The organism is Novosphingobium tardum (assembly GCF_042652045.1).
Classification (GTDB): Bacteria; Pseudomonadota; Alphaproteobacteria; order Sphingomonadales; family Sphingomonadaceae; genus Novosphingobium; species Novosphingobium tardum.
The window spans coordinates 225,270-315,000 of sequence record NZ_JBHSDR010000004.1 but is presented as its reverse complement, the minus strand read 5'-3'; the positions used below and the strand labels follow the sequence as shown (position 1 = coordinate 315,000).

Here is an 89,731-nt window from a genome sequence, read left to right as displayed (position 1 = left end):
CGCCACCGGAGTGCCGGCGTCCTCACCGTCGAACTCACCGAATTGCCATTGCCGCGCGAGCAGCCACAGCGGATCGTGAATTCGGGCCGCCAGCGCCTGTGCCGGTTCGCCGCTGAGGGTTTGCGGCTCAAGCCGGGTCCAGGCCGGCGGTGAGAGAACGGGATAGCGCGCCGCCGCCGCCGAGCTGAGTTCGGCGTAGGCGAGGACCCCTTCCTTGACGATATCCGCGCACATATCAGTTTTCCTTCACCATCGCGAACGCGCGTAGTGGCTCGCCGACCACCGAGGCCTTGAGGAACGCATCACCGAACTTGGACCAATCCACGGTTTTCTCGCCTTGGAGCGACCAGGAATTGGTATAGATCGCGGGCAGTACCCGAGCCGCCAGCGGCAGCACTTCGAGTGACACCAGCCGCATTCGCGCCATTTCAATCGTCTCTGTCACCAGATCGAAAACGCGGTCGTCGGTCCAGCGAGCGCCATCGGGGGATATGCCCAAAAGCATCGTCTGCGGTGGTTGCGAGCTTGGTGCGTCGGCATGGATCGCGACCCCGGCGGTGGTTTCGAGGACAGGTTTGGCCGCCGCTCCCTCGCCCTTCAGGGTGCGCCGCGGAAACGTCTCGGTCCAGTTGTCGATTACGAGACCGGCGAGCGCGGCCGGCGGCTCGCCGGGCACGTCGGCCACGATCGAGATCACCGGTGCGGTGGGGGTGATCGCGTCATCTGGCAGCGGGTCTGCGATCCACCGACCCTTTTCACCTCCAAGCTGCATGACTGCCAGCCGCGGCGCACCATCGAGCGTGTCGCAGAGGATGAGATAGTCCGTGAACATCCGGACCTGTGGTCGCACTGTCGCGATGTCGCCCAGATATCGCCTGATCGATGCAGGTTGCACCGGGTCGAGTTCGACCTCGAGATCAGGCTCCGCAGTTCGCACCTGCGGGATCGGCAGCGCGAAATCCTGTCCGAACAACGCCTTCGCGCGCAATGCCAGGCTTTCGGAGTCGACCGGATCGGACGACAGCCGGGCATATTCGACCAGCCGCCGCTGAGCTTCCGCAGCGGCCAGAAGCGCGGTCTCACCCAGCTGGGCAGCCGAGACACTCGGCGTCGCGATGCCGAAGTCGGTCAGCGCCACGAGTGCGGCCGAAAGACTGTCGAGGGTGGCGCTGTTGCTTGCGACGAGAGCGGCAAGGGCCTGCTGCATCTGCTGAAGCACGAGCGCCAGATCGTCGAGCGTCGATGCCAGTGCGGTCAGCGCCGCTGCCTCGGGCGCATGCGCGGCGGGCGCGCCTGGCAGGCCGAAGTCGCCACTTGCCGCAACGCGCCCGGCCGCGAGCAGCCGGCGCAGGCCGTCGGCCACCACCAGCACATCGGCTAGCGCAATCTCGCCAGCGGCAAGGCGCGGATCGTCGGCGATCGCGGGATCGAGTTTAACGTTGCCGGTAGCGCGACGCATTGCCGAAGCGGCATCGCTGCTCAGTGCGACCAGATCGAGCGCGCCGATCGTGCCGAGCGCCAGCTTTACAGGTGCGCCGCCAGGCTCGTAGCCAGCGACAATCCGCGCGGGATCGCCAAGCCTTTCTGCGGCCCAACCTTCGAGGCCTGGCGCGGCGCGGGCGCGCGGCGATACGACATCCCAGCCGCCGTCGCGACCGATGATCATCAGCCGATGCGACACTGGTTGCCCGCCGCGAAGCGAGCTGACGACATCCGGCTCGGGCGGGGCAACGTCGCCGCGGCCGCTCGCATCCATTGCGGCGGACGCGCGCGCGAGGTTGCCCTGGGCCACTTGGTGAACGCTTTCGGCCAAGAGAAGGTCGGCCACGGCATCGACACTCGTGTCGAGCGCGGCGATGCTGGCGGATACCTTGTTCCAGTCTGCTGCGCTGAAACTCCAGGCAGTGCCCGGCGCGATGTAAGGATTGTCGGCAGGAGGGCTCTTCAACGCGTTCTCGATCGTTCCCGGACCCGCGGGGGTGCGCCACATTTCGACCAGCCTTAGCCCGTCGGTCGTCGCGGCTGCCGAGACGATCGCTTGCTCCGGCCCACTGACGATCTCGCCCCGGTCGCTGAGCTTGCCCTGCACCAATGGCGCGAGCGACCGCAGGTTGAGGACGAGATGCCCCAGCTTCGCGTCCTGGAGGGCGCGTTCGATCCGATAACCAAGCAGCGCGCCAAGGGGCTGCCCCTGGCGAATGCCGTCGACCAGATGCATCGCATCGCGCACCCGCGCCGAACTGAGGCCGATGGCATAGGGATTTGGACCCGCCGCGCCGGCCGCATGGGTCAGGTGTGCTGCACGAAGGATGCCGGCGGTGATCGCGTGATTGAGCGAGGGCGCAAGGATGTAGCCGCCAGAGTCCCTTTGCCCGCGTTTGGGCTGCAGGTTCTCGACGTAGCCGAACGCTCCGACAGAAAGGCCTTCGGGTTTCGTGCGGCGCTGATGCGCTAGCCGGCGCGAGACCGCGCCCGTGATCCAGCTGTCGAGCCGGTGCGACACGCAGTCCAGCGTCTCTGCCACGAGGACATGACGCGATTGGTTCGCGGGATCCCCGATTTGCTTCGCCAGATGTTCGAGAGCGGCGCGGAATTCGGCATTCTCGATGTTCGTGCGGAGAAACTCGTCGATCACAAGCACCGAGAGGTATTCGCGCGATTCAGCGGTCGCCACGTTGCCGAAGTAGTTGGCGAACGAAGGCTCGATCGTACCACCCATCGCGAACGAACGCGGGGCGGGTCGATCGTTGGGGCTATCCGAACCCGGAAGCGCCTTTCGTAAGTTCACCAACGTCGCAACATCGGCCGCCCCCGGCCGAGCGAGTTGGGTGACGACCGCATCGCGCACGGCTGGATCGAGAGCGGTGGACAGGCGCAGATGGTCGATGAAGTCGCGTCCGGGCAGGGGCTTTGCAGCCTCGCGCCCGGCCGCCAGCGCAACGAGCGCCTGGAAGATACTCGATATCTTTCCGCCGTCACCGGTCGCGAGCAAAGCCTCCAGAAACGCCGGATCGCGGGCATCGTCGGCATACGGCAAGAGGACGGGCCGGGCTTTGTCGTCCAGCGTTGCCCCGAGATTCGTGAAGCTGAAACTGCCGATCGCCTCCTCGAGCATCCGGGCGAGCATCGTTTCGATCTCGGCGGCGGGCTTGGCGGTCGGCGTGACCACGCTGACCATGCCGACCAAGCTTCCCGAAAGGCAGCGGCGCGCCCTGACGCCATAGGAGACACCGGACTGGCCCAGAAGACGGTCCATCGTTTCGCGCAGATCGGCCCCCGATCCGACGTGGGCGAGATCGCTGGTGCCCGCTTCCCAGTTGGGCCTCAGCTTGCGAAGGAAGGCCGTAAGCTGCCCGCCGAACTTGTCAGCCCCATCGTCCTTCCACAGCGTCGCAAACCCGGACACCGGAAGGATGCCGTAGGGTTGGTTGCCGACGCGCAGTGAGGGAATCGTCCCCCGCCCGCGCACGTAGTCGCGGTGGAATTGGCGGATGCGCTCGATATCGAGCGTCGAAATGGCGTCGTTGTCCTTGTCGACCGCGCCCAGAAAGTGTCCCAGGGTTGCGGACCACAGGGTCGTGTTCATCGCCGCCGCGTCGGCCTGCTCGCGTTCCTGCGCGTGATCGACTGCGGTGAGCCACGGAGCATTTATGCCGAGTGCGCGAGCCAGCGTACCGGCGTTGCTGTCGGCCGGTTGGGCCGGGAGCGTGGCGGGCGGCGCCGACTTTTCGATCCGTCGCTGCCACGCCGATCTTACCGTCTCGGTGTTGTTGGTGGGGGTGCCCTGCGGGAGAAACGCCAGCCCGTCGCTTTCCCAATGCGCCTCGAGAAGACTTGCGAAGTCGGCCGCTGCACGTGCGGGAGCAGCGCTTCGCTGTACGCCGGCGACAATCAGGCGGTCGACCTTGCCGGGTTGCGACAGGGTCAGCGTCAGGGCCAGCCCCTTCTTCTTCGCCTCGCCAAAATCCGCCAGCCACTCGGTGCCTGGCAGCATTTTCAAGCCTTCTTGCTCCGTCATCGGCTCGTCGGAATTGGAGAACAGGCCGATGCGGACTTCGGGAGGAATCGGCGAACCGACCGCACGGCTGCGCTTCGTCCCCTGTTGGGCGATGGCGACGAAGCGGTCGGGCAGCATGCGCGCGATGGCGACTGCTCCAGCTTGCGCTGCTCCTTCGGGAAAAACCGGCGTTCCGGTGCCCCGGTCAGCCACGTTGAGCGGTGCCATCGCCCGCGTGCACCAGTGCGCGCGTGCTGCGCCCACCGCCGCTAAAAGTTGTTTCCAGGCATCGGCCCGCGCAAGGTCGTCGCCCACTTCGGCATCATCGAGCGCCCAGATACGCCCCCAATAGGCTTGCGCTGCTTCGACTTCCTCTCCGGATAGGCCGCGGTCGAGCCGGTCGACGTGGATCTCGTCGGGGTAGATCCGGATGCGCAACTCGTTTCCCGCGTCGTTGAAGCGCGTTTCGATCCGCACCGGAAGCAGGAGAAGCGGCACGTCGGGCGGAGCATCGCAACTGTCGCGCTGCGCAAGGCGTTCGATCAGCCGGGCATGCTCGACATCGAGGGCGGTCCGCTCGCTTCGCGCCGCCTCAAGCCGCGCGGAGAGTGTCTCCGTCCGGCGTTGGGCACGCCGGGCCGCGCCCGTGTCGCCCGTCGTCTCGAACCGGGCGACCGCATTTCGGCTGGATTGCAGATCCGCGGAGATGCCCGCGATCTCCGCCGTCTTGTCCCGTAACCGGTCGAGCAGTGTCGTGTTGGTTGCGTGGACTTCGGCGAACAGTGCCTCGGTAGGATCAGGCATTCGGCCCTCCCGCATTCTGAATTGAATTGAGGAGATCCTTGCCCTCGAACGCCGCGCGGACGGGATCGCGCAGCAGCGTGCGGGCGACGACGGCGGACGAACCCGGCCACAGCTGCACAGCGGGGTTGCTGCCGCTGTCGCTGATCGACATCGTGCGCGCCGGAGGCGAAAGGAACCGGCCGTGATCGAGCTGGCCGTCTGAACCGGTCAGATCGTTCCAGTCGAGGTTATCCTGCTGGATCGAGCCGCCGGCTGCGCGGGGATTGGGCGCGATGGCTTCAGCCATGCCGAACCGCGGCGCGGTTGGATGTTCGGCAAGCAGGAACCACCAGTGGCCATTGCGAACTTCCTCGATCGTGAGGCGGAAGCCGACGAGGATGTAATCCGGCGCGAGATGCGCATGGAATAGGATTCTCGCATCGGAGCCGGCGATGAACGTCGGCGGAAATGCCGATCCGGCGTTGGCCGCGGGCGGCTCCGCCTCGACCGCAGCGATGATGGCGTCGGGATAGCGGCGGACGATTTCTCCACGCAGTACCAGGACGACGGGGCGAAAGCCCGTGCCGCTGCCGCCCCCGATTGCCATGTGCGAACCGAGCGGCTCGGGCCCCGTCGTCGAGAATTCGTGGATCGGTTTGGAAAGCTCGTCCTCGTCGGCGTCCCAGAATCGCTTGAAGTAGGTGCCGCGCTGATCGGTCGGGTAATTCCGCCACAGCAGCTCGCGGCCCATTTCATCCGAAAGGCCGATCAGGAAAGTCTCGCAGAAGGCGGGGTTGGCCTCCAGCAGCGTGACGAATTCAGGCTGGGCGATCGCGCCTAGGCCAGGGACCAGCCAATCGCGGTCGTAAGCGTCGAGCGCTTCATACATCGCCCGCTTGTAGACCGGCGCGGCCATGACCGGATCGATCCTCAGATCGTCGAACCAGTTTGTCGGGATCACGTCCGGCCAGAAGCGCACCCGTCCCTTGAGATAGGCCGTCATCGTCCGCGCGGGATTGATCGCATCGAGGATCAGTTCAGGCGTCACGGCGAGTGGGGGAACGGTGGCGGTGTTGCGCGGGGGGGGAAGGGCAATCGTGTTGATGGCGGCGTCGAACGCCTGCGCAAGCGTTGACACCTTGAGCGCCGATAGCTCGTTGATCCGGCGCGTGAGATCGCGGGAAAGCGGTGTCTCGAAGCGCGTCGCCGGGCTCATCGCGGGCGCGGGTGCAGGAGGTGGCGGCGGCGCAGGCGCGGGTCGGACAACCACCGGTCCGCGCCGGTCGAACAGGCTCGCGGCCGAAGTGGCTCTTCCGGCGGCGGTGGGCAGGCCGCGAGAGCCGAATGCCGAAGCCGCCGCAGGCGTCCGGGCCGCAATCGGCATGCGCTCCGGCAGCGAAGTCGCCGCGCCGATGTCGCGCCGCACATGCGGTGAGGGCAGACTGGCCGCCAGAGAAGCGATCGGAGCGGACCCTGCGTCCCTGAATTCGGGTGCGGCCGCTTCGACGATGCCAGCGAGCGCCGAACCTGCAAGCTCTGCTCGCAGAAAGTCGCCCTTGCGCGCGGGATCGGGAGCGCGGGTGTCGAGCCGGCCGGTAAAGAATTGGGCGTACAGGCCCCCGACTGAGCGGTCCGGCTGGATCTGCCAGGTCGGGGCCCCGCCGGAGAGGCGCACGATTGCGGTCCCATCCGCCAGCGGCGCCACGCGGGTCTGGAAGGTCGCGAAAGCCTTGTTCGGCGTCACTCCCAGAACTCGTCCGACAAGCTCGGGGCCAAGCACTTCGAGCCCCTTGTTCGAGAACCCGGTGATGCCATCGGGATTGGCGTAGGGCAGCCGGCCGTCAATGAAGCCCGCGGGCGATGAGACCATGTCGGGCGCCTTGGCGAGGTCTCGCAGCGCCATGCCCTTGCGCATCGCTGGCGCCGAGGCGTTCGTCATCCGCTTGGCCGTCACGCTCAGGATGCTGCCGGCGGTGCGGCTTGATTCGATCTGCTTCCACAGGCTCTCGGGCCGCGCGGCAATGCGGATGCGATCATGCAGCGGGCGGGTCAATCGCGTAAGCTGACCGAGATCGAGCGCCGCGATGCGCCGCCGCAGGTTGGATTCGTTGAGGGCCTTGGCGAACTGGTGCTGGTGGAGCTGGTGGTTGAGCTTGTTGACCTCGCCCACTTGCGCCCAGGCGGCCTGCATCAGTTGTTCCTGGTCCCGCTGGACCACCCGCGTACCCAGGCCCGCGACGATGCGTGGCAGCGGATCGGTGTTGATCTGGGGGAACCAGTTGCCGTCCGCCGCCGCGACCGTTGAAGGTGGTGAGCCGAAGACCGCGCCGACAGCATTCCGGCCGGCCTGATACCGCGCATACAGGCGCGGGCCCACGCGGGGGAGCAACGGATTGTCGATACTTGCCTGGTCCACGATCTCGCGCAGCGCGTCGCGCTGCGCCGCGGGCCACCGGTCGGCTTCCTCGTCAGGCGCCCCCTCGGGAGCGTCGGCGGGCGAGCGCAAGGCGCAACTCAGGACCTGCCTTGCGCCTTGCGTGTCTGCCGGCACGCCCGGCAATCCGCCGCCCGGCTGGGAAGCGTCGATGATCCTGCGGCCGACCTCCCAAGGCGCGCCGATCGGCACGATCCGCTCGGCCAGCGACTTGAAGTCGCCCGTGTCCGCCGTGCTGAAATCCCAGGTGTCGTAGGCTGGGAGGAGTAGCTCGGTAAGCGCATCGCTATTGTCCGCGGCACGGGTCCACGCCGGTTCGAGCTCGCCGCCTGACGTACCGAGGCCCGCCGCTCTGCCGCATTCGAACGCGGGGACGAGCACGGCCCGGTAGTGTTTGTCTGCATCCAGCTTGCGGGGGCAGATCAGCCGGGAGAGATTTGCGAGCGCGTGCTCGTCGGAAAGGCGATCGGCGACCGGCGCGTTCGTACCCCCGACCACCTGGGCATGAGCGAACCAGGCGTTGTCTGTAAGCGGCTGGAGCTCGCCCAAGGAGGTGACGAGGACGCGCGGCAGGCCGGGTGCGTTGGGGGGCAGGATCGCGGACTTTTCCCGTTCGCAGACCACGAGCGCCAGCCACGGTTCGAGCCGGCTGCCTACGGGGCCCACTGGGCTGAACAGCCAGGGAATATCGGGCCGGTCAAACTCGACCTGCACCATGAACGTATCTTCGGCATTGACGGTGCCCGGTGCCGGTTCGCGGCGGATGATCTGCCCCGGGTCCAGGCCGACGACGTCGCCTGCGCCATAGAGCGCAAGCTCGCGGCTGACTGTCTGCGTCGTGGCGCCGTCGCCCCGAACTTCGAACGAGACCGGGACCTTCGCCCGGGTGCCGCCCGGTGCGGGCGCATCCTTTATTGCCGCTGCCAGGCCGTTTCGCACGTAGGGAACGAAGTTGAAGTCCTTGAGGACGATGTCTTCGGGCTTGAATGTTGAAACCAGATTCACCGTCGCATCGACGACGAAGTTCTTCGCGACGCTGAGAGTGCCGGTCATGCTGCCATTCCACTTGCGAGGACGCCGAGATCGTTCGATCCCCTGAGAATTTCGGCCGCGCTCGTCGCGCCGATATCAGTCATCGCGGGGGAGAGCGCGACGAGCGTGTCGCGGTGGACCACGCTTACCAGTCCCGGGTCGGCGAGCACCGGGTCGGGAGCCTTCGGTATCTTTTCGAGGTAGGGGTTGGCCGTGTTCTGCCGCGCTTTGGCGACCGCCGAAACACCGAGCATGGTCTTGGCCGTGCGCTCGATCCGCCAATCGTCGCGCTGTGCCGCTACATCCGCATGATGCGGGAACACGGTATTCCAGGCATAGGCAGCATGAACGTCGCCCGGGAAAGTCGGCTTGGCAGAGGCGGCGACGACGAGGCCGGCAGGCATTTGCTCGAAATCGGGACGCGCCATGAGCTGGTCGTCCTTGAGCGCGAGGAAATGACCGGGGGAGAACCGGTCCTTGACGGTGGAGACCGCGGCGGCATCCGTCAGATTGACCTTGGGTTCCGCGAGATAGACCCGCTTGGCGCTTACGGGGCTGGATCCGATGCGGTCGATATCGGTTTCGAGCGGAACCCGGCTCTGCTTGACCTCCAGCCGTCCGAGGGGATGGAACAGGCGCTCGGTTCCGACATCGGCAAAGCGGACCAGCTGGAGCGCATCGGGAGGAAGGATCGGGGTCCACGCCGCGTCGGCCATCAGCCCCTGGGCGGCAGTGTCGACGCTGTCGACCTGCGGTGCGTCGGCTGGGCGGGGTTCGCCCCAGGTCAGCGGGCCGATGTCCACATCGACATCCCACCACAGGATTTCCGCGGTGGCGGTGCCTTCGAGGCGCCACGGCTGGTCGCCCGAAAGCTCGCCATGGAAATGGACCCCGGCAATCGTCGCGCCGAACGCTTTCACCTCGATCCCGACATCGAGGATCACGATGAAGTGGAAGTACGGTGCCCACTGGAACAGCGCGTCGAGTTGAATCCAGGCATGCGCGGAAGCCACGCCAACGTCTGCGCTGAGATCGACCTTGCCGCCGAACTGGATCGAATTGGATGTTATCGCGACATAGGCTTCGGCACTGATCTTGAGCCAGTCCACCGGCGGCTTGAACTTGATCGCCATCCGGTCAAGCTTGCCGATCTCCTTGGGCGCGTCGTACTTGGGGAAGAACCCGCCCACCGAAAGCGCGAACGCGCCTTCGCCTGCCCACTTAATGAAAAGCGCGATGTCGCCCGACAGCGTGAGCGTGAACAGCTTCGAATTTATGATCGAAACCTTTAGCAGGAAGTAGTCTGGCGTGATCTCTCCCAGGAGATCCGCATGGATATCGACGATCCGCTTGTCGGGCTTGATGTCAGCGGAAGGCACGCCGATTTCCAGCGCCCCGAGGATGACAACCTTGGGATCGGGCAGGCTGAGCACGATGCCGAGCCGGGCCTTCACGAAGCCGGCCTGCGACCCCCAGCCGATCTCCGCTATCGGTCCGACGACGAAGCCGCCGTCGCGGACGGGGAAAACCTTGGCAAGCTGGTCGAGGATCTTCGGTGCCGCCGCCACCGGATCCGAGGGGAACAGCAACTGGCCGACGATGTCGGTCTTCAGGCCATCACGCAGCACGGCCGTATCCACCGCCCTCTGGATGGCAAGAATTCCGCCGAGGCCGTTGAGGGTGAAACCGAAGCCGAGATCGATCTTCGGCAGGAAGTGAACGCCGATGACAACGACGAAGCTGAACGGTTCGGTTCCCAGGAGTCCGATTGCGGTAACGCCGAACTTGGCGAACTGAAGGTCGAAAACGCCGCCGTATTCCGATGTGTCTTCCGAATAGCGCAGGTAGCCTCCGCCGCTGACCACGCCGGTCTTGATCCGTGCCCCGATACCGGTGGGAATCTTCGGCTTAACTTCGGGCGCCGCATCGGTAACCCAGCGGATCGATATCCCGCCCCCTTCGACGACCACAGCAAACACGTCGCCGATCTTGCCTGCGATGGTGACCATCACGTCGATGCGGTTCTGGCTGCCCTTGTTGTCCTTTGCCGGCTGGGCGATGGCGAACTCGCGCAACTCGACCCCAGGGAACGCGAAGCGGACAGGAAGAACCATCTTCTTGTCCTTGCCTGCGCCGAACGTCAGTCCGTCGGCGCTATCCAGCGAGATTGCGATCTGGTCGGTGTCGGCCGTCTTGGCCTCGCCCGGCATGATCTTCTCGAGCATCTTGTCGCTGCGCAGGCCTGCCTTCACCTTGGTGTGCAGTTCGACCCCGACTTTCGCTACGGTCTTGTAGTCGACGAACGTCTCGAGGTACGCGCCGTCGAAGCTCAACGGCGCAAGGCTGGTGTTTCCCGTGCTCGCGAACTTGAGTCCGAGCTTCTTGTCGGTACGGCTCCAGACGAGGGCGTTCGCGACGTCGTTATGAGCGTTGTCGATGCCGAGAACGGCCTTGCACAGGGCGTCGAAGCCCTTGATCGTATCCGCGCCCAGTGACTGGAAGGGGGCCTTCCACGGGTCGGTGATGCCCCCGATTGCATCGAGGACCTGCTGCTTGCTGGCCGGATTATTCTCTCGCTCGGCGATCTTTTCTGCCAGGATATCGAGCGCCTCGTCGAACGCGACCAGGACATAGCCCAGCTCGGTCGCGGCGCGCGCAGCCGCGGGTATATCGAACGGATCGGTGCCGATTTCGGTCGCCATGTTGGTAACGGCAGTCTTCGCTTCCGCGAACTTTGGCTTCAACGCGTCGGCGAGCGCCTTGCCGATCGGGGTGAGATCTTTGACGTCGGTCTTGATCGTATCGAGCGCGGTCTTGGTCGTTCCCGATGCGCCATCGAACAGCGACGTAATGAAGGATCCGGTGTCCTTGAAAGTAGTGCCCACCATGTCGCCCGCGCGACTGTGCGCGAACCCGAGGACACCCTTGACGAGCGCGGTCCAGACATCGTCGCTCACGACGGTAGCCTGTTCAGACTGTTCTTGTTCGAGCCACCGTCGATCAAGGACACGCGGCTCGTCTTCAGACGGCCGGCAAACCCCTGGATCCGCAATAAAGCACGAGACATGGCCTACTCCCGTTAGGGAGCGCAAACCCAATGCGCGTGGACGATCCGATTATTTTCTGATGTGGCTATGTATCGAACCATCGGGCTACTTGCAACAACGGCAGGATATTTTCTGATTACTGCAAACTTCTATTTTAAGTTGTTATATTTAGGTTATAAACAAGCTAACCGTATAAAATCTATGCCTAGAAGTAAGTTATACCGTTAATCATCCGCAATTGTTGCAGGCGTGACAACTTTATTAAGTCCCACTGGTGAGTGACCGCTTCCACCTCCGCGGGTAGTTCGCATCTACCGCCCTGCCGGGCGCCAAGGTTGCCGCAACGCTTCCCTTCGTCAGTGATTCCCGGTGACCGATTCCATTGCATTTGGCCGCGTACGGCGTGAAAGGGCATCGCTCAGTCCCGACAGTGATCGCGAAGGTACCAGCATGAGATTCGATGAAGTCATCCTCGGCCGCCGCAGCATTCGCGGTTACAAGCCCGATCCGGTGCCCAAGGCCCTGATCGCGGAGATCATCGCGTTGGCCATGCGGGCTCCTTCATCGATGAACACGCAGCCGTGGAACTTCTACGTCATCACGGGCGAGCCGCTTGACCGCATTCGCGCCGGGAATACCGAACGGATGATCGCGGGCGTTCCGCAGTCCCGCGAGTTTCGCACCGGGCAGGCCTTTGCCGGTCCGCATCGCGACCGCCAGGTTGGCGTCGCCAAGCAGCTGTTCTCGGCGATGGGCATCGCGCGCGACGATGCCGATCGGCGGCAGGACTGGGTGCTTCGCGGCTTTCGCCAGTTCGACGCGCCGGTGTGCGTGATCGTGACTTACGACCGCGTCCTCGATGGTAGCGACGATACTCCGTTCGATTGCGGAGCGGTCGCGACCGCGCTGGTGAACGCGGCATGGTCGCGCGGGCTGGGTACTGTCATCAACAGCCAGGGCATCATGCAATCGCCAGTCGTGCGCCAGCATGCCGGCATCCCTGACGACCAGGTCATCATGAAAAGCATCGCGCTGGGCTGGCCCGACGAGTCGTTTCCCGCCAACGCGGTCGTGTCCGAGCGCCGGGCCGTCGAGGACGCTACGGTATTCGTCGGCTTTCCCGACTAGGACGTACCTAGGGCGCGAGTTCGATCTTCTCGATCGCATGCCAGGGATGAGGCCGCGATGCCTTCAGCCGGCCAAGGCCGCGAAGGCAGCGCATGAACTGCGGATCGAACATCGCCTTGTCGTTCGCCGCCACGCAGCCCGATCCGGCGCCGTCGCCGGAGACATCAGGCGGCAGTTTGCCATCCCACCCGTCCGCGCTCGTCAGCCAGAGATCGTCACGCGGGCGCGACAGGCGGATCGCCGCGACCGAGGACACCTCCGATTGGTTGACCATGATCGCGTAGGCCCGCCGCGCCGCTTCGATTCCCCCGACGACCTCCTTGTAGGCCAGCGAGCGGGGATACGTCGGGCCATTGCGCAGCACATAGACTGTTCGCGGGGGTAGCTGCCTGGCCATCTCCAGCAGCGGGCCCATCGGGGGACTGCGCTTGGTTTGCGCCTCTGCGACTAGGCTTTCCGGGGCAACCAGCCGCTCAACGGCCGCCTCGAACACCGAAGCGCGCGCGCCGCCATCGAAGTACGTGCGCTTGGCAATGACCACGGGCTGATAGAACAGCGGCATCGCGGCAGAGGCCAGTACGGAAGCGGCGATGCACTGCTGCGCCTGATGCGGCGACAGGCGACCTGCCTTCATCTGCTCGGCAAACTCGTTGAGGATGACGTAGCGGAAATTGCCGTCGACGGCGTCGACGAAGCCTACGACGACTGTCGGTCCGTGAACCGATCCTAAGGCGGATATCCGCGGGCAGGGATCGTTCGCATCGCCGCCGGCGCATAGCGCATCCTCGATCTTGCGGCGCAGCGGCCCGAGCCGCGCCATCGCGCCATAGCGGATGAGGCCAATCGTATCGTCGCGCTTAACGATCTGGCTTTCGTCGGTAATCGAATACTCGGCCACGAGGTCGGAAAGCGCCTTCTGCCGCTCTGGGCCGTCCATGGCCTGACCGGCGAAGATGGCCTGCATGGCGCCGGTGCTTACCCCGGTGACCAGTTCCAGCGGCGGCAGCGCGCCGTCCCTGCGAGAAGCCACCTGCTCGAGGAACGCGGCACCGTAAGCTCCCCACTGGCCGCCACCCGACAGCATCAGGATCGCGGGGGGTGTTCCGCTCTCGATAAGCCCGTTCTGAGTGCGCTGGCGCAGGATACGCGCGGCAAGCCCGGTCCGGGCAGAATCCGGCGCGGCGGCATTCGGCGCGCTTCCCACGCGTTCTGTGACGGTTGGAGGCGAAAGGTCCCCATGGATGTCGTCGACGATGCCGCTGTCGGGGAGCGCGTAAGTATAGCTTGCGAATTTGGGACAATCGTCGAGACGGAGCGGCTGGATCGCGCACCCGCCGCACAGCAGACCGAGCACCGCAATTGTCAGGAAATTCCGCATTGCCGTTCCCCCCGGATCGTCAGCAAGACTGCACGATGGCGTCATGCACTGGGCAAGGCAATGCACGACGAAGATTACTGTTGCGACAAGGGATTGCGCGGTCGTGCTCCGGCGTGTTCTGATGCGCCCGGCGAGGGGGAAACGCGCGGATGGCCACGATCGAACAAGGCCAGGGGCAACCCTGGAGCAACTACCACCTGAACATCGCACACACGGCGAAGATCGCCGCGTACGCGAGCGCTGGAAGCGAATCCGGTCTGCCGGGGCCTGCGCGCTTTGCGGCGACCGCTGCGGCGGTGCGCTCATTGATCGGCGGGCTTGGCGACGAAGCAGGCCGGTTGCTGACGCTGGGCTCGGGGTGGAGCCTATCGAGCCTGCTCGACATCGGCGACGTGCAGTTCGATCCAGCGGCTTTTTGCGCGGTGTCGCCGGTGTTTCCTGGTGACCTCGTCCCGCACCCCGCGGTGCCTGCCGACCGGCTGGCCTATGCCAGCGGCGGAGCGAAGATCTGGCAATTGTCCGAATTTGCCGAGGCTCGCGACCGGGCGATCTTCACCTGCGGCTCGTACATGGGTCAGTCGATGGCGGGTTCGATCGCCACTGGAGTGAACGGTTCGCGCCTCGGTTACGGTGCGATCCAGAACATGATCCGCGGGCTTCACTTCGTTACCGCCCCGGATCGCTCGGTCTATGTCGAACCGGCATCCCGCCCCGTTCTTTCCGATGCGGCGGCCCTCGTCTTTGCCGATGAGGTGATTCGCGATGACGCCATCTTCGATGGCTGCCTCGTACACCTTGGCGGGATGGGCGTGGTAAACGGGCTGGTCGTCGAACTCGACGTGAAGCGTCTATTCGCCGTTCAGCGTGTTCGTCACCAAGTCGATCGGAACTGGCTGGATCAGATCTCACGAGGAGATTTCGAGGCGGTTGCGACGGCGCTCGGAGGGCGCGACGCGCCCGCCTATTACGAAGTGCAAGTCGACCCCTACGATCCCTGGGGCAGCAAGGCGCTCCATAGCCTGTATTACGATGTCGAGGCCCTGGAGGCGGGGCTGGCGTCCATCGAGATCGAACCGTCGCTCGACATCATCGCGCGGATCATCAACCACGTGCCCGATCTCTTCGCAGTCTATGCCAGCCCACTGTTCTTCAAGGAGACTGCGCGCGGCCTGCCCGAAGGAGCAGTGTCATGGGGCACGATCCACGGCAAACCGCCGAGCACGATCCTGAAGGCGCGCATCCGCACCGCCGCCATCGCGCTAGACCGAAGGATGATGATCGACACGCTTCCGGTGATGTGCCAGGCGATGAGCGACGGGCTGGCGCGCGAGCCACTTCTCCATCGCCGGCGCCACCTTCTCTACACCCTGCGGTTCGTAACCGCCGCGGCGGGAGCGATGGCGTTCACGCGATTTGCCGACACCGCGGTTGTCGACATGGAAGGGTTCATGGACTCGCCATGGTCGCGCGATGCGTCCGCCTGGACGCGCGACAGCCTGGCCGGCCGATTTGACTACGTGCCGCACTGGGGCAAGCTCGATACGGGAGATGCCGGGCTGGTTCGTCGGCAGTTCGGAGATGCGGCCGATCCGGCCAGCGCCGCAGGACGATGGACTGCCGCCCGCGGCCGTCTGGTGCCAGCAGATGCGCGTCATTTGTTCGCCAGTCCCGCGTTGCGCGCGTGGGGCCTTGTCTAGCGCTTTGCGCGCACGGCCGAGGCGTGCCACACGGAATTGCGGCGGAGGAGAAACGCGTGAGCTGGCAACCCGAACTCGAAGAACTGCGCCGGCGCGAGGCGATGGCCGAGAAGATGGGTGGCGCGGAGAAGCTTGCCCGTCAGCACGCCCGCGGCAAGCTGGACGCGCGGGCGCGGATTGCCGGGATCGTCGATGCCGGCAGCTTTCGCGAGATCGGCAAGATTGCGGGTCGAGGGACATATGCCGAGGACGGGTCCCTGGAAGGGCTGTCCCCGGCCACGCTGATCTTCGGCCGCGCCAACATCGAAGGCCGTCCCGTGGTGGTCTCGGCCGACGATTTCACCGTTCGCGGCGGCTCCGCCGATGCCTCGATCGCTCGCAAGATGACACAGTGCGAGGCGATGGCGCACTCCTTGCGGATACCGCTGGTGCGGATGATCGACGGGACCGGCGGCGGCGGTTCCGTGAAGACCCTGGAGACGATCGGCGCAACCTATGTTCCGGCGGTCCACGGATGGAGCGACGTGGTTCGCAATCTCGATACCGTGCCAGTCGTCGCGCTGTCGCTGGGGCCTACGGCAGGACTTGGCGCGGCACGTGTCGTGGCGAGCCATTACTCGGTGATGGTGCGTGGACTGTCGCAGCTCTTCGCCGCCGGTCCGGCGGTGGTCGCGGCGATCGATTCCCGCCAGCAGACCGCCGACAAGGAGGGCCTTGGCGGCAGTGAGATACACACCCGCAACGGCGTTGTGGATGACGAGGTCGCCAGCGAAGCCGAGGCCTTTGCGCGGGCGCGGCGTTTCTTGTCGTACCTGCCCTCGTCGGTCGGGGAACTGGCCGCGCGCGCACACTGCTCCGATCCCGCAGACCGGCGCGAAGACATGCTGCTCTCGATCGTTCCCCGTGCGGACAAGCAGGTCTATTCCATGCGCCGGGTACTCCAGGCGGTTCTCGACAAGGACAGCCTGTTCGAGATCGGGGCAAACTGGGGCCGGGCCGCGATCACCGGACTGGCGCGGCTCGACGGGTGGCCGGTGGCCGTTCTCGCGAGCGATCCCAGTTTCCTCGGGGGATCCTGGGAAGCCAAGACCAGCGAGAAGGCCAAGCGCCTGGTAAAGCTGGCCGACCAGTTCCGCCTGCCCATCGTCCACCTTGTCGACAACCCTGGCTTCATGATCGGTCAGGCGGCCGAAGTCGCAGGCACGATCCGCTATGGCGTCGACGCGATGAACGCGATTTACCGGGCCACAGTGCCTCTTGCGTCCGTGGTCGTGCGGCGCGCCTATGGCATCGCAGGAAGCGCGATGAGCAACGCCGACGCATTCCAGTACCGCTTCGCCTGGCCATCGGGAGACTGGGGCAGCCTGCCGATCGAAGGCGGGATCGAGGTGGCGTACAAGTCGGACCTCGAAGCCGCGGAAGACTACGACGCTGCGCTGGAGGAAATTCGCGCTCGACTAAACCGGGTGCGCTCGCCCTTCCGGACCGCCGAACGGTTCGGGATCGAAGACATCATCGACCCGCGCGATACCCGGCCTCTTCTGTGCGAGTTCGCCGAACTGGCGTGGCGGAGGCTAGGGTTGGGCGACGGGCCGTGAGCCGCCAGGCGGCGTCAGCCGGCGGAAAAGACGGCCGCGCTCGCTGAACAGCACCAGCGCAAGGCACGTCAGGCCGCAAAGGAGCAGTGCCCATGACAGAGGGCGCGCGCTGTCGTCGTACGCCTGGCCGATGACGATCCCCAAGCCCGCGCCGATGACCATGCGCACGAAAGCCTGCACCGATGCGGCAGCGCCCGCGATGCGTGCGAACGGCTGCAGCGCGATCGAGCCGAAGTTCGCGCCGATGAAGCCCAGAAGCGCTATGTTCATCGCCATCATCGGCATGAAACTGTAGAGCGTTTGCCCGGGCAGATGCGACAGCAGCACCTGGAAACCCGCGACGACGATGTAGATCAGGACAGCCGTGTGCGACACGCGCCGTGCCCCGAAACGCTCCACGATCCGCGAATTGACGAGGTTTGCGATGGCCAGCATCAGCGCCGTGGCGCCGAACAGCAGCGGGAAGCGCGGCCCCGCTCCGAAATGCTCGCCCACGAGTTGCTGGGCAGAATTGATGTAGCCGAACATGGCGCCCATCACGAGCGCACTGCCGAAAACGTAGCCGATCGAACCCCGATCGCGCAGCGACGCGCCCATGTTGCGCAGGATCGGCCCGACCTCGATCGGCTGGCGGTAATCGGGGTGCAGGGTTTCGGGCAACCGCAGCCAGACCCACAGTCCCACCAGCGAGGCCAGGGCGCCAAGCACGACGAAGATCCAGCGCCATCCCGCGACGAGAAGCACGGCCTGGCCCATCGTCGGCGCGATCATCGGCACCAGCATGAACACGATCGAGACCGTGGACAGCATCCGCGCCATCCGGTCTCCGCCGAAGCGGTCGCGAATGATCGCGCTCGGCAGGACGGAAAGTCCCGCGCTGGCGAGCGCCTGAACGGCCCGCAGACCGAGCAGCGCGTCGAACTGCATCACGACCGCGCAGGCGAGCGACAGCGCGACATATCCGCCCAGACAGACCAAGAGGACAGGGCGCCGGCCATAGCGATCGGCCAGCGAACCGGGAAAGAGCGAGCCAAGGCCGCTGCACACCAGGAAGATGCCGACCACGAGCTGGCGGCGATTGGGATCGGACACGCCAAGCGCAGATGCGATGTCGCCGAGCGCCGGGAGCATCGCGTCGATGGCGAGCGCCTGGAGAGCCATGAGTGCCGCCATCAGCGCAATGAATTCGAAGTGATGAATTTCGCGGTGCGCTGAGGTCGGCTGCTCGGGAGAGGGAAGCGGACCGTGCATCGCTTCGTCCTTGCACGCTGCAGCGCAGCATGGCCACCCCCTTTTGCGCTAAGTGAGTTGCTTTCGTAACTGATTTCCCTTGGAAGCAGACCCGTCTAGACTGCCAAAATGGACGATCACGCTGATCCGGAAGCGTACGACGAAGCAATGCCGGACGCCCCGGCCGAAGGGCTGCGCAAGATCATTCACGTCGACATGGATGCCTTCTATGCCAGCGTGGAACAACGCGACGATCCGTCACTGCGCGGCCGTCCGCTTGCCGTCGGAGGATCGTCCGAGCGGGGGGTTGTGGCTGCGGCGAGCTATGAAGCACGGCGGTTCGGCGTGCGATCCGCGATGGCTTCGGCGCATGCGGTGCGCCTGTGCCCCGACCTGGTCTTTCGCAAGCCGCGGTTCGAGGTTTACAAGCAGGTTTCCGAGCAAATTCGCGCGATCTTCCTCGACTATACCCCACATGTCGAACCGTTGAGCCTGGACGAAGCCTATCTTGATGTGACCGACGACATCCGCGGGATCGGCTCGGCAACGCGCATCGCCCAGCTTATCCGGGCGCGGATCAAGAGCGATACCGGACTGACCGCCAGTGCCGGTGTTTCGTACAACAAGTTCATCGCCAAGCTCGCCAGCGATCAGAACAAGCCCGATGGCTTGTGTGTTGTTCGTCCGGGGGAAGGGGCAGCGTTCGTGGCCGGCATGCCGATCCGCAGATTCCACGGCGTGGGCCCGCGGGGAGCAGAGCGCATGGCAACGCTGGGGATCGAAACCGGAGCTGACCTCGCAGCGCACGACCTTGCATTCCTCCGTGCCCACTTCGGTTCGATGGCGGACTATCTCTTCCGGGCCGCTCGCGGGATCGACCTGCGCCAGGTGAAGGCCCACCGCCAGCGCAAGTCAGTAAGCGCCGAGCGCACGTTCGACCGCGACCTGTCGTCCGGATCCTTGCTGCGCGAAGCGCTCGACAACATCGTCGAAGCTTCGTGGGAGCGGATCGAGCGGAGCCGCTCGCGCGGGCGGACGGTGACGCTCAAACTTCGCTTCGCCGATTTCCAGTCGCTCACCCGGTCGCGCTCGGTCGCGCGGGCGGTGGATTCGCGCACGGATTTCGCCGCCATCGGTCATGCACTCCTCGACAGCCTCCTGCCGCTGCCACAGCCCGTCCGCCTGATGGGGTTGGGACTATCCGCGCTTGAGTTCGATCAGTCGCGCGAAAATGAGCGTGACGACCGGCAGGAACCGGGACCACGCGAGCAACTCGCGCTATTCTGATCCTGCGTCGGCCTCGACAGAGACGCGCCATTCCAACCATCGCCTGACCCGCTCGGCAGCGGCGCCGGTGATCTCCGCCGGAAGGGCATCGAGCGCGAAGAACGCGGCCTCCAACAACTCGCGCCCGTCGGCTTGCGGTGAATCGGAGGTGGCCGCGCTGACGAGGTGGACGTTGTTTCGGCTCCCGCCGCCAAATGTGGTCCGGTCCACCCCAAAGGTCGCGATCTCGACTATCCGGCAGCCGGTTTCCTCCAACACCTCGCGAACGGCCGCGTTTGCGACATGTTCGCCGCGCTTCAATCCGCCTCCGGGAAGCATCCACAAGCCGCTGGCCTGATAGCTGTGCCGGACCAGCAGGATCGCGCCCTGATTGTCGCTGACGACTACATTGCAGCCGTGAACTTCAGCCCCGGATGCTCGCCAGTAAACAAGGCGCACTCGGTGCGCGATCTTGAGCGCCAGACGATGGGCGAAAGCGGGAACGGGCAAAGCCATCGCTCGAGTTTGCACCGAACGCCCGGCCCATGACAGCTTGCTCAATACAATGTCCGCTTGATTGACCTAAAAGGTCGGGTCACCGAAATGCCGCAATCTTTTGTGAATCCAACGACGCAGCGCTAGGACATGCATCGGAGGAGGGCGGTCCACTTTGCGATTCGTGCGTGAGAGATTCTCGTTTGCGGGCGCGCGATCGTCGCGTCTTGGCCTTCATGACGTCCTTTGGTGGGCGCTTGCCGCGCTGATCGCGATCCTCGGCGCACAATTGGCATGGATGATCGTGACCCCGGTTTCCCCGCTGGGCGACTGGCGGCCGGCGACCGTTCGCGTTCTCAGCCCCCAAGCGCGCGCCGCGCTGTTTGCGGGATTCGATCCCTTCAACCGCAACCGGACCGTGCAAGGCACGGCGACCGTCGATGTCGTCACCTCTCTTGCGCTTACCCTGTTCGGAGTGCGGGTGAACGCCGCGACCGGTGGCGGCAGCGCGATCATTTCGGGCGCCGACGGCATCCAGCACGTCTATCGCGTGGGGACGGAAGTCATGCCCGGGGTGACGCTTGCGGGGGTCGCGTTCGACCATGTGAGTTTGTCACATAACGGCAATAATGAACTGCTTTATCTCGATCAGTCGAAACCGGCGACCAACGCGCAGGCCGTGGTCGCCGGCTCTAACCAGCCGCAACCGCAGCCCGCACAGCCGTCCCAGGCGCTGACTGTCGACGGTTTGCGTCGGGGAGTTTCGTTTCAACCGCGCGCGGAAAATGGACGGGTAATGGGTCTTGAAGTCAGTGCGACTGCCGATGGCGGCGCGTTTCGCGCGGCAGGATTTCTGCCGGGAGACGTAATTACCAGCGTCGGCGGCAAGGCGGTGACCAGCCCGGCCGATGGCGCCGCGCTCGCCGCATCGCTCAAGCCCGGCGGCGCGGTTACGGTGATGGTCCGACGCGGCGGCCAGCAACTGCCGCTAGCGATTTCCCTGGCGCAATGAAGCTTCGAAACCGCCTGTTCGCAGCCGCGGCACTCGTGCTGATGGCGCTCCCCGAAGTGGCATCCGCCCAATACGTTCTCAACGTGCGCGAGGCCGATATTCGCGCCTTCGTCGAAGACGCGGCCCAAGTGACCGGACGCACGTTCATTGTCGACGGCCGCGTTCAGGGCAAAGTCTCGGTCGTCAGCGACCGGCCGCTCAGCCGATCGGAATATTTCGAGGTCTTCCTTTCCACGCTGCGCGCCAATGGCCTTGTCGCGATCCCCACGGGCAACGGCGGCTTCCGGATCCAGCCGGCCGAGGGTGCTGCGACCCAGCCATCGCGCATCGGCAGCCGCGGCGCGGCGCGCAACCAGCTCGTGACCGAGGTCATCCGCCTGCGCACCATCGACGCAGCGCAGGCGGTCGAAACTTTGCGGCCGCTGGTCAGCCGCGAAGGCTCGATCACCGCCAACCGCTCGGGCAATTCGCTCGTCATCGTCGACTATGCCGACAACATGCGCCGAATTCGCACCCTTCTTGGGCAGATCGACCGCCGCGACACCACGACCACAAGGCTCGTCACGCTGGAGCACACCGGAGCGCGCGAGATTGCGGCGGCGTTAACCCAACTCGTTCCCGCCGCTGCGGAGGGTGCGGTTCCGCTGGCCTCCGTGGTTGCAGTCGACAGCTCCAACGCCATCCTCTTGCGCGGCGATTCTGCGACTCTCGCAAACCTTGCCGCGACTGCCCGGGAACTCGACAACCGGGCGGCGGGCGGCAGCGACATCAAGGTCATATGGCTCGACTATGCCGATGCCGCGACGATGGTGCCGATGCTCGAACGGCTGATCGGCGGATCGGGCGGGGGCGAGATCGCTTCAAGTTCTCCTCCTCCAGTCTCGCTCGGCGGGACGACGGGCACGCGCGGGGGCAATTCCGCCGCTGCCGGCAGCAGCACGGTTACCGCGACTACCGGCGGCGGGGCTTCCGCCAACATCGGTTCGGGCCTCGGCAACGGGCAAATCCAGCTTGCGGGCGGACGCGGAAATGCCGTGATCACGCGCTATCCGGGGGCCAATGCGGTGATCATCTCCGCGCCCGTCGACATCCAGCGCAGGCTGGGCGAACTCGTCCGTCAGTTGGACCAGAGGCAGGACCAGGTGCTGGTCGAGGCGATCATCGTCGAGGTATCGGACAACGTTGCCAAGCAGCTTGGCGTCCAGTTCCTCTTCGGCGGCAAGAACGTGCCCTTCGCGGTGACGAACTTCGCCAACGTGGTTCCCAACATCATCGACCTTGCCGGCGGCTTGCTGGCCGACCAGATCGACCAGACGACGACCGTCATCAACGGAAACACCGTAACCACGTCGACCAACAGCGCGGCTGCCGACCAGCTTCGCTTGAACGCCATCAATGCCGCGAGCGCGGCCCAGGGCGGCTACTTCGGGGGCTACACCAACGTGGGTCAGAATGCGGCCCTGGGTGTGCTCATCAATGCGGTGCAGGCCGACAGCAACTCGAACATCCTGTCCACGCCGCATATCACGACGAACAACAACGTGCCGGCCTCGATCCTGTTCGGACAGGAAATCCCGGTTTCCACAGGCGAGGCGCTTTCGAACAACTTCGATAACGCTTTCCGCACGATCCAGCGCCAGAACGTCGGCATCGAGCTCGACGTGACGCCGCAGATCAATGCCGACAACGAAGTCCGCCTGGACCTGCGCCAGGAAGTAAGTTCGATCGTCGGACCGGTCTCGAACAACTTCAACGAGCTCATCATCAACAAGCGCGAGATCAAGACGACCATCACCGTTACCAGCGGCGAGATCGCGGTGCTTGGCGGGCTGCTCGACGACAACGAGCGCCGTACGATCCACAAGATCCCGCTGCTCGGCGACATTCCGGTGCTGGGCGAACTGTTCAAATCCCGTGGGAAGAGCCGCGTGAAGACCAACCTGATGGTCTTCATCCGTCCCACCATTCTGCGCAGCCAGGCCGACCGCGAGGCCACGACGGCGCGCCGCTATGGCGTGATCAGGGAAGCTCAGCGCCAGTTCAATCCAAAGGTCGAACCGTCCATCGACCAGCTCGTAGTCGACTACATGGGAGCGGTGCCGCCGCTGCCGGTCGGTGCGGTTCCCTCCTCCGGCGACGTCGTGATCGCGCCCGAGCCGCGTCCGCAGGCCGTGCCGCTCGCGCCTGTGCAGCTGCCGCCGAGCAATGCGACGCCGGGGCAGTAGGCGCGATGCGAATCCGCCGCGGCAACGATGAACAGGCCGCCGGCGCTGTCGACGCGCCGATTGCAGGAGTCGCCGTTTCGGACGATGTCGCGCTGGTCGACGCGATCAGCGTTGCCGAGCCTGCGGCGTTCATCGACCTGCCCGTCATCCCCTATCCCGCCGCACGCGATGCCGGCTTCCTTGTGCTGGGCGAGGACGGCGACGCGCTGCGCCTGGCGATGCGCGAGGGCGCGGATCCGCTCGGCCTGCTCGAATGGCGGCGCGCGTTTGCCCGCCCGTTACGGATCGAGCGCGTCGATGCACCCGCGTTCGAGAAGCTGCTGGGCGAAAGCTATGCACTAGACGGCAGCGCGGCGGCAGTCGCGTCGGACATGGGCATTGCCGGCGATGGCCTCGATCCACTGGCGCTGGGCCTCCCTTCGGCCGAGGACCTGCTCGACAGCGCGGATGACGCGCCAGCGATCCGCCTGATCAACGGCCTTATCGCCGAAGGCCTGCGCCAAGGCGTTTCCGACATTCACATCGAGCCTTACGAAACCGCGCTCGTCGTTCGCATGCGCGTCGACGGCGTATTGACCGAGAAGCTGCGCATGCCGCCCCACGTCGCTCCGGTGCTGGTCAGCCGGATCAAGGTCATGGCGCGCCTCGACATTGCCGAACGGCGAGTGCCGCAGGATGGCCGGATCGGCCTGTCGCTCGGCGGAAAGCTGGTCGACGTGCGTGTTTCCACGCTTCCCAGTCGGGCGGGCGAGCGGGTGGTGATGCGCCTGCTCGACAAGGAGAACGCAGGGCTGGACTTGGGGCACCTGGGGCTTGACGGCCATACTGCCGAGGTTCTGAACCGCGCCCTGGCCGAGCCCAACGGCATCATTCTCGTCACCGGCCCTACAGGATCGGGCAAGACGACTACGCTCTACGCCGCGCTGCGCCAGCTCAATGACGGCGCACGCAACATCCTGACAGTCGAGGATCCCGTCGAATATGCGGTGGATGGGGTCGGGCAGACACAGGTCAACACAAAGGTCGGCATGACGTTCGCCGCCGGACTGCGCGCGATCCTTCGCCAGGACCCCGACGTCGTCATGGTTGGTGAAATCCGTGACCGCGAGACCGCGGAAATCGCGGTGCAGGCATCGCTGACGGGGCACTTGGTGCTATCCACGGTCCATACGAACGACGCCGCCGGCGCACTTACCCGGATGCGCGACATCGGGGTGGAGCCTTTCCTGCTGGCGTCGACGCTGCGCGCTGTCGTCGCGCAGCGGCTCGTCCGGCGACTTTGCAAGGCCTGCCGGAAGCCCGAACGGATCAGTGCTCCTCTCGCCGAGATGCTCTCCATTCCCGAAGGATCGACGGTTTACCATGCGCAAGGTTGCCCGGAGTGCGGGCAGACGGGTTTCACCGGCCGGATCGGCGTGTTCGAGACGCTGCGTGTGGATGACAAGATTCGAGCGATGATCCACGATAACGCGGACGAGGCGACCATCGCCCGCTACGCGTTCAGTGATGCCAGCGACCTGTCCCGCTCGGCGCGCGAGCTCGTCCTGGCGGGGGAAACCACGCCCGAAGAGGCGCTGCGGATCACGCGCCGCATCGATACGTCGGGAGCCGGCTAGTGCCGCGGTTCGCCTATCTCGCGATCGACCCCAAGGGCAACGAGCGGCGTGGTGCTATCGAGGCGCCGGGCCAGGCCCAGGCAGCCGAGCGACTTGCCGGGCGCAGCTGGCATGTGGTGCGTCTGGGCCCCGACGCTGCCGCGTCCGCCAGCCGGGCCGCAGTCACAACTTCCGGTCTCGCGTTGTTTGCCTCACGTCTCAACGCCAAGCAGCTTGCGTTGTTCACCCGCCAACTCGCTTCGCTCATGGTCGTCAGTCCGCTTGAGGAAGCGCTCCGGACGATCAGCCGCCAGACCGAGAAGCCCAGGGCGCGCGCCATCCTTGGCAACGTCCACGCCGGCATCGTCGAAGGCCTGCCGCTGGCCGACGCGATGCGCCGCGAGGAGCCCAGCTTTCCCCCGATCTACCGCGCGATGATCGCGGCGGGCGAGAATTCCGGCAGCCTGCCGGCCATCGCGAACCGGCTTGCCGAATTGCTTGATCGCCAGGCCCAGGTGCGGGGCAAGATCATGGGCGCGCTGGCCTATCCCATCATTCTCTCGCTCGTCGCGCTTGGCGTGGTGACCGGGCTGATGGTCTCGGTGGTGCCGCGGGTGGTCGAGCAGTTCGACAACGCAAGTCGCCAATTGCCCGCGCTGACTCGTGTGGTCATCGGGCTCTCGCGCTTCCTCGCAAGCTGGTGGTGGGCGCTCGGGATCGTCATCGCACTGGCGCTCCTGGTGTTCCTGCGCGGCCTGCGCAATCCCGGGTTCCGGCTCCGGTTCGACACTCTCATGCTGCGCCTGCCCTTCGTAGGGCGCCTGATCCGCGACATGCACGCGGCCAGCCTCGCGCGGACGCTATCGACGATGATCGAGGCGCGGCTGCCGCTGGTCGACGGCCTGCGGCTGGCCAGTCGCACCGTATCCAACAGTGTCCAGCGGCGCGCGCTTGAGACGATCACGGAGCAGGTGCGCGCAGGCGGATCGCTGTCAACCGCGCTGCGCGAAGCCGGGCGATTTCCCCCGCTGCTGGTCTATCTCGCGGCGAGCGGCGAGGCCGCGGGGCAGCTCGGACCGATGCTGGAGCGCGCGGCAGAATATCTCGAGCGCGAATTTGAAAGCTTTACAACTGCGGCGATGGCGCTGCTGGAGCCGGCAATCATCGTCGTGATGGGCGGGGCGGTCGCAACGATCATCCTTGCGATCCTCATGCCCATCCTTCAGCTCCAGAACCTGACCGGACTCTAGGATGAAACGGATGAAGCAACACCGCAGCCCCGCCGTCCCGAACGGCTTCTCGCTGGTCGAACTGATGGTGGTGATCTTCATCATCGGCCTGTTGGCCACCGTGGTGCTGATCAATGTCCTGCCAAGCCAGGACAAGGCCATGCGGGTGAAGGCGCAAAGCGACATCGCGACGATGTCGCAGGGGATGGAAATGTACCGCCTCGACAACGCGACCTACCCTGGGGCGGTCGAAGGGCTTTCCGCCCTGCGCACGCCCCCGGCGAACCTCGCGATGCCGCAAAACTACCGCTCGGGCGGATATATCAAGGATCTGCCGACCGACCCTTGGGGGAGAGCCTATCAGTATGTCGTGCCTGGCCGTGACGGTCGGCCCTTCGACATCTTCTCGCTCGGCGCAGATGGCAAGCCGGGCGGAGAGGGTAACGACGCCGACATTTACGCCGACAAGCGCTGACCGGCGGCACGTGACGACGGTCGATTACATTGATGGGGCAGAGGATGGGCCCGGCAGGGACGGGCTGATCGTTCTCTTGCCGTCCGTACCAGGGGAAGAATGGCGCTGGTGGCGGGTCGAGGACCAGGACCTCGGCGCCGAGCATGGCTTTACCCCGGGCGAGGACCGGCCATGGGGGCACCTGGGGGACGAAGCCCGCGTCGTCGCCCTCGTTCCCAGTGCGATGGCGCCGGTGCGGGTGCGGCCGCGCGGAACGATGCCGCTCGCCCAGGCGCTTGCCGCAGCAAGGCTCGAGGCGGCCGATGGCGCCCCGGGACCAATGCATGTCGCTGTGGCCGAATACGGTGGAAGCGCCTTGCTGGTCGCGACCGTCAGTACGGCAGCGATGGACCTGTGGTTTGCCGAACTGGCCGCAGCGGGCCTTGTGCCGGCCGCGCTCGTTCCGGCAGCGCTGGTTCTGCCCTATGGCCATGACGACGGAACAGTAGTGGGCCAACTAGGGAACCAGGCTCTGGCGCGCACGCCCGAGGCCGCCTTCGCAGGCGAACCTGACTTGGTCGAGGCGCTGGGCGGCGGAGAGCAGGTCGCAGTCGACGATCTCGAGAACGCACTGCTCGCAACCTGGGAGGACCCAGCACTGAACTTGCGCCAAGGCATCTACGCCCCGCGCCGCGTGTCCTTCTTCCGGTTGCCGGACTGGGTGCAACTCGCGCGCATGACTGCGATTGCCGCATTGCTGGGATTCCTAGTTTTGGCGACCGAGACGGTGAAGCTCAATCTCGATGCCAGGGCACGCGAAGATGCCGCGCTGGAGGCGGCGCAGAAGCGCTTTCCGGCGGCAGTCGATCTGGCCAGCGCGACGTCGCTGGCCTCGGCTGAACTGGCCCGGCGGGGCGAGGGCGGCGGCAGCTTTACCGCCCCAGCATCGGCGCTGCTTGCTGCGATGCGCCCGATCCCCTCGGTGTCCCTGCGCGATCTGGGCTATGTCGAAGACGGGACTTTGCGTTTCCAGGCCGCTGCGCCGACGGCGGATGCCGTCAACCAGCTGCTGATGGCGCTTCAGCGTGATGGGTGGCAGGTAACGGTGCCGCCGCAGCTAGCGCCCGATCCAACTGGCGCGACCGTCGCAGCAATCACGGTGCGTGCGCCATGATGGTTCGGGTGACCACATGGTATGGGGGGCTGACTCCGCGCGAGCGATTGTTGGTGAGCATCGCAGGCACGCTCGCCGCGCTGCTGTTCCTGATCTACGGGATCGTCCTCCCGCTCGGCCGCGCGCACGACGCCGCCCATGTCCGCCATCGTGCCGCTGTAGAGTCGAGTGGCCGCCTGCTGTCCCAGTTGGCGGCGCTTGAGGCTCCGGCCCCGGCACGTGCGCAACTAGCGGGGCCTATCGCGCAGGTCGTGACCACCAGCGCCGACACGGCGGGCTTCGTGCTCCAGTCCAATCAGCCGCGCGGCGACGATAGGACGGTGATCTCCATTCCCACCGCGCGGCCTTCAGCCGCGCTCGCCTGGATCGATCGCCTTGCCGAGCAGGGAATCGTTCTCGACAACCTGACGATGACACCGGCCGCGGATGGCAGTGTCGCACTGAACGCCACGCTGCGGCGCGTTGGCGGAGCGGCGGGGGCGCAATGATCGAACGGTGGATATTCCTGCGTGACGGCAGGCTCACCGCGCGCATCAAACTGGTGCTGGCGGCCCTGTTCGTCGCGATGCTGATTGCGCTCCTGCCGCTTCGCCTCGTGCTGGGTTGGGCGCATCCCGGTCCGCGCACCTTCAGCGCCAGCGCGGTCGAGGGGTCTGCCTGGGCTGGGCGGATCGGCGACTTGCGGCTGGGCGCGTTGCCGATCGGAAACGTCGATGCAGGCATACGTCCCTTGCCGCTTCTCATCGGCCGTCCGGAACTTTCTATGAACCGCCCGGCGCTGGGCGCCGATCCTGCCTTCAGCGCCATCGTAGGAGGAGGCGAAGGCTCTGTCGTGCTGCGCGACGTTCAGGGCCAGGTGGCGCTGAGGGACGCATTAGGCGCCTTGCCTGCGGCCGCACTTGGCTTTCGGGATTTTCACATGGCGATGAGCGGCGGACGGTGCGAATCCGCTGGCGGGCAGCTCACATTGTTTCTTTCACCGTTAAGCGACCTGATGACGGGGCAGGTGGCTCTCACGGGCTCGGCCCGCTGCGACAAGGGCGCGCTCTACGTTCCGATGACCGGGCCGACCGGACTGGAGAAGCTTTTCCTGCGCCTGGAACCCGATGGAAGCTGGCGCAGCGACCTCATCCTGTCCGGTCTGCCGGTCGAGGTATCAACCCCGCTGCTCGAAATGGGCTTCACGGGCAGACCCGGCGGGATCGGCATCACCTCACGCGGGAAGCTATGATCCTTATTTGAGGATTTGACCGAGGAACCAGACGCGCTGCTGGGCCTGGTCGGTCCAGTCGTCCGCCATTCCTTCGGTTGCATTGTCGCCGGCCTGGGTCGCGGCCGACTTAACTTCGCGGATCGCTTCGACGAGCGCCTCGTTGTCGGCATGAAGTTCGCGAACCATCGTCATCGCATCGAGGCCGCGGGTGTCATTGTCCGCAATCCGCGTCTTTGCACCGATCGCGCCGATCGAGGTGAGCGTATCGCCATCGTTCTTGCGCACGCGCTCCGCCACGATATCGGTCAATGCGAAGATTTCGGTCGCATGCTCGTCGAAGAGCAAGTGCAGGTCGCGAAAATTCGGCCCGGCGACGTGCCAGTGGAAATTCTTGGTCTTGACGTAGAGGGCGAAGAAGTCCGCCAGCAGGCCATTCAGTGAATCGACCAGTGCGGTTCGTGCGTTGTCGCCGGTAGTTGCCATCTCGATGCTCCATCCTGACAGATATCTGCCATCCTAACCGACCCGGCTCGAACTCGTTTCACGACTAATCCGCGACAGAGTGATCGCAGGTCACGATTAGCATGCAATAGGCTTCTTGCGCTTGTCCTGCGATCCGCGACCGCGCAGAAACCCCGGGATGCAGACCGACAAAACTTATGCTGGATTGGAACTGGGCGGAACCAAGATCCTCGCGGCGACGTGGCGATCCGGCACGATTGTCGATCAGATCAGCGTGCCGACTGGAACTCCTGACGCGTCCTTACCTGAGACAATGGCCTGGCTGACCGCCCGTATCCCCACAAATGGGTTTGCGGGTCTTGGAATCGCCAGTTTCGGGCCAATTAGGGTCGACCCCTCGGCGTCGGACTACGGCCGAATCCTCGAAACGACCAAGCCGGGGTGGAGCGGAATCGATCTCGTGGCCGAAGTGGTGCCGCGTTTTGCCTGTCCGTTTCTCGTCGATACCGACGTCAACGGCGCGGCTCTGGCCGAATGGCACTGGGGCGCGGCGCGGGGGTGCGCCAGCGTGGTCTATCTGACCATCGGTACGGGAGTCGGTGGAGGGGTGCTGATAGATGGAATCCCGGTTCATGGCCGTTTGCATCCGGAACTTGGCCACCTGCGTCTGCGACGGGCACAGGGCGATACGTTTGCAGGCTCGTGCAGCTTCCACGGCGACTGCATCGAAGGCTTGATCAGTGGCCCGGCGCTCGCGGCGCGGCTGGGGCGCGATCCGCGTGAAGTTCCGCATACCGACGCAGTCTGGGATCGGGCAGCGAACGATCTGGCAGAACTGCTCGGTGCAATAATCCTTGCGCTGTCGCCGCAGCGCATTCTCGTCGGCGGCGGGGTCGGCCTTGGTCAGCCTCACTTACGTGAAGCGGCGGTCCGCCGGGTTTCCGCGCTGCTTGGACATTATCTGCGCGACTTCGACGAAGCAGCTCTCGCGGGGATCGTCGTTGCCCCGGCGCTCGGCGCGCAAGCTGGGCCGCTGGGCGCGATCGCGCTTGCCTTGAACGCAGCCGATCAGCGCCGCGCACCTGACAGATAAAAGCGTTGCGCCGCAGCCGGGGTGTGGGCAAGCGACACCGAGTCCAATGGACGAGGCGATGGGGAGACAGTGATGTTCAAGACCGCGTTAACCGAGATGTTCGGCGTTGAGACGCCTATCGTAATGGGCGGAATGACCGGCGTCGGCTATGGCGATCTCGTGGCGGCGGTCGCCGAAGCGGGAGCACTCGGCTTCATCACCGCGCACATGTTTCCCAGCGGCGACGCCTTGCGCGCCGAAATCGATAAGGTTCGCGAGAAGACCGACAAGCCGTTCGGGGTCAACATGACCCTGCTGCCGTCGATCAATCCGATCCCCTATGACGAATATCGCAAGGCGATCATCGACAGCGGCGTGACCATCGTCGAAACCGCTGGCCGCGCGCCGACCGATCATCTTCCCGCGTTCAAGGACGCCGGGGTGCGGGTGATCCACAAGTGCACCTCGGTTCGCCATGCAGTTTCGGCTGTGCGCAACGGGGTGGATGTCATCTCGATCGACGGTTTCGAATGCGCGGGGCATCCGGGCGAAGACGACGTGGGCCTCATCGTCCTGCTGCCCGCCACAGTGAACAAGGTGGACGTGCCGGTAATCGCCAGCGGCGGGATGGCCGACGGGCGCAGCCTTGTCGCGGCGCTCGCGCTGGGCGCCGCCGGGGTCAACATGGGCACCCGCTTCTGCGCCACGCAGGAAGCAAAGATTCATCCCAACGTGAAGCAGAAGATCGTCGACAATACTGAACTCGACACGGTCCTTGTCGGTCGCACCCTGCGCAACACGGCCCGCGTCGCGCGAAACGCAGTGTCCGAAGAAGTGGCCGCGATCCAGCGGGACCCGACCAAGACCTTCGAGGACGTGAAGGCCCTGATGGCCGGCCAGCGCGGGCGCGCCAACGTGCTCGAGGGCGGCGATCTCGACGGCGGCATCTGGTCGTCGGGGCAAAGCCAGGCGCTGATCCACGATATTCCGACCTGCAAGGAACTGGTCGCGAACATCATGGCGCAGGCAGAACGCGTGCGGTCCGGTCTCGCCTGATGCGTCCGCGGCGAAGCGCGCCCTTGGTCGATTGACCGGCAAACCGGTCTGTGCCAGACGCGCTTCCCGCACCGCCCTGTTGTCATGTAGGTCTCAAGGGCGGACAAGCGCACGGCGTCTCGGATGCGGGTGTAGCTCAATGGTAGAGCAGCAGCTTCCCAAGCTGAATACGAGGGTTCGATTCCCTTCACCCGCTCCAGCCCGGACGCGCTGACAGGGGCGGTAATCGGCCCGGTGCAGACGATCGGCGTCCTCTGCGAGCAGCGACAGGGTTTGCAGGCGCGGTGCCAGAACTCTACCGATACCCAGCACACTTCGCTCAAATTTCTCGCCGTGGGCGATCGGGAGGGTAAATGCCGGGCCTTTATTTTGAGCAGTTCTCAGTCGGCCAGCGCTTCATCCACGAGGTGCGGCGGACGGTCACGGAGACGGACAACATCCTGTTCTCGTCGCTCACGTTCAATCCTGCCGCGCTCCACATCGACTACGAAGCGGCCAGCAAGACCGAGTTCGGCAAGCCGCTCATGAATTCGCTCTTCACGCTCGGGCTCGTCATCGGCCTATCGGTTCAGGACACGACTTTCGGCACCACGGTCGCCAACCTGGGAATGACCGACACGACATTTCCCAAACCGGTCTTCGCGGGCGACACGATCCGGGTGGAGACCCGGGTAATGGAACTGCGCCCGTCTAAATCGCGGCCGGGGCAGGGGATCGTGACGTTCGAGCATCTGGGGATCAATCAGCGTGACGAGATCGTCTGCCGAACTTTACGCGCTGCCCTGATGCTTGCCGCGCCGTCAGCCGACGGCTGACGTCAGTCCCCGCCGGTCGCGGCGTCTCCGATCGTCATTGTCGTCGGCATCCCGCCACCGGTCTGGGTCCACCAGTAGGGCGCGGTCTTGCGCGTGCCGGTGCCAACCTCGTTCATGGTCGCGGAATCATAGAGCCGGCCGCCAAGCATGACCTGACTGATCTTGTCGCTGTTGCGGATGTCGACCGTGGGGTCGGCATCGAGCACGACGAGATCGGCGAGCTTGCCCACTTCGAGTGACCCCACGTCATGGGCATAGCCCAGCGAGGTAGCCGACATGATCGTGGCCGCACGGAGGGCATCGATCGGGCTCCATCCACCGCGCACGAAGCTCCACATTTCCCAGTGCGGCCCAAGCCCGGCCTGTTGGCCATGCGCGCCGATTGCAACCTGCACGCCGCGCTTCATGAGCTTGCCGGCCTCGCGCGCGCTGTCGTCGTCGACGTAGTCTTCCTCCGGCGCCATCTCGCGGCGGGTGTTCTGCGCTTCGAGCAGGGCATGCGGCGCATGACGCGAGAGCAGCGGGTGCTTCCACACATCGGTGTGCTGGCGCCAGTAGGGATCGCCGGCTAGACCGCCATAGGTCACGACGAGGGTGGGGGTGTAGTTCGTCTTGGTCTGGGACCACAGGCTGAGGACGTCCTCGTAGAACCGTTCACCGGGCATGTTGTGCTCGAGCGTCGCGTTCCCGTCCTGGATAAGGGAGATGTCCATCGTGTAGAGCGACCCGCCCTCCGGCACGACTTCCATGTTCTCCGCCTGGGCCGCGGCAACGACCATCTGGCGCTGCTCGCGCCGCGGCTGGTTGTAGTTCTTCACGCTGTGCGCACCCTGCGCCTTGAGCCGGCGAACGTCCGCGAGCGCGTCTTCGTAGGTGTCGATCTGCGCATAGACGTCCGGCGATTTGGCACCGTAGATCACTTCGCCCGTCGAGAAGATGCGCGGCGCGATGATCTTGCCCGCTCGCTGCATTTCCGAAGCAACGAAGATTTCTGACGCGCGCGCCGACGGGTCGTGGATCGTCGTGGCGCCCATCGCCAGGTTGACGATCGACGACCAGTTTTGCTGCGGGATCAGGTCGTCCTCGGCCTGCGGACCATGGGCGTGGGCATCGACGAGGCCCGGGATGATGACCTTGCCCGTGGCATCGATCGTCCGCGCGCTTGCAGGAACCTGGACCGAAGCCCGGGGGCCGATTGCGACGATCCGGTCGCCACGGATCAGGACTGTGCCGTCGTCGATGATCCCGCCGGCCGCGTCGGCCATCGTTACCAGCCGGGCGCCGGTAATCGCGACCATCCCGGTCGGTCGATCGGCGGCGACGTCCATTGCCAGCGAGATGCCCGTGCGCGGCGCGGGAAATTTGGCCGGATCCTCGCCCGCCGGGGCATTTCGGAACAGTTCGGACGTTCTGGCCGTGTAGAGGGTCGGTCCCATGCTCCAGTGGATCGCGTCCCCGTTGTTCGACCAATGGATGTAATCGGCGCCCTCCGCACTCACGCGGGTCACCGGCATCGGTCCGCCTTTCATGTCGACATCGACGTTCTGGGTGCCCGGCATCAAGGGCATGACGAAAGCTTCGTAATTCTGGCGGAACGCAACGTATTCACCGCTCGGCGACACCTCGAAATCGTTGACCAGCTCGCCTGTCGCATGGACCCTGCGCGCTTCGCCGTTGAGGTCGGTGCTGATGAGCTGGCGCTTGCCCTTGTCGTTGCCGAGCATGAATACGCGGTCACCATCCTTGCCGAACTGCGGCTCGGAAGCGTCGGAAGCCAGGCGAACAGGCGTGCCACCCGCGGCCGGGATGCGCCAAACGCCAGGATTTTCGCTCCCTCGCGCGGCGGTCAGGTATCCCCCTCCGCGCCGCTCGAAGACGATCGTTTTGCCGTCGGGTGAAAACCGGGGAAGGGCATAGTGGCCCGCCAGCGTCGTGACGTTGCGCGCAGCGCTGCCACCGGCGGAAACGGTGCGGATCTGGCCCAGGCCGGCGTCGGTCCAGCCGACGAACACGACGGAGCGGCCATCGCGCGACCAGCTCGGCCACAGTTCCATCTCGGCTTCATCACCCTTGACGAGGCGCCGCGCCGCGCCGCCCGTCGCCGGCTTGATCCACAGCTTGCCCAGCGTTTCGAACACTACCTGGCGGCCGTCTGGCGAAGTGCTGGCCCAGCGAGGCATCTTCGTGGTGAAGCGATCTGGTGCGACTTCGACCTGCGGATGGATCGCGTCCACCACCACGCGGGTATCGTTCACGCGGAACGGGATGATAGCCGCCGCTGCGTCGCCTCCTGCGCCGTCCGCCGACATGCGGCGGATCTTGCCGCCAGCCCAGAAGATCACGGCCTTGCTGTCGGGCGTCCAGGCCATGTTCGGATAGACCCCGGTAACGGCCCAGGTTTCCTGCACGTCCTGATCGAGAGCGCCGTAGATGCGCCGCTCCTCGCCCGAGGCGAAATCCTTGACCCACAGTGTCGAGCGTCCGTGCTCGCGCCGCACGAAACCGATGCGCTTGCCGTCGGGAGAAGGGGTCGGGCGCACGGCGCCGCCGACGCCTGAGACCGCTGTCGTTACCTCTCCGGTCGCGATATCGTATTTCTCGATATCGAAGAGGTCGGTGCGCGAGTTCTGCGCATACTCGAAGATCGGTCCCGGCGTGACGTTGCGGGTATAGTAGATGCTCTTGCCGTCGGGGGCGTAGATCGGCTCACCCAGCTCCTTCTGGAGTTGCTCGCTCGCGCGCTTGACGAGCTGCACACCGCCGCCGCCCGACGCGTGATAGAGCCAGACCTCGCCCGTGCCGAGAGAGCGACCGGTGGTGAAGTGCTTCTTGGCGACGATGAACTTTCCGTCGGGGCTCCACGTCGGCTGGTTGAGGAGGCGAAATTCCTCCTTGGTGACCTGACGCTTGTCGCCGCCGTCGACGTTCATCACCCAGATGTTGTCGCCGCCGCCGCGGTCGGACGTGAACGCGATCCGCTTTCCGTCCGGCGAGAAGCGCGGCTGATGCTCATACGCCAGGCCCTCCGCGATGCGCGTGGGCTGGCCGCCGCCGATGGGCATGGTGTAGATATCGCCCAGAAGATCGAACGCGATCATCCGCCCGTCGCGCGAAACGTCGACGTTCATCCACGTTCCCTCGTCGACCGCGATCGGAACGGTGCGCGTCTTGAGGCCAGCGGGCGCATTGACGTCCCACTTCGCCGGCTTTGGCGGCTCCTTTGCTTCGGGGCCCGGCGCAGGGCCGGCGGGCGGGGCCGGAGGAGGCAAGGCACCGGTCGTATCCTGCTCGGGGTTGAGGACTGAATTCTCAGGCTTCTGGCTTTCCGCCACAGGCTGGTCGGCGGGTGGCGGCGGCGTTTGCGCCATGGCCTGGCTCGTCAGTGATCCCGCCACAAGCAACTTGGCGACAACCGCCGCGACCCGCATCCTCATCGATTTCCTCCGTAATATTAATTCGTCGGATGTAGCGCTTGTTGCGCGCCGGTCACGTCCCATCGCCCGGTTTTGCACCGGTTACGTCGGGTTGGCCGCAAACCTTGACCTGTTAGTTGCTGAAGCGCTCACCCGCGGCAGCGCGACTGCGAAGGCTTTCGTCCACTGGCAGTCCATGCCGCTCAAGTCCCGCCACGACCGTGTCCAGACCGACGGTGTCGGCCCAGAACATCGGGCCCCCGGTAAAGAGTGGCCAGCCGTAGCCGTTGATCCATACCACATCGATATCGCTGGCGCGCTGCGCCTTGCCCTCGGCCAGGATCTTCGCTCCCTCGTTCACCATGGGATAGAGAAGCCGCTCGCGGATCTCGTCTTTCGTGAAGCTGCGCTGGGGCTTGCCTGCCTTGGACGCGAAATCGGCGATGATGGCGCGGGTCTCGTCGGACGGTGTGCGATTGCGGGCTTCGTCATAATCGTACCAGCCTTTGCCCGCCTTCTGGCCGAACCGGCCTGCTGCGCACAGCGCCTCGCGGACCGTTTCGACCCGACTGGGATCGCGGTGCCAGCCGACGTCGTTGCCGGCCAGGTCGCCCATCTGGAACGGTCCCATCGGGAATCCGAAATCGACAAGGACGTCATCGACGTCCCAGTAATTGGCGCCCTCCATGATGAGTGCCTGCGCCTGCTGCTGGCGCGGGGTGAGCATGCGGTTGCCGATGAAGCCGGGGCAATTGCCGGCAACGACAGCAATCTTCCCGATCTTCTTGGCCAAGGCCATGCAAGTCAGGAGAACCGCGTCCGACGTCTTCGCCCCGCGCACCATCTCCAGCAGTTTCATGACATTGGCGGGCGAGAAGAAGTGCAGGCCGACGACGAATTCCGGGCGACGGGTGGCCGATGCGATCTCGTCAATGTCGAGATAGCTGGTGTTCGAGGCCAATATCGCGCCTTGTTTGACGATGCCGTCGAGCTTGGCGAAGACCTCCTTTTTGATGTCCATGCTCTCGAACACAGCTTCGATCACCAGGTCGCAATCGGCCAGGTCGCCGTAGTTCAGCGTCGGTTGGAGAATTCCCATCGCCGCTTCGACCTGCTCGCCGGTCATGCGCCCGCGCTTGGCGCTGTTCTCATAATTGCGGCGCATGACCCCGGTCCCGCGATCCAGCGCGTCCTGCTGCATCTCGACGATGGTGACGGGAATGCCTGCGGACAGAAAGTTCATCGCGATGCCGCCGCCCATGGTGCCGGCACCGATGACGCCGACCTTGTTGACCGGGATCAGCGGCGTCGCGGCATCGACATTATCGATCTTGTTGGCGGCTCGCTCGGCAAAGAAATAATGGCGCATCGCGGCGGACTGGGTTCCGCTCATAAGCTTCACGAACAGTTCCCGCTCGCGCTTCACGCCATCGGCATAACTGCCCTCGGTCGACGCCTTGACCGCCTGGATCGCGGCCTCGGGCGCCTCGAATCCACGCAATCCGCGAGCGTTCTGCTGGCGGAAGGTATCGAAGATCGAAGGATCGCGCACCGCGTCCTGCTGGGCAGTGCCGGCGGACGAGCGGGGCACCGGCTTGCCGATCTGCTCGCGAGCAAAGGCGATAGCGTCTGCCGCCAGCGTTTGCGCGCCGACGATCCGGTCGATCAATCCAATTTCCAGGGCCTTCGTCGCGGAAATGGGGTCGCCCTTGACGACCATCGGCAAAGCGTTCGCCACGCCCACCACCCGCGGCAGGCGCTGGGTGCCCGCGGCACCCGGGATGAGCCCGAGCTTCACCTCCGGCAGACCCAGTCGGGCCGAGGTGACGGCCACCCGGTAATGGCAGGCGAGCGCGACTTCGCAACCGCCGCCGAGCGCAGTGCCATGGATCGCGGCGACGACCGGTTTGTCGCTCGCCTCCATCTTGTCCAGAGCCTCGCCCAGGTTGGGTCCGACGGGGGCCTTGCCGAACTCGGTAATGTCGGCGCCGGCAAAGAAGGTGCGCCCATCGCACCGGATCACCACGGCCTTTACCGTATCGTCGCCCAGCGCCTGCTCGATCCCATCGACCAGGCCCTGCCGGACTTTCGCGCCCAGAGCATTAACCGGCGGATTGTCGGCGACGATTACCAGGACGTCGTCATGCTTTTCGGTGCGGATTACGGACATGGGCGGTTCTCCGGATTTGTAGTTCAGGCGTAGCTTTCCTCGACAGCGGCATAGATCATGGTCTTGAGCTGGCGCCGGATCGGGTAAGCGGAAGAGGGGTATAGCTGGGTCATGAAAACCATCGTGATCTTCTCGACCGGGTCGACAAAGAAGGCGGTCGAATAGGCGCCGCCCCAGTAGAATTCGCCCTTGCTGGCGGGCATCAGCGTTTTCGCCGGATCGATCACAGTCGCGAAACCGAGGCCGAAACCCACTCCGGCGTTCTGACTCTCCGAAAACAGGCTTTGAGATAGCTGGGTAAGATCCTGTCCCCCCGGCAGGTGGTTGGCGGTCATCAACGCAAGAGTCTTCGGGCTGACGATCCTTGCCCCGTCGAGGACGCCGCCGTTCAGAAGCATCGTGGCGAAGCGGTGATAGTCGGCGATGGTGCTGATCAGGCCGCCGCCCCCGCTGTCGAACTTGCCCGGGCCGTTGAGCCGCGATTCCGCGCCCAGGTCGACCAGATCGGGCTTAGCGCCCGGCTTGTAGCCATAGGAATCGACGAGCCTGTCGGACTGACCTTCGGCCACTCCGAACGCGGTGTCGTTCATGCCGAGCGGCGCAAAGATGTGTTCCTTGAAGTAGTCGCCGAGGCGCATTCCCGAAAGCCGCTCGACAACCACCCCGAGGACGTCGGTTGACACGGAATAGTTCCAGCGCTCACCCGGCGAGAATTCGAGCGGAAGCTGCGCCAGGCGAGCAATGTAGGCATCGCTGTCCAGATGATGGCGCGCAACGTCGAGGCTGCTGTCCCGATAGGCCGCGTCGACGTTGGTGCGGTTCTGCAGGCCGTACGTCAGGCCGGACATGTGGGTCATCAAATCGACCATGCGCATCGGTTCGGCGCGCTTGCCCGGCATGAACGGTACGCTGCCGCCGCCGCCCGCGAAGAGCGACAGGTTCTTGAGCTCAGGCAGGACTCTTGCCACCGGGTCTTCCAGCGCAATCTTGCACTCCTCGACAAGCTGCATGAACGCGATCGAGGTGACGGGCTTGGTCATCGAAGCGATGCGGAACAGTGCGTCGTCGCGCAGCGGCGTGCCATCGGCACGAAGCGTTCCCTGGGCGAAATAATGAACCGGCTCGCCGTTGCGGGCGACGACAAGCTGGGCGTTGGGAAGCTTGCCGTTGTCGATGTACTTCCCCTTTACGAAGGCGTCGATGCGCGCCAGTCGTTCGGCCGACATCCCCTGCCGGCCCGGGTCGAAAGTCTGCATTGAATTGGCTCCTCAGCTCAGCGTGCCGCCGTCGACGACAAGTGTCTGCCCGTTGGTATAGCTGCCCGCCCTGCTGGCGAAATAGACTGCCGCGCCGGCCAGCTCCACGGGCATGCCGATCCGGCGCATGGGGTGACTCGAATTGAACCGCGCCTCGCTTTCGGGATTGTCCCATAGGGCCTTGGCGAAGTCGGTCTTGATGAGGCCGGGAGCGATGGCGTTGACACGGATGTTGTGCTGGCCCACTTCGACGGCGAGATTGCGCACCAGTTGAAGGTCGGCCGCCTTGGATATGGAATAGGCGCCGAGAGTAGCCGAGCCGCGCAACCCGCCGATCGAACTGACCACAATGATCGCCCCATCTCGGCGTTCGATCATCCCGGGCAGCACCAGCTGGATGAGCCAGTGGTTCGACAGCACGTTGTTGTCGAGAACCTTGCGGAATTGCTCATCGCTGATTCCGCTCATCGGTCCGAAGTAGGGATTGGATGCGGCGTTGCAGACGAGGACATCGATCCTGCCGAGCCGCGCCAGCGCTTGAGCGACCAGTTCCTCGAGTGCCGGCTTTGATGAAATGCTTGCGGCAATCGCAATCGCAGTTCCGTCGCCACGTGCGCTGTTGATCGCAGCGGCCACCTCCTCACACTTGCCCTGATTGCGGCTGGAGATGACGACCCTGGCTCCTTGCGCCGCCATGGCTTCGGCGATGGCGCGGCCGATTCCGCGCGAACTGCCGGTGATCAGCGCCACTTTGCCGGACATGTCGAACAGCGATTGCGGTTCTGCAGCGCTCATCCTCAATTCCCATACCCATGGTTCTGAAACCGGCGCACAGGCCGGGTCGCAACTTGTGCCGTTGCCCGAATCGCTTTAGCAACAGCGACAACAAGAAAACAAACCCGATTTAGGAGAAGAAGCTTGAACGACACGTCGGTGCGCGTTGGCGACACGTCCGTCGAAGAGGCGTGGAACCCTCCGCCAAACTGGCCGGCGATGTCCAATGAAGCGATCCGAGATCTGCTGTGCGCCCCCGGCGAACGCTTCGAAATGGAAACCGTCGTGATCGACGGAGTGCCCACGCGGACGTGGAAACACGCACCGCCTTCGCTGCGCGCCCTGGCCGAGATCGCGCGCGGGCATGGCGAGCGGCTGGTCACCATCTACGAGGACGAGCGCGTCAGCTACGAAGCCTGGTACCGCGCGGTCGCAAGGCTAGCCCAGGAGTTCAGGGATCGTGGAATTAAAAAGGGCGACCGCATCGCGCTGGCGATGCGCAACCTGCCCGAATGGCCCGTGGCATTTTTCGCCGCGACCGCGATCGGCGCCATCTGCGTGCCGCTCAATGCATGGTGGACCGGCTTGGAACTGACGTTCGGTCTGGCCAATTCGGGATGCCGCATCCTGGTGTGTGACGAGGAACGTCTCGACCGGGTGCTGCCTCACTTGCCGGAATTGCCGGCGCTCGAATCCATCATGGTGACCCGGGCGGGGGCGCTCCTTCCCCCGGCGGAGCATCTGGAAGCGGTCATCGGCAAACCCGGCGACTGGGCGCCCCTGCCGGACAGCGCGATCCCGGATGTGCAGATAGAACCCGACGATCCGGCGACGATCTTCTACACCAGCGGCACGACCGGCCAGCCGAAGGGTGCGCTGGGTTCGCACCGAAACCTGACCACGAACATCTTCTCCTCGGCCTGGTCGGCGGTCCGCGCGGTCCTGCGCCGCGGCGATCCGCTGCCCGAGCCGGCGTTCAAGACCACCCTGCTGGTGATCCCGCTGTTTCACGTAACCGCATGCTCGGCGGGATTGATGGGCGCGCTGTTTGCGGGCCATACCGCCGTCTACATGCGCAAGTGGGACGTCGTGAAGGCGTTCGAGATCATCGAGCGCGAGAAGGTTAGTTCGACGGGTGGCGTGCCGACCATCGCCTGGCAGATGATCGAGCATCCCGATCGCGAGAAATACGATCTCTCCAGCCTCGAGGCGATAGCCTATGGCGGCGCGCCGTCTGCGCCCGAACTGGTGCGCAAGATTCGCGAAGTGTTCGGCGCGCTGCCCGGAAACGGCTGGGGCATGACCGAGACGATGGCCACCGTCACCACCCATTCGAGCGAGGACTATCTCAACCGGCCGACGAGCGCCGGGCCTCCGGTCCCGGTGGCCGACCTCAAGATCATGAACGAGGATGGCACGCGCGAGCTGCCGGTCGGCGAGGTCGGGGAATTGTGGGCGCGGGGCCCGATGGTCGTGAAGGGGTACTGGAACAGGCCAGATGCTACCGCCGAAACTTTTGTGGACGGCTGGGTGCGCACAGGCGACCTCGCGCGGCTCGACGAGGAAGGCTTCTGTTTCATCGTCGACCGGGCGAAGGACATCATCATCCGCGGCGGCGAGAACATCTACTCGTCCGAGGTTGAAAACGTGCTCTATGACCATCCGGCGGTCACCGATGCGGCGTTGATAGGCATACCGCACCTTCAACTGGGAGAGGAGCCGGCGGCAGTCGTCCATCTTGCCCCGGGTGCCCAGGCCACCGAACGCGAATTGCAGGACCTCGTGCGCTCCAGGCTCGCCGGCTTCAAGGTGCCGGTGCGGATCGTGTTCAGCAAGGAAACGCTGCCGCGCAACGCCAACGGCAAGATCCTGAAGCGCGAGCTCAAGGCGTTGTTCCTTCCCGAACAGACGGCGTCCGCTTGACTCACTCCGAGGCCCGCGAAGGCGTGGGGTCGCCGGCGGCGGATACCCCGCGCTTCGAGCAGAAGCGCCAGGCGATCGTTCACGCTGCCTCGGCCCTGATCAACGAGAATGGCGTGAAGGGCATGACCTTTGGCGAGGTCGCCCAACGCGTCGGTCTCAATACGACGAGCGTCACTTACTATTTTCGCCGCAAGGAAGACCTGATCGTCGCTGCTTACGACGCGACACTCGATCTTCTGCGCGAAATGGCGCTCGTCGCCGCAGCTCAGCCCGATCCGCGCGCGCGCGTCCGTCATTGGCTGGCTGGTCACGTCGAACTGCGCGCCATGATCCGGCGCGGAGAGCACCCCCGCACGATCGCCTTGTCCGAGATACGGGCGCTGGCGGACGAGGCGCAGAAGCCGCTCCTCTCGCATTACCGCACCACGCTGGAAGTGATCGCAGGCTTTTTCGCCGCACCGGCAAGGCCACGCTCGCGCGCGCTCAGCATCGCGCGGGCGCATATCCTGCTTGAAGCCGTGTTCTGGCTGCCGGCTTGGTCGGTGCAATATTCCCTCGACGAATTCGGCAGGCTGACCGAGCGGCTGTTCGAGGTCTTCGCGGAAGGCCTGGCAACGGACGAAGCGGGCTGGCCCTCGGTTCCGCTGCCACAGCGCGAGACCTGGCGGTCCGAGGAGGCGGAACAACCGGGCACCGAGCGCGCGTTCCTTCGCGCGGCGACGGTCCTGATCAACCAGCGTGGAATGCGCGGTGCGTCGGTCACCCGGATAGCCGCCGAACTCGACCTCACGAAGGGCAGCTTCTATCATCACCACGAAGCGAAAGACGATCTGGTTCTCGCCTGTTTCGATCACAGTCACGACCGGGTAGCGGCTGCACTGAATGCCGCCGAAACGCTTCCCGAGACCTACGCCGTGCGGCTGGCCAGCGTCCTCGCCGAACTTGTGGACGTGCAATTGTTCGATGCGACGCCGTTGCTGCGAACGACCGCGCTGCAGGCCATTCCAGCCGAGTTGCGGCTGGATGTTGTGGCGCGGTCCGACCGGCTCGCGCGGCGCTTTGCTGGCGTGCTGATCGACGGCATCGCACAAGGATCGATCCGGGCTATCGATCCGTTGATCGCCAGCCAGGTCATCATGTCGACCCTGAATTCGGCGTTCGAGATGCGCCCGTGGAACCGCCGTTTCACCGAGCCCCAGGCAGCGGTCGAGACTTACCTGTGGACGCTGGCCCACGGCTTGTTCAGCGAGCCGGACTGACCCGGAAAGTCAGTGCTGATCGACCGTCCGAGGTTCGCGAATTCGGGTCATGGTCACCAGTGCGGCGACGGCGAGCGCGATGAACGTGATCACGATCAGCGGCGTATAGCCGAACAGACCCACCAACGCGCCGGCAACCAGCGGGCCGATGGCAGCAACCGCCCCTTCGACCGTGGTCGCGAACGCGAGGCGCATCGGGATATCCTCGTGCGCTCCGAATTCGAGGACCATGGTGGCCGACGCCATCATCCATCCTGACGAACCGACGCCCATCATCGCGAACGCGCCGTAGAGCGGAAATGCGGTGGTCCCGGTCACGAGAAGGATCAGGCCGGCCAGCGTCGCGCCGAGCGAAAGCAAATAGACGATCCGGAAGCCGTAGCGGTCCCCGATCGCGCCCCAGGCGAGGTTGGAGACGGTATCCGCGCCGAGAAACGCTAGACTGAGGCCGCCGATCAGCGCTCCGTTGAGGCCGAGGCGGTCGCCCACGAAGATCGTCCAGAAAGGCAGTCCGACGCGAGCCGCCGTGGCGAAGCCCTGCGCAGTGAGGAAATGACGAAAGTCCGGGTTGTGCAGTAACTTGGGCAGCTCAGCGATACGCTCGCGCCAGGGCAGAGGAGAGCGCCTCGCAGGGGCCTCTGGCTCCCGTATCAAGAGTTGGAGAGCGAAAAGTCCTATGCTGGTGAGAACGAACGCCAGAAGAAAGGTCGTCGCATAGCCGTTGCCGAACCAGGACTGCTCGATCATCACGTGCCCGGCGAACCAGGCCAGCACAGCGGCGATCAGGCCGCCGACCACGTTGCGATAGCCTTGCAGCCTCCCGCGCCTGCGTATGGGAATGACCTTGGCCATCAGCATCTGGAAGGCGACCCGCTGCGCGCCCGAGAAGAACCCGAGCAGCAGAAACAGCACGAAGGTTACGCCCAGAAGTTGGTTGCCGGTCAGGAACCATCCGGCCAGCGCAAGACCCAGCAGCATGACGCGCATCATCGAGCCGACACGCACGGCGTAAGGCAGGATGAAGCGGCGGGTCTCCACACGCGTGCCGCTCGCGATCGGGGAAATCGTCCCGCCAAGCTGAAGCAGGGCGGTACCGAGGCCAACGGCCGAAGCGCTGCCTGTCAGCAGGTGGATATAGGCGGGAATGATTGTCGGTGCGTAGATCAGTCGAAAGCCGGTCATCCCGAAGATGCCGTGGATCAGGTTGGCGCTGAAGTTTCGCCGCATGTTCGCGTCGACGAAACGCGCATGCCGCTCCATCGCGCCTTCGCCGGCGACGCTTTCGGCCAGATCGGCTTCACTTGCCGGGGCCGACGGATCGAGTGCCCCGGACAAGTCCCTAGTAGCTGCTGAGCTTTGCGAACCGATCCCGCAGGAACGCGCTTGAACCCCAAGATGCTTCCAGCACGCGCGCGCGCTTCAGGTAGAAGCCCATGTCGTATTCGTCGGTCATGCCGATCCCGCCATGTAGCTGGATGCCCTCGCGGCTCATCAGGTGGAGCACGTCATTGGCCTTGGCCTTGGCGATGCACGCGGCCTTCGGCACGTTGAAATCGGCGTCGAGCGCTTCGAGCCCGCCTTCGACGGCGGAGCGCATCTGCTCGATCTCGGAAAACAGATCGGCCATGCGGTGTTGAAGCGCCTGGAACGTCGCGAGCACCTGGTTGAACTGGACGCGCTGCTTCAGGTACGCGAGTGTCACGTCGAACACCTGACTGGCCATCCCCAACATTTCGGCCGATGTCAGGATGCGCGCGCGATCGAGGACCTTATCCGTGAGATCGTCGCCGCCGCCGGCGAGTTTTTCCGCCGCGGCATTGGAAAAGGTGACGTCGGCATGATTGCGCCGGTCGATCAGCGAGCGCTGTGACAGGGATACGCCATCGCCGCTCTCGACGAGGTATAGCCCGTCGCTTGCCGACACGACGAAAAGGCCCGCGTTATGAGCTTCCGCCACGAATGACTTCGTTCCGGAAATGCCACTGGCGCCGGACGACACCTTCGCCGCGTTGCCGGCGTGTCGCGGACCTTCGTCGATAGCCAGCGTGCCGACAAGCTCGCCGCTCGCAAGGCGTGGAAGGTATTTACCCTTCTGTTCGTCGCTGCCGCCCAGAACGATCGCGCTTGCCGCAAGGGTGGAGGCGACAAGCGGGCTGGCGGTGAGCGTCTTGCCCATTTCCTCGACCACCAGGCCGGCGGAAAGCCAGCCGAAGTCGGACCCGCCGTGCGCTTCGGGGATGACGATCCCAGTCCAGCCCATCTCGCGGACCGCGTTCCATGCGGCTTCGTCCACAGCCTCGCGGGTTTCGGCATTGCGGACCTTGCGCCAGTTGCCCACCGGACTTTCGTTGGTAGCCCACTCGCGCGCCATGTCGCGCAGCATGGCCTGTTCGTCGTTGAGGATTGCCATATCGCGTCGCGCCTTACTGGTGATCGAGCATGCCAAGAATGTTCTTGGCGACGATGTTGTTCTGGATTTCGGTCGAACCGCCGTAGATCGTCGTAGCCTTGCCGAAGAGCCAGGTGCGGACGCCGGTAAGCTCCTCTTCGGTAAAGCCTTCGCCCTCCCAGCCGAGGCCCTGGCGACCCATGATCTCTATCGCCAGTTCGGCGCCTTCCTGACCCAGCTTGGTGCCGGCTTTCTTGAGGATCGAACTGATCGTCGAGACGCCGCCGCCCTTGCCTTCGACCGCGGCTCGCCTTGCGGTAAGCAGGAAAGCCGCCCAGTCGATCTCGAACTTGGCAATGCGTGCGCGCAGATCGGTGTCCTCAAGCTGGCCGTCGGCGCCGGTCCCCCGGTACTTCTTGGCCAGCGCCGAAAGCGACTGCGCGTTCGCGGCAGCCAGCGCGCCGCCGCCCGAAAGGTTCGTGCGCTCGTGCTGGAGAAGACGCTTGCCGATGGTCCAGCCCTGGCCTTCCTCGCCGACGAGGTTCTCCTTGGGCACCTTCACATTGGTGAAAAAGGTCTCGCAGAAGGGCGATACGCCCGAGATCATCTGGATCGGCTTCACCTCGACACCCGGGCTGTCCATGTCGATCAGCATGAAGCTGATGCCGCCCTGCTTCTTGGTCCGGTCGGTACGCACCAGCGCAAAGCACTTGTCCGCCCACTGGCCGCCGCTGGTCCAGGTCTTCTGTCCGTTGACCAGGTAGTGATCGCCCTTGTCTTCGCCGAAGGTCTGGAGACTTGCGAGGTCGGACCCGGCATTGGGCTCGGAGTAACCCTGGCACCAGCGTATCTCGCCGCGAGTAATGGGCGGGATGTGCTCGCGCTTCTGAGCCTCGCTGCCGTATTCGAGCAGGGTCGGGCCGAACATCATCACGCCCATGCCGCCGATTGGATTGTAGGCCCCTGCGCGGGCGAGTTCCGCCTCGATCACCCTGGCCTGGTCGCGGGACAGCCCGCCGCCGCCGTATTCCTTGGGCCAGGTCGGCGTACCCCACCCGCGCTCGCCCATCGCCTCGCGCCAGCGGGTCATCGCTGGCGTCTCGACCGGCGCGCCCTCGACCGACGAGAAGGTCATGCTTCGGTTCTTGAGTTCTTCGGGAAAGTTCGCGGCAATCCACGCGCGCACTTCGTCGCGGAAGGCGTCGAGATCGTCTCGGGCCGGGGCCTCGGCAGCGGTGGCCATCGTCATTCTCCTGAAGGGGGCATCACTCTCATGCGGTCCGTTGGCGGACACTGCAACTCACCATACCCGACATTGGAACGCGGGCAAGGGGCACCGTGGTGGATCAGGGCGCGAAGCGCAAAAGACCTTCCTGCACGGCGGAAGCGACAAGCGTTCCGTCGCGGCGATAGATCGATCCGCGGTTGAGCCCGCGCGACCCGCCCGACCAGTCGGTATCCATCATATAGAGAAGCCACTCATCGGCCCGGAAATCGGCGTGAAACCACATCGCGTGGTCAAGGCTCGTCGAAAACAGGCCGGGGGTAGCCCAGTCGAGTCCATGGGGAAGCATGCAGGTCGACAGCAGACCCATGTCGGACGCGAAGCCGAGGGCAGCGCGGTGCATCAACGGATCGTCGGGCATGGGCGCAACCGCTCGCATCCATTGGTAATGGCGGGTTGCACGCTCCTGCGGCCGCGGACGCACGCCGCGCATTTCGAAGGGCCGCGGTCGGGCAAGATTCTCAATCGCCCGTTCGGGAAGATCGGGGATGTTGGCCACAAGCTCTTCGGCTGACCAGACCTCTTCCGGGCCGAGCACGTCGGGCATGGCGAGCTGATGGGAAAGGCCTTCAGCCGGCGCCATGAAGGAAGCTGTCAGGTTAAAGATCACCTTGTCCTGCTGGCGGACGATAACTCGCCGGTTCGATAGACTGCGCCCGTCGAAATCCAGGCGAACGGTAAAATCGGTCGGCAGGCCTTCGTCCCCGGCGCGAAGGAAATATGCATGAAGCGAATGGATCTGCTTGGGTGCAGGCACCGTCCGTGCGGCGGCGACCATCGCCTGGGCGATCACCTGGCCCCCGAACAGGCGATCGCGCGTGACGCGGGGCAGCGGAGGAAAGGTGAAGGTGTGCTCTTCCTCGCCGGGCTTGAGGTCGAACAGCCGCAGAAGGTTCCGTATGAGCTTTTCGGGCGGCACCGATGACCGTCCCGCGCGGACGCGCTCGATCCGCGAGGCAACGTCGTCGTTGGCCGGCTCAGTCGTCATGATGTTCGCCCCTTTCCGGTCGACTTGCTGACAATTGCCAAACCCGGTGTTCGAATCGCGCTAGAGCAAGCCGACCGTAATGACAATCGAACGCCGCCGGCCTTCCCTGCAGCCAGCGTTAAGCTGCGAGGACTTGAGCGATATCCTCGCGCGATGCCGTGCAGTCGACGCCGCACCTTTCGAGCCAGGCGTCGTCGTAATAGGTTTGAGCGTAGCGGTCGCCGCGATCGCACAGCAGCGTCACGACCGACCCCTTTTGCCCGCTGGCCGCCATCTCCCGAATGATCTGGGCGCATGCCCACAGGTTCGTACCCGTCGAACCGCCAACCTGGCGTCCGAGCCGCGCGGCCAGCGCATGCATCGCGCCGATACTGTCGCAGTCTTCCACCGCGATCATCCGGTCGATCACCCCGGGCATGAAACTGGCCTCCAGCCGTGCCCTGCCGATCCCTTCGATCCGCGACCCGCAACCTTCCGGCAGCGCTGTAACCGACCGATCGGCATAGTGCCGGTGGAACACGGAATCGACGGGATCGGCAACACACAGCATCGTCGGGTGGCGCTGATAGCGGATGAACCGGCCGATCGTCGCCGACGTGCCTCCGGTCCCTGCTCCGCACACGACCCAGGAGGGGACGGGATGCTCTTCGTCTCCCATCTGGGTGAAGATGCTTTCCGCTATGTTGTTGTTGCCGCGCCAGTCGGTCGCGCGTTCGGCAAAGGTGAACTGATCGAGGAAGTGCCCCCCGGTCTCGTCGGCGAGGCGGTGCGAGACTTCGGTCACGCTGCGGGGGTCGTCCACGGTGTGGATCTCTCCGCCATGAAAGCGGATCGCCTCGAGCTTTGGCGCGGCGGTCGACGAGGGCACGACCGCGATGAAGCGCAGGCCCAGCATTCGCGCAAAATAAGCTTCGGACACTGCGGTCGAGCCGGAAGACGCCTCGATCACGGTCGTCGCTGGTCCGATCCATTGGTTGCAGAGCGCATAGAGGAACAGGGACCGCGCAAGGCGATGCTTTAGGCTGCCGGTTGGGTGCGAGCTTTCGTCCTTGAGATATAGAACGATGCCGGGATAGCGAGGCAGGTCGAGGCGTATGAGGTGGGTGTCCGCCGACCGTTGATAGTCGGCCTCGATCCGCCGGACCGCTTCCGCGAGCCACGCCCGATCTGCCGAAGGCGCTGTCGCCATGCCCTGTTTCCTCGCTTGCCGGTGCCTTGTCTGCATCCTGACCATGCGATAGGCCACCCCGCGCGGCTGCGAAAGATGCGTCGCCGCGCAAATCCGGAGCACTCCATGAAGACCCGCGCAGCCGTAGCATTCGAGGCCAAGCAGCCGCTCGAGATCGTGGAGCTCGACCTGGAGGGTCCCCGGCACGGCGAAGTGCTGGTCGAGATCATGGCGACCGGGATCTGCCACACCGACGCCTATACGCTCGACGGGCTGGACAGTGAGGGCCTGTTCCCCAGCGTGCTCGGCCACGAAGGCGCAGGGATTGTGCGCGAGGTGGGGGCAGGGGTGACCTCGGTCAAACCCGGCGACCACGTGATCCCGCTCTACACGCCGGAATGCCGCCAATGTAAATCCTGCCTTTCGGGCAAAACCAACCTGTGCACGGCGATCCGCGCGACGCAGGGCAAGGGCCTGATGCCGGACGGCACCAGCCGCTTTTCGTACAAGGGGCGGATGATCCATCACTACATGGGCTGTTCCACCTTTTCAAACTTCACCGTGCTGCCCGAGATCGCGGTCGCCAAGATCCGCGAAGATGCGCCGTTCAAGACGAGCTGTTACATCGGCTGCGGTGTGACCACCGGGGTCGGAGCGGTGGTCAATACCGCCAAGGTCCAGGTGGGCGACAACGTGGTGGTATTCGGGCTCGGCGGGATCGGGCTCAACGTGATCCAGGGCGCGCGCCTGGCCGGTGCGGGGCAGATCGTCGGGGTCGACATCAACCCTGAGCGCGAGGCATGGGGCCGCCAGTTCGGTATGACCGACTTTCTCAACACGAAGGGCATGAGCCGGGATGAGACCGTGGCGGCGATCGTCGCGCTGACCGACGGCGGGGCCGACTACACGTTCGACGCCACCGGCAACACCGAGGTCATGCGCACCGCGCTCGAGGCTTGCCACCGCGGCTGGGGCACCTCGATCATCATCGGCGTCGCCGAGGCGGGCAAGGAGATCGCCACCCGCCCGTTCCAGCTCGTGACGGGCCGAAACTGGCGCGGCACCGCGTTCGGCGGGGCCAAGGGCCGAACCGACGTGCCGAAGATCGTCGACTGGTACATGGACGGCAAGATCGCCATCGATCCGATGATCACGCACGTCCTCACACTCGAAGAGATCAACAAGGGTTTCGACCTGATGCACGCGGGCGACAGTATCCGCAGCGTCGTCCTGTTCTGATCGCGCGCGAGAGAAGGCCTGCGATGGCGCGAAGCTCGACCAAGTTGCGCGTGTGAGCGCCAGCGGCTTCTACGATATCGCCGTCATAGGCGGCGGTGTGAACGGGGCCGGTATCGCGCGCGACGCCGCGGGACGCGGAGCGCGGGTGTTGCTGCTCGAGGCGGGGGATCTTGCCCAGGGCACCTCGTCTGCCTCGACGAAGCTGATCCACGGTGGCCTTCGCTACCTCGAGCACTACGAGTTCGGGCTGGTGCGTGAATCCTTGTCGGAGCGCGAGGCCCTGTGGCGCATCGCTCCCCATATCATCTGGCCGATGCGCTTCGTCCTGCCTCACGTGAAAGGTTTGCGGCCACGCTGGTTGCTGCGCCTGGGACTGTTCCTCTACGACCACATCGGCGGCCGGCGACTGCTGCCGCCGACCACGTCGATCGATTTGACCAAACACCCCGCAGGAAAGCCGCTGAAGTCGCAATATCGCAGGGGCTTCGAATATAGCGACGGCTGGGTCGACGATGCCCGTCTGGTGGTGCTGAATGCTCGCGACGCTGCAAATCGCGGCGCGGATGTAGTGACCCGGACTCCGCTGCTCCGCGCCCAGCGCGCCAGCACTGGCTGGACGCTGAAGACGCCGAGGGGAGAGTTTACGGCTGGTGCGCTGGTCAACGCCGCCGGGCCTTCGGTCCTTTCGGTAAGCGCGCTGACGGGCGACGCTCCGCCGCTCGGGATGAGGCTGGTTCGCGGATCGCACATCGTGGTGCCACGGCTCTTCGATCACCCGTTCGCCTACTTCTTCCAGCTCGCCGACGGCCGCATCTTCTTCGCCATCCCTTACGAGCGGGACTTCACCCTGATTGGCACCACAGATCGCGATCACCATGAAGGGCTCGATCACATCCGGGCGAGCGAGGAAGAGATCGCCTACCTGTGCGAGGGCGCCAACACCTACTTCACCCGCCAGGTATCCCCCGCCGACGTAGTCTGGACCTATTCCGGCGTAAGGCCGCTGATCGACGACGGGTCGGGAAAACCCGAGGCCGCGACCCGCGGCTACCGGCTCGACTTGTCCGAGCTTGGCGAGGGCGCTCCGCTGCTCTCCGTATTCGGCGGCAAGATCACCACTTATCGCCACCTCGCGCAGGAGGCGGTCGACCTGCTGGCCGAGCGCGTTTCCGCGCTAGCTGGCCCCGCCTGGACAGCGCGTGAGCCATTGCCCGGCGGCGATTTCCCGCTGGATGGCGCGGCCGCGCTGGCTGCGTCCTATCGTACCGCACATCCCTTTCTGAGCGCCGCCGATGCGGACAGGATCGTCAAGGCCTATGGCACCCTCGCGCGGGAGTGGCTGGTCGCGGCGACGGAACGCGCCGCTCTGGGCGGGGATTTCGGCCACGGGCTAAGCCAGGCCGAAGTCGACTATCTCGTCCGGCGGGAGTGGGCGCAAACTGCCGAAGACATCCTCTGGCGCAGGACCAAGCTCGGCCTGCGCCTCGATCCGGCACAGGTCGCGCGGCTGGCCGATTATCTGTCCATGATGGGGCCAGCGCCCACTGCTGGCGGCTCGTACCAGATCGGCGAAGTGTAGGCGCGTTCCTGCTGTTTGACCCGGACTTCGGGCGGCAGTTTCAGGTGATAGCGCAGCGCGTCGTAAGCGGGCCAACTCGGTGTCGGGATCTCTATCACCCGAAGGTAGTAGAACGCGCGCTGGCGCGGATCGAACGCGGGGTCCCTCCAGACCGCGGAAAGCACCGGGGCGCCGATGGTGTTGGTGTATGTCGCCCGTGCCACGTTCACCGTGTCGCCAACGGGGGGCACCTTTCCGCCGACCATCTTGCGCTGCTGCGGGTTGCTCCATGCCGCGTCGAACACCTCCTCGTGCAGCGCGCCCGCGCTATCGATCCACCCTTTGACCACCTGCACCCGATCGAGGTTCGCGCCGATGGGGTCCTTCACCGCAGAGATCATCAACGTGGGTCGCTTGCCAGACACGACCGCGGGCTTGAGGACCGCTCCCATCGGTACGCCACGCGCATATCCGGTGCGCACCCAGCTGCTGTTCAGGTCGCTTGAGCCGAAGTCCCAGCCACCGAAGACGCGCACAGTCATTCGGGGCCCCGTGGTGGCGTAGACCTCGCGCCGCATCATCGCGTCGAACAGCGCGCCGCGGGTATTGGCGGTCGCCCAGACCGCCGCGTATCCGCCCGCAAGGTAGTGCCAGCCAAACCGCCCTGCCGCAGTCCCCAGATTCTGCGATTCCATGACCCGGTCGGGGCCCGGCTCCTGGCCGGTATGCTTGCCGAAGAAATTGTCCTCGTCCGCCGTGGCGAGAGCCGTGTGGCTGTCGGTCGATCCGATCACGCCAAGGCGGTAAGGATTCACGCCGGTTCGCGCCTCGATCGCAAGGCCGCGCTTCAACGCCTCGCGGACATACTCTCCCGCGAACATGTCCGGCGTCTTCCGCCGAGTCAGCGGAAGGTTGCCCAGGTCCCACCCCTCGACGCCGAAGCCAGCGAACTCGTCGTTCGGCGAGAGAAAGGGGTGGGCCTCGCTATCGCCCTTGATCTGCGTAATCTCGACCAGCGGCTCATGGGCCCCGCGCCGACGAGCGTATTCGGCGCTCATCGGGCCGCCGCCCGGCTGGGTGAGCTCGAACATCAGGCCGTTCGACACATTCGAGTTGTGCGGGATCGCGAGAACCTTGCCGCCGGTCTTCTTCTCGTACGCGTCCATGTAATCCCACAACGGATCCGGGATGTTGCCGGTGATCGCGCCAAGGGGAAGGATCTGATCGACCTTCGACTTGCCGTCGCGGAAGACCACGACCCGATGCAGATTGTTGCCGTCGGGCATCAGCGTGTATTCGAAGCCCATGAAGGCCGTGAACTTGCCCGGCTGGTTGTAGCGCTCGACCGTGCGGGTCTGATTGGTCCAGACTGTCGTTGTTCGCTTGCGGCCGGCGACCGGGTCCATCATCGCCGCGGGCAGAGTGCGGTTCGCCGCGGCGGTGATCAGCTCGGCGGTAACGCGTTGGGTTCCCTCCGGTCCCTCGTGCATCATGTCGTGCCAGCGCAACAGTTGCGGATCGCGGATCATGAACCGGGGAGCGTCGTACAGGGCCTTCGTCGCTCCCAAGCCGTCGGAATGGTCGGCGATGACGAGGAAGTCGAGCGGACGGGCCAGCTTGACCTTCAGCCCCATGGTCGATGTTACCTCGTCGCCGCGGGCAAAGCGCAGCGCGTCTTCCGGGCCAAGCCTCACCCCGAAGCCGAATGCATCGACCGAATTGGCCGTGTGGAGGTGGGTGTCGCCCCAATACACCCGCTCGGGAAGTGGTGCCTGGGCAATGTCCGCGCCGTCGCGCTCGACGACTTCGGCGCCGGTTACGTCGCAGCCTGCGACCATCAGGCCAAGCAACACGAAGCTGCTCGCGCACGCGATTTTGCGCATCCGTGGATTTTCCCCCAAGACCCTGGAGTTGAAAGTGGACCGCTCTGCGCTAGCGGTCCAGTCCGATCTTTTCGGCCAGCCACGCGGCTGTCTGGTCGGGGGAGCGCTTGCCCTTGTCGCGGTCGACCTGGTAGTTGGCCTCCCGCATCGCGGCCACCGGAATTTTGCCGGCAAGTTCACTGATCGCCTGGCGGCAACGCACAGCGGCGGCACAGCGCGACGAAGCGAGCAGCAGCGCGTCGTAATTCGGGATCGCGTGAGCCGGGTCCTGAAGCACGACGAGACGATCCGCCGCGATCCTTCCGTCCGACGAGAACGCCGTTATCGCATCGACGGTGCCGCTTGCGAGCGCCTGGTACATGAAGGTCGGGCTATAAGATTTTGTCGCGCCGAAGCGGAAGGGATAGGCCTTTCTGACCGCTGCCCACTCGGGCCGCTGTAGGAACTCCAGGTCGGTGCCGAGTGTGAGGGCAGGCGAGCGCCGGGCGAGATCCGCCAGCGAGACGATCCCCTTGGCTCGCGCATCGTCGGCCCGCATTGCGAAGGCATAGGCATTCTCAAAGCCCAGCGTGCCGAGGAGCCGGGCGCCGCCGGGACGAGCGAGCCACCTTCCGATCGCCGCGCGCATTGCCGTTGGGGGAGGGTTGTCCGTCCGCTTCATCTCGGCGGTCCAGATTGTGCCGGCATAGTCGACATAGACGTCGATATCCCCGGCCTCGAGCGCGCGGAACACGACCGCCGAGCCCAGTCCCTCGCGGTAGCGCACATCGTATCCGGCCTTCTCAAGCTGAGTTCCGATCAGCCGGGCAAGAATGTATTGCTCGGAGAAGTTCTTCGCACCGACAGTGATCGTTTGGCGCTGTGCAGAGCCGCCGGGGACGAGCGCAGCTGCCAAGCCCAGTGCGAGCAGGGCGAGCCCCGCGTAAGTCAGGGCGGGGCGGCGGCGCGCCATGCCGCGCTCGACGAGGGCGAGAAGCCCATCAACGACAAGCGCGAGCCCCGCAGCGGCGATGCATCCGGCCAGGACGAGAACCCAGTTTTGCGTCTGCAATCCGGCAAAGATGGGATCGCCCAGGCTGGTCTGGCCCACCGTCGTCGCCAGCGTGGCCGCGCCGATGGTCCACACCGCGGCGGTGCGGATACCCGCCATCACGTAAGGCGCGACGAGCGGGGCCTCGACCAGCCGGAGTTTCTGGCCGGCTGTCATTCCGACCGCGTCGGCTGCCTGGCGGACCCCGGGGTCGAGTTCGGCCAGCCCGGTCACGCCGTTTCGAAGGATTGGGAGCACGGCATAGAGCGCCAGCGCGAGGAGCGCGGGCAGAAAGCCTAGCGCCGGAATCCCGCCCCCGACCAGGGCCGACAGTGACAGGAGGATGGGGTAGAACAGCGCGAGGAGCGCTAGCGCGGGGATGGTTTGGACGAGGCTTGCAATGCCGAGCGCGGCGCGAGCGACGTGCGCATTGCGCGACGACCACAGCGTCAGCGGCAGGGCGATCGCGATGCCAAGTAGCAGCGCTGCGGCGGACAGGGCGATGTGGGCCGAGAATTGGCTGCCCATCTGGCCGAGCTGCGCCCCGATCCCGCCGATCATCGGGCAAGATCCGCCAAGCGGCGTGCCTGGTTGCGCGGGACGGCGACAAGAGCCTCGGCCGCCGGGCCTGCGCGCCCGGCGGCAAGCTCGCGCGGCGCAGCGTCGGCAACGATCCGGCCATGGTCCATGACCAGAACCCGGTCGGCCAGCAGCAGCGCTTCGGCCATGTCGTGAGTCACCAGGATCGTGGTGAGGCCCAGCCGATCGTGGATCGCGCGAACTCGCCGGGCCAACGCGTCGCGCGTTATGGGGTCCAGTGCACCGAACGGTTCGTCCAGCAGCAAGACCTGCGGGCGTTCGGCAAGCGCCCTGGCAACGCCCACCCGCTGCTGCTGGCCGCCCGACAACGCGTCAGGCATGCGCTTGGCGAAATCTGCCGGAAGATCGACGAGTTCGAGCTGCCCGGCGATCTCGTTCTCGGGCATCCTCTCGCCCCTGATCCGCCGCCCGATCGCGATGTTCTCGCCCACGGTCATGTGCGGAAAAAGGCCGACCGACTGGAATACGTAGCCGATACCGCGCCGCAATTCCGATGCCGGAATATCGTCCACTGCGATGCCGCCGATGCTAACACTGCCCGAGCGGATGGCTCCTGCGGCTTCATCGAGGCGGTTGATCGAGCGGAGCAGGGTCGACTTGCCCGAGCCCGACGCACCGACGAGCGCGACGAACGATCCTCCGGCAATCGTCAGGTCGAGCGGTTCGACCGCGACGGTCTCGCCGAACCGCCGGCCCAGGCCGACGAAGCGGATTTCCGGCCCGGTGGGCTTCACATCGCTGAGATGCCGCCGTCGAGCTTTAGCTCGGCGCCGGTCATGAAGCGGCTTTCGTCGGAGGCGAGGTAAAGCACGCCGTTGGCCACGTCATTCGGCTCACCCACCCGCTTGAGCGGAATCTGCCGGGCCAGCTTGTCCATGATGACCGACTTCTCGCGCCCGGAACTGGCGACCATCCCATCAAGGATCGGGGTGTCGATGAAGGTCGGGTGGATGGTGTTGCTGCGAATGTCCCAGCCCATCTTCGCGCAGTAGAGCGCGACCGATTTCGACAGCATCCAGACCGCAGCCTTCGATGCATTATACCCCGGCATCGTGTCCGATGCGATCAGGCCTGCGATCGAGGAAATGTTGATGATCGAACCGGGCTGGTGGTCCTTCATCACCTTCAGCGCGGTCTGGCAGCCGAGGAACACCGAATCGACGTTGACTGCGAATCCGCGCTTCCAGTCTTCCAGCGTGCAGGTCTCGATGTTCCCGCGCACGCCGATTCCGGCGTTGTTGAGCAGGACCGACAAGCCGCCCAGCGCATCGTGTGCGAGGTCCACTGCCGCGGCCCAGTCCTGAGGGCTGGTGACGTCGTGGCGGAGCGAAAAGGCCGTGCCGGCGCCGCACTGGGCATTGATCGCCTCGGCGGTGGAAGCGGCGCCCGCCTCGTTGATGTCGGTGGCAAGGACCCGGGCGCCTTCGCGCGCCAGCATCTTGGCGCTGGCCGCTCCCAGACCTTGGGCGGCGCCCGTAACCAGCGCCAGCTTGCCCGCAACCCGTCCTGCCATCGCTATACTCCCTCGATCATCCTTGCGCCGAGCAACAGCAGCAGCCGTACGTCGATCGCATCTCCTCTGGCGCGGCGATCGGCAATGAAGCCCTCGAGCACGTCCAGGGCTATGCGATGCACGGTGATGTCTTCTCCTGCAACCCCGCCGCCTGCCGAAACTCGCGTCAGGCCGGTGGCGCGGAGAAGGGTGAAGCTTTCGCTGACCATGCCTGGCGACGACCAGAACTCGCTTAGAGAAGTCACGGTCTCGGCGCGAAAGCCCGTCTCCTCCTCCAGTTCGCGTGCGCCGGCGACCTCGGGGTGCTCGCCGTCGTTGTGATCGTGGTCGCCGATGAGCCCGGCCGGCAGTTCGATGCAGTTGCGGCCAAGCGGGACGCGGTATTGTTCGACAAGGAGCACATGGCCATCGTCTATTGCGAGGATAACCGCAGCACGAATTCCGCGAGAGCGCGCGACGTATTCCCACTTGCCCCGGCGGCGGGCCGAAACGAACCGGCCCTCCCACATCACTTCCTCGGGCGAATTGCGGTCGTCCGCGCTCACACCTCGATCAGCCGGTCAGGCAGTTCGTTCACGTCGTTTTCGTGGCGAGGGAAGTGCTGCGCCAGGATCGCGCCAACCCGTTCGACCGCCGCGATCACGCCGTCGGCTACATTCCCGCGCCGCAGCTCGGCCAGCATCGCGGCCATCGCCTCGCCCCAAACCTCGGGCGCCACTTTCGACGCGATTGCCTCGTCGGCGACGATTTCGGCGCGATGCTCGCGCATCGAGAGGTAGATGAGGATGCCTGTGCGGCCATGTGTGCGCCGTTCGGCGCCCACCTTGAAGCAAGTTACCGCACGTCCGCGAACTCGCCCCGACTTCACCGGCGGAGGGACCAGAAAGAACTTCAGCGGTTGCCACAATTGAATCAAGAGAGTCCCCAGGAACTTGAGCATCGCGACGGTTGCGGCGAGGGCAAACACCTCGCGCGAGGTCCATTCGCTGGCCCAGGTGCCGGCGACCCGGTCAAACAGGCCCAGGTAAAATGCTGGAAACAGCGAGAGCACGACCAGTGCGGTGAAGGCGGCGAATGCCGCCCATGCCAGCGCCACGTCGGTGTAGCCGTCGGACCGGTCGGTCAGGATTGTGACGATTTCGCCGGCGCTCGCGCCTTCGGCAGAGGATACTGCGGCGCTGACCCGATCATGGTCGGCATCGGACAGCATGGCGGGGCTTGGGTGGCTCATCACCAGCCGCCCGAGGCGCCGCCGCCGTTGAAGCCGCCGCCGCCCCCGCCGAACCCGCCGAACCCGCCGCCGCCTCCACCGCCGAAGCCACCGAACCCGCCACCGCTGCTGCCATGCGACATGCCGCGCGCGATTTCGCTCGCTCCCCACAGCACGATGCCGGGGTTGATCCCGCCGCCGCGATAGGCGCGTCCGCGCCTGCCCCCGCCGAACATCGTCATGAACACCACGATCATCACGATCCAGAAAATGATCGAGCCGAAGCTTGCCCCGCCAGAATCGCCGGAACCTTCCTGTGCCCGAGCGGCAGCAGCCGCCTCTGCGACAGCCTGCGCATCGGCGGGATCGCGGTCGAGCTGAGCGGTGATCGCGTCGACGCCGGCGGAGATGCCGCCAGCGAAATCGCCCTGCTTGAAGCGGGGCGTGATGACGTCACGGATGATCCGTCCGGACAATGCGTCGGTAAACCGGGCCTGAACCCCTCGCGCCGTGGCGATGCGCAGTTTGCGCTCGTTCGGCGCGACGAGCAGAAGCACGCCGTTCTCGGTTTCCTTGCCGCCGATGCCCCACGCTTCGCTCAGCGCCTGGCCGTACATCTCGATTGGCTCGCCATCGAGCGACGATACCGTCGCCACGATGACAGCGCGGCCGGTCGTCTGGTTGTAGGCCCGGAGCCGGGCGTCGAGCGCCGCCTCGTCCGCGGCTGGGATAATGTCGGCCTGATCCAGCACCGGCCCTTCAGGACGCGGCGGGATCGCCGCCGGCGCTGCCGTGGCCCAGCACAGGGCCAGCAACAGCGCCAAGACGGCGCGCAAGGTGCGGTTGATCACCTGCGGATCAGTTGGTCGCGGTCTTGGGCGATGCGCTGGGCTGTGGGGCATTGTCGTTGACCGCAGGAGCGGCAGGCGCAGCGGCAGGAGTTCCGAAATCGACCGTCGGCGCGCTGGACGCACCGGCATCCGCCTGGAACGGAATCAACGGCTTGGCACCATAGATTACCTTGGCCGCGACGACCGCGGGGAAGGTGCGGATCGTGGTGTTATATTCCTGCACCGCCTGGTTGTAGCGGGTGCGGGCGACGTCGATTCGGTTCTCCGTCCCTTCGAGCTGGGTCATCAGGTCGGCGAAGCGTGCCTGGCTTTGCAGCGTGGGATAGTTCTCGACCACCGTGCGAAGTTGGCCGAGCGCTTGCGTGAGTTGGTTCTGCGCAGCCTGGAACTTCTGGAAGGTCGCAGGGTCGCTGAGATCGTCGGTGGTGATGTTGATTGCGGTGGCGTTGGCGCGGGCCTGCGTCACGTTCGTCAGAATCTGGGTTTCCGAAGCCGCGGCGCCCTTGGCGGTGGCGACGAGGTTGGGGATGAGCGCGGCACGGCGCTGGTAGGCGCTCTCGACATCTGCCCACTTGGCTTTGGCGTTTTCCTCAGCGGTAGGGACGGTGTTGATACCGCAACCGGCGAGCCCGGCGGCGGCCAGGGTCGCAAAGGCGAGACGTCCAAAACGGGCAAAAAGCGATGCGGCCATGGGTATCCTCGTATCGTTGTCCGGACAGGGGTCGCGTACCCCCGCGTGGGAGACGCTTGCCGGTGATCACCAATAGATAACGCGCGCACCAACGCGCGCAAGTGTATTGCTGTATTATGACGGCACTTACGAGGCGGCGCCGATTTGGCGACCGTGCCCGGCTGTGTCACAAGTCGTGCATTCGAAGCCTGTGGGAGGGACCGTTATGTTGTCTGAGTTCAAGACATTCATCGCACGCGGCAATGTCCTCGACCTTGCGGTCGGCGTGATCATCGGCGCTGCGTTCGGCAAGATCGTCACCTCGCTGACCGAAAGCATCATCATGCCGATCGTCGGCTGGCTGTTCGGCGGGTTCGATTTTTCCAACAAGTTCATCCAGCTCTCGCCTGCGCCCGCGGACTACAAGGGATCGCTGACCGATTATGCCGCGCTCAAGGCCGCGGGAGTGCCCATGATCGGGTACGGCGATTTCATCACCCAGCTCATAAATTTCCTGATCATCGCGTGGGTCATCTTCCTGATCGTGAAGGCCGCCAATCGCATGATGGCGCCGCCCGCCGAAGCACCCGCAGGACCGACCGAAACCGAACTGCTGGTGGAAATCCGGGACGAGTTGCGCCGACGGGCCTGAGCCGCGCGATCGACTTAAAGCGAGCGCCGCCAACAAAATCGCCGGCGTTCGCTTTTCATTCAGGTGAAAGCGCCTATATCGGTCGGGCCGGGTTCGTCCCGGCTATGAGGATAAATTGCGCCGTGCAATAGATGCAGCGGACCCGGGGGCAGTACCCGGCGGCTCCACCATGATCCGCGGTAAATCGCGGGTTCTGACGGGGCCGAACTAGGATCGACGTGTGTTGAAAAGCGGTGTTTTCTTCCGGGCTGAGTAACCCGTTAAAGGCTCAAAACCCACAAGTGCCAATGACAATGAAGCACTCGCTCTTGCTGCGTAACCTGATGGCCTAACGGCCTGATCTTACAAAGCTAAAGCGCGGTTGGACCGACCGGGCAACAGAACGGATTCCAGCGGCCCGGGGGGCGCCGGGCAACAGAAGCCCCCCACCGCGTCGAAGATCGGCGGCCTAGCCACATCTTACTTTCGGAGTTGGCGCCCTGCAGCGCCGTCAGGCTGCAGTATCGGCCGCGCGCTGCGCCTGTTCGAACTTCACGCAGTCGAGAATCTTTGCCCCGGCCATGAACACCGCACAGGTGCAGGCAAGGAACAGCAGCTTGCCGCCAAACCCCGGATACTGGGTGAGGTATACGCTGCCACGCTGCACCGCGCCCAGCGCAAGTGCATAGATGATCATGAAGGCTTCGAACCTCGTCTTGATCACGAACAGCCGGGCGACCTTGCTGAGCATCCCATTCCTTCTTTTCGGGGCGCGTAGTTCTTACCGTGTCGCAACGTCCGTGCCACTGGCCGGGTTCCGCGCGCTGCCCTGGTAAATACGGAGTAAACTGTAAATCGCCCCGACGGACAAGGGCGTTAAAGGTCTTCCGAAAGCCCAAGCGTCTCGATCAGGGACAGGCGAGCATTGACGATCTTTCGAACAAGCGCGGGAGCGCCGAGGTCGCCAGGGGCGATCGCTTCAGGCCAGGTCATTGCGATCACTTCCTCGATGCGTTCGGCCGTCGCAGCGTCCAGCAGGAACCGGGGGTCGATTGTGGCAGGATCGGCTACGACCCGCAGTCGCAGGCAGGCGGGCCCGCCGCCGTTGGCCATCGATTCGCGAACATCGACGGGCACGACCCTGCGGATCGCGCCGTTCCCGGCCAGCATCGTCTCGAGCCAGCTACGAACCGCTGTGCTCTCCCATGCTTCGAGCGGGACGATCAGCGCCATCGTCGCGTCGGGCAGGGTCACGAGCTGGGCATTGAACAGGTAGCTGCGGATCGCTTCGGCCAGGCTGACGGCCGAGTTCGGCACCACGACGATCTCGGCTTCAGGTAGACGCGTCCGGATCCAGTCGAAGGTGCCATCGGGATCGGCGAAGGCTCGTTCGTGCGCGAACATGACCCGCTCGTTGGCCACGGCGACCACGTCATTGTGAAACGCGCCCGCCGCGATCGCTTCGTCTGCCTGGGCGACGAAGAGGGCACGGTCCGGATCTAGCCCATGAAGGCGGGCCACGGCGCGGCTCGCTTCGATGTTCTGCCGCGCTGGGAATCGGCCACCGGGCCGGCCGTAGACGAAGATTTCGATACCCGGCTCGCCGTGGCTGGGCGCCATGCGCATGTGGTTCGCCGCGCCTTCGTCGCCCAAACTCGCCGGGACGGGCCGATGCAGGGCGAAGTGGTCACGATTGGCAAATGCGACGGCGAGCTGGCGCGACGTGTCAGGACATTCCTCGGCCCGATGCAGCATTGTGACGAGATTTGCCGGCGTCAGGTGACAGCGGCCATCCGCGGTGTCGGGCGAGGGCGAGACGGTGGCGGCATTGGCTGTCCACATCGCCGAGGCAGACCAGGCCGCAGCCCGCAAATGCGGCTGTTCAGCTCCATCGCCTGCTCCCAATGCGTCAAGCAGGCCTTGGTTCGGGCGAGGCAATGGCACGAAGAAGCCCTGTGCCAGACCAAGGTCCAAGTTGGCCCGCATCTTCGCCAAACCCTGCAACGCTGCGGCGCGCGGGTGCGAAACCTGGCCGGCATGGGCCGTCGCCGCGAGATTTCCGGGGCTAAGGCCGGCATAGTTGTGGCTTGGCCCGACGATCCCGTCGAAATTGATCTCGACCAGCGCCATTTCGCGTCGTTCCCGTTCAGCGCTCGACGAACCAGACGGTCGCGCCTGGTTCGGCACCAAGTTCTGCCGCGGCTTCGGCGTCGATCAGCAGTTCCTCGCCCCTTCTCTCGGCGGTAGCGAAACAGCAGCGGAAATTGGCGAGATTGCCTGTCGCCACCAGTGCGCCAAATCCCCCCTCCGCGGGCTCGCCGGTCGCCAGGACAGCGTTGCGGGCGCCAGCGATGCTGGCGACCCGGTCGGTCCGCGCGGTCATTGTCGGTCCGCCGTCGAAGATATCGACGTAGCCTTCATGGGCGAACCCTTCGGCCTCCAGCATGCGCATCGCCGCGCGGCCCGACGGATGGGGCAAGCCGATCGCGCTGCGCGCGGATTCGGGCAACATCGCGATGTACACTGGGTGGCGCGGCATCAGGTCAGCGATGAACTGGTTGCCGTTGATGGCGTTGAAGTAATCCGCCTCCTGGAAGCTCATCCCGAAGAACCGTCCTGCAACCCCGTCCCAGAACGGCGAGCCGCCGCGCTCGTCGATGATGCCGCGCAGTTCCGCCAGGATGCGGTCCGCGAAGCGCGCCCGGTGCATCGCGATGAACAGGTAGCGGCTGCGGGCGAGCAGAAGGCCCAGTCCGCCGGCACGCTCCGCCGGATGAAGGAAGAGCCCGCCCACTTCGCTGGACCCTTCGAGATCGGTCACGAGATTGAGCATCTCGGCGCGGAAGGTACGCTCCAGTTCCTTCGAATGCTGGGTAAGCGTGGCCAGACGATAGCTGTAGAACGGCCAGTTCTGGCCGACCCGGGTAAAGAGTTGCGCGGTCCCGCGGACCTCGCCTGTCTCGACGTTTTCCAGCACCAGAACAAACAGTTCGTCGCTGATCTCGCCTTCCGACTTGAGGCAGGCGTCGGCCGAGCGCGCCAGTTTGGCGGTCAATGCCTTGCGATCCGGCGGAAGGTTGGTGAAGCCGCCGCCGGTGAGCTTCGCCATCTCGTACAACGGCTGAAGATCGCGGGAGGTTGCGGTGCGGATGCGGAAGGTCATCAGGCGAGCGCCCCCTGTGCGATGCGGTTGAGGACGAGTGCGGACAGCGCGGCCCGTTCGGAAAGCGAGGACACGATCAGGAATTCGTCGGCGCTGTGGATCGCGCCGCCGCGCACTCCCATCGTGTCGACCACCGGTACGCCGCAGGCAGCGACATTGTTGCCGTCGCAGACCCCGCCGCTGGCCTGCCAGCGAATGTCCTCGCCGAGCAGGGCGCCGCAAGACCTGACGAGGCCGAACAGGCGCTCGGCATCGGGCGAAAGCGGCTTGGGCGGGCGCGTGATCCCGCCATGAATGGCGATCGCCACATTGTGGTCGCGCGCCACGCCTTCCCTGATCGTCTCGAGAAGGACAGCGAACGCTTCCGCATCGGCGATCGTGCGGGGGCGGATGTTGAAGCGCAGCACGGCATGGTCGGGCACAACGTTATTGGCCGAGCCGCCGTCGATCCGCGCGGGATTGATCGGAAGTCCGCTCGTCTGCGCCGCCTTCAGGCGCAAGGCGAAATCGCTTGCAGCGACGATGGCGTTGCGCCCGTCCTGAGGATTGCGGCCCGCATGCGCGGCGCGCCCGGTAAACACCGCGCTGAAATTTCCGCTGCCTCCACGTTCGCCAGCCAACGTGCCGTCGGGCAGCGCCGATGGCTCGTACGTGAGGGCGGCGTGCTTGCCCCGCGCCAATTCCGCGATGAGCGCGGCGGACGAGAGCGAGCCGGTCTCCTCGTCGGAATTGATCATCACGTCATAGCCCAGCGCCGCGGCCTGGGGGCTCGTCTCGAACGCCGCGAGCGCGGCAAGGATCACCGCGAGGCCGCCCTTCATGTCGGCGACGCCTGGGCCGTTGAGGGTGCCTTCATCCAGCCATTTGTGGTCCTGGAACGGATCGGTCGAAGAAAAGACCGTGTCCATGTGCCCCGTCAGGAGCACGCGGCGGGGAGCATCGGGCCGAACCGTGAGGACGAGATGCCGGCCGTGCGCAATGATCGAAATGCGGCCTTCGCCGTCCACCGCCTCTACGTTCTCGGGCGCGTGTTCGCTGACTTCTCCGGGCAGGCGCGACAGTGCATCGGCCAGCAACGACGCCTGCCGGGCCAGGCCGTCGAGGTTTCGCGTCCCGGTATTTATTGCGCTCCATGCTTGCACCTGCGCCAGCATCGCGGCGGGGTCGATCGCGGCGACGAGCGCGGCTTCTGCGGGGTCGAGACGTTGCATCCGAAACGATCCCTAGCGCAAGCGACCGGGGCGGCCAACCCGCGCCCGGAGCAGTTTGCCCGGCTTTGCCGTCGCCGTTGCCAAAGGCCGGGTCATTGGGCATAGGCCGCTGCGTTCCCTCCCCAGGTTCGGCACCGGTAATTCACAGCAAGTGCGGCAGCCCGACGGGCGCCGCCCACGACGATGCGAGGCGAAATGGAACAACGGGTTGAGCGTAGCGGGCTGCAGGTCGACAGAGCCCTGGCGCAGTTCATCGATGACGAGGTTCTGGCCCCGCTGGGTCGCGATCCGGCACAGTTCTGGGCAGGCTTTGCCGCCATCTGCGACCGGTTCACGCCGCGCAATCGCGCATTGCTTGCCCGTCGCGACGAGTTGCAGGCGCAGATCGATGCCTGGCATCTCGAACGCCGCGGACAGCCAATCGACGGGCAGGCTTACCGCGCGTTCCTGACCGAGATCGGATATCTCGTGCCCGAACCCGCGCCCTTCGCGATCGCCACCACCAATGTCGACAAGGAAATCGCGGCGCTGGCGGGCCCGCAGCTTGTCGTGCCTGCCCTCAATGAAAGGTTCGTGCTGAACGCCGCGAACGCGCGCTGGGGCAGCGCGTACGACGCGTGGTACGGAACCGATGCGTTGCCGACCGCATCTGCTGCCAAGGGCACTGGATACGATCCCGCCCGAGGTGCCGCGGTCGTGGCTGCGGGTCGGGCGTTCCTGGACCTCGCGCTGCCTCTCGAAGGGTCGGCAAGCTGGGCGGACTGGGGCGGGGGAGAGCTGCCGATGCTCTGCGACCCGGCCTCGTTCGCGGGCCGAAATGGCGAGAACCTTTTGTTCTGCAACAACGGTTTGCATATCGAACTGGTGATTGACCCTGATCACCCGGTCGGTGCCGGCGATCCAGCGGGGATCGCCGATATCGTCCTTGAATCGGCACTGACCACCATCGTCGATCTCGAGGATTCGGTCGCCGCGGTCGATGCCGAGGACAAGCTCCACGCCTATCGCAACTGGCTGGGCCTCATGCGGGGAGACCTCGTCGCCACCTTCGCCAAGGGTGGCAAGACCATGACGCGGGCGCTCGAGGACGACCGCACCTGGACCGGTGCGGACGGCAAACCACTTACGCTGCCGGGCCGTAGCCTGATGTTCGTTCGCAATGTCGGGCACCTGATGACCAACCCCGCCATCCTGCTTTCCGATGGAAGCGAGATTCCGGAAGGGATCATGGATGCGGTCATCACCAGCGCCATCGGCGCTCACGACTTCGCCAAGCTGGGGCGCCTGCGCAACAGCCGCTGCGGCAGCATCTATATCGTCAAGCCGAAGATGCACGGTCCCGAGGAATGCGCGTTCACCAACGATCTGTTCGATGCCGTCGAGGACCTGCTCGGACTCGCCCGGCATACCGTGAAGGTCGGCGTCATGGACGAGGAGCGCCGCACCAGCGCGAACCTTGCCGCCTGCATTGCCGCAGTGAAGGATCGCGTGGTCTTCATCAACACCGGTTTCCTCGATCGCACGGGCGACGAGATTCACACGTCGATGCGCGCCGGCGCAATGATCCGCAAGGGCGCAATGAAGCAATCCGCGTGGATCGATGCCTACGAAAAACGCAATGTTTCTATCGGTTTGGCGCACGGATTTTCGGGCAAAGCTCAGATCGGGAAGGGCATGTGGGCGGCGCCCGACCGGATGCACGCGATGCTGGTGGAAAAGATCGCTCATCCTTGCACTGGCGCCAACACGGCATGGGTCCCTTCGCCGACCGCCGCCACTCTGCACGCTCTCCACTATCACCAGGTCGACGTTTTCGACCGCCAGCGCGAGGTCGAGGCGGAACCTCTTCCCGCGCTCGACGCGCTGCTCACAGTGCCGCTTGCCGAAGGAACCAACTGGTCCGACGCTGAAGTGCGCGAGGAGCTCGACAACAATGCGCAAGGGCTGCTTGGCTACGTCGTGCGCTGGATCGACCAGGGCGTCGGCTGCTCCAAGGTGCCCGACATAAACGACATCGGCCTGATGGAAGATCGCGCGACCCTGCGCATTTCCAGCCAACACCTGGCCAACTGGCTGCTCCACGGCGTCTGCACCGAGGATCAGGTGATGGATTCGCTGCGCCGCATGGCGGCGAAGGTGGACGCGCAGAATGCCGACGATCCGGCCTACAAGCCGCTGGTCGGCAATGAGGACGGTCCCGCTTTCCGCGCGGCCTGCGACCTGGTGTTCAAGGGAACGGAACAGCCCAACGGCTATACCGAGCCGCTGCTCCATGCCTGGCGGCGCAAGGCCAAGGCGGACGCGGCGGCGAGGGCGGCCTGATCAGGAGAGCAGGCGGGCGATCGCCACGAATTCGTCGATAGCCAGCGTTTCCGCACGGCGCTCGGGCGCAATGCCAAGTGTTTCGAGCGCCGCAAGAGCGCCTGGCAGCCCTTTCAGGCTCTGTCGGAGCATCTTGCGCCGCTGGCCAAAGGCGGCCTCGGTCACCCGTTCGAGCATCCGCGCCGATACCCCGGCAGGCATCGACTTCGGGATGACGTGTACGACCGCCGACATGACCTTCGGCGCGGGAGTGAAGGCGCTGCGGTGGACCTTCATCGCGAGCCTTGGCTCCGATCGCCACTGGGCAAGGACCGCCAGGCGACCGTAGGCACTGCTATCCGGCGCGGCGACGATCCGCTGCGCCACTTCCTGCTGGAACATCAAGGTCAGCGAAGTCCATGCGGGCGGCCAGCTCTCGCCGCCCAGCCAACCGGTGAACAGCGCAGTTCCGACATTGTAGGGCAGGTTCGCCACGACGGCATATGGCCCGTTGATGATCGACGCCGGAGCGATCTTCATCGCATCCCCGGGAATGACCACAAGCTGCCCGGGAAAAGCCTCGGCCAGTTCGGCGAGCGCGGGTAGGCACCGCTCGTCGCGCTCGATCGCGGTCACTTGCGCGCCGGCGCGCAACAAGGCGCGGGTCAGCCCGCCGGGACCCGGACCGATTTCGAGTACCGAAGTGCCTTCCAGCGCACCGGGAATGGCTGCGATCCGGTCGAGCAACTGTTCGTCGAGCAGAAAGTTCTGGCCGAGCGCCTTGCTGGCGGCAAGGCCGTGGCGCGCGATCACCTGGCGCAGCGGCGGGAGGGCTGGGCTCACGCGGTAGGCGAGGGTGAGAGAGCGGCGCGGTGAGCGGCGGCTTCGCCGGCCATGCGCAGGGCGGCGATAGTTGCGCCTGCGTCGGCCGTTCCCCGCCCGGCAATCGCGAAAGCAGTGCCGTGATCGGGCGAGGTGCGCACAATCGGCAGGCCGAGGGTCATATTCACGCCAGTGTCGAAATCGAGGGTCTTGATCGGGATGAGCGCCTGATCGTGATACATGCAGACGGCCAGGTCGTAGCGCCTGCGGGCCGCCGGATGAAACATGCCGTCTGCGGGAAGCGGACCGACGACATCAAGGCCTTCCTCAAGCAGGGCCTGGATGGCTGGGGCGATAATGTCGCGTTCCTCCGTGCCGAACCTGCCGTCTTCTCCCGCGTGGGGGTTGAGCCCCGCGATGGCGATCCTCGGGTTCGCGATGCCGAGATCGCGTGTCAGCGCCTGCGCGGCGATGGCGGTACGACTTCGGATCAGTTCTGCGTTTAGCAGCCCTGGCACGTCCGCGAGCGCGGCATGAACCGTGATCGGCACGACCTTCAGGCTGGGACCGGCAAGGAGCATGACTGCGTTGCGCGCAGCGACGCCGCAGCGCTCCGCGACATATTCGGTCTGCCCGGGATGGATAAAGCCGACGCGCGCAAGCTGGCTCTTGGCGACAGGCGCGGTCATCAGCGCCGCCGCACCACCGCCGCGAACGATCCCCGTTGCGACCTCGAGCGACTGGAAAGCAAGTTCTGCGCCCGCTTCGTTGGGTTCCCCCGGGGTGTAGTCGAGGCCGGCGATGTCGAGCACCGGCAAGACATCGGCGAAACAGGCAGCGGCCTGATCAGGAGATTCGATCGCGAGAAGCGGGATTTCGAGCCCGCGTGCCGCGGCTGCAGCGCCCAATATCGCGACACTTCCCACCACGAAGAACGGCGTCAGCCCGGACGAGCCGCGATCGAACCACGCCTGGCAGAGCAGTTCCGGCCCGACGCCCGCAGGATCGCCCAAGCTGGCGACGAGAACCGAACCGGGCGACTTTGGCACGGATGAGTCTGTCGCCGTCATCGGCTCACCATCGTCCACCGCGGCGTGGGGCGCAAGCGCTGCGCCGCCGTTGGGGCAATTGCGGCTCGGCAGTGTCCGCCGGGCGGTCAGTTATATTCGATCACCGCATCGCGCCGAAGGTCGCGCAGATAGGTCTGGGCGCGCTTGTTGACCCGGTCGTCTTCCATCTGGCTCATCAGCTGATCGAAGCTCGGGCCAGAATCGACCTGTGGGTCGTCACGGCCGCAGAGCATGAGTACGCGGACGCCTTCCGTCACTGATCCGAATGGCGGAGTCGTTTCGCCCAGCGACAAGCGCAGCATGGCATCCTGCAGCGGCGCGGGAAGATCGCGCACACGGATGGAATCGTTGCTGACGACCGATGCGCCAAGGCGTGCGGCGCCAGCTTCGGCGTCGCCGCAGCCCTTGATCGTCTTTACCGATTCCGCGAACGTCTTGATCCGGGCGCCGGCTTCGGCCTGCGAGACGCCGGCGGGGAAGGTCAACGTAAGCTGCTTGAGCGCCAGCGTCGCGTCGCGCGGATCGGCGGTCAGCACCTGACGCTTGTCGATCATGTAGAGGATCGAATAGCCGCCCGGAATTTCGATCGGCCCGGCAAGCTGGCCGCGGTCGAGCTCGCGGGCAACGGTGGCCAGCGTGGGAGGAAGCTGCGCCAGACGGATCCAGCCGAGATCGCCGCCGACTGCGGCGGTCGAAGCCTCGGAGAACTGGCGGGCATAGGCGACGAAGCTGGCGCCCTGCTTGATCTGCTCGACAATCTTGTCGGCATTGGCGCGGACAGCGGCCTTGTTGTCCTCGTTGTCCGACAGGAAGATCTCGCCGAGGCGATACTCGTCGGTGCCCTTCGCGGCCTTCAGCCGGTCGAGCATCTCGTTCACTTCCTCGTCGGAGACGTTGATGAACGGCTGGACGTTCCGACGCAGCAGGCGCTGCCAGGCGAGTTCGCCGCGAATCTGCCGCTTGAGCGAGTTGGCGGACGAACCGATCTTCGTGAGATAGGCCTCGAGCGCTTCGGGGTTCTGGCCGAAGTTCTGCTGGGCCACGCGCGAATAAGTCTGCTGAATCTCGTCGTCGCTGATCTCGATATCCGCAGCCTTGGCTTCCTGGATCTGGAGAGTCTCGTCGATCAGATTGCGCAGCACCTGCAGTCGCAGGCGATCGACTTCCTCTGCGGGAACCTTGGTGTCGCTGGCGGCAAGGACAAGAGCGAGGCGCTGCTCGATGTCGGTACCGGTGATGACCTCGCCGTTCACCTTGGCGGTGGCGCGGCGCAGGTTGGGATCGCTGGCGAGAAAGGTGGTCGGACCCTTGGGCAAGTTCAGCGCTGCGGCGCCGCTTGCCTCGTCATCGGCCGGGCCGGCAGCGGGCGCGGTCGCCGGCGCTGTTGGAGCAGGGGCGGTCTGTGCACCCACGGCGTTGGCAGCAAGCGCCGCGACCGCAAGCGCGAGGGCGCTGCGCGTGATGAAGTAGGAGGAAGTCTTGGCGCGCTTGATCACGTTGGGGAGAATCCTGTTCCTGTCGGGCACGCGTACATTTCGGGCCCCGCTTCGCCACGCGCCATGGTTGGCTGCGGCTTAACCGAAGCTGAGTGCGGCGGGCGATAGCGGCTTTGAGACACCCTGCCAAGCATCGGGTAATTTAGCGGAAACCGAGGTTCTTCAGGCCGAAGGTGACGAGGAACGTGTTGCCCTTGCGGGCATCGCCGGTCCCCACATAATCGCGCCGCCAGGTGAAGCTCATTTCAAGGCAGTCGTCCGAGTAGGCGACGCCCAGGCGGGTGCGCAGGGGATCGAACCCATCGGAGTTGAACGACGGGTCTTCCTGCCGGTCGGTCAGGTTGAAGACACCCGACCCGAACACCGACCAGAAGCGCTTGAACGCAAGACGTCCGGCCAGGCGCAGCTCTTCGCGATCCTGAAGGTCCTCGATCGCGGTGATGTTGCGGTTGAGCCGCAGGTATCCCGCTTCGATGTAAGTCCGGTTCGAGCCGATCGCGGCGTCGAATTCGTTGCGCCGGACGGCGAGTGAATCCTTGTCGAGGCGGAAGCGGTGCGTCAGCTTGACGAGGTCGCGGAAGCGCACTTCGGTCCGCCCGACGATGTCCGACGTCTTGGCGGTCAGGCCGGTTCCGTCCGGCAGAAGCTGCGGCCGATTGGTCAGGCGGTAGCTTTGTCCGATCGTGGTGCTGACGCGCCAGCCTGGCCGCTCGAGCTGCCAGTCCAGGCCATAGGTGAAGCGCACCCCGTCCTCGACCCGGTCGTAACCGGGAAAACGATTGAGCGCGAAGAGATTGCTGTCTTCGAGATCAATCGCCCGGGCGTCCTCATTGGGGACGGTCAGGTTGCGCAGGTGAGGGCTGGCGACGATCTGGAAACGGGGCGTAAGGACCTGCGTGCCGCCGAACAGCGCCCCCACCAGCGGCCATTTTATGTCGACCGCCGCAGTCGCGATGCCGCGTGTCTGCCAGCCCGGCTCGCCGCGATAGAGGACGGTCGGCGTCAGGTCGTTCTCGTCGCTGTGATAGACATCTCCCCGCACGAGGGCGGTCAGCGTCACTTCCTGGCCCAGGCCCGTGATCCGGCGAAGGTCCCACTGCGCCTTCGCAAAGGCGCGCTGGGTATCCTGACCGTCGCCGCGGACGATGCCCAGGGTATTGGCTTGAAGCTGGATCCTGCCGCCCAGCAGCGGGTCGTTCAGGCGCCGGCGATAGTCGATCACCGGCAGCGCCACCGGGACCTGCCCTTGCGGATCGCCGGAGCGCAGGGTCTGTGTCGTCCACCCGGCCAGACTGAAGTAGCTGTCGGAATCGATTCGTTCGAGATTGGCCGACGAACGAAGCCGGTCGTCGCGGCTGATGTCGTAGCGGCGCAGGAAAGTGCGGTCGGTCGCAAGCCGGGTGGAGCTCGTGAAGCTCCATTGAGGGGAAAGCTGGAACCTGCCGTTTGCGTCCAGATAGCCGCGGAAGTCGTTCTGGCTGGTGCCTCCGGGCTGTCCCACCGGGATCAGCGGGCTCCGCGTCGCATAACCGGTGATCTGGAATGCGCCGAGATCGGTAAGCTGCCGGTACTGCGCCGCGATCATGGGTAGCACCTTGGTGTAGAGATGCGCGCTCAGGGTAAGGTCGCGGCTCTCGTCGAGGCGGACGTAATAGCCCTGTTCCAGTTCGACGCCGTTCGAGCGGCTGAGCCTGAGCGAAGGGACGAGAACGCCCGAACCGCCGCTGCTGTCCGTCTTGTGTGCAAGCAGCGGCAATGGCAGCGCGATGCCGAGTATCTCGAGGTGCGCGCCCTTGTAGCGCACCTTCTTCTTGACCGGGTCGTAGATCACCCGAACCGCGGTAATCCGCCAGCTGGGGTTCTTGGGACAGCCAGTGGACGTCTCGACCGAACAGGCGGTGTAGGCCGCATCGGTCAGTATGACCCGGCCGTTGTCATCACGCTGGCCACTGCGCGCGGCGAGCCGGCCGCCTTCCCGCAGCACGAGGAGCATATTGCTGATCGCGCCGGCCTTCAGTTCGTCGGTCAGTTCGACGCGGTCGGTCAGGAGGAGGTTTCCGTCCTCATCGACGAACCGGATGTTGCCGGTGGCGATGATCTGGCCGGTCTTGCGATTCCAGGTGACGGTATCGGCGCGAACCGATTGTTCCTTTTGCACCAGAATGACGTTGCCGAGCGCGGTGACCACGTCGGAATCGTTCTGATACTGGATGCTATCGGCTTCGAACTGGACCTGTTCTTCGCCGGCAGGCGGCGGGGGTGCGTCTGGAACAGAGATGGCGGGAACCGCCGCAGCAGGGTCAGGAGTCGGCTGCTTGAGCATCTCCTTGGTCGTGGTGGCGGGAGGCTCCGTCGACGTCTGCGCGGCGGCGAGTGCGGGCCAGGAAAGGGCCAGCACCGCGGCTGCAAGCGAGGCGCCCGCACACAGGCGCGCACGGTGCCTGTGCGGCGGCCGCGGGCGGTTGCGCAAGCAAGTGAAATTGGCTTGCGGCTGCGGCCGCGGCTTCGGTGGCATGGCTTGCCTATCGCACCGGCTAGTCCTAACTGCAACGCCATTCGCCCCGGCACCGACCGGTTTCGGGCTCTCCACTTTCTCCGCCAGGAGCATTCCCACGATGAAGGTCACTTTCCTTGCCCCGTCCGATACTTCGGCCAAGCCGCGGCTCGTTGCGCGGGTCGTCGCGCAGGACCAGATGCCGCAGGGCATCGACCCGGTCGTGGTCGAGGGCGCGCGCGCTTCGCGGTTCGCGGGCAAGCTCGGGCAAGTTCATGAAAGCTTCGCTACGGTCGGCGGCGTGCTCCAGCGCCTCGCCCTTGTCGGGATCGGTGAGCCGAGCGACAAGGCGCGCACAACCGCGTTCGAACACGCCGGCGCCGCGCTGACCGCGCGCTACCTGACCTCGGGCGAGCAGGCTCTGGCAATCGATTTCAACGATAGCTCCGCCAGCGCGGCCGACGCTTCGGCGCTGCTGCTGGGCGCGGTCCTGCGCGGCTGGCGTCACGACGTTTATCGCACTCGCCTGAAGGACGAGCAGAAGCCGACGCTCGGCGAGCTGGTTGTGATTGGCGCACCCGCCGGGACCGAGCAGGCATGGTCGCAGGACTCCGCGGTTGTCGCCGGGGTCAGCTTTACCCGCGAGCTGGTGACCGAGCCCGCCAACGTCATCTACCCTGAAAGCTTCGTCGAACGCTGCGAGAAGCTGAAGGCGCTCGGCGTCGAGTTGACGGTTCTCGGCAAGGACGAGATGACCAAGCTCGGCATGGGAGCGCTGCTCGGTGTCTCGCAGGGCTCGGTTCGCGAACCCCGCCTGCTGGCGATGCGCTGGAACGGCTCCGGCAAGACCGACGGCAAGCCCACGGTCTTCATCGGAAAGGGCGTGACCTTCGATACCGGCGGCATCTCGATCAAACCCGCTGCGGGCATGGAAGACATGAAGTGGGACATGGGCGGCGCCGCGGCGGTGGCCGGCACGATGCTCGCACTGGCGACGCGCAAGGCAAAGGCCGACGTGGTCGGCATTTGCGGACTGGTCGAGAACATGCCCGACGGCGCAGCGCAGCGTCCGGGTGACGTCGTGACCTCGATGTCCGGCCAGACGATCGAGGTGATCAACACCGATGCCGAGGGTCGGCTCGTGCTGTGCGACGCGGTGACCTGGGCGCAGAAGGAATACTCTCCCTCGACCATAATCGACCTTGCGACGCTGACCGGCGCGATGATCATCTCGCTCGGCCACGAGCATGGCGGCCTGTTCTCGAACGACGATACACTGGCCGACCAGCTGCTGGCCGCCGGGCGCGAGAGCGGCGACAAGATGTGGCGTTTCCCGATGGGCATCGCCTACGACAAGCTGATCGATTCCCCGATTGCGGACATGAAGAACGTAGGGCCCCGCTATGGCGGCTCGATCACCGCGGCGCAGTTCATCGCGCGTTTCGTCGAACCCGGCGTCGCCTGGGCTCACCTCGACATTGCCGGGATGGTCTGGGCGGACAAGGCCGGGGCGACCTGGGACAAGGGCGCGACCGGGTTTGGCGTGCGCCTGCTCGATCGCTACGTCCGCGACGTTCTCGAAGCCTGACGGGAAGACCGCGGACGGCGGGATGCGGGTCGATTTCTATCAACTGACGCGCGATCCTGCCGAAGCGGTCGTCCCATTGCTTGCCCGCAACACGCTCGCGGCGGACCAGCGGCTGCTGGTTGTTTCGGGCGACGATGCGCAACTCCTGCGCGTGTCGCAGGCACTGTGGTCGAGCAGCCCTGAAAGTTTCCTCGCCCACGGTCCGGCGGGGGGCGAGAATGATGCACGTCAGCCGATTCTGCTGACCGACCGGTTGGATGCAACCAACGGCGCGCGTTTCTTGGCGCTTGCCGACGGCTTGTGGCGGGAGGGCGCGGATCAATTCGAGCGCGTCTTCCTGCTGTTCGATTCGAACGCGCTGCAGGGCGCTCGCGAATGCTGGCGAATGCTGGGTACCCGACCCGAAACCGAACGCAAGTTCTGGAAGCAGGAAGGCGGTCGCTGGGTCGAAGGGCCATAGGCCCGGCACGGCTTGCGGCGCGGGTTGATCGCGGCTAGGGGCCGCGCCCAACAGACAGCGCCGAATCCGGCCCAGCAAGGAATGAGCAATGGCGGTTACCCGCACCTTTTCGATCATCAAGCCCGATGCGACCCGCCGCAACCTGACCGGCGCGGTCACCAAGATGCTTGAGGATGCCGGCCTGCGCGTGGTCGCTTCGAAGCGCCTCCACCTTACCCGCGACCAGGCCGAGGGCTTCTACGCGGTTCACCGTGAGCGCCCCTTCTTTGGCGAACTGTGCGAATTCATGACCAGCGGGCCGGTGGTCGTGCAGGTGCTGGAAGGCGAGGACGCGGTGAAGCGCAACCGTGACATCATGGGCGCCACTAATCCCAAGGATGCGGCACCCGGCACGATCCGCAAGGAACTGGCCGAGAGTATCGAGGCGAACACCGTCCACGGTTCGGACAGCGATGAAAACGCGGCGATCGAGATTGCCTATTTCTTCAAGCCAGAAGAAATCGTCGGCTAACGAAATGAGGACGCTGAGGCGCGGCTGGACGGGATGTCCGCCGCCGCGCCTTCACGTCTGATCAGAAGCCGTCCGCTGCGTCGAGCAGCGCGGTGAGCCTGCGCGGTGCGGACATGCGCCAGCTTCGGCCGAGCCAGCTTTCGATGTTGTCCCAGTCCACTCCGGGCACATCGAGCCGAACCCCGATCCATCCATCGCCGAAGTATGCCGGACGGTAATATCGTTCGGGATCGTTCTCGATCAGTTGCAGTTGCTCGTCCAGGCCGTCGATCTTCACCAGCAGCGCGACCCTGCCGTCGCCGTGGTGGTCGTTGGAGACGTAGGCAAACTTCTTGCCTTTGAGCACGCCGAAGCACGGCATTCCGTGCGACATGACTTCGTCGGCTTCGGGCAGGGCGAGGGCCAGTTCGCGCACGCGGCCGATCAGGTAGTCGGGGGCGCGCTCGCGCCCGACGTAAGCCGCCAGCGCCCTTGGATAAAGCTGGTGCTCGGCGATCAATACCCGCGCCGCGAGTGTCTCCGCGGTGTCGCCGGGCAGGATGGCGACCGGGGTCTGATCAAGCAGCGGGCCCGAATCGAGCTCGGCGGTCACGATGTGGACCGAACAGCCGCCGTGCGTGTCGCCGGCTCCCAGCGCGCGGACATGCGTGTCGAGGCCGGGATACTTGGGCAGGAGCGAGGGGTGGATGTTCAGCATCCTGCCGTCCCACCGCTGGACGAAGTCGGTGCCCAGGACGCGCATGTAACCGGCAAGCGCGACGTATTCGGCGCCCGAGGCACGAATCGCCGCGTCCATTGCGGCGTCATGGTCGGCTCGGCTCATGCCCTTGTGAGGCAGCGCGAAGGTCGCGATTCCTTCGGCAGCGGCAAGTGCGAGGCCCGGAGCGGCCGGATTGTTCGAGGCGACGAGTACGAGCTGGAAAGGGCAATCCGGCGCACGCGACGCGTAGAGCAACGCCGCCATGTTGGTCCCGGTGCCCGAGATCAGCACCGCAACGCGGGCGCGATCAGCCAAGGTGCGTTGCCTGCCACGCAGAACGGGCGCTCCAGGTCTCAGCGTCGCCCCTGACGGTGCAGCCGCGGTCGCCGCGCTCGATCCGCCCGATGGTGAAGACCGTCTCCCCCGACGCGGCCAGGTCGCGGGCAACGCCCTCGGCATCTTCAGCCGCGACGCACGCGACCATGCCGATGCCGCAGTTGAAAGTGCGCGCCATTTCTTCCGGCTCGATTGCGCCCTGCGCCTGGAGGAATGCCATGAGACGCGGCTGAGCCCACGAAGCCGCGTCGATCGTGGCGTGCAGGCCCTCGGGAAGTACCCGCGGCACATTTTCCAGCAGCCCCCCGCCGGTAATGTGGGCCAGCGCGTGGATCCGCCCGGCACGCACCAGCGGAAGCACGCTCGAGACATAAATGCGGGTCGGCGCGATCAGCCAGTCGATAAGAAGACGATCTTGGTCGAACAGCGCAGGCCGGTCGAGCTTCCAGCCCTTGTCGGCAGCGAGCCGCCGGACCAGCGAGTAGCCGTTCGAATGTACGCCCGAGCTCGCGAGGCCGAGCAGGACGTCGCCGTCGGCGACGCGGTCGCCTGTCAGCTGTTCGCCGCGCTCGACCGCCCCGACGCAAAATCCGGCCAAGTCGTAGTCGCCGGGAGAGTACATGCCCGGCATCTCTGCCGTTTCGCCCCCGATAAGCGCACAGCCGGCGATACGGCAGCCATCGGCGATCCCGGCGATCACGCGTTCCGCGACCCCGTTATCGAGCTTCGCGCAGGCAAAATAGTCGAGGAAGAACAAAGGCTCGGCACCCTGGACGATCAGGTCGTTGACGCACATCGCGACGAGATCGACGCCGATTGCGTCATGGCGGTCGTGGTCGATCGCCAGCTTTACCTTGGTGCCGACGCCATCGTTCGCGGCGACCAGGAGCGGATCTTTGTAGCCTGCCGCGCGGGGATCGAAAAAGCCGCCGAACCCGCCCAGTTCGGCGTCAGCGCCCGGGCGCCGGGTAGCCTTGGCCAAGGGGCCGATGGCGCGCACCAGCGCGTTGCCCGCCGCGATGGAGACTCCCGCCCCGGCGTATGTGTAGGGGCTGTTTTTCCGGTCGCTATCGCTCATCCTGCGGCGCCTAACGCTTTCCCGCTTGGATTTCCACGATCGTTTCGGCAAAAGCCGCGGGCACCTGCCCGCCGGGCAGCCAATCCATCGGAGCTCGCTTGGTCGCCCTGCGCCCCAACATCGTTGAATTCGCGCGAGGGCGCGTTCGCCAGGGCGCTCTGCCGATCCTGTTGATACTTGCCGCGCTGGCCGCGGTCGGTTCGGCCCGACTGATCGCACAGATCGGGGGCGAGCGCGGGATCGCGCCGATCGCCAGCAACGGCGATTTCGAAGTCGGCGGCATCCGCGTCGAGGCGACCGGCGATACCGCCGAAGAAGCCCGCGAGGCCGGCTGGGCCATGGCCCAGCGCAAGGGTTGGGAACTGCTCTGGGCACAGTCGCATGGCGGCGAAAAGGCCCCAGCGTTGGCAGATGGCACCATCGATTCGATGGTGAGCGCCATCGTGATCGAGAACGAGCAGTTGGGTCCCCGGCGCTATATCGCGACGTTGGGCGTGATCTTCGACCGTGCCCATGCCGGCGAGTTACTGGGCATGACCGGCGAGCGCGCGCGCTCCGCGCCGCTCCTGGTCGTTCCCGTGCTTTATTCGGGCGGGGCGGAGTCGCTCTACGAGACCCGCACCCCGTGGCAGCGGGCCTGGGCCGAATACAAGACCGGGGCGAGCTCCATCGATTACGTGCGGCCGAACGGCGCAGGCAGCGATTCGCTGCTTTTGACCGCAGGCCAGATCGACCGCCGCAGCCGCGGCTGGTGGCGCAGCATCCTCGACCAGTTCGGCGCAGCGGATGTCATCATGCCGCTCGCCCGCCTTGAACGGCAATGGCCGGGCGGCCCGGTCCGCGGGACTTTCACCGCGCGCTACGGTCCAGATAATACCTATCTCGGCGGGTTTTCCATGACCGCGAGCGACGAGGCCCATCTGCCGCAAATGCTTGCGCAGGCGATTACACGGCTGGACGAGATCTATTCGGGAGCGCTGGCCGCGGGAACGCTGCGGCCCGATTCCTCGCTGGTGGTCGAGCAGCCCATTGACCAGGCATTGATCGACAAGATCGTCGCGACCATCGCTCCCCCTCCGGCCGGGCAGACGACAGAGACGACTGCAAGGACGACGAGCACGACGAGCATCGCAACGGCCAGCCCATCGGCGGCGGCGAGCTTTACCGTCCAGTTCGTGACGCCCGATGCGGCGTCGGTCGATGCGGGCCTTGGCTCGGTACGCGGCGCTGCGGGCGTTCAGGGCGCTGCGATCACCAGCGTCGCCATCGGCGGCACCTCGGTGATGCGCGTGACCTTCGCCGGGGATATCGACGCCTTGCGCGCGGCGCTCCAGGCTCGGGGCTGGCAGGTCCAGCAGGGCGCCGGGGCCTTGAGCATCCGGCGGTAGTCCGAAGGGCGATCCAACGGAAATGAGCCAGATCGCCCTGCCGCTGATCCTTCGCGATCGGGGCGCGCAAGGGCCTGCGCGTATAATCGTGGGTCCTTCCAACAGCGCCGCGATCGACCTGCTTTCGCGCGGTGCGGACTGGCCGTTTCGCACGGCGGTCCTCACCGGACCTCCGCGCGCGGGCAAGAGCCTTCTGGCGCGCTGGTTTGCCGAGAGTGCGATGGGCGAGGCGATCGACGATGCCGACGCGATGGCGGAGGACGCGCTGTTCCATGCCTGGAACCGTGCCCAGGCCAGCGAGACCCCGCTTTTGTTTGTCAGCAGCCGCGGCCCGGGAGAGTGGCGAATTGCGTTGCCCGACCTTGCGTCACGGCTGGGCGCGGCGCTTCTGATCGAACTCGGGGCGCCTGACGACGAGATGCTTGCTGCGCTGATAGAGGATCACGCCGCGCGTCGGGGCGTGGCTCTGGGCGAGGGCGCGCTGGCCTGGCTGCTGCCCCGGATCGACCGGACTTATGCCGCCGCGGAGCGCGTGGTTGGCGAAATCGACCGCCTCAGCCTTGAGCGCAAGGCACCCGTCACCATATCGTTGATGCGAGATGCCATGGCCGGCAACGGAGGCGAATGGCAGCCGCGCTTGCTTTGAAGCGCGCAGCGTGGGAGATTGAGGGGCGATGTTCGCAGCACTGACAGACTATCTGGATTCAATCCAGGCACGTGATCCGGCACCGCGCTCGCGGTGGGAAATCCTTCTTTATCCGGGTGTTCTGGCCGTCGGCCTGCACCGCGTCGCTCACTGGCTGTTCGAAGGGAAGCTGTTCTTCCTCGCCCGGCTGGTGAACCATCTGTCTCGCTTCCTGACCGCGATCGACATCCATCCCGGCGCGACCATCGGCCGTCACCTGTTCATCGACCACGGCTTCACCGTGATCGGCGAGACCGCGGAGATCGGCGACAACGTGACGATCTACCAGTGTGTGACGCTGGGCGGCACGAACCCCACCAACGGAGTGCCCGGCAAGCGGCACCCGACGTTGCTCGATAATGTGATCGTGGGTTCGGGCGCTCAAATCCTCGGGCCGATCACGGTCGGCCCACGCGCACGCGTGGGGGCCAACGCCGTCGTGACCGACGATGTGCCAGAAGGTGCCACGATGGTCGGGGTGAAGGCGCGCTCGACGCTTGTCGCCGCGGAGACCTGGCAGCGCGATTTCATTCCCTACGGCACGCCCTGCCGCGAGGCCTGCAAGGATATCGTCGAATCGGGCGAAGCGACGCCGCCGAGCATTGTCGAGCTCGAAGCGCGGGTGGCCGAGCTCCAGGCGCAGGTCGCCGCGCTGGCGGAGCGGGCCGGGCAGGGTGACGACAAGCCCGCAGTCGCGCGCAAGCGCAGCCGGACCTGAAACCCGGCATGCGCGGACCCGACCCCGAACGGTTGTTCGCATCCGGTCCCGGCCAGATCATCCCGTTTCCCCGCGCGGTTCCTCTCCAGGTCGGCTTCGACCGGGGGGAACTCATGCGCATCCTCGATCTTTACGGCCGGATGGTAGCGGCGGGCGAATGGCGCGACTATGCGATCGATTTCAGCCGCGATGCGGCCAGCTTCAGCGCGTTCAGGCGCACCGCCGAACGGCCGACGATACGCGTCGAAAAACGCCCCGCCCTGCGCGGCAAGCAGGGCATGTGGGCGCTATTCGGTGAAAGCGGCCAGATTTTGAAGCGCGGGCACGAACTGACCGGGGTGCTATTCCCGGTCGAACGCAAGCTCCTGAAGCTAGTCGAAAGCTGAGCCGCTCGGCGTCAGCCGACGGCGCCGGCCTTCTGCATCGCGGCCAGGATCACCTGGCTCTGTTCCGAACCCGACTGCGGGACGAAGTCGTCCTTGCGATCTGAAATCTCGGCCCAGTGCGCGGCAAAACCTTCGACAGTGCGCTCTTCGGGCGGCAGGAAGACGCCGCGGTTCATTGTGACGTAGGCGCAGTGAAAGCCGCCAGCCCCAGCGCCGACGATGGCGTTCGTGGGGCTATCTTCAGATACGAGGTAGAGCGCGGCGGGAACGACGTTTTCCGGTCCGAACCTGGCAAAGGCCTGCTCGGGAAAGATGTCCTCGGTCATGCGCGTAGCCGCGACCGGCGACAGCGTGTTGACCTTGATGTTGTTCTTCGCGCCTTCGAGATAGAGGGTCTTAGTCAGCCCGGCGAGGCCGAGCTTGGCCGCGCCATAGTTGGCCTGTCCGAAGTTGCCGAACAGCCCGGTGGACGAAGCGGTCATCAGGATGCGGCCATAGTTCTGCTCGCGCATCGTGTCCCAGCATGCCTTGGTCGCGAAGGCCGAACCGATCAGGTGGACCTTCACCACCAGTTCGAAATCTGCCGGGTCCATCTTGGTGAAGCTCTTGTCCCGCAGGATTCCGGCGTTGTTGATCAGGATATGGACGCCGCCCCAGGCTTCCTTGGCCTTGGCGACCATCTCCACCATCTGTTCGTATTCGGTGACCGAGGCCCCGTTCGACATGGCTTCGCCGCCCGCGGCCTTGATCTCGTCGACCACCTTCAGCGCGGCGTCGGAATGTCCCGTACCGTCGCGGCTGCCGCCGAGGTCGTTGACGACGACCTTTGCTCCGCGCTTCGCAAGTTCGAGCGCGTAGGCGCGGCCCAGGCCGCCGCCTGCGCCCGTGACGATCGCGACGCGGTTTTCGAACGAGATGGTCATGGCAAGGCTCCGGTCATTAATCGCATGGTTGAATCTGCGCGCGCGATGGCACGGGCAACCGCGGCTTTCAACGGCAAAGCGCGTCTTGTGCGCTCAACGTCGCGCGCGTTGGTCGCACGACTGTCAAATATCTGTCACGCAACTGACCTATTCCGCGGCGACGAATCGTCATAAAGCAGTCGTAGGGGATTTTCCGATGATCAACGCCCGGGCCATGTCCGTTGTCGCCGCCGCCGTCGCGCTGGGCTGGGCGGTTCCGTCCTCGGCGCAATCGGCGGAAGATGTCGCCGCCCTGCGCGCGCAGCTTGCCCAGATGCAGGCCCAGATGCAGGCAATGCAGTCGAAAATCGATTCGCTCGAGACGCAGCTGGGGACGACGCAGGCCAAATCCGAAGCGACGGCGGCTGCCGTTGCTGCGATCCCGCCCGTCTCCGTGACTGCAAAGGCCGCCGCGGCCATCACCTGGGATGGCGCGCCGAAAATCGAGGCAGCGGTCGATCCCAAGGATCCGGGCAAGGGCAAGTGGAGCTTCAAGCCACGCGGCAGGCTTCAAGTCGATGTCGCTGGCGTCGATGCGCCCAACGGCATTCCGGGCAATAGCCTGGGCTACGCCACCGAATTGCGGCGCGCCTTCATCGGCATGGAAGGCACGCTGCCGGGTAATTTCGGCTATCGCGCCGAAATCGACGTGGCCAACAGCGGTGTCGAGCTGACCGACCTTTTTCTCACCTACAAGCCTAAACCCGAGCTGACGCTCACGCTCGGCCAGCACAAGCCGTTCTGGGGGCTGGAGGAAACCACCTCCGACCTCTTCACCAGCTTCATGGAGCGCGCGGCGTTCAACAGCGCCTTCGGCTTCGAGCGCCGGGTGGGATTGAGTGCCACCTACGCCAAGAATGCCCTGGTCGTTCAGGGCGGCGTCTTTGCCGACAACGCCGCTGATCTCAACAACGACGCCAACAACAGCTACAGCCTCGACGGGCGGGTGGTGTTCATGCCGCGCATCGGACCGGGGACGCTGCACGTTGGCGGCTCGGTCCACATGCGCGACTTCAACGATGTAAGCTCCACCGCGCGTTACCGGGCTCGTCCGTTCGTTCACACGACCGACCTGCGACTGGTCGATACCAAGGCCTTCAGCGCCACCGGCGAGACGAGCTACGGAGCGGAACTGGCCTATGTGGCCGGGCGATTCCATGCGACGGGCGAGGGGCACTGGATTACTGCGCGCCGTCCGGGCCTTGCCGATCCCACCTTCTTCGGCGGATATGGCGAGGTCGGCATTCTCCTGACCGACGACACGACCGCGTACAAGGGCGGGGTGTACGACCGGATCCGACCGAAGAATCCGCTTGGCGCGGGCGGGATCGGCGCAGTCCAGCTCAATGCCCGCTACGACTATCTCGACCTCAACGACGGCGCGATCACTGGCGGGCGTCAGCAGGTCGCGGGTGTTTCGATGCTTTGGATCCCGACGGACTACGTTCGCTTCATCCTCAACTACGGTCATATCTGGATCGACGATGCCGCCGTGGCCGCCGGCGTCGACCGCAATTACACTGCGGATTCGCTGGGGATGCGCGCGCAGTTCGATTTCTAGGGCAGCTCGCGAGCTCTTTTTCGCCGGGGGCTGCTGCGCATGCGCGAGTGTGGAAACGGCCGGCGTTTGCTGGCAAAGCCCGTCGCATGACAGAAACTGACGTTCGTCCCGCCGCTCCGCTTGCCGTCGTGATCCTTGCTGCAGGGCAAGGCACGCGCATGAAAAGCGACAAGCACAAGGTGCTGCACCCCATCGCCGGGCGACCGATGCTGCTTCATCTGATGAGCAGCGTCGATGCGCTTGGCGCGGCGCGCAAGGTCGTTGTCGTTGGCAGCGGGCGCAACCAGCTCGAAGCCGCGGTGGGAGGCGAGGCTGCGCTGGCCGTGCAGGACCCGCAGTTGGGCACGGGCCATGCGGTTCAACAGGCCGAAGCGGCGCTCGCAGGCTTCGAGGGCGATGTCCTGATCCTTTACGGCGACGTTCCGTTCGTCCGGCCCGAGACGTTGCGGGCGATGCTCGAACGGCTTCACGCCGCAGACGAGCCGGCCGTCGTGGTTCTGGGCTTCGAGCCGGACGATGCGCTTCAGTACGGCCGGGTGCTCGCCCATGATGACGGGCGCATCGCCAAGATGGTGGAATTCAAGGATGCGACCGATCAGGAGCGCGCCTGCACGCTGTGCAATTCCGGACTTATGGCCGTTCGCTCCGACGACCTTTTCCCGCTCCTGGCGCGGGTGGGCAACGGCAATGCCCAGGGCGAGTATTACCTGGTCGATATCGTCAACATCGCCAATTCGGAAGGTCGCGCCTGTGCGGTCGTCACCACGGACGACCCTGACGAGGTTGCCGGGATCAACAGCCGCGCCGAGCTGGCAGAGGCGGAAGCCCGGTGGCAGCGCCGCCGCCGTCTGGGCGCAATGGCCGAAGGTGCCTCGCTCGTTGCGCCGGAAACCGTGTGGTTTGCCTGGGACACCGAATTGGGCCGCGATGTCACGATCGAGCCCAACGTGGTGTTTGGACCGGGCGTGAAGATCGGTGACGGCGTGACGATCAAGGCGTTCAGCCACCTGGCCGGCGCAACGCTTGCCCATGGTGCGGAAGCCGGTCCCTTTGCGCGCCTGCGGCCCGGCGCGGTCCTGGAGGAAGGGGCCAAGGTGGGGAACTTCGTCGAGGTAAAGGCCGCAACCCTGGGCAAGGGCGCCAAGGCCAGTCACCTGACCTATCTCGGCGATGCCGAGATAGGGGCGGGCGCGAACATCGGCGCAGGGACGATCACCTGCAACTACGACGGCTATTTCAAGTATCGCACGATCATCGGCGAGCGCGCATTCATCGGATCGAACTCCGCGCTTATCGCCCCCGTCAGGATTGGGGCCGACGCCATCGTTGCGGCAGGCTCCGCGGTCAGCCGCGATGTCGCGGACGGCGAACTGCGGATGGTGCGGGCAGAGCAGCTCGTGAAGCCCGGCTGGGCCGATCGTTTCCACGACGCCATGAAGAAGAAAAAGGCTGAGCGCAAAGCGCAGCCTTGACGTGATATCATAGCGTGATATCACGCCGCCGTGCGCACGCTGGTCGATATTCCCGAAGAAGACATCCGCTGGCTCGACCGCGCAGCCGCCGATGCCGGAACCTCGCGGACTGCCATGGTGCGTGAAGCGGTCGCGAGTTTGCGTGCGGGCCGCTCGCGGCGGGCGATCGACGACTACTTCGGCATGTGGCGCGACCGCTCCGACATTCCCGATGGCATCGCCTACCAGCGGCTGATCCGCAGCGGCGCGCCGCGCTGATCCTGTGGGCGAGGCACTTTTCGATACGGCCATCGTCGTCGATGCGCTGATCGGCCTGCCCGCCGCGCGGGCCGAGGTCGCGCGCGCGCGCGAGCGCTGGATCAGCCGGTTGACCTGGACGGAAGTGCTGGCCGGCGCTCACGGAGATGCCGAGCGGGTCGAGGAATTTCTCGATTTCTTCCACGTCGTCGAACTGAACGAGGAAATTGCCCGCCGCGCCGCGACATTGCGCTCTCAGCGTCCGGCAATGGCCTTGGCCGACGCTGTGGTCCTTGCCTCGGCACAGGTGACGGGCCGCATCCTCGTGACGCGCAACAGTGCAGACTTCCCCGCCGAGATGCCGGGCATCCGCATCCCCTATTCACAGTAAAAGAGAGGTCGCTTTCCCATGTGCGGAATTATTGGAATCGTGGGTGCGTCATCCGTCGCGGATCGCCTGGTCGAAGGTCTGCGCCGCATGGAATACCGCGGCTACGACAGTGCAGGGGTATGCACGGTCCATGACGGCAAGCTCGTCCGCCGCCGCGCGCAGGGGAAGCTCTTCAACCTCGTGACCGAGCTCGAGCGCTCGCCCGCGCCCGGCAACATCGGCATAGCCCACACCCGCTGGGCAACGCACGGCGCCCCCAACACGAGCAATGCCCACCCGCATGCCACCGACGAGGTGGCACTGGTCCACAACGGCATCATCGAGAACTTCCGGCCCTTGCGCGACGGCCTCATGGCGCGGGGCCGCGTGTTCGAAAGCGAGACCGACAGCGAAGTCGTGGCACACCTTATCTCCGAACTGGTCGAGGGGGGTGCGACGCCGGAAGCAGCAGTGCAGGCGATACTTCCGCAACTGCGCGGTGCGTTTGCCCTGGCGATCGCGTTCAGGGCTCACGACGACATGCTTATCGGCGCGCGCCTGGGTTCGCCGCTGGTCGTCGGATATGGTGAGGGCGAGACCTATCTCGGTTCCGACGCGCTGGCACTCGCTCCGCTGACCCAGCGTATTTCCTACCTCGACGAGGGCGACTGGGTCGTCATTCGGCGCGAGGGGGCCCAGATCTACGATGCGGCGGGCCAACCCGTAACGCGCGAGGTCACCCTTTCCGGAGCGACGGCGGCGACCATCGAGAAGGGCAATTTCCGTCATTTCATGCAGAAGGAGATCTTCGAGCAGCCCACCGTGGTCGCCCAGACGCTCAACTCCTACCTGCGCCAGATCGACCAGAGCGTTGCGCTGCCGCAGATCGACTTCGACCTGTCGGCAATCCGCCGCGTGACGATCGTGGCCTGCGGAACCAGCTATTACGCCGGGATGGTCGCCAAGTATTGGCTCGAGACTTTCGCCCGCCTGCCGGTCGACATCGATTTCGCTTCGGAGTTCCGCTATCGCGATCCGGTCCTCGAGCCGGGGGGGCTTGCGCTCTTCATCTCGCAGTCGGGCGAAACCGCCGATACCCTTGCCGCATTGCGCCACTGCAAGGCCGCGGGACAAACCGTTGCCGTTCTCGTCAATGTTCCGACAAGTTCGATGGCGCGGGAGGCCGATCTTCGTTTGCCGACGCATGCCGGGCCCGAGATCGGCGTGGCTTCGACTAAGGCGTTTACCTGTCAGCTTGCGGTTCTGGCGGCGCTGGCCGCGCACATGGCGGTGCGACGCGGCCGGTTCGACCGGGCCGAGGAGCGCGACGTCGTGGCCCATCTTGCCGAGGCGCCTGCCGCGCTCAACGCCGCGCTGGCCCATGACGCCGATATTGCGGCGATGGCGCACCTGATCGCGCCGGCGCGCGACGTGCTTTATCTCGGGCGTGGTCCCGACTATCCGCTGGCGCTGGAAGGCGCGCTTAAACTAAAGGAAATTAGCTATATCCACGCCGAAGGCTATGCTAGCGGCGAGATGAAGCACGGCCCTATCGCTCTCATCGACGAAGCCGTCCCGGTCATCGTGCTCGCGCCGTCCGGCCCGCTTTTCGAAAAGACCGTCAGCAACATGCAGGAGGTGCGTGCACGCGGCGGCAAGATCGTGCTCGTGTCCGATGCGGAAGGGATCGCAGAGGCGGGCGAGGGGTGCATGGCGACGATCGAGATGCCCCGCGTCCACCCGCTCATCGCGCCGCTCGTCTACGCGGTTCCGGTCCAGCTGATCGCCTATCACGTTGCCGTCGCCAAGGGGACCGACGTGGATCAGCCGCGCAACCTGGCGAAAAGCGTGACGGTCGAATAGCGCAGATGTTGTTGTCCTCGTTCGTCCAAGTCAGGTAAGTCCCCCCTCCAGGAACGCTGGGGAGCGGTGGGTGCCCGAAAATCGATCTGCGCGCGCGATGCGTCTCGCGCGCCTCGACCTTGTCGGAGAGCGCAAGGGCGGCAGTGCCCTTGCGGTGCAGGTTGCCGTGGCCTTGGCCGCGCTTCTGGGCTTCCTCGCCAGCCGCGGGTTCGTTGATTTATGGGTCCGGGGCACCGCTCCCTTTGCGGTCATCTATCCGTGGATACTGCTCGCGACGCTGACCGGCCGACTGCGCGCGGGGCTGATCGCGTGGCTTACGATGACGGCCGTCGTGGCCAGCGGGTTCATGGTTCCCGGCCGGTGGCTGACATTTGCCGATCCAAACAACTTTCCACGGACGATCGTCAACGGGATTGTCGGCTTCCTGATAGTGCTAATCACCGACGCGGCGCGACGGCAAGCCTTTGATCTTCTGGCCGAACGCGAAATGCGGATCGCGGAACGAGACATGCTTCTCGAAGAGGTGGACCACCGCCTGAAGAACAATCTCGCGATGCTGTCAGGCTTGCTTGCGCTGCAGGTTCGCGAGACGACGAACGACGAGGTCAAGGAAGTGCTGACGCGCGCGGCGGCGAGGCTTCAAAGCATTTCCGACGCCTATGAAAGCCTGCGCTACGAACCGGGCAGCATCACGGTGGTCGATGCCGAGGTCCTGCTCAACCGCCTTTGCGCTTCGCTGCGTGGGGCACTCGGCCTCGATCGGGACATCCGCCTTGAAGTCGAAGCGGAGTCGTGCCTCATCAGCCGCGACCGGGCGGCCGCCCTCGCGCTGCTGGTGAACGAGCTGGTGACCAATGCGGTCAAGCATGCCTTCCGTGAACGCGGCAGCGGCACGATCCGGGTCTCGTTGACCCGGCTTGGGCACGGCAGTGCTTCGCTCGTGATCGCCGACGATGGCCGGGGGCTTCACCCCGGCGGGGCGGCGACTGGAAAGGGACATAAATTGCTTCAGGCCCTGGCCGAGATGGCCGGCGCCTCGCTCGAGATCAGGAGCGGAGCCGACGGCACGCGTTTCTTGCTGGAACTCAAGCAGTTGCCCTGAGCGCAAGGCCATCTGTCCACAGCTTTAATCGGCCCAGCTTTACGGTGCGATAACCTTTCCCCGGATATGTCCGCGGGGTGAAACCGAACGATCCAGCTTCCGCCCTTCCGCGTGCACTTCCGACCATGGCGGTCCTGGGTCTGTCGAGTCCTCAGGACGGCGACTGGGGCCGGCTGCGAGGGCTGCAGTATTCCAACCTCGCAAAGATTACCGTCTCGCGCCTGCTGACTCACGCGTTGGCCGCGCTGCTGGTCATCCAGACCTACCTCCACATCGTGAACATTTTCGTCCTGATGGGCTGGGCGGCGGCGCTGGCCGGGGCGCTCTATTACGGCGCAAAATTCGACCGCAGCATGGGCGACGCCGACCGGCGACGCATGACGCGCCAAGAGATCAACAGCCAGGCGATCAGCGCCGCGCTGACGGCACTCGTCTGGACCGCGCCGGTCTTCGGCTTCGCTTATCAGGGCACCGCGGTTGACCGCATGATCCTGTGGACAGTGCTGGCGATGCTGATCACCGGTTCTGCGATGGCGCTTAACGCGGTTCCGCTCGGCACGATCGTGTTTGGCTATATCGTCGGCGGGGCGATGATCGGCAGCTTCATCTGGACCGGAGACTATCAGATCGCCGCGGTCGTGGCAGTGTTCCTGACGATCATCACCGTCGGCACCATCGAAGCTGCCCGCACGTTCCTGTCGGCCCGTGTTGCCGAGGCGGGCATCGCGGAAAAAAGCGAGGTCGTCTCGCTGTTGCTGCGCGAATTCGAGGAGGGTGAGGCCGACTGGCTGTGGCAGATCGACACGTCGCGCCGCGTTCGCAGCGTAAGCCCCCGTTTCGCCTTCGCACTCGGCCTCGACCCTGAGGATATCGGCGGCAAGCCGTTCATCCAGCTAATTGCCGGATCGGCATGGGAGTCTGGGCACTTCCACACCAGCCTTCATGACTTGGCCGAGCGACTGAAGCGTCGCGAAAGCTTTTCCAACCTGCTGGTGCGGGTTACCATCGGCGAGCGAAACCTGTGGTGGGAGCTTTCCGGGACGCCAAAGCTCGATGAAAACGGCGTCTTCGACGGCTTTCGCGGGGTCGGGTCTGACGTGACCGAACAATGCGAATCGTCGGCAAAGATCGCCTATCTGGCCCGGTACGATACCCTGACTGGCCTTCCCAATCGCCTTCTCCTGACCGAGACGCTGGGCGAGGCGATGCGCTATGCCGACCAGTGGCGCACGCGCTGCGCCTTTCTGATGATCGACCTGGACCGGTTCAAGGCGGTCAACGATACGCTGGGCCACCTCGTTGGCGACAAGCTGCTTGCGCGGGTCTCCGAGCGATTGAAGAGCGTGGTGAGCGATAACGAGCTGTGCGGCCGCCTAGGCGGTGACGAGTTCGCCGTCGTTATCCGCGACGCCTCCGATGTGAGTCGCGTCTCCGCCATCGCGCAGCAGGTCATCGACGTGCTTTCGGCCCCGTACGAGGTCGATCATCACACTCTTTATGTGGGTGCCAGCGTCGGTTCGGCGATGGGTCCGCGTGACGGGGCCACGGTCGAGAC

The 89,731-nt window shown here is 65.3% G+C and carries 71 protein-coding genes, 1 tRNA gene and 1 other RNA gene (2 of these 73 only partly in view); 37 read left to right on the top strand and 36 right to left on the bottom strand.

Translation table 11 applies throughout. The annotated features are described in order from the left end of the window. The 4 genes in view from ACFO0A_RS07740 to ACFO0A_RS07725 are tightly spaced (at most 1 nt apart) and all read right to left on the bottom strand, a layout consistent with a single transcriptional unit that may run on beyond the window. Positions 1 to 234: the start of a hypothetical protein gene (locus tag ACFO0A_RS07740; RefSeq protein WP_379538433.1), read on the bottom strand. Its footprint begins 1,455 nt before the window's first position; only the first 234 of its 1,689 coding nucleotides appear in the window; the start codon lies at positions 232 to 234; its stop codon lies beyond the left edge, outside the window. 1 nt (position 235) lies between these two features. Then, on the bottom strand, positions 236 to 4,801 hold the full coding sequence (locus tag ACFO0A_RS07735) for a hypothetical protein (protein ID WP_379538432.1): 4,566 nt from the start codon (positions 4,799 to 4,801) through the stop codon (positions 236 to 238). After that, on the bottom strand, positions 4,794 to 8,267 hold the full coding sequence (locus ACFO0A_RS07730; RefSeq protein ID WP_379538431.1) for a hypothetical protein: 3,474 nt from the start codon (positions 8,265 to 8,267) through the stop codon (positions 4,794 to 4,796). The genes ACFO0A_RS07735 and ACFO0A_RS07730 overlap by 8 nt, the downstream gene beginning before the upstream one ends. Then, a complete protein-coding gene (locus ACFO0A_RS07725; RefSeq protein WP_379538430.1) occupies positions 8,264 to 11,203 on the bottom strand; it encodes a DUF6603 domain-containing protein in 2,940 nt (979 codons plus the stop codon). Before ACFO0A_RS07725 ends, ACFO0A_RS07730 begins: the two co-directional genes overlap by 4 nt. 540 nt (positions 11,204 to 11,743) lie before the next feature. Here ACFO0A_RS07725 and ACFO0A_RS07720 point away from each other — a divergent pair. After that, on the top strand, positions 11,744 to 12,421 hold the full coding sequence (locus tag ACFO0A_RS07720) for a nitroreductase (protein WP_379538429.1): 678 nt from the start codon (positions 11,744 to 11,746) through the stop codon (positions 12,419 to 12,421). Positions 12,422 to 12,428: 7 nt separating this feature from the next. Here ACFO0A_RS07720 and ACFO0A_RS07715 read toward each other — a convergent pair whose 3' ends face one another. Then, positions 12,429 to 13,799: a patatin-like phospholipase family protein gene (locus tag ACFO0A_RS07715; RefSeq protein ID WP_379538428.1), complete on the bottom strand. Its 1,371-nt coding sequence runs from the start codon at positions 13,797 to 13,799 to the stop codon at positions 12,429 to 12,431. 149 nt (positions 13,800 to 13,948) lie between these two features. On the opposite strand from ACFO0A_RS07715, the gene ACFO0A_RS07710 reads away from it, so the two are divergent. Continuing rightward, on the top strand, positions 13,949 to 15,496 hold the full coding sequence (locus tag ACFO0A_RS07710; RefSeq protein WP_379538427.1) for an FAD-binding oxidoreductase: 1,548 nt from the start codon (positions 13,949 to 13,951) through the stop codon (positions 15,494 to 15,496). A 56-nt stretch (positions 15,497 to 15,552) separates the two neighbouring features. Beyond that, on the top strand, positions 15,553 to 17,094 hold the full coding sequence (locus tag ACFO0A_RS07705) for an acyl-CoA carboxylase subunit beta (protein ID WP_379538426.1): 1,542 nt from the start codon (positions 15,553 to 15,555) through the stop codon (positions 17,092 to 17,094). Here the strand turns inward: ACFO0A_RS07705 and ACFO0A_RS07700 are convergent. Continuing rightward, positions 17,071 to 18,345 (bottom strand): multidrug effflux MFS transporter, encoded by a 1,275-nt coding sequence (locus ACFO0A_RS07700; protein WP_379538425.1) that lies wholly within the window; start codon positions 18,343 to 18,345, stop codon positions 17,071 to 17,073. The genes ACFO0A_RS07705 and ACFO0A_RS07700 overlap by 24 nt on opposite strands. Before the next feature lie 108 nt (positions 18,346 to 18,453). Between ACFO0A_RS07700 and dinB the strand changes: the two genes are divergently transcribed. Continuing rightward, entirely contained in the window at positions 18,454 to 19,611 is a 1,158-nt protein-coding gene (dinB, locus tag ACFO0A_RS07695) for a DNA polymerase IV (protein ID WP_379538424.1), read from the top strand. On the opposite strand, the gene ACFO0A_RS07690 is transcribed toward dinB, so the two are convergent. Further along, complete coding sequence (locus ACFO0A_RS07690; protein WP_379538423.1) at positions 19,603 to 20,106, bottom strand: NUDIX domain-containing protein; 504 nt, start codon at positions 20,104 to 20,106, stop codon at positions 19,603 to 19,605. The genes dinB and ACFO0A_RS07690 overlap by 9 nt on opposite strands. Positions 20,107 to 20,269: 163 nt before the next feature. Between ACFO0A_RS07690 and ACFO0A_RS07685 the strand changes: the two genes are divergently transcribed. From ACFO0A_RS07685 to gspN, 8 genes are read left to right on the top strand one after another with little or no spacing between them, the layout of a single operon-like run. Then, on the top strand, positions 20,270 to 21,097 hold the full coding sequence (locus tag ACFO0A_RS07685) for a type II secretion system protein N (RefSeq protein WP_379538422.1): 828 nt from the start codon (positions 20,270 to 20,272) through the stop codon (positions 21,095 to 21,097). Next, positions 21,094 to 23,322 carry a type II secretion system secretin GspD gene (gene gspD / locus ACFO0A_RS07680; RefSeq protein WP_379538421.1) on the top strand — a complete coding sequence of 743 codons (2,229 nt, stop codon included), beginning with the start codon at positions 21,094 to 21,096 and terminating at the stop codon, positions 23,320 to 23,322. Before ACFO0A_RS07685 ends, gspD begins: the two co-directional genes overlap by 4 nt. Before the next feature lie 5 nt (positions 23,323 to 23,327). Beyond that, a complete protein-coding gene (gspE, locus tag ACFO0A_RS07675; RefSeq protein WP_379538420.1) occupies positions 23,328 to 24,938 on the top strand; it encodes a type II secretion system ATPase GspE in 1,611 nt (536 codons plus the stop codon). Further along, positions 24,938 to 26,167, top strand: coding sequence for a type II secretion system inner membrane protein GspF (gene gspF / locus ACFO0A_RS07670; protein WP_379538419.1), 1,230 nt, complete (start codon positions 24,938 to 24,940; stop codon positions 26,165 to 26,167). The genes gspE and gspF overlap by 1 nt, the downstream gene beginning before the upstream one ends. 10 nt (positions 26,168 to 26,177) lie before the next feature. Continuing rightward, positions 26,178 to 26,621 (top strand): type II secretion system major pseudopilin GspG, encoded by a 444-nt coding sequence (gene gspG / locus ACFO0A_RS07665; protein ID WP_379538418.1) that lies wholly within the window; start codon positions 26,178 to 26,180, stop codon positions 26,619 to 26,621. Between the two features lie 10 nt (positions 26,622 to 26,631). Next, positions 26,632 to 27,774, top strand: coding sequence for a type II secretion system protein GspL (gene gspL / locus ACFO0A_RS07660; protein WP_379538417.1), 1,143 nt, complete (start codon positions 26,632 to 26,634; stop codon positions 27,772 to 27,774). Further along, positions 27,771 to 28,262 (top strand): type II secretion system protein GspM, encoded by a 492-nt coding sequence (gspM, locus tag ACFO0A_RS07655; RefSeq protein WP_379538416.1) that lies wholly within the window; start codon positions 27,771 to 27,773, stop codon positions 28,260 to 28,262. The genes gspL and gspM overlap by 4 nt, the downstream gene beginning before the upstream one ends. Next, positions 28,259 to 29,005 carry a type II secretion system protein N gene (gspN, locus tag ACFO0A_RS07650; RefSeq protein WP_379538415.1) on the top strand — a complete coding sequence of 249 codons (747 nt, stop codon included), beginning with the start codon at positions 28,259 to 28,261 and terminating at the stop codon, positions 29,003 to 29,005. Before gspM ends, gspN begins: the two co-directional genes overlap by 4 nt. 3 nt (positions 29,006 to 29,008) lie before the next feature. On the opposite strand, the gene ACFO0A_RS07645 is transcribed toward gspN, so the two are convergent. Beyond that, entirely contained in the window at positions 29,009 to 29,470 is a 462-nt protein-coding gene (locus ACFO0A_RS07645) for a Dps family protein (RefSeq protein ID WP_379538414.1), read from the bottom strand. A gap of 157 nt (positions 29,471 to 29,627) precedes the next feature. Here ACFO0A_RS07645 and ACFO0A_RS07640 point away from each other — a divergent pair, with 157 nt between their 5' ends. The 4 genes from ACFO0A_RS07640 to ACFO0A_RS07625 all read left to right on the top strand — a co-directional run bounded on the left by ACFO0A_RS07640 (position 29,628) and on the right by ACFO0A_RS07625 (position 32,392). Beyond that, complete coding sequence (locus ACFO0A_RS07640) at positions 29,628 to 30,542, top strand: ROK family protein (protein WP_379538413.1); 915 nt, start codon at positions 29,628 to 29,630, stop codon at positions 30,540 to 30,542. Positions 30,543 to 30,611: 69 nt separating this feature from the next. Beyond that, entirely contained in the window at positions 30,612 to 31,577 is a 966-nt protein-coding gene (locus ACFO0A_RS07635; RefSeq protein WP_379538412.1) for an NAD(P)H-dependent flavin oxidoreductase, read from the top strand. A gap of 125 nt (positions 31,578 to 31,702) precedes the next feature. Next, a tRNA-Gly gene (locus ACFO0A_RS07630) sits at positions 31,703 to 31,776 on the top strand. Positions 31,777 to 31,930: 154 nt separating this feature from the next. Further along, the gene (locus ACFO0A_RS07625) at positions 31,931 to 32,392 is read left to right on the top strand and encodes a MaoC family dehydratase (RefSeq protein ID WP_379538411.1); all 462 of its coding nucleotides are present in this window, start codon (positions 31,931 to 31,933) and stop codon (positions 32,390 to 32,392) included. A 2-nt stretch (positions 32,393 to 32,394) separates the two neighbouring features. On the opposite strand, the gene ACFO0A_RS07620 is transcribed toward ACFO0A_RS07625, so the two are convergent. The 4 genes from ACFO0A_RS07620 to ACFO0A_RS07605 form a co-directional block, all read right to left on the bottom strand. After that, positions 32,395 to 35,826 (bottom strand): amidohydrolase family protein, encoded by a 3,432-nt coding sequence (locus tag ACFO0A_RS07620; protein ID WP_379538410.1) that lies wholly within the window; start codon positions 35,824 to 35,826, stop codon positions 32,395 to 32,397. 112 nt (positions 35,827 to 35,938) lie between these two features. After that, entirely contained in the window at positions 35,939 to 37,975 is a 2,037-nt protein-coding gene (locus ACFO0A_RS07615) for a 3-hydroxyacyl-CoA dehydrogenase NAD-binding domain-containing protein (RefSeq protein WP_379538409.1), read from the bottom strand. 23 nt (positions 37,976 to 37,998) lie between these two features. Continuing rightward, the gene (locus ACFO0A_RS07610; RefSeq protein WP_379538408.1) at positions 37,999 to 39,231 is read right to left on the bottom strand and encodes a serine hydrolase domain-containing protein; all 1,233 of its coding nucleotides are present in this window, start codon (positions 39,229 to 39,231) and stop codon (positions 37,999 to 38,001) included. Between the two features lie 12 nt (positions 39,232 to 39,243). Beyond that, the gene (locus ACFO0A_RS07605) at positions 39,244 to 40,026 is read right to left on the bottom strand and encodes an SDR family NAD(P)-dependent oxidoreductase (RefSeq protein ID WP_379538407.1); all 783 of its coding nucleotides are present in this window, start codon (positions 40,024 to 40,026) and stop codon (positions 39,244 to 39,246) included. 198 nt (positions 40,027 to 40,224) lie between these two features. On the opposite strand from ACFO0A_RS07605, the gene ACFO0A_RS07600 reads away from it, so the two are divergent. Further along, positions 40,225 to 41,928, top strand: coding sequence for a class I adenylate-forming enzyme family protein (locus ACFO0A_RS07600; protein ID WP_379538473.1), 1,704 nt, complete (start codon positions 40,225 to 40,227; stop codon positions 41,926 to 41,928). Beyond that, positions 41,925 to 43,187 carry a TetR/AcrR family transcriptional regulator gene (locus tag ACFO0A_RS07595; RefSeq protein ID WP_379538406.1) on the top strand — a complete coding sequence of 421 codons (1,263 nt, stop codon included), beginning with the start codon at positions 41,925 to 41,927 and terminating at the stop codon, positions 43,185 to 43,187. The genes ACFO0A_RS07600 and ACFO0A_RS07595 overlap by 4 nt, the downstream gene beginning before the upstream one ends. A 9-nt stretch (positions 43,188 to 43,196) precedes the next feature. On the opposite strand, the gene ACFO0A_RS07590 is transcribed toward ACFO0A_RS07595, so the two are convergent. From ACFO0A_RS07590 to ACFO0A_RS07570, 5 genes are all read right to left on the bottom strand, one after another. Beyond that, a complete protein-coding gene (locus tag ACFO0A_RS07590; protein WP_379538405.1) occupies positions 43,197 to 44,522 on the bottom strand; it encodes an MFS transporter in 1,326 nt (441 codons plus the stop codon). A gap of 4 nt (positions 44,523 to 44,526) precedes the next feature. Then, positions 44,527 to 45,597: an acyl-CoA dehydrogenase family protein gene (locus ACFO0A_RS07585; protein ID WP_379538404.1), complete on the bottom strand. Its 1,071-nt coding sequence runs from the start codon at positions 45,595 to 45,597 to the stop codon at positions 44,527 to 44,529. Positions 45,598 to 45,610: 13 nt separating this feature from the next. Next, positions 45,611 to 46,819, bottom strand: a complete 1,209-nt coding sequence (locus ACFO0A_RS07580) for an acyl-CoA dehydrogenase family protein (RefSeq protein ID WP_379538403.1) — start codon at positions 46,817 to 46,819, stop codon at positions 45,611 to 45,613. Positions 46,820 to 46,922: 103 nt separating this feature from the next. Beyond that, a complete protein-coding gene (locus ACFO0A_RS07575) occupies positions 46,923 to 47,849 on the bottom strand; it encodes an acyl-CoA thioesterase (RefSeq protein WP_379538402.1) in 927 nt (308 codons plus the stop codon). A gap of 118 nt (positions 47,850 to 47,967) precedes the next feature. Beyond that, the gene (locus tag ACFO0A_RS07570) at positions 47,968 to 49,038 is read right to left on the bottom strand and encodes a PLP-dependent cysteine synthase family protein (protein ID WP_379538401.1); all 1,071 of its coding nucleotides are present in this window, start codon (positions 49,036 to 49,038) and stop codon (positions 47,968 to 47,970) included. Positions 49,039 to 49,143: 105 nt separating this feature from the next. Between ACFO0A_RS07570 and ACFO0A_RS07565 the strand changes: the two genes are divergently transcribed. Both ACFO0A_RS07565 and glpD read left to right on the top strand, forming a co-directional pair. Further along, entirely contained in the window at positions 49,144 to 50,256 is a 1,113-nt protein-coding gene (locus ACFO0A_RS07565; RefSeq protein ID WP_379538400.1) for an S-(hydroxymethyl)glutathione dehydrogenase/class III alcohol dehydrogenase, read from the top strand. Between the two features lie 52 nt (positions 50,257 to 50,308). Further along, positions 50,309 to 51,835 (top strand): glycerol-3-phosphate dehydrogenase, encoded by a 1,527-nt coding sequence (gene glpD, locus ACFO0A_RS07560; protein WP_379538399.1) that lies wholly within the window; start codon positions 50,309 to 50,311, stop codon positions 51,833 to 51,835. Here glpD and ACFO0A_RS07555 read toward each other — a convergent pair. From ACFO0A_RS07555 to ACFO0A_RS07520, 8 genes are read right to left on the bottom strand one after another with little or no spacing between them, the layout of a single operon-like run. Further along, positions 51,772 to 53,697, bottom strand: a complete 1,926-nt coding sequence (locus ACFO0A_RS07555; RefSeq protein ID WP_379538398.1) for a DUF3604 domain-containing protein — start codon at positions 53,695 to 53,697, stop codon at positions 51,772 to 51,774. The genes glpD and ACFO0A_RS07555 overlap by 64 nt on opposite strands. A gap of 49 nt (positions 53,698 to 53,746) precedes the next feature. Then, positions 53,747 to 55,288 (bottom strand): ABC transporter permease/substrate-binding protein, encoded by a 1,542-nt coding sequence (locus ACFO0A_RS07550; RefSeq protein WP_379538397.1) that lies wholly within the window; start codon positions 55,286 to 55,288, stop codon positions 53,747 to 53,749. Continuing rightward, positions 55,285 to 56,061 (bottom strand): ATP-binding cassette domain-containing protein, encoded by a 777-nt coding sequence (locus ACFO0A_RS07545; protein ID WP_379538396.1) that lies wholly within the window; start codon positions 56,059 to 56,061, stop codon positions 55,285 to 55,287. The genes ACFO0A_RS07550 and ACFO0A_RS07545 overlap by 4 nt, the downstream gene beginning before the upstream one ends. Further along, positions 56,058 to 56,840: an SDR family oxidoreductase gene (locus ACFO0A_RS07540; protein ID WP_379538395.1), complete on the bottom strand. Its 783-nt coding sequence runs from the start codon at positions 56,838 to 56,840 to the stop codon at positions 56,058 to 56,060. The genes ACFO0A_RS07545 and ACFO0A_RS07540 overlap by 4 nt, the downstream gene beginning before the upstream one ends. Before the next feature lie 2 nt (positions 56,841 to 56,842). Continuing rightward, a complete protein-coding gene (locus ACFO0A_RS07535; RefSeq protein WP_379538394.1) occupies positions 56,843 to 57,385 on the bottom strand; it encodes an NUDIX hydrolase in 543 nt (180 codons plus the stop codon). Further along, on the bottom strand, positions 57,382 to 58,071 hold the full coding sequence (locus ACFO0A_RS07530) for a TPM domain-containing protein (protein ID WP_379538393.1): 690 nt from the start codon (positions 58,069 to 58,071) through the stop codon (positions 57,382 to 57,384). Before ACFO0A_RS07530 ends, ACFO0A_RS07535 begins: the two co-directional genes overlap by 4 nt. Beyond that, complete coding sequence (locus ACFO0A_RS07525) at positions 58,071 to 58,901, bottom strand: TPM domain-containing protein (RefSeq protein WP_379538392.1); 831 nt, start codon at positions 58,899 to 58,901, stop codon at positions 58,071 to 58,073. Before ACFO0A_RS07525 ends, ACFO0A_RS07530 begins: the two co-directional genes overlap by 1 nt. 7 nt (positions 58,902 to 58,908) lie before the next feature. Further along, positions 58,909 to 59,592: a LemA family protein gene (locus ACFO0A_RS07520; protein ID WP_379538391.1), complete on the bottom strand. Its 684-nt coding sequence runs from the start codon at positions 59,590 to 59,592 to the stop codon at positions 58,909 to 58,911. Between the two features lie 205 nt (positions 59,593 to 59,797). Between ACFO0A_RS07520 and mscL the strand changes: the two genes are divergently transcribed. Beyond that, positions 59,798 to 60,223: a large conductance mechanosensitive channel protein MscL gene (gene mscL / locus ACFO0A_RS07515; protein WP_379538390.1), complete on the top strand. Its 426-nt coding sequence runs from the start codon at positions 59,798 to 59,800 to the stop codon at positions 60,221 to 60,223. A gap of 48 nt (positions 60,224 to 60,271) precedes the next feature. Continuing rightward, positions 60,272 to 60,615: a transfer-messenger RNA gene (ssrA, locus tag ACFO0A_RS07510) on the top strand. 98 nt (positions 60,616 to 60,713) lie between these two features. Here the strand turns inward: ssrA and ACFO0A_RS07505 are convergent. The 4 genes from ACFO0A_RS07505 to ACFO0A_RS07490 all read right to left on the bottom strand — a co-directional run bounded on the left by ACFO0A_RS07505 (position 60,714) and on the right by ACFO0A_RS07490 (position 64,576). Then, complete coding sequence (locus ACFO0A_RS07505; protein ID WP_379538389.1) at positions 60,714 to 60,953, bottom strand: hypothetical protein; 240 nt, start codon at positions 60,951 to 60,953, stop codon at positions 60,714 to 60,716. Between the two features lie 125 nt (positions 60,954 to 61,078). Continuing rightward, positions 61,079 to 62,332, bottom strand: coding sequence for an N-succinylarginine dihydrolase (locus ACFO0A_RS07500; RefSeq protein WP_379538388.1), 1,254 nt, complete (start codon positions 62,330 to 62,332; stop codon positions 61,079 to 61,081). A gap of 16 nt (positions 62,333 to 62,348) precedes the next feature. After that, a complete protein-coding gene (locus ACFO0A_RS07495) occupies positions 62,349 to 63,365 on the bottom strand; it encodes an arginine N-succinyltransferase (RefSeq protein WP_379538387.1) in 1,017 nt (338 codons plus the stop codon). Continuing rightward, complete coding sequence (locus ACFO0A_RS07490; RefSeq protein ID WP_379538386.1) at positions 63,365 to 64,576, bottom strand: hydrolase; 1,212 nt, start codon at positions 64,574 to 64,576, stop codon at positions 63,365 to 63,367. Before ACFO0A_RS07490 ends, ACFO0A_RS07495 begins: the two co-directional genes overlap by 1 nt. A gap of 195 nt (positions 64,577 to 64,771) precedes the next feature. Here ACFO0A_RS07490 and ACFO0A_RS07485 point away from each other — a divergent pair, with 195 nt between their 5' ends. Next, positions 64,772 to 66,898 carry a malate synthase G gene (locus ACFO0A_RS07485; protein WP_379538385.1) on the top strand — a complete coding sequence of 709 codons (2,127 nt, stop codon included), beginning with the start codon at positions 64,772 to 64,774 and terminating at the stop codon, positions 66,896 to 66,898. Here the strand turns inward: ACFO0A_RS07485 and rsmA are convergent, their stop codons facing one another. The 4 genes from rsmA to ACFO0A_RS07465 form a co-directional block, all read right to left on the bottom strand. Next, positions 66,899 to 67,720 (bottom strand): 16S rRNA (adenine(1518)-N(6)/adenine(1519)-N(6))-dimethyltransferase RsmA, encoded by an 822-nt coding sequence (rsmA, locus tag ACFO0A_RS07480; protein ID WP_379538384.1) that lies wholly within the window; start codon positions 67,718 to 67,720, stop codon positions 66,899 to 66,901. Continuing rightward, positions 67,717 to 68,769: a 4-hydroxythreonine-4-phosphate dehydrogenase PdxA gene (gene pdxA / locus ACFO0A_RS07475; RefSeq protein ID WP_379538383.1), complete on the bottom strand. Its 1,053-nt coding sequence runs from the start codon at positions 68,767 to 68,769 to the stop codon at positions 67,717 to 67,719. The genes rsmA and pdxA overlap by 4 nt, the downstream gene beginning before the upstream one ends. Positions 68,770 to 68,855: 86 nt before the next feature. Beyond that, complete coding sequence (locus tag ACFO0A_RS07470; RefSeq protein ID WP_379538472.1) at positions 68,856 to 70,262, bottom strand: peptidylprolyl isomerase; 1,407 nt, start codon at positions 70,260 to 70,262, stop codon at positions 68,856 to 68,858. Positions 70,263 to 70,407: 145 nt separating this feature from the next. After that, the gene (locus ACFO0A_RS07465; protein ID WP_417600374.1) at positions 70,408 to 72,588 is read right to left on the bottom strand and encodes an LPS-assembly protein LptD; all 2,181 of its coding nucleotides are present in this window, start codon (positions 72,586 to 72,588) and stop codon (positions 70,408 to 70,410) included. Between the two features lie 292 nt (positions 72,589 to 72,880). Between ACFO0A_RS07465 and ACFO0A_RS07460 the strand changes: the two genes are divergently transcribed. The 3 genes from ACFO0A_RS07460 to ndk all read left to right on the top strand — a co-directional run bounded on the left by ACFO0A_RS07460 (position 72,881) and on the right by ndk (position 75,318). Next, positions 72,881 to 74,347, top strand: a complete 1,467-nt coding sequence (locus ACFO0A_RS07460) for a leucyl aminopeptidase (RefSeq protein WP_379538381.1) — start codon at positions 72,881 to 72,883, stop codon at positions 74,345 to 74,347. Positions 74,348 to 74,369: 22 nt separating this feature from the next. After that, the gene (locus ACFO0A_RS07455; protein WP_379538380.1) at positions 74,370 to 74,807 is read left to right on the top strand and encodes a DNA polymerase III subunit chi; all 438 of its coding nucleotides are present in this window, start codon (positions 74,370 to 74,372) and stop codon (positions 74,805 to 74,807) included. Positions 74,808 to 74,895: 88 nt separating this feature from the next. Continuing rightward, entirely contained in the window at positions 74,896 to 75,318 is a 423-nt protein-coding gene (gene ndk, locus ACFO0A_RS07450) for a nucleoside-diphosphate kinase (protein WP_379538379.1), read from the top strand. 61 nt (positions 75,319 to 75,379) lie between these two features. Here ndk and purN read toward each other — a convergent pair whose 3' ends face one another. Next, on the bottom strand, positions 75,380 to 76,333 hold the full coding sequence (gene purN / locus ACFO0A_RS07445; protein WP_379538378.1) for a phosphoribosylglycinamide formyltransferase: 954 nt from the start codon (positions 76,331 to 76,333) through the stop codon (positions 75,380 to 75,382). Continuing rightward, positions 76,326 to 77,432: a phosphoribosylformylglycinamidine cyclo-ligase gene (purM, locus tag ACFO0A_RS07440; RefSeq protein ID WP_379538377.1), complete on the bottom strand. Its 1,107-nt coding sequence runs from the start codon at positions 77,430 to 77,432 to the stop codon at positions 76,326 to 76,328. The genes purN and purM overlap by 8 nt, the downstream gene beginning before the upstream one ends. Positions 77,433 to 77,530: 98 nt before the next feature. On the opposite strand from purM, the gene ACFO0A_RS07435 reads away from it, so the two are divergent. The 4 genes from ACFO0A_RS07435 to ACFO0A_RS07420 are packed head-to-tail and all read left to right on the top strand — an operon-like array spanning position 77,531 to position 80,609. Further along, entirely contained in the window at positions 77,531 to 78,820 is a 1,290-nt protein-coding gene (locus tag ACFO0A_RS07435) for a heavy-metal-associated domain-containing protein (protein WP_379538376.1), read from the top strand. Between the two features lie 22 nt (positions 78,821 to 78,842). Continuing rightward, on the top strand, positions 78,843 to 79,466 hold the full coding sequence (locus ACFO0A_RS07430) for an HdaA/DnaA family protein (RefSeq protein ID WP_379538375.1): 624 nt from the start codon (positions 78,843 to 78,845) through the stop codon (positions 79,464 to 79,466). Between the two features lie 28 nt (positions 79,467 to 79,494). After that, positions 79,495 to 80,223: a serine O-acetyltransferase EpsC gene (gene epsC / locus ACFO0A_RS07425; protein WP_379538374.1), complete on the top strand. Its 729-nt coding sequence runs from the start codon at positions 79,495 to 79,497 to the stop codon at positions 80,221 to 80,223. A gap of 8 nt (positions 80,224 to 80,231) precedes the next feature. Further along, positions 80,232 to 80,609: a DUF2794 domain-containing protein gene (locus ACFO0A_RS07420; protein WP_379538373.1), complete on the top strand. Its 378-nt coding sequence runs from the start codon at positions 80,232 to 80,234 to the stop codon at positions 80,607 to 80,609. Positions 80,610 to 80,620: 11 nt separating this feature from the next. Here the strand turns inward: ACFO0A_RS07420 and ACFO0A_RS07415 are convergent, their stop codons facing one another. Then, positions 80,621 to 81,532 carry an SDR family NAD(P)-dependent oxidoreductase gene (locus ACFO0A_RS07415; RefSeq protein WP_379538372.1) on the bottom strand — a complete coding sequence of 304 codons (912 nt, stop codon included), beginning with the start codon at positions 81,530 to 81,532 and terminating at the stop codon, positions 80,621 to 80,623. 196 nt (positions 81,533 to 81,728) lie between these two features. Between ACFO0A_RS07415 and ACFO0A_RS07410 the strand changes: the two genes are divergently transcribed. From ACFO0A_RS07410 to ACFO0A_RS07380, 7 genes are all read left to right on the top strand, one after another. Further along, entirely contained in the window at positions 81,729 to 83,132 is a 1,404-nt protein-coding gene (locus tag ACFO0A_RS07410) for an OprO/OprP family phosphate-selective porin (protein ID WP_379538371.1), read from the top strand. An 86-nt stretch (positions 83,133 to 83,218) separates the two neighbouring features. Beyond that, positions 83,219 to 84,604, top strand: coding sequence for a bifunctional UDP-N-acetylglucosamine diphosphorylase/glucosamine-1-phosphate N-acetyltransferase GlmU (glmU, locus tag ACFO0A_RS07405; RefSeq protein WP_379538370.1), 1,386 nt, complete (start codon positions 83,219 to 83,221; stop codon positions 84,602 to 84,604). Positions 84,605 to 84,634: 30 nt separating this feature from the next. Continuing rightward, positions 84,635 to 84,862, top strand: coding sequence for a ribbon-helix-helix protein, CopG family (locus ACFO0A_RS07400; RefSeq protein ID WP_379538369.1), 228 nt, complete (start codon positions 84,635 to 84,637; stop codon positions 84,860 to 84,862). Between the two features lie 4 nt (positions 84,863 to 84,866). Continuing rightward, positions 84,867 to 85,232 (top strand): PIN domain-containing protein, encoded by a 366-nt coding sequence (locus ACFO0A_RS07395; RefSeq protein WP_379538368.1) that lies wholly within the window; start codon positions 84,867 to 84,869, stop codon positions 85,230 to 85,232. 18 nt (positions 85,233 to 85,250) lie between these two features. Further along, positions 85,251 to 87,074 (top strand): glutamine--fructose-6-phosphate transaminase (isomerizing), encoded by a 1,824-nt coding sequence (glmS, locus tag ACFO0A_RS07390; RefSeq protein WP_379538367.1) that lies wholly within the window; start codon positions 85,251 to 85,253, stop codon positions 87,072 to 87,074. 70 nt (positions 87,075 to 87,144) lie between these two features. Further along, the gene (locus ACFO0A_RS07385; RefSeq protein WP_379538366.1) at positions 87,145 to 88,176 is read left to right on the top strand and encodes a sensor histidine kinase; all 1,032 of its coding nucleotides are present in this window, start codon (positions 87,145 to 87,147) and stop codon (positions 88,174 to 88,176) included. A gap of 125 nt (positions 88,177 to 88,301) precedes the next feature. Then, positions 88,302 to 89,731 carry the 5' portion of a putative bifunctional diguanylate cyclase/phosphodiesterase gene (locus ACFO0A_RS07380; RefSeq protein ID WP_379538365.1) on the top strand. Its footprint extends 883 nt past the window's final position, so only the first 1,430 of its 2,313 coding nucleotides appear in the window; the start codon lies at positions 88,302 to 88,304; its stop codon lies off the right edge, out of view.

Excerpts from the sequence above, each read along its gene's own strand:
- ACFO0A_RS07505 (WP_379538389.1), bottom strand. The coding sequence starts at position 60,953 with ATGCTCAGCAAGGTCGCCCGGCTGTTCGTGATCAAGACGAGGTTCGAA.
- gspM (WP_379538416.1), top strand. The coding sequence starts at position 27,771 with ATGATGGTTCGGGTGACCACATGGTATGGGGGGCTGACTCCGCGCGAG.
- dinB (WP_379538424.1), top strand. The coding sequence starts at position 18,454 with ATGGACGATCACGCTGATCCGGAAGCGTACGACGAAGCAATGCCGGAC.
- glmS (WP_379538367.1), top strand. The coding sequence starts at position 85,251 with ATGTGCGGAATTATTGGAATCGTGGGTGCGTCATCCGTCGCGGATCGC.
- ACFO0A_RS07720 (WP_379538429.1), top strand. The coding sequence starts at position 11,744 with ATGAGATTCGATGAAGTCATCCTCGGCCGCCGCAGCATTCGCGGTTAC.
- pdxA (WP_379538383.1), bottom strand. The coding sequence starts at position 68,769 with ATGACGGCGACAGACTCATCCGTGCCAAAGTCGCCCGGTTCGGTTCTC.
- ACFO0A_RS07605 (WP_379538407.1), bottom strand. The coding sequence starts at position 40,026 with ATGAGCGCTGCAGAACCGCAATCGCTGTTCGACATGTCCGGCAAAGTG.
- ACFO0A_RS07540 (WP_379538395.1), bottom strand. The coding sequence starts at position 56,840 with ATGGCAGGACGGGTTGCGGGCAAGCTGGCGCTGGTTACGGGCGCCGCC.
- ACFO0A_RS07500 (WP_379538388.1), bottom strand. The coding sequence starts at position 62,332 with ATGGCGCTGGTCGAGATCAATTTCGACGGGATCGTCGGGCCAAGCCAC.
- ACFO0A_RS07555 (WP_379538398.1), bottom strand. The coding sequence starts at position 53,697 with ATGCGCAAAATCGCGTGCGCGAGCAGCTTCGTGTTGCTTGGCCTGATG.
- ACFO0A_RS07520 (WP_379538391.1), bottom strand. The coding sequence starts at position 59,592 with ATGGCCGCATCGCTTTTTGCCCGTTTTGGACGTCTCGCCTTTGCGACC.
- epsC (WP_379538374.1), top strand. The coding sequence starts at position 79,495 with ATGTTCGCAGCACTGACAGACTATCTGGATTCAATCCAGGCACGTGAT.
- ACFO0A_RS07575 (WP_379538402.1), bottom strand. The coding sequence starts at position 47,849 with ATGACGACTGAGCCGGCCAACGACGACGTTGCCTCGCGGATCGAGCGC.
- ACFO0A_RS07465 (WP_417600374.1), bottom strand. The coding sequence starts at position 72,588 with ATGCTCAAGCAGCCGACTCCTGACCCTGCTGCGGCGGTTCCCGCCATC.
- ACFO0A_RS07410 (WP_379538371.1), top strand. The coding sequence starts at position 81,729 with ATGATCAACGCCCGGGCCATGTCCGTTGTCGCCGCCGCCGTCGCGCTG.
- ACFO0A_RS07715 (WP_379538428.1), bottom strand. The coding sequence starts at position 13,799 with ATGCGGAATTTCCTGACAATTGCGGTGCTCGGTCTGCTGTGCGGCGGG.
- ACFO0A_RS07610 (WP_379538408.1), bottom strand. The coding sequence starts at position 39,231 with ATGCAGACTTTCGACCCGGGCCGGCAGGGGATGTCGGCCGAACGACTG.
- ACFO0A_RS07550 (WP_379538397.1), bottom strand. The coding sequence starts at position 55,288 with ATGATCGGCGGGATCGGGGCGCAGCTCGGCCAGATGGGCAGCCAATTC.
- ACFO0A_RS07620 (WP_379538410.1), bottom strand. The coding sequence starts at position 35,826 with ATGAGGATGCGGGTCGCGGCGGTTGTCGCCAAGTTGCTTGTGGCGGGA.
- ACFO0A_RS07565 (WP_379538400.1), top strand. The coding sequence starts at position 49,144 with ATGAAGACCCGCGCAGCCGTAGCATTCGAGGCCAAGCAGCCGCTCGAG.
- ACFO0A_RS07690 (WP_379538423.1), bottom strand. The coding sequence starts at position 20,106 with ATGGCTTTGCCCGTTCCCGCTTTCGCCCATCGTCTGGCGCTCAAGATC.
- ACFO0A_RS07585 (WP_379538404.1), bottom strand. The coding sequence starts at position 45,597 with ATGGCAATCCTCAACGACGAACAGGCCATGCTGCGCGACATGGCGCGC.
- ACFO0A_RS07580 (WP_379538403.1), bottom strand. The coding sequence starts at position 46,819 with ATGGCCACCGCTGCCGAGGCCCCGGCCCGAGACGATCTCGACGCCTTC.
- ACFO0A_RS07530 (WP_379538393.1), bottom strand. The coding sequence starts at position 58,071 with ATGAGCCACCCAAGCCCCGCCATGCTGTCCGATGCCGACCATGATCGG.
- ACFO0A_RS07495 (WP_379538387.1), bottom strand. The coding sequence starts at position 63,365 with ATGACCTTCCGCATCCGCACCGCAACCTCCCGCGATCTTCAGCCGTTG.
- ACFO0A_RS07455 (WP_379538380.1), top strand. The coding sequence starts at position 74,370 with ATGCGGGTCGATTTCTATCAACTGACGCGCGATCCTGCCGAAGCGGTC.
- ACFO0A_RS07570 (WP_379538401.1), bottom strand. The coding sequence starts at position 49,038 with ATGGCGACAGCGCCTTCGGCAGATCGGGCGTGGCTCGCGGAAGCGGTC.
- ACFO0A_RS07735 (WP_379538432.1), bottom strand. The coding sequence starts at position 4,801 with ATGCCTGATCCTACCGAGGCACTGTTCGCCGAAGTCCACGCAACCAAC.
- ACFO0A_RS07640 (WP_379538413.1), top strand. The coding sequence starts at position 29,628 with ATGCAGACCGACAAAACTTATGCTGGATTGGAACTGGGCGGAACCAAG.
- gspG (WP_379538418.1), top strand. The coding sequence starts at position 26,178 with ATGAAGCAACACCGCAGCCCCGCCGTCCCGAACGGCTTCTCGCTGGTC.
- ACFO0A_RS07710 (WP_379538427.1), top strand. The coding sequence starts at position 13,949 with ATGGCCACGATCGAACAAGGCCAGGGGCAACCCTGGAGCAACTACCAC.
- ndk (WP_379538379.1), top strand. The coding sequence starts at position 74,896 with ATGGCGGTTACCCGCACCTTTTCGATCATCAAGCCCGATGCGACCCGC.
- ACFO0A_RS07415 (WP_379538372.1), bottom strand. The coding sequence starts at position 81,532 with ATGACCATCTCGTTCGAAAACCGCGTCGCGATCGTCACGGGCGCAGGC.
- ACFO0A_RS07700 (WP_379538425.1), bottom strand. The coding sequence starts at position 18,345 with ATGCACGGTCCGCTTCCCTCTCCCGAGCAGCCGACCTCAGCGCACCGC.
- purM (WP_379538377.1), bottom strand. The coding sequence starts at position 77,432 with ATGAGCGATAGCGACCGGAAAAACAGCCCCTACACATACGCCGGGGCG.
- ACFO0A_RS07420 (WP_379538373.1), top strand. The coding sequence starts at position 80,232 with ATGCGCGGACCCGACCCCGAACGGTTGTTCGCATCCGGTCCCGGCCAG.
- ACFO0A_RS07625 (WP_379538411.1), top strand. The coding sequence starts at position 31,931 with ATGCCGGGCCTTTATTTTGAGCAGTTCTCAGTCGGCCAGCGCTTCATC.
- ACFO0A_RS07615 (WP_379538409.1), bottom strand. The coding sequence starts at position 37,975 with ATGTCCGTAATCCGCACCGAAAAGCATGACGACGTCCTGGTAATCGTC.
- ACFO0A_RS07645 (WP_379538414.1), bottom strand. The coding sequence starts at position 29,470 with ATGGCAACTACCGGCGACAACGCACGAACCGCACTGGTCGATTCACTG.
- ACFO0A_RS07730 (WP_379538431.1), bottom strand. The coding sequence starts at position 8,267 with ATGACCGGCACTCTCAGCGTCGCGAAGAACTTCGTCGTCGATGCGACG.
- ACFO0A_RS07600 (WP_379538473.1), top strand. The coding sequence starts at position 40,225 with ATGTCCAATGAAGCGATCCGAGATCTGCTGTGCGCCCCCGGCGAACGC.
- ACFO0A_RS07490 (WP_379538386.1), bottom strand. The coding sequence starts at position 64,576 with ATGCAACGTCTCGACCCCGCAGAAGCCGCGCTCGTCGCCGCGATCGAC.
- gspE (WP_379538420.1), top strand. The coding sequence starts at position 23,328 with ATGCGAATCCGCCGCGGCAACGATGAACAGGCCGCCGGCGCTGTCGAC.
- mscL (WP_379538390.1), top strand. The coding sequence starts at position 59,798 with ATGTTGTCTGAGTTCAAGACATTCATCGCACGCGGCAATGTCCTCGAC.
- ACFO0A_RS07460 (WP_379538381.1), top strand. The coding sequence starts at position 72,881 with ATGAAGGTCACTTTCCTTGCCCCGTCCGATACTTCGGCCAAGCCGCGG.
- ACFO0A_RS07485 (WP_379538385.1), top strand. The coding sequence starts at position 64,772 with ATGGAACAACGGGTTGAGCGTAGCGGGCTGCAGGTCGACAGAGCCCTG.
- ACFO0A_RS07430 (WP_379538375.1), top strand. The coding sequence starts at position 78,843 with ATGAGCCAGATCGCCCTGCCGCTGATCCTTCGCGATCGGGGCGCGCAA.
- glmU (WP_379538370.1), top strand. The coding sequence starts at position 83,219 with ATGACAGAAACTGACGTTCGTCCCGCCGCTCCGCTTGCCGTCGTGATC.
- gspN (WP_379538415.1), top strand. The coding sequence starts at position 28,259 with ATGATCGAACGGTGGATATTCCTGCGTGACGGCAGGCTCACCGCGCGC.
- gspD (WP_379538421.1), top strand. The coding sequence starts at position 21,094 with ATGAAGCTTCGAAACCGCCTGTTCGCAGCCGCGGCACTCGTGCTGATG.